This is a genomic window from Escherichia sp. 93.0816 (assembly GCF_013368855.2).
In the GTDB taxonomy this organism is placed as follows: Bacteria; Pseudomonadota; Gammaproteobacteria; order Enterobacterales; family Enterobacteriaceae; genus Escherichia; species Escherichia ruysiae.
Map to the genome: position 1 here is coordinate 1 of NZ_JABWNC020000005.1, position 113,143 is coordinate 113,143.

A 113,143-nucleotide genomic window follows, 5' to 3' on the forward strand; every position below is an offset into this window, starting at 1 on the left:
ATTTAATATAATTCAAAATTATGAATTGCAAACACAAGCATTCATAATATTTATGGATTTATATCAAATACTTATTGGTTTTTGATAAGAATGGATTGAGTCAATGATTGTTTCGCTAAAACTCGAGTGTGATCTTGCGCACATTATAAAATGGCATAAAAAAAAGCCGGCTTCATGCCGGCTCAAAAATATAAACAAGACGATAAAAGGCTAATAACGGAGTTATCATGACACAGAAAACAAAAAAGGTATAATTGTATTCCTCGCTAATATATTGAATTAGTGAATTAATAAAACCACGATCAAAGTTAAATAAAAATTTTTATGACTGTTTTTCCAGTAATTATTGCTATTGAACAAAAATCATCTATTTGTTCAAAAAATGAGTGAGTCTTGACTGGCTCATCTAATGTGGAAAAATGTGACCTTTATCACATAACAACACGAAGTCTGAATTTTCCGGTTTAACTTAATATGGAGCATGGTTCGACAACAATGGAAGAAAGACTCTCTCGCAGCCCTGGCGGCAAACTGGCTTTATGGGCTTTCTATACATGGTGTGGCTATTTTGTCTGGGTGATGGCGCGTTACATCTGGGTAATGAGTCGGATCCCCGATGCTCCCGTGTCAGGATTTGAAAGTGATTTAGGTTCAACTGCGGGAAAGTGGTTAGGTGCGTTAGTGGGATTTTTATTTATGGCCATGGTCGGGGCATTGTTAGGTGGTATTGCCTGGTACACCCGACCACGGCCTGCGCGAAGCAGACGCTATGAGTAAAAACTGCTAAGGTTGCGACCCTTTGGCAGCGGAGCGCGTATGAACTTACAACACTGGCAGGCACAATTTGAACGTTGGTTGAAAAACCATCATACACACCAGGACGCAGCTCATGACCTGTGTCATTTTCGTCGCGTCTGGGCGACAGCGCAGAAACTGGCGGCAGATGAAGACGTCGATATGCTGGTCATTTTAACCGCCTGTTATTTTCATGATGTCGTGAGTCTGGCGAAAAATCATCCGCAACGGCAGCGTTCCTCATTACTGGCAGCAGAAGAGTCGCGTCGCATTTTAAGTGCAGAGTTTGCTGATTTTCCGCCAGAGAAAATAGACGCCATTTGCCATGCCATCGCGGCACACAGTTTCAGCGCGCAAATTACGCCTTTAACGGTGGAAGCCAAAATCGTGCAGGATGCAGACCGGCTGGAAGCATTAGGTGCGATAGGTCTGGCGCGCGTGTTTGCAGTTTCAGGTTCATTGGGGGTGGCGCTGTTTGACGGTGAAGATCCGTTTGCGCAACGTCGCCCGCTCGATGATAAACGCTACGCGCTGGATCATTTCCAGACGAAGTTGCTGAAACTACCGCAAACTATGCAAACGGCAAAAGGTAAATTGCTGGCACAACATAATGCCCGTTTTCTGGTGGAGTTTATGGCTAAGCTCAGTGCCGAACTGGCGGGCGAGAATGAAGGTGTGGATCATGCGGTGATTAATGCGTTTTCGCCGGCTGACTGACCGCGTAGCCCTAAACAGAAGTAATTATGTTAACCTGTCGACCATCTCAGATGGCCGGTTAAATCTATGCAGGAAAATATATCAGTAACCGATTCATTCAGCACCGGGAATGCCGCACAGGCAATGCTGGAGAAACTGCTGCAAATTTATGATGTAAAAACGCTGGTAGCGCAACTTAATGGCGTGGGTGAAAACCACTGGAGCCCGGCGATTTTAAAACGTGCGCTGGCTAACGACTCGGTGTGGCATCGCTTGAGTGAAAAAGAGTTCGCCCATTTGCAAACGTTGTTACCCAAACCGCCAGCACATCATCCGCATTATGCGTTTCGCTTTATCGATCTCTTTGCCGGTATTGGAGGCATCCGTCGCGGTTTTGAATCGATTGGCGGTCAGTGTGTGTTTACCAGCGAGTGGAATAAACATGCGGTGCGCACCTACAAAGCTAACCATTATTGCGACCCGGCGACGCATCACTTTAATGAAGATATCCGCGACATCACTCTGAGCCATAAAGAGGGCGTGAGCGATAAAGCGGCGGCAGAACATATTCGTCAGCACATTCCTGAACATGATGTTTTATTGGCCGGTTTTCCTTGCCAGCCGTTCTCACTGGCTGGCGTATCGAAAAAGAACTCACTTGGTCGTGCGCACGGTTTTGCTTGCGATACCCAGGGCACGCTGTTCTTTGATGTAGTGCGTATCATCAATGCCCGTCGTCCGGCGATTTTTGTGCTCGAAAACGTCAAAAACCTGAAAAGCCACGACCAGGGTAAAACATTCCGTATCATCATGCAGACGCTGGATGAACTGGGCTATGACGTAGCCGATGCCGAAGATAATGGCCCGGACGATCCGAAAATCATCGACGGCAAACATTTTCTGCCGCAGCACCGTGAACGCATCGTGCTGGTGGGCTTTCGTCGCGATCTGAATTTGAAAGCTGATTTCACCTTGCGGGATATTAGTGACTGTTATCCGGCACAACGTATTACGCTGGCGCAGTTACTGGACCCGGTTGTCGAAGCAAAATATATCCTGACGCCGGTGCTGTGGAAGTACCTCTATCGCTATGCGAAAAAACATCAGGCGCGCGGTAACGGCTTCGGTTACGGAATGGTTTATCCGAACAACCCACAGAGTGTTACGCGTACGCTTTCTGCCCGTTATTACAAAGATGGTGCGGAAATTTTAATCGATCGCGGCTGGGATATGGCGACAGGTGAGAAAGACTTTGACGATCCGCAGAATCAGCAACATCGTCCACGTCGGTTAACGCCTCGAGAATGCGCACGTTTGATGGGCTTTGAAGCACCACATGAAGCAAAATTTCGTATTCCGGTTTCTGACACTCAGGCTTATCACCAGTTCGGCAACTCGGTGGTAGTACCGGTATTTGCTGCAGTGGCAAAATTGCTTGAGCCAAAAATCAAACAGGCGGTGGCGTTGCGTCAGCAAGAGGCACAACATGACCGACGTTCACGATAAGGCTACGCGTAGCAAAAATATGCGCGCGATTGCCACGCGCGATACGGCAATCGAGAAACGTCTCGCCAGCTTATTAACCGAGCAGGGGCTGGCGTTTCGTGTTCAGGATGCCAGTCTGCCCGGACGCCCGGATTTTGTCCTCGATGAGTATCGCTGTGTGATATTTACACATGGCTGTTTCTGGCATCATCACCACTGTTATCTGTTTAAAGTGCCTGCTACACGCACTGATTTCTGGCTGGAGAAGATTGGCAAGAATGTAACGCGTGACAAGCGGGACATTAGCCGCTTACAGGAATCGGGTTGGCGTGTATTGATTATCTGGGAGTGTGCGTTACGCGGACGGGAGAAGTTGGCGGATGCGGCGCTTGCCGAGCGTCTGGAAGAGTGGATCTGCGGCGAGGGTGCCAGCGCGCAGATCGACACTCTGGGGATTCATCTACTCGCGTGATGCGTCCTGAATGACTGGTGCGACAACGGGTTTCGCAGGGAAGAGATATTTTCCCAACGTGACCAGCACCACAGCGAAGACGATCACGCCCAGCGCCAGCCATTCAATCCGCGATAGCGTTTCGCCGCCCAGCCCCGTACCCAGCAATACCGCTACAACCGGATTAACGTATGCGTAGCTGGTAGCCAGAGCCGGGCTGACATTGCGGATTAAATACATATAAGCATTGATGGCGATGATCGAGCCAAACAGCGCCAGATATCCGACCGCAAGGAAGCCCGAAAGAGAAGGGAGCGCCGTCAGTTTTTCACCTGCTATCATCGACGCGATCATTAACACCACACCCGCTGCCAGCATCTCAATGGCGCCCGCCATCATGCCTACTGGTAGGGTAATGCGCGAGCCATAAACCGAACCAAACGCCCAACTCACAGAACCGATCAAAATCAGAATCGCGCCCCACGGATTGCCGCTTAAATTACCGCCGCTATTGAGCATGATGATTCCGGCAAGCCCAATGGCGATACCCACCCATTCCAGCTTGCGCGTTTTAATGCCAAACAGGCGGCTGAAACAGAGAGTAAAGAGAGGTACTGTTGCCACCACTACGGCGGCAATGCCGGAGGGAACATTTTGATGCTCGGCCACCGTTACCATACCGTTACCGACAGCAAGCAGTAATAAACCAATCAACGCGGCATTAAGCAGAGGACGCAGTGGCGGCAGTTTGTGCCCACGCAGCAGTAAAAAGGCCATTAATAAAATACCGGCAGTCAGAAACCGCACGCCCGCCATCATTAACGGTGGCCAGCTTTCAACCCCAATCCGAATGACAAAATAGGTTGAGCCCCAAATGATATACAACGCAAACAGCGCGCCAAAAAGCGGTAACAACTGGCGGAAACGCATAATCCCTCACGATGGAAATAAAAAGCCGGTTCATAGTAAACGTGAAAATCATTTCGCTGGCGAGAGATATAATTGCGTTTGATTGTTAAAAAAATGTTGACCTGTGAAGCAAGTATCAGCCGGGCTGATTTTGCTTCATACTTAGCGCGTCAACGATAAAAATGAGAGGGAATGCTTTTGGCCGGGAGTAGTTTACTGACATTGCTCGATGATATCGCCACTTTGCTGGACGATATCTCCGTGATGGGCAAGCTGGCGGCGAAGAAAACCGCCGGTGTATTAGGGGATGACTTGTCGCTCAATGCGCAGCAAGTTTCAGGTGTGCGTGCCAATCGGGAGTTGCCCGTGGTCTGGGGCGTGGCGAAGGGATCGCTTATCAACAAAGTGATTCTGGTGCCGCTGGCGCTGATCATCAGTGCTTTTATCCCGTGGGCCATTACGCCACTGTTGATGATTGGCGGCGCATTTCTCTGCTTTGAAGGGGTAGAGAAGGTGCTGCATATGCTGGAGGCGCGTAAGCACAAAGATGATCCGGCGCAGAGTCAGCAGCGTCTGGAGGCGCTGGCGGCGCAAGATCCGCTGAAGTTTGAAAAGGACAAAATAAAAGGGGCGATTCGTACCGATTTTATTTTGTCTGCGGAAATCGTCGCCATCACGCTGGGGATTGTGGCGGAAGCGCCGCTGCTTAATCAAGTGCTGGTACTTTCAGGGATCGCACTGGTGGTTACCGTGGGTGTTTATGGTCTGGTGGGTATCATCGTTAAGATTGATGATCTGGGCTACTGGCTGGCGGAAAAATCCAGTACGGTTATGCAAGCATTGGGTAAGGGGCTATTGATTATCGCCCCCTGGCTGATGAAAGCGTTATCGATCGTCGGCACACTGGCGATGTTCCTGGTTGGCGGCGGCATTGTGATACATGGCATCGCGCCGCTGCATCATGCGATTGAACATTTCGCCGGGCAGCAGAGTGCGCTGGTCGCAATGATATTACCGACTGTTTTAAATCTGATTCTTGGTTTTATCATCGGTGGTATCGTCGTGTTGGGAGTGAAAACGATAGCAAAATTGCGCGGTCAGGCACATTAATATTCTCATTGGCTATTATGCAAAATTCGCCATTCTCGACTAAGGTGAACAAGTTTCACTCGAAAAAAGGAGGCGAGTATGAGCTTTGTGGTTAGTGAGGAAGTGACGGTCAAAGAGGGCGGCCCGAAGATGATTGTTACTGGGTATTCCAGCGGCATGGTTGAGTGTCGCTGGTATGACGGTTACGGTGTCAAACGGGAAGCCTTTCATGAAACTGAGCTTGTTCCGGGGGAGATGCGTCGTTCGCCGGAAGAAGCCTGAAAGCGTATAATTAACACCAGTCCGGATAAGGCTTTCATGCCGCAACCGGCTGTTGTGCCAGCGTCTGCATTGAATGTCTGATGCGACGCTGGCTAGTCTTATCATGCCTGGGTTATAAAAATAATCGATGTCTGGCGGTAGAATCAAAAGTAGGCAGGATAAGGCGTTCACGCCGCATCCGGCTGTTGTGCCAGCGTCTGCATTGAATGCCTGATGCGTCTTATCATGGCAACATTATAAAATTATTGCTGTTTGGCGGTACGTTATCGCCAGGTTATGCCAGAATCATAAGAAAGCAGGTTGGGAGTCGTCAGGGTGCAGCACGAGACAGAAATGGAAAACCAGAGCTGGCTGAAAAAACTCGCGCGCCGCCTGGGGCCTGGTCATGTCGTTAATCTCTGCTTTATTGTGGTGTTGATCTTCTCAACGTTACTCACCTGGCGTGAAGTGGTGGTTCTGGAAGATGCCTATATTTCAAGCCAGCGTAACCATCTGGAAAATGTTGCCAACGCGCTTGATAAACAACTGCAATATAACGTTGATAAATTATTGTTTTTACGTAACGGGATGCGTGAAGCCCTCGTTGCGCCGCTCGATTTCACTTCTCTGCGCAATGCCGTTACCGAGTTTGAACAACGTCGCGATGAACATGCCTGGCAGATAGAACTCAACAGACGGCGCACCTTGCCAGTAAACGGCGTTTCGGATGCGTTAGTCAGCGAGGGGAGTCTGCTTTCCCGCGAAAATGAATCCCTGGATAATGAAATTACCGCCGCGCTGGAAGTCGGTTACTTACTACGCCTGGCGCACAACTCCTCATCAATGGTTGAACAGGCGATGTATGTCTCGCGCGCCGGATTTTACGTTTCGACGCAGCCGACGCTATTTATTCGCAATGTGCCTGGGCGTTACTACGAATTTGTCACCCAACCCTGGTTTATCGGTCATTCACAACGAGAAAACCGTCAACGCGCGGTGCGTTGGTTTACCTCTCAGCATGAGCATAACAATGCTACAGAGCCACAGGTCACTGTAAGCGTGCCGGTCGACAACAATAATTACTGGTATGGCGTATTGGGGATGAGTATTCCCGTACGTTCAATGCAGCAATTTTTACAGAATGCTATCGATAAAAATCTCGATGGCGAATATCAACTCTATGACAGCAAACTGAAATTATTGACCTCGTCCAACCCGGACCATCCTGGCGAAGATCTCTTTGACCCTCGTGAACTGGCATCACTTGCGCAGGCCATTGAACACGATACGCGCGGTGGGATTCGGATGAACAGCCGCTATGTTAGCTGGGAACGGCTGGATCATTTCGATGGCGTATTAGTGCGTATCCATACGCTTAGTGAAGGCGTACGTGGAGATTTCGGCAGCATAAGCATTGCATTAACCCTGTTGTGGGCGCTCTTCACCACAATGCTACTTATCTCCTGGTATGTGATCCGCCAGATGGTAAGCAATATGTTTGTCCTGCAAAGTTCGCTGCAATGGCAGGCGTGGCACGACACCTTAACCCGCATGTATAACCGTGGAGCACTGTTCGAAAAAGCGCGCCCGCTTGCTAAATTGTGCCAGACACATAAACATCCTTTTTCTGTCATTCAGGTCGACCTTGACCATTTTAAAGCGATTAATGACCGCTTTGGTCACCAGGCGGGCGATCGTGTGTTGTCACATGCCGCCGGATTAATTAGCCGTTCATTGCGGGCTCAGGATGTTGCCGGACGAGTTGGCGGCGAGGAGTTTTGTGTGATTCTGCCAGGCGCTAACCTGGAGCAGGCAAAAGAAGTTGCCGAACGCATTCGTCTGAAGCTGAATGAAAAAGAAATGTTGATTGCCAAGAGCAAAACCATTCGCATTAGTGCTTCGTTGGGGGTGAGTAGCAGCGAGGAAACCGGCGATTATGATTTTGAACAATTGCAGTCGCTGGCCGACCGTCGGCTTTATCTCGCTAAACAGGCAGGGCGTAATCGGGTCTTTGCGAGCGATAACGCTTAACGAGTGGTGAAAAAGTGATCCAGTCCTTCGCGCCAGCCTTCCGGTCCTTCTCGCTGCGTTCGCCAGACCCGGGCAGGGTTCTCATTTTGCAGATGAACACCTTCCCGGTTTAGCCCTTTCACAATGACTGCGTAATCCATCACTTCCAGTAAAGGGGCATCATTTGGACCATCGCCTAAGCCGAGCGTCGTCGGACGTTTTCCACCTGATTGTTGATATATCGCGATGATCCAGTTAGCCGCCTGATCTTTTCCGGCAGAGGCATCCAGCACATGCCAGAAGCGCGCACCTTGTACAAACTGTAACCCCAGCTCGTTCAGACGAGCGGTAAATTGCGCCATCCGCTCGTCACTGTCGCGCCAGATGAGCGTGACTGAGGCTTCATGCAACTGCGTCAGCGCCGCCTGACTGCGGCTTAATCCCGTCCATTCCGCAATGGTTGTATCATCGACATCATCAAAGGTGGTGAATTTGAAATGTTCTTTCTCGCGCAGCGTATTCAACACCAGACTGATTTCACTATGGGCAATGCCCGAGATGATCCGGGGAAAACCGTCGATATCTTGCCATTGATGATCCAGTTGGATCACCGCGCCGTTTTCGGCAATCAGCGGCAAACCTTGTAGCCCCACATTTTTTTGCAGGTACAGCATTTCCGCCGACGTTTTACTGCTACAGAGAATCACAGGCACGCCTGCTTCCCGTAAACGGTTTAACCAGGGAGCGGCAGGCTGCCAGTCATAACTGTGACTATCTAACAGGGTGCCATCGAGATCGGTGAAAATCAGCAGTGGTTGTTGAATTGAAAGCATGGTAGCGCACACTCCCTTTACCAGGATGTTTCTCAAAATAGCACGATTTGTATTTGATCATTTTTCGGGAGCGATCCCGCTCGTAGCAGAGCCCGTAAGGGGTGACGAAAGTCACAGTTCCATTCATTAATGACATTAATCATTCATGCAAAGAATATTTCCTTGTCAGCGAAAAAAATTGCAGATAAGGTGATGAACACATCAGATTTCCTGGTGTAACGAATTTTTTAAGTGCTTCTTGCTTAAGCAAGTTTCATCCCGACCCCACAAGGGTCGGGATTTTTTTATGTTGCATTTAGCGGTTCACTTCCGAGACGCTAAAGTCATGGATATCCAGCTCAAAGGCATCCGCTAATTCACGCCATGTATGATATTCACGCCCATCAACGCTGACGTGTTCTGAATCGCTCTGGCTGCGATGAACTTCGCTTTCGCTAATTTCATTGATCGCCGCCAGCAGGGCATCGACATCGACGCTGACCTCTCGTTTTGCGGTATCGCTGTACTCTTTTGCGGTCTTCATCATCTTTCCTCGCAACCGTTACTCATTTGTTGCTGCCGACCGTTATGTCAGCCAGGCATCTCTTAAGTATAGACCGTCGAGAAAATCAGCACTCGCGCGCGCCCGACGCTGCCAGAAAAACGAAATTGTTCTACACTGGCACAAAGCCACAGGAGGAAAACGATGAAGGTGAATGATCGGGTAACAGTCAAAACGGATGGCGGTCCGCGTCGTCCTGGCGTGGTACTGGCAGTTGAGGAGTTTAGTGAAGGCACAATGTACCTGGTTTCGCTGGAAGACTACCCGCTCGGCATCTGGTTCTTTAATGAGGCAGGGCATCAGGACGGTATCTTTGTGGAGAAAGCAGAGTAATTTCATTCAGCCTGACTGGTGGGAAACCACCAGTCAGAATGTGTTAGCGCATGTTGACAAAAATACCATTAGTCACATTATCCGTCAGTCGGACGACATGATAGATAACCTGTTTATTATGCGTTTTGATCTTACGTTTAATATTGCCTTTATGCGATGAAACAGTCTTGGCTTTGATATTCATTTGGTCGGAGATTTGAATGGTTCCCTGACCTGCCATCCACATTCGCAACATACTCGATTCGGTTCGGCTCAATGATAACGTCGGCATATTTAAAAACGAGGTTATCGTTGTCTCTTTCTTCAGAATATCGCCAAGGATATCATCGAGAGATTCCGGTTTAATCGATTTGGAACTGATCAATAAATTTTTTCTGACCAACAGATATTCATCAAAATGAACGTTGGCAATCGCCATAAAAACGATAAATAACGTATTGGGATGTTGATTAATGATGTGCTTGATGCGCTGACTGTTAGAAGTATCGTGGATAAAACAGTCCTCATTAATAAACACCACTGAAGGGCGCTGTGAATCACAAGCGATGGCAAGGTCATCAACGGTTTCGATGTCGTTGATTTCTCTTTTTTTAACCCCTCTGCTCAACAGATACCCGGTTAAACCTAGTCGGGTGTAACTACATAAATCCATAATAATCGTTGACATGGCATACCCTCACTCAATGCGTAACGATAATTCCCCTTACCTGAATATTTCATCATGACTAAACGGAACAACATGGGTCACCTAATGCGCCACTCTCGCGATTTTTCAGGCGGACTTACTATCCCGTAAAGTGTTGTATAATTTGCCTGGAATTGTCTTAAAGTAAAGTAAATGTTGCGATATGTGAGTGAGCTTAAAACAAATATTTCGCCACAGGAGTATCCTGGAAGATGTTGTCTGATTTTATTTTTCAGATAATCCTTAGGATAACACGATAAACATTACGGAATCATATTGCTGGAAATTCACTAATAATATCTGCCAGTAAATTAAAAATTTCACTAAATAAATGTTCGCAAAATGGAGCAATTAGCGGCATTAATGCTGCCATTAATGAAATGCCGACTGTCAGAGTTAATGGAAAACCGATAACGAATATTGATAATTGCGGAGCCATACGATTAAGTAATCCCAGCGCCAGATTCAGCGTCAGCAGCAGGGTAATAAGCGGTAATGCCAGCATAAATCCGTTGAGGAAAATCAAACTTCCCGCTTTGGTGAGTGCCAGAAACGCATTGCTGTTAAGCGGTTCACCGCCAATCGGCAGGGTGTGAAAGGTATCGACCAGCAGCGAAATCAACCATAAATGACCGTTAAATGTCAGGAACAGCAGTAGCGCCAGCATATCCATGATGCGTGCTAAGACGGGCATATTGAGATGGCTACCAGGATCCACAAACGTCGCAAATGACAGCCCCATTTGCAGACCGATAATTTCGCCTGCGGTTCGTACAGCGGCAAAGGCAAATTGCATGGTAAAGCCAAGCGCAATGCCAATCAGGATCTGCTGCATTGCCAGCCACAGGGCATAAAACGAAAAAATGGGAACATCGTTGGCAGGTAATGCCGGAGCTATGGCGAACGTGATCATCATTGCGAGACCCAGTTTCACCCGTTTCGGCACGCTGCGTTCACTCAAAATGGGCGCGGTAGAAATGAGCGCCAGCACGCGCAGTAACGGCCAGAAATACAGACTTAACCAGGAAAGCCATTGATCGCTCGTCACCTGCAACATAGTACGGGCTACCCGATGATATACGGCAGGTTAGTGAACAAGGTGCGGACGTAATCCAGCAACAGATTGAGCATCCACGGTCCGGCAATAATAATGGCGATAAATACGGCGATGATTTTCGGAATAAACGATAACGTCATTTCGTTAATCTGCGTGGCAGCCTGCAAAATGCTGATGATAAGGCCAGTGACCAGCGCCACCAGCAGCAGCGGGGCAGCCAGCGCCAGCGCGACTTTCATCGCTTCTGTCCCCATCATCATGACCGATTCGGGTGTCATTTTGCCTCTCTAGCTGTAAAAGCTTTGCGCCAGCGAACCGACAAGCAATTGCCAGCCATCCACCAGCACAAACAGCATAAGTTTAAAGGGCAGAGCAATGGTGGCTGGAGGGACCATCATCATCCCCAACGCCATCAAAACGCTGGCAATCACCAGGTCGATAATCAAAAAAGGAATGAAAATCGTGAAGCCTATCTGGAATGCGGTTTTCAGCTCGCTGGTCACGTAGGCCGGGAGCAAAATGCGCATCGGCACAGCTTCCGGTCCCTGCAACGGGCCAGTATTCGCCAGTCTGGCAAACAACCCTAAATCCGCCTCGCGGGTCTGACGCAGCATAAATTCACGCAGCGGCTGCGCTCCTTTTTCCAGCGCCTCCTGCATGGAGATTTTCTCTTCGCTGAATGGCTGGTATGCATCGACATAAATTTTGTCGATCACCGGAGACATAATAAAAAAGGTCAAAAACAGCGCCAGCCCCAGCAATACCTGGTTGGGCGGTGCGGAGGGTGTTCCCAGCGCGTTACGTAATAAACCAAAAACAATGATGATGCGGGTGAAGCTGGTCATCATCAGTAAAATCGCCGGAATAAACGTCAACGAGGTGATGAACACCAGCGTCTGCACCGGGAGCGACCAGCTTTGTCCACCGCCAGGTAGCGGTTGGCTGGTGATGCCTGGCAGTTGCGCGAACGTGAGGGGCGTAACCAGCCAGAGAAGGACCGGTGCGACAGACAACAAACGACGCATCAGGATCTCCCGCTACGCTTGAGCAAGTTTTTCATGACCGACTGAAAATCGGCCTGTGGTATCTCTTCCGTGGGTGCTGAAGGGGGAAGTTTATGCAGCAAATTGATTTGCCCTGCGGTAACGCCGAGTACCAGGCGCGCATCGTCCACATTGACCACCACGACCCGTTCACGCGCGCCCAGCGAGGCGCTGGCGCTAATTTTCAGGCCGTTAATGCCAGTGCGTTTAGGGGCAAATCCCAGCCGTTTTACCAGCCAGGCAGCGGCGAGGATCAGGACAATAATGGCAATCAGTGCGCCGCTCACCTGAAGTAGCGGTGCGGTGGAAACCGGCGCGGAAGATTGCACAGTGGCGTGGTTATTCATCACTAACGGCTCAGGCGGCGCATTCGCTCAGACGGGGTAATGATATCGGTGATCCGCACACCGTATTTATCGGCAACCACCACCACTTCGCCCTGGGCGATTAAATAGCCGTTGATCAGAATATCCAGCGGTTCGCCCGCCAGACCGTCCAGCGCCACAACTGACCCTTGCGTCAGACGCAACAGCTCTTTGATAGTCATACGTGTGCGACCCAGCTCGACGGTCAGCTTAACCGGAATATCCATAATCAGGTCGATATCCTGCAATGTTCCACTGACGTCGCCGCCGCCAAGCTGCTGGAACACGGCTTCAGCCGCGCTTTTGCCGCTTGTTGATTTTTGTTCGCTCAACGCTTCAGCCCACAGATCGTCCATTGCGCCGTTGTTGTCATCGGCCGGATTATTCAAGTCACTCATTTGGGCTGTTCCTCGTTCAGAGAATTCAAAATCGGGTTAATCAAATGTTCTATCCGTAACGCATACTGACCGTTGATGGTGCCGTACTGGCTGGTCAGTACCGGAACGCCGTCAACATGGGCGATGATGCGATCGGGTTTTTCTATCGGCAGGACATCGCCGGGTTTCAGTTTCAAAATCTGCGACAGGCGCAGCGATATATCGGCAAAGTTGGCGACCAGTTCCAGCTGTGAGTGCTGCACCTGACGCACCAGGTTATCGCGCCAGTTCTGATCTTCATTACGCGAGTTTTCCAGCGGCGGGTTAACTAACAATTCCCGTAGCGGCTCGATCATGCTGAATGGCAGGCAGATATTAAATTCGCCGGTCAGGTTGCCAATCTCGACATGAAAAGGCGTGTTAACCACAATGTCGTTTGGCGAGGTGGTGATATTGGTAAATTTCACCTGCATTTCGGAACGCACGTACTCTACTTCCAGCGGATTAATCGCCTTCCAGGCGTCGCTATAGCCTTCAAGCGCCAGCTTCAACATGCGATTGATGACGCGCTGTTCGGTATGCGTAAACTCACGACCTTCTACTTTGGTCGGGAAGCGACCATCACCGCCAAACAGGTTATCCACGGCGATAAACACCAGACTTGGCGAGAACACAACCAGCCCGGTGCCGCGCAGCGGTTTCAGGTGGATAAGGTTCAGGTTGGTTGGCACCGGCAGATTGCGGGCAAATTCATGATACGGCTGTATGCGGATCGCTCCGACGGTAATGTCCGGGCTACGGCGCAGCAGGTTGAACAGCCCCATGCGGAAATGGCGGGCAAAACGTTCATTAATGATTTCCAGCGCCTGCAAACGTTCGCGCACAACCCGACGTTGGGTATTGGGATCGTACGGACGAATGTCACTTTCGCCGCCAGCACTGGTTGTCGGTTCGTCTTTGACCTCGCTGTCACCATTCAACAGCGCATCAATTTCAGCTTGAGAAAGAATACTATCGCCCATGTCGTTATCGCAGAATAAAAGCGGTATACAGCACGTCGGTGACATCCTGTTTCGGTTGCCCGGCAACAAGCGGGGTGGAGAGTGTGGCTTTAATTGCGGCAATCAGCTTTTGCTTGCCTTCTTCAGTTGCCAGCACGGCGGCATCCTGGCGCGAAAACAGTAACAGCAAGCGACTGCGGACTTCCGGCAAATACTCGCTCAGGCGCGAACGGGTGGCTTCATCTTTCAGCCGCAGCGTTATGCCGATATAAAGCACGCGATCCGCATCGCCAAGATTGACCGTAAAAGTGTCCAGCGCATAGAAGACAGGTGAGAGCACGACGCGTTGCTGTGCTTTGTCGTCAGTAGCAGCCTGACGTGAATGCCAGTAGCTGTAACCCGCGCTGGCACAGGCCGCGAGAGTAATGAATACCAGGATCGGGAGCCAAAGCGATCGCTTGCTTTTCTTGCTTATCGCGTAATCAGTCATGTGTTGCGGTCTTCCTGTGTCGCTACTGCTTATCGGCTAATTATCCTGTGTCTTAAGCGCGGCAAAGCGGGGAAAAGACGTGGATTACGGTGCCACCTCTGACGTTAGGCGAAAATATCAACGCCGCTATTGCCTGTTGCACGCCCTTGTAAAGAGGCGGGAACCGGCAGGGCATCGTCATCTTCGACAGCCAGGTGTTCATGGTTTGCTGTGCGCGGGTTTTGCTGTTGCTGGGAGGCGGCCTGCTGCTGACCGTTAAAACTCTCGCCGCTGATATTGCTCTGCCCCAACTGAATACCGCTTTCAGCCAGTTGTGTTCGCAGTACTGGCAGAGCCGCTTCCAGTGCGGCGCGAACGTGCTGATGCGGTGAAACCATCTGGATTTGCGCCTGGTTGTCATCCACCTTAAGGGAGATTTGCACTTCGCCTAAATCCTGCGGATGCAAACGCAGCTCGGCACTTTGTTGCCCCTGGCGGGTAAACAGCGAAATATGCTGACTTAAGGATTGTTGCCATTCGTGAGAACCCAGCGGTGCACTCAAAACAGGCGCTGCGACGGTGGGCTGTGGCTGCGTCTGGTGCGAAGTGATTAGCGGACTGACGGCAACGGTCACCGGCGAAGGCGTGCTGATGACTTCCGCTTTACTCTGGGCTTCAGCAATCAGCGGTGTTAATGGCTGAGCTGGGGCGCCAGGGGCGTCGTCAGGCTGTGCTGTGGTGAGTTGCGCAGGAGTCAGTTTTGTGAAGGGCGTTGGCTTCTCTGTCGATAACACTGTTGACGGCGTATCAGTCACTTTGGGCGTATTGTCAAAACCTGGCAACATCGCAAAAAGGGCACTCAGGCTGGCGGTAACATCTTCATTCAGATCATCCGCTTTTTCGTCTTTTACTGCGTTTTTGTCTGACCCCGCTGCCAGCGTAATGGCCTGAGCGGTGGTTAACGGTGTTGATGTGGATTGTTCGTCGTTGATGACTGGCAGTGTTTCATTCGCAGGGATCAGTAAATCCGGTTGTTGCGCGTCGGTCAGAATATCGCTGACCAGCGACTCGCCTTTTGTCGCGGGCTTATCTGTCGCCACCAGCAACCGGATCGCAGCTTTGTCGGTTGTTGTATCGTCTGCTAATGCCCCGCTCAACAACGCGAGAAAATCTTGTGCGGCATCACTGGCTTTGCCACCGGGCAGTGCGGAGGTGTCAACGTCAGCGGTAATCAAGGGCGCTAAGCGAATCATTCTGGTTTCCTCATGGCGGCGCGCTGGGCGAACTCATCCATCTTTTTCTGATCGAGGCGGTTTTCTGCCAGCAGCGCCGCCGTGGATTGTCGTTCCTGCAGTGTTTGCCAGGCCTGCAAACGTTGTTTTTTCTCCCGCCAGTTATTCAGGGCAACATCAACTTTTTGTGTCCACTGCGTAAGTTGCTGGTGATGCTGGGTAATGGCTTTTTCCAGCGTCTGAATAAACTGCTGATAGTTGATCCAACGGTTGCTGGTCATCCCGGCACTCATATCGCTATTCAGGTTGTTTCGATATTCATTCTGATAATCGATCAGCATTTTGAGTTGTTCTTCTGCCTGCTGACATCCGCGACGCATTTCACCCAACAGACGTGCGGCGTTATCCACCTCTTTTTCTGCCAGATCTTTCAGGGTCGCCAGTGCGCCATGTTCTGCCATCTGCTGTTATCTCCTGCTTAGTCACACTGTCGGAAAAATATGTTCCAGCCCCTGGAGAGAGTCTTCCCAGTCCGCGCGTTCAAAAATGCCTTGTTGCAAATAGCCCTCCAGCTGCGGCCACAGGGCGATGGCTTTATCGAGCATTGGATCGCTGCCTTTGGCGTAAGCGCCGACGCTGACCAGATCGCGATTACGCTGAAAACTCGACAACAACTGTTTGAATGTGCGCACTCGCGCGTAATGTTGCTCGCTGATCAACGCCGTCATTGCACGGCTGATCGACGCTTCAATATCGATAGCCGGATAGTGCCCGGCTTCCGCAAGACGACGAGACAAAACAATGTGACCGTCGAGGATTGCCCGCGCGGAGTCAGCAATCGGGTCCTGCTGGTCATCACCTTCGGTGAGCACGGTATAAAACGCGGTAATCGAACCGCCGCCGCTAATGCCGTTTCCGGCACGCTCGACCAGTGCCGGCAATTTGGCAAACACCGACGGTGGATAACCTTTGGTGGCAGGCGGTTCGCCAATCGCCAGCGCAATCTCACGCTGAGCCATCGCGTAGCGGGTGAGGGAATCCATAATCAGCAACACATGCTGACCACGATCGCGAAAATCCTCGGCAATGCGCGTGGCATAGGCAGCACCCTGCATTCGCAGGAGCGGAGAAACATCTGCCGGTGCGGCGATCACCACCGAACGTGCACGGCCTTCTGCACCGAGGATATTCTCAATAAAATCTTTTACTTCGCGCCCACGCTCGCCAATCAAACCCACGACAATCACATCGGCGCGGGTGTAACGCGCCATCATTCCCAGCAGCACACTTTTACCGACGCCAGAACCGGCAAAAAGTCCCATGCGCTGCCCGCGCCCGACGGTAAGCAGGGCATTGATTGGACGCACGCCCGTGTCCAGCACATGTTCAATCGGTGTGCGTTGTAACGGGTTAAACGGCGGGGTAATCAGCGCACCGGTTTCGGTCGTATCGGGGGAGGGCAGGCCATCGAGCGGTTTACCGCTGCCGTCCAGAACTCGACCTAACAACGCCGGACCGAGCGGTAACTGCTTGCCGCTTTGCAGGCCGTCGCCGGAGATATTTTTGGCATAAACACGCGCGCCGGGCAGGACACCTTCCACTTCCTCCAGCGGCATTAAAAACAGCCGTTGACCGTTAAAGCCAACCACTTCGCTTTCTACTTCGTGCGTTTCGCTGCCGTTCTGGCGCTCAATGACACAGGTTGCGCCGAGCGGCAATTGTAATCCGGTGGCTTCCAGCACCAGCCCGGTAGCGCGAGTTAATCGCCCGTAGCGACGTACCGCAGGTAACTGCGCCATTTTGGCTTCAAAGTTGTCCAGTGTGGTTAGCCAGCGTGTCAGGCGCGTGGTCATTACACTACTCCCGGCGCTGCCAGACGGCAGAGTTCTTGCCAGCGAGTGGCGACACTTGCGTCGAGATCGCCTTCATCGGCGGAGACTTTACAGCCGCCGGGATGGAGTGTCGGATCGCCCCGCAACCGCCAGCCATGCAAACTTAAGGTTGCGCCGAGCATTTCATCGATGCGTTGCAGATCGTCAGGGTGCACGCGCAGCTGCGGTTTGCCGCTGAATAACGGTTCTTGCTGTAACAACTGCTGGATCTGCTTAATCAACGCCGCATTGTCCACCGTTGGTGTCTGGCCGATCACCTGACGCGCCGCTTCCAGCGCCATCTGCATCAGGCGCGAAGCAATCACACTATCAAGCGCATCAAGTGTGGTTTGAAATTCGCTGACCAGTTGCTGCATCCGGGCATGAATCGGCGCTTGCTGGGATTTTGCTTGCGCCAGTCCTTGTTCCAGCCCCTGAGCGATTCCTTCCTGATAGCCTTGTTCGTGGCCTTGCTGGCGACCTTCGGTAATTCCCGCCTGATAACCTTGCTCATGGGCTTGCATTTGCAGTTGCGCCAGTTGTTGCTCAAGGCTGGGTTCGGCCTCTTCAGGGGTGATCTCTTCTGGCTCGACCATGGGCACAAACTCCGCCTGCGGCGGCGCGAGATCGTCCGGTGTCCAGGTTTTCCACGGCAGATTATCAGACATAGGTATCCTCGCCGCTGCCAATCACCATCTCGCCAGTTTCGGCAAGACGGCGCACAATCAGCAGAATCGCCTTCTGCTCGTTCTCGACCTGCGACAGACGCACCGGACCACGGTTGGCGAGATCGTCGCGCAGAATATCGGCGGCACGCTGCGACATATTGCGCAGGAATTTCTCGCGCAGTGGCTGCTCGGCACCTTTCAGGGCGATCAGCAGCGATTCGGAATCCACTTCCTGCAACAGGCGCTGGATGCTGCGATCGTCGACATCCACCAGATTTTCGAACAGGAACATCTCGTCGATGATTTTCTGCGCCAGCTCGCCGTCAAATTCACGCACGGCGGTAATAACGGCTTCTTCCTGCTGGGTTTTCATCAGGTTGATAATTTCGGCCGCCGTTCTCACGCCGCCCATTTTGCTGCGTTTGAGATTCTGACCGTCGAGAAGGCCATTGAGTACTTCGGTCAGTTCCGCCAGCGCGGCAGGCTGTACGCCGCCAAAGGTGGCGATACGCAACATCACGTCGTGGCGCAGGCGTTCATCGAACAACGCCAGAATATCGGCGGCCTGCGCGCGCTTCAGATGCACCAGAATGGTGGCGATAATCTGCGGATGCTCATCGCGAATCAGATCGGCGGCGCTCTGCGGTTCCATAAAGTTGAGCGTTTCAATGCCGCTGGCGGTATCGCGGGTTTCGAGAATATCTTCCAGCAGGCTGGCGGCACGCTCTTCACCAAGGGCTTTGACCAGCACCGAACGCAGATAATCGTTAGCGTTGATATTCAGTGCCGCAAACTGTTCAGCTTCTTGCTCAAACTCCGCCAGCACTTCAGTTAACTGCTTGTTGGAGATCTGCGTGATGTTCGCCATCGCCGCACTCAGGGTTTGCACTTCGCGCTGGGAGAGGTGTTTGAATACCTCTGCCGCCCGGTCTTCGCCAATGGTCATTAGCAGGATGACGCTCTTTTCGGTGCCTGTCAGGTTACTCATGGTCGTTGTTTATCCACTGGCGAATGACCAGCGCCACCACGCGCGGATCGTTATCAGACATGTCACGGATACGCTGGCTCATTACCTCTGCCCCCAGACGTTGGTTTGCGCGGCGTTGCTGCAGTTGTTCGTCTTTGCTCAGGCGAACTTCCACCGCATCTTCCACTTCCTCGCGGGTCTGTGCCTGTTGCTGCACAGCTTTCACCGCCTCGGCGCGACGTGTTAGCTGCGGGCGTACCGCTTTACGCCACAGCAGCCACGCCACCAGCAGCACCAGCAACCAGCGCCCGGCAGCCAGCAACTGATCGATAAACGCTTGCTGTTGCCAGAACGGCAGTTCTCCACCGCTTTCGTCAGTGCTATTGAATGGCGAGTTGACGACATTGAGCGAGTCGCCGCGTTTTTCCGAAAAGCCCATCGCTTCGCGGGTCAGATCTTCAATCTGCTTCATCTGTTCGGTGCTGAGAGGCAACGGTTTGCCATCTGGCAACGTTTTGTAATTCACCACTACCGCAACGGATAAGCGTTGCACATCGCCCACGTTCATCTTGGTATGACGAATGGTGCGATCGACTTCGTAGTTACTGGTTTCATTACGCTGCGTGCTGCGCGGCCCACTATTGCTGGTGGTGCTCGCCTGCTGCTGGCGATTATTTTGATTTGCCGGAGGCGTACTGATTGGTGCGTTATTCGCAGGCGCTGGTTGATTCGACAACGCGCCCGGTACGCCGCCCGGATAACCGGAACCGCTTTGCTCGCTCTCATTAAGCTGGCGTGAACGGAGCGCCGCCTGTGATTGGTTGCCGTTAGGGCGATACTGTTCTTCTGTTTGCTCTTTACTGGCGAAGTCCAGCTGTGCCGTCACCTGGGCGTGAATATTGCCGTTGCCGACAACAGGCGACAGAATCGCTTCAATACGCCGCTGAATGCGTCCTTCGACATCGCTGGCATATTTCAACTGGGCGTCATTAAGATCGCGCCCGCTGGTGTTGGATTGGGTTAACAGATGCCCACTCTGATCCACCAGCGTGACATTTCCCGGAGGCAGACCAGCAACCGCGCTGGAAACCAGATGTACAATGGCGCTAATTTGCCCTTCATCCAGCGCGCGGCCTGGCAACAAATTTACCGTCACTGATGCCGAAGGAGATTTTTGTTCACGAACAAATAAAGAGGGTTTTGGCATCGCCAGATGCACGCGCGCCCCTTTTACCGGGCCGATAGTTTCGATGGTACGAGAAAGCTCGCCTTCCAGCGCCCGCTGATAATTCACCTGTTCGCTGAACTGGCTAATACCAAATTTTTCCTGATCGAGCAGCTCAAACCCAACAGCACCGCCTTTAGGCAAGCCTTGCTGCGCCAGACGCAGACGCAGCTCGTGAACTTTATCGGCCGGAACTTCAATCGCGCCGCTGGCTTCGCTGAAGCGGTAAGGAATATTCATTTGCGTCAGTTGGCTGACGATTGCGCCGCCATCCTGATCGGAAAGATTGCTGAATAACGTGCGGTAATCAGGGGCTTTTGCCCACAGGATTAACGCGACTATCACTGCTACCGCAGCGGAACCAGCAACAATCAGGGGGATTCTCGGATTCGCGCGCAGGCGATTGAGCCACTCAAGAGATTTTGTCTGGGCTGCGGTCGTATTCATCGCGCACCTCGCGGCAGATGATAGACGGCGGTATTGGCAAAGTGGAACAAGACGCACTCCCGGGTCAGCACACTCGAAAAATTAACGGCCTCATTATTTGTGGTTTTATTTTTTTCTATGCGCCAATTAACCCGTTTTTTTATCGTTATTTAACGCCTTTATCTTATTGACTTGCTGGTAGGCTCTGCTACCAGAAACTATTTGGGAGATGAGTATGTCAGCTATACAAGGGCTCGAAGGGGTTATCAGCCAGTTACAGGCCACGGCAATGAGTGCGCGTGCCCAGGAGCCGCTGTCGCAATCTACTATCAGTTTTGCCGGACAGCTTCATGCCGCTCTCGATCGCATAAGCGATACGCAAACCGCCGCCCGCACGCAGGCAGAAAAATTCACCCTCGGCGAGCCCGGCGTGGCGCTAAACGATGTGATGGCCGATATGCAAAAAGCGTCGGTTTCGATGCAAATGGGGATTCAGGTGCGTAATAAGCTGGTGGCAGCGTACCAGGAAGTGATGTCCATGCAGGTGTAGGTTTTGTAACCTGTTGACTATGCTTGTTTAATGACATCCGATCCCACGGCGTGGGGCATGGATGGGGCAAACTCACTCAATTTCTTATTTAAAATAGATATCTGCTCCTGATGGTTTTCTGCCATCCACAACGCTTTGCACTGGATACAATCCAGACTCTCTTCTCCCGTGCAGCCGATCTTTTGTATTCCGCGTTTGAAAGTCTGAAGGCAAAGTTCGTAAGTTAGCGATGGATTAAACAGTGAAAAGAAACGCGGCTGTCGGATTGGAGCCGCGGGACAAAGCCAAAAATTTTCCAAGAGTTGTTGAATTTCCCAGCTTTTTTGGAAGCGCATGTATCTTACTAATAACTAAAAAAGGTTTAAACCATAAAATTAATCGTATTTTCAGGTAACACTTACCGATATATCCCCACGCCATTCAGACGGTTAAAGCAGCAAGTATTTAGCGCGTAAACAGGGCGAGGGTTTGTCGCTCGCGCCAGCAGGTGTGATGTGGGGGGAAACCGCGTCACAGCCAGCTTCTGTCTGTTACTGACAGTCATCTTCAGGCACGGGAAAGTAATGACGGGGATAGCCCCGTCGTTCTCTGTTTACTTAATCTGGATGTTGACGCTGTATTTTTTAGCCTTGTTTTTACGAGCGTCATTGCGGGTTTGAAGCACTCTTAGCTCATATTTACCGGAAGCGGGAAGGATGTACTGACCATTGTCATCAAGTTCGGGAGAGTATCTGGAGAGATCAACCGAATCGCTGATTCCGGGCCCAAAGAGGACAATATCAGCACCCTCATTGGAGATACTGACGTGCACCTTCTGGCCTTTTTTGGCATAGAAGTTATATGTGTCGTAATCGTATCCCTTTATCTCTCCTGAGTACTGCGCACTACTATGACCCTTCCTGAACTCAACATTAACGTCCTTGCCAGCGGCAGAGGCCGTTGAGGTTAGCAGTGCAAAAAGAAAAATGGCTTTACTTACACCATTGATTTTCATGTGTGTTCTCCTCAGTCATGGAAAAACTATTGTTGTTATAATATAACAATTTTTGCCAGGTGTTTTCCATGAGCCTCCCGCCTGGAAGTTGCTATGGAGCGTGAGTGGTGTCAGGGAAGAGATAATCTGACAGATACCTGTACAAATAACGGATAACTGTCAGATCTGAGATGAGCTAATACATCTAAATTAAGGGTTTATTGTTCTCAACATCTTCAATATATAAGAGTGTATTATCGATAGAATAGTAACGACGTTTATTATCATTAACGTCAGTAACCCACCGGAAGACACCCGCATTCGCGAGCGTTATACAATATTCCCGAAAAGTAGACTTTCTGGAAATGTGAGTCCGGGCTGCTTTTATTACTTGCTCAGGGTTCTTAGTGGCACTGACTTTTAATAGGTTTCGGCTTCCTCTTATTAACAACACCTTGTCATCGTGTGTGACGATCCTAATGTTATCTGTAGCAAGATAGTAAATGTAATGCGCAATATGATGACGTTTTAACTCTGTGTAAAACCAGGAAAAGTTTAGCTCCGTTCTCACTTGCTCAAACATCTTTTGGAAAATAGCAACCTGATCCATCAGAGGGAATAATCTCTTGTTAGTTGTGAGAGTTTGTAGTTTGCATGATTGGTGCTATTCCTTCAATCAGATCCGATGACTTAATGCGGGTGATAAAGACGTACTAAATATAGGGTTATGATGCATGTGTCTGGTTAGGTTTTGCTATTCGTTCTTCAGTATTGCATTCGCAAAATGTTATGTTATAACATTTTGCGAATGTTGAAGCGGGAGGATAAACTGGATGATGGTTGTTAATAAATTGGCTTTTGCGCTGGGGTTACTATTGACTGGCAACTATGCACTTGCTCATGGGCATCATTCACATGGGGCACCACTGACAGAAATAGAACAAAAAGCAGCAGAGGGTATTTTTGATGATAATAACGTGAAAGATAGAAAACTTACTGACTGGGATGGTGTTTGGCAATCGGTATATCCCTTGCTTCAAAGTGGTGACCTTGATCCTGTTTTTAAAATGAAAGCAGAAAAAGATCCGGGTAAATCATTTGCGGATATTAAGTCCTACTATCAGAAAGGATATGCGACGGATATTGACACAATCGGTATCGAAAATGGTGTTATGGAGTTCCACAGAGGAGAGGAGGTGACTTCCTGTAAATATAATTATAGTGGATTTAAGATATTGACATATAAATCAGGAAAGAAAGGGGTTCGTTATCTGTTTGAGTGCCAGGAACCTGCCAGTAAAGCACCTAAGTTTGTGCAGTTTAGCGATCATATTATTGCCCCCCGGAAATCCTCTCATTTCCATATATTTATGGGCAATACGTCACAACAGCAATTACTAGAAGAGATGGACAATTGGCCAACTTATTATCCTTATCAGTTACAGACGAAAGAAATTGTGGATGAGATGCTTCATCACTAATTTATTTCAGGATTGCCATAAATCCTTGAGAATATTTGTCTGATATATCGCGTACTATAGACACTCCCGCTGCCTGAAACAGCGGGAGAACAGATTACTTTTGAATCAAATAACGAATGGTCGGCCCGTCTTGCTGGATATCCAGTACGGTATAACCGTGATTACGTGCATCCAGCGGAATATTGTTAATTGACTGCGGGCAATCGCTGACCACTTCGAGGATCTCGCCTTTCTTTAACTGCGGCATCGCCTCAAGAGTAGCGACCGCCGGATAAGGGCAGGGTTCGCCCACCATATCAAGACGGTAATCAGGAACGATATTTTTCATGCAATCTCCTTAGCAGTCTGCGGCGCCGCACGGCGGAAGAAGCGTTTCTCCCAGCCGATAACCAACATTAACGCAGCGAACAGCATCAAATATGTCACCAGCAGGCCGCCCATTGGGCCAAAGGTTTTCAGCAGGTTGATTTTGTCCCAGTCGGTTGCCAGCGCCGGGGCGAAATCATCCCAGTAATAAGCCAGAATCGTCGAGCCGATAATGTTGCCCAGTCCAACCCACCAGTAGTGCACCTGGCCTTCCACCGCGCGGTACATCCAGCCAGTTTCACAACCGCCCGCCAGAACAATACCAAAACCAAACAGTAACCCACCAATGACAGCATTCGGACCCGCCCACATGATTTTCGGTTCTACGCCTAACTGTACATAACTGAAAATACCTATGGCACTCACCGCCATACCGATAATGATCGCTTTCGCCATATGGGTTCGTCCGGTGATCCACATATCGCGGAACGCCGAGGTAAAGCAGATTTGCGCGCGTTCAATCAGTAAGCCAAAGCCGACGCCAAATAGCATAGCCAACCCCAGCTTCGGTTGGTTCATTGCTGTCAGCAGCGCCCAGCCCAGCATACCGAAAAATACCAGCATACCGAGGCGGAAGCGACGCCGTGCCTGATCCGGTTTTTGTGTTAGCGGTGATGCGGCAGAGACTTTCTGCATTTTTACCGGGATGCGGAACATCGGCAGTAGGGTAAAGCGCGCACCAAACCATGAGCCGATGGCGGTGGCGATGGCAAAGAACCAGGCGTGCAGCGAGAATTGCGGAATACCGGTGAAGAACGCCGCCAGGTTACAGCCCATCGCCAGACGCGCGCCGAAACCGGCGATAATGCCGCCAATAATGGCCTGCATAATGCGGATACGGCTGCGCGGCATACGTAATTTAACGTTGTTGGCCCACAGAGCAGCGGCAAAACAGCCGCCAAACATACCCAGAATCATCATCCCGTCGATGCGGGTTAATGGCGATCCTTCCAGATGGATTATTTTAAAATAACCCCACTCTTCAGCATGGACGCCAAACAGTTGCAGGAGCTGACCGCCCCAGCGGGTAAATTCACCCGTAACTGCCCAAAAGGTGCCGGTGATGCCAAAATAATAAGTGGAGAGAATACCCGCCGCGATGACTGCGGGGATGGGGGCCCAGAATTTAATCAACCAGGCTTGCTTGAATTGCTGCCATGACATGTATGTAGCCTCTGAACTCAGAAGGTTTAAACAAGAGTCGCGAATCATACACCAGGAGAATTTATTTGCGTGGCAATAATTCACAAAAATAATGGTTAGATCAAATTTCACCTTGGGCCTGGAAAGGCTGGCAGCATCAAGGCATTAATGCCACAATCCTCTTTTCTTCTCATGCAGGATGAATGATGAAAAAACTCGCAATTGCAGGCGCACTTATGCTGCTGGCTGGCTGTGCCGAAGTTGAAAATTATAACAATGTTGTGAAAACGCCCGCGCCAGACTGGCTGGCGGGGTACTGGCAGACCAAAGGACCGCAACGTGCTCTGGTCAGCCCTGAAGCGATAGGTAGCCTGATTGTTACTAAAGAGGGTGATACGCTGGATTGTCGTCAGTGGCAGCGGGTGATTGCTTTACCGGGTAAGTTGACGCTGATATCGGATGATCTCACTAACGTTACTGTCAAACGTGAGCTATATGAAATTGAACGTGACGGTAACACTATCGAATATGACGGCATGACGATGGAACGCGTGAATCGTCCGACGGCTGAATGTGCTGCCGTACTGGAAAAAGCGCCGTTGCCGACGCCACTGCCGTAATGAAATCCCCCTGGCACTGGGGGATTTTCATGTCAAAAAAAGTGCCCGATGCGCAAGCTTATCGGGCCTGGAACGGTAACGCCCCCGCAATAACGATGAGTGTATTTTCAGCGATCGGTTTTAAATCACCTCTTCGATAACCCACACACTGACGCTACCGCCGTTGCAAAAGAAGGTCGCTTCGCCATTTTCATCGGTTACTACGCTCTCTTGTCGATTACCCAGAAAGTCGCGCCAGGTTTTATTGCCGTAATTCTCTCCCAGATTAATGGTTTTTTCGCCATCGTCGCCGTTTGACATGACCACCACGCAGCCAGGATATTCGTCAGTACCGCTGCGACTAAACGCAATACAGTTCGGATGGTCGAAAAATAACGTCTGTACACCGTGGGCGAAACGCTGACGGGCGAGAATCAACTCATCAAGCTGTTCGATTATTGGCATATCTATGGGATAAGTTTGCCCGTCACCGCCGACATCTTCGTAATGGGCACCGTACAAATCAGGGTAGAACACGGAAGGGACGCCATTTTCTCGCAGCAAAATAAGGGCATAAGCCAGCGGTTTAAACCACGGTTCAACTGGCGCTTCAAGGGCTTGTAATGGTTGGGTGTCGTGATTGGCGACCAGCGTAACAGCATGGAAAGGATCGGCTTCCACCAGCGTACCGGTGAAAATCTGCGTCATGTCGTAGTCGCGCCCCATGCGTGATGCTTCGTGGAATTTCATCTGCAGCGGCGCATCAAACAGCATGGTTTTGCCTTCGACTTGATCAATATACGTTTGCAGCTTATCAACTTCGCGCGACCAGTATTCCGCCACAATAAATAGCGGCTTTGGTGCGACTTCCTGCACGTGGTCGATCCACTCTTTATAAAACCAGGCCGGAATATGTTTTACTGCGTCGAGACGAAAACCATCACATTGCGTTTGCTCCATCACCCAGCGCGCCCAGTATTTGAGCTCTTCCGTAACGGCATGGTTGCGAAAGTCGATATTTTCGCCCATCAGATAGTCAAAATTACCAAGCTCATCATCAACCTGGTCGTTCCAGCCTTCGCCGGTGTAGTCGTTGACGATTTTAAAGATACCGTCTTCGTTTGGGTTTTCGATATGGTCGATACCGCTAAAACATTTGAAATCCCAGATAAACTGCGAGTATTGCCCGCCACGAGCGGGAAAGGTGTAACGCGTCCAGCCTTCGCACTCAATGATTTCATCATCAATTTGCGTGCGATCGTCAGCATTGACGCGCTGTACGCGAATGGCTTCTTTTTCATCTGCGCCCATTTTGTGGTTGACGACCACGTCCAGCAGTACCGCAATGTCATTGCGTTTGAGTGCATCAATGGCGGCCAGCAGTTGTGCTTTATCGCCATATTTGGTGGGGATGCTGCCTTTTTGATCAAACTCGCCTAAATCAAATAAATCGTAGGAGTCGTAGCCGACCGAATACCCGCCCGATGCGCCTTTATAGGCTGGTGGCAGCCAGATCATATTGATACCAATATCATTAAAACCGTCGGCGCGCTCGGCCAGTTCAGGCCAGAGCTTGCCGCCTTCCGGGTAATACCAGTGAAAACATTGCAACAGCGTGGGATTACGCATTCTTCGACTCCACTCAAGGGGAACATTAGAAGCGTAGCCGTAATCGGATTATTCGCGAGCCATCATCTTTTTAAGCGTTGCCTGAACTCAAAAGAGGTTTTCCTGCGGTGCCAGCACGTAGCCCCCCTGATCACCGTAGGCGCTTAACACAGATTTTTGCATTGATGACTGACCGACCAGTTTCGCCAGTTCATCCATCCGAATCTGCAATAACTGTTTTACTTTGTTTTCGTTTTCCAGAACGAGGCGCAGCAGCGGTCTGAGTTGCTCCTGTATCATGGCAGAGGGTTCCGTTTCTTCCGTTAGGTGTGCGATCTTTTGCACCGCATTGACATATTCCATTTCGCTGGCGATGAGTTCATCCCATCGTCCTTCTGTCGCCAGGCGTAACATGAGTTGGCTTTTTTCGACGAGTTGTTGCCAGGCAAAATACAAGTGCGGTGCGTGGTTCATCAGACAGGATCCTGAATCAAAGAAGGGGAGAGTAAAGACTCTTTCCAGGCATCGGCAAGGTTACGCATCAACGTTTCCACTTCTTCAACTGCGGAGACATCGTTGCGTAAATTGGCTTGCAGCAAACGCCTGATCATATAGCTATACAGGGCTATCAAATTCTGGGTTAATTCGTCCTGGCTTTCTTCGTCAAGACCGATCCTCAGCCCGTTATCAATAATGCTGATCGCTTTTGACAAAGAGACGCCTTTTCCTTCCTGATTGTTGTCCTGCATAAACAGGCGCGCTCTTACCAGTGCACTCAACACGCCGTCAAACAGCATGGTGACCAATTGTTGTTGGCTGGCGCTCATTACGGCGCTTTCGACGCCAATTTGGGCATAGGCCTGGGTGCCTTTTGCGCTGTACATAGTCTCTCCTGAAGATTATTTCGAGCTGCTATTTGAGGTATCGAACTGCTGTGTCAGATAGCTACTGGTGGAGTTCAGCGAGTTCATTAACACATCTAATTGGGTAAACTGGGCTTTATAGCGCGCCATTAAGGTATCGATACGTTCACTGGCTGCGTTGTACTGATCAGTCAAATTGTTCAGCGTTTTGCTGACGCCATCTTTTGCTGCCTGGATTATCCCGGTGGAGGAGAGCCAACTGGTCAGATTGCTGCTAATGCCGGTGGTTACCCCTGTACTTTTACCGTCACCAATAAACATTTCACCGACGCCAGCGGCATCTTTTTTTAGCGCCGTTTGCAGTTTGTCGGTCGCGATTTCCAGCTTGCCGGTACTGGCATCGCTGGTAATGCCAATCTGTGCCAGCGTTTTATAGTTTGAACTGCTGTGGGTATTGGCGAGCAAGGTTTTAAGCTGAGTCTGGATGGTACGCAGTGTGGAGTCGCCGAGTAATGCGCCATTGCTGGAGTCCTGACTTTCTGCGCCGGCATCGACGGCGGTGTATTTGGTTAAGCTGCTGAACGTATCCTGCAATGTGTTATAGGCATCCACCCACGCTTTAACCGCATTTTCAGCTTTGGATGTGTCTTTACTGATGGTCAGTGTCTGATTACCGGTAGTGACGTCATTCAGGTTGAGGGTGATATCTTCCAGTGCGTCGCTGATAGTGTTACTGCTGTTTTCAATCTCAACGTTATTGACCGTCAGTTTGGCGTTTTGCGCGGTGACGCTTTCAATCATGCCATTGCTGCTATCACCTGAAGTTCCGTTGTAACCCATAAAACTTTCCAGGGCGCTGTCGCCGCTGACGCTAAGTTTCATCGCGTTATCGCTGCCCGTATCGTTAGCGGTGATGGACAGACGATACTCGCCGTTACCCACATTGATGATACTGGCGCTGACGCCAGCTTTGGCGTTGTTAATGGCATCGCGAATACCGGAAAGTGACGAGTTAGCCGCGCTGATATCAATCGTGACCGGATCTTTACCACCGCCTTGCTGGATGGTCAGTACGCTATCGCTGGTGGCGATGGCGGCTTTACTGTCTTTTTGACTATTTTTGGTGGTCAGCGTCTGAGCCTGCGCCAGTTGGCTGACGCTAATGGTGTATTTCCCGGCAATCGCGCTACCCGTGGTAGTGGCGCTGAAAGCCGATGAACTGCTGGTGGTTGAGGTGGCGGTAAATAAATCGGCTTTATTCAGTGCTGTGTTGGCTGTCTGGAAACTCTCCAGTGCGCTTTTCAGCGTCCCGTAGGCGCTCAGTTTCGCGGTGTAAGAGCTTTGCTGTTTTGATATCGGCGTCAGGGTAGATTTTTCTGCCGCCTCCAGACTGTCGAGGATGCTGCTTAAGTCCAGCCCCGACCCAACCCCAAGCGTTGAAATACTAGCCATATTGATTCCTTAATCATGCGACATGTAGAACGAATACCTGGGTTATCGGCGTAAGCGGGGCAAAGTTTACGATTTATTTTTTGGCTTAATGACACGAACAGCAACGAGGAAGGGGAGTATTTCGACCGCTAGAAAAAAATTCTAAAGGTTGTGAGAGACCAGACGATAACAGGGTTGACGGCGACGAAGCCGAAGGGTGGAAGCCCGATACTTAAACCGTAGAGCTAAAAAACAGGAATAAAAATTATGGCACAAGTCATTAACACCAACAGCCTCTCGCTGATCACTCAGAACAACATCAACAAAAATCAGTCTGCGCTGTCGACTTCTATCGAGCGCCTCTCTTCTGGTCTGCGTATTAACAGCGCGAAAGATGACGCCGCAGGTCAGGCGATTGCTAACCGCTTCACTTCTAACATTAAAGGTCTGACTCAGGCCGCGCGTAACGCCAACGATGGTATTTCTCTGGCGCAGACCGCAGAAGGCGCACTGTCTGAAATCAACAACAACCTGCAACGTGTGCGTGAGTTGACTGTTCAGGCGACGACCGGCACTAACTCTGATTCTGACCTGTCTTCTATTCAGGACGAAATCAAATCCCGTCTGGATGAGATTGACCGCGTTTCCGGTCAGACCCAGTTCAACGGCGTGAACGTGCTGGCGAAAAACGGTTCTCTGAATATTCAGGTTGGTGCGAATGATGGGCAGACCATCTCTATCGACTTGCAGAAAATTGATTCTTCTGCCCTTGGTTTAAGTGGTTTTAGCGTTGCCGGCGGGGCGCTGAAATTAAGCGATACAGTGACACAGGTTGGTGATGGTTCAGCCGCGCCAGTTAAAGTGGATCTGGATGCAGCAGCAACAGATATTGGTACTGCTTTGGGGCAAAAGATTAGCGCCAGTTCTTTAACGTTGCACAATATCTTAGACAAAGATGGTGCGGCAACTAAGAACTATGTTGTGAGCTATGGTAGTGATAATTACGCTGCTTCAGTTGCAACTGATGGAAGCATAACTCTTAATAAAGCGGATATTACTTATTCTGGCGGTGATATTACCGGTGCTACCAAAAATGATACTTTGATTAAAGTTGCTGCTAATTCTGACGGAGAGGCCGTTGGTTTCGCAACCGTTCAGGGTAAGAATTATGAAATTACAAATGGTGCGAATAATCAGGCTGTACCTGCAAATATTGCTCAGACCATTAATCTGGATTCGGCTACTGAATTTGCGGGGGCTTCCACTTCTGATCCACTGGCACTTTTAGACAAAGCCATTGCACAGGTTGATACTTTCCGCTCCTCCCTCGGTGCCGTTCAAAACCGTCTGGATTCTGCGGTCACTAACCTGAACAACACCACCACCAACCTGTCTGAAGCGCAGTCCCGTATTCAGGACGCCGACTATGCGACCGAAGTGTCTAACATGTCGAAAGCGCAGATCATCCAGCAGGCGGGTAACTCTGTGCTGTCTAAAGCTAACCAGGTGCCACAGCAAGTTCTGTCTCTGCTGCAGGGTTAATCGTCGTAATATAATGACAGTAAACGCCAAATTGCCTGATGCGCTGCGCTTATCTGCCTACAAGGTGAATCGCAATTAATAAATTTGCATATTCGCGTAGGCCGAATAAGGCGTTCACACCGCATCCGGCAAGATGAGGCGGACCTTGTCAGCTATCTTAACCCCGCTCCGGCGGGGTTATTCTGCTCGTTATTTACCGATTACCCCAAATAACCCCTTATTTCACCCATTAATCGTCCGATTAAAAAACCTGCAGAAACGGATAATTATGCCGATTATTTATATAACGCAGGGCTGTTTATCGTGAAATCACTCTATACCGCTGAAGGTGTAATGGATAAACATTCGCTGTGGCAGCGTTATATCCCGCTGGTGCGTCACGAAGCATTGCGCCTGCAGGTTCGACTGCCCGCGAGTGTAGAACTTGACGATCTGCTACAGGCAGGCGGCATTGGATTACTTAATGCTGTTGAACGTTATGATGCCCTGCAAGGAACGGCATTTACAACTTACGCAGTGCAGCGTATCCGTGGTGCTATGCTGGATGAACTTCGCAGCCGTGACTGGGTGCCGCGCAGCGTGCGACGCAATGCACGTGAAGTGGCACAGGCAATAGGGCAACTGGAGCAGGAACTTGGCCGCAATGCCACAGAAACTGAAGTGGCAGAACGTTTAGGGATTGAAATAGCCGACTATCGACAAATGTTGCTTGATACGAATAACAGCCAACTTTTCTCCTATGATGAGTGGCGCGAAGAGCACGGTGATAGCATTGAACTGGTTACTGACGATCATCAGCGGGATAACCCATTACAGCAATTACTGGACGGTAATTTGCGTCAGCGGGTGATGGAAGCCATCGAAATGTTACCGGAGCGCGAACAGTTGGTATTAACGCTCTATTACCAGGAAGAGCTTAATCTCAAAGAGATTGGCGCAGTGCTGGAAGTCGGTGAATCTCGGGTCAGTCAGTTACATAGCCAGGCTATTAAACGGTTACGCACCAAACTGGGTAAGTTATAACTTAGGTAAATGCCGCACATTAATTTTGAATACCAGGAGTTCTTAATAATGGTGCAGCACCAGAAAAGGCGGCCATTGAGTCGCTATCTTAAAGACTTTAAACACAGCCAGACTCATTGCGCATATTGCCGTAAATTACTCGATCGCATTACTCTCGTTCGCGACGGCAAGATAGTGAATAAAATCGCGATATCTCGCCTTGATACACTGCTTGATGAAAATGGCTGGTTTGAGGAACAAAAATCATGGGCGGCATTATGCCGTTTCTGCGGCGATTTACATTGCAAAACCCAGAGTGATTTTTTTGATATTATCGGCTTTAAACAGTTTCTCTTTGACCATACTGAAATGAGCCCCGGCACCGTGCGCGAATATGTGGTACGCCTACGTCGTTTGGGGAATTATTTAAGCGAACACGATATTTCCTCCGACCTGCTGCAGGATGGTTTTCTTGATGAAAACCTGGCTCCCTGGCTGCCCACCACCAGCACCAATAATTATCGCATCGCATTACGTAAGTACCAGTGCTACCAGATGCAAACCCGTGGTGACCTTACGCAGAAATCCCCCAGCCTGTCAGCTTCTGATATATATTAAATAAGAATAAGATGTAGCAGAGTTGTTTTTGTGTCTTCGAACAATGGCTCTACACTGCAAACCAACATAACAACATTCGGGGTGAATATGAAATTAGTACATCTGGGACGTCAGGCGCTGATGGGGGTTATGGCTGTGGCGCTGGTTGCGGGTATGAGCGTGAAAAGTTTTGCCGATGAAGGTCTGCTCAATAAAGTGAAAGAGCGGGGTACTTTGCTGGTGGGACTGGAAGGGACTTACCCGCCGTTTAGCTTTCAGGGCGATGACGGTAAATTGACCGGTTTTGAAGTGGAATTTGCGCAACAACTGGCAAAACATCTGGGCGTGGAAGCCGCATTAAAACCGACAAAGTGGGACGGTATGCTGGCGTCGCTGGATTCTAAGCGCATCGATGTGGTGATTAATCAGGTCACCATCTCTGATGAACGTAAGAAAAAATACGATTTCTCTACCCCGTATACCATTTCCGGTATTCAGGCGCTGGTGAAAAAAGGCAATGAAGGCACCATTAAAACCGCCGACGATTTGAAAGGTAAAAAAGTTGGCGTTGGTCTGGGGACTAACTATGAAGAGTGGCTGCGGCAGAATGTCCAGGGCGTTGATGTGCGTACCTACGATGATGATCCGACCAAATATCAGGATCTGCGTGTAGGTCGTATTGATGCCATCCTGGTTGATCGTCTGGCTGCGCTGGATTTTGTGAAAAAAACCAATGATACGCTGGCAGTAACCGGCGAAGCCTTCTCCCGCCAGGAGTCAGGTGTGGCGCTGCGTAAAGGTAACGAAGACCTGCTGAAAGCGGTTAACGATGCCATTGCAGAAATGCAAAAAGACGGCACCCTACAAGCCCTTTCCGAAAAATGGTTTGGTGCTGATGTGACCAAATAACCTGCATAATGACAAAAAAGGGCGCTTTAATTAGCGCCTTTTTTATTTAAGCGTTTTCTGCGTGCATAATAACAATATCACAACAACACACACCGGAGGCTTTTATGCCACTGCATAATTTAACTCGTTTCCCACGGCTGGAGTTTATCGGCGCACCAACGCCGCTCGAATATCTGCCGCGTCTTTCTGATTATCTTGGGCGGGAAATTTTCATTAAACGGGATGACGTCACACCAATGGCGATGGGTGGCAATAAATTACGCAAACTGGAGTTTCTCGCGGCAGACGCCCTGCGTGAAGGTGCCGACACTCTGATTACCGCCGGAGCGATTCAGTCTAACCACGTGCGCCAGACTGCCGCCGTCGCCGCAAAACTTGGGCTGCACTGTGTGGCGCTGCTGGAAAATCCTATCGGAACAGCCGCAGAAAACTATTTAACCAACGGCAATCGCTTGTTGTTGGATCTCTTCAATACCCAGATTGAAATGTGCGATGCGCTGACCGATCCCAATGCCCAACTGGAAGAGCTGGCAACGCGAGTCGAAGCGCAAGGGTTCCGTCCGTATGTCATTCCGGTTGGAGGTTCTAATGCTTTAGGCGCGCTGGGCTATGTGGAGAGCGCGCTGGAAATCGCGCAACAGTGTGAAGGGGCGGTTAATATTTCTTCGGTGGTGGTGGCGTCGGGCAGCGCCGGAACTCACGCTGGACTGGCAGTAGGACTGGAACATCTAATGCCAGAAAGCGAACTGATTGGCGTGACCGTGTCACGTTCCGTTGCTGACCAGTTGCCAAAAGTGGTTAACCTACAACAGGCAATCGCGAAAGAACTGGAGCTGAGCGCATCAGCGGAAATTTTACTCTGGGATGATTATTTTGCGCCTGGCTACGGCGTGCCGAACGACGAAGGCATGGAAGCGGTGAAACTGTTGGCGCGGCTGGAAGGCATTCTGCTTGATCCTGTGTATACCGGAAAAGCGATGGCGGGGCTGATTGATGGCATCAGTAAGAAACGCTTCAAAGACGAAGGGCCGATTCTGTTTATTCATACTGGCGGCGCGCCTGCGCTGTTCGCCTATCATCCTCACGTCTAGCCCCGGAAACGCTCATGCAAGAAAGTATACAACTGGTTATTGATTCTTTGCCGTTCCTGCTTAAAGGGGCTGGGTATACGCTGCAACTCAGTATCGGCGGCATGTTTTTTGGCTTACTGCTGGGATTTATTCTCGCGCTGATGCGCCTGTCGCCGCTCTGGCCCGTGCGCTGGCTGGCGCGTTTTTACATTTCCATTTTTCGCGGTACGCCACTCATCGCGCAACTGTTTATGATCTACTACGGCCTACCGCAGTTTGGCATTGAATTAGATCCGATTCCGTCGGCGATGATTGGTCTGTCACTGAACACCGCTGCCTATGCTGCCGAAACGCTGCGAGCCGCCATTTCATCTATTGATAAAGGCCAGTGGGAAGCAGCCGCCAGTATTGGCATGACGCCGTGGCAAACTATGCGTCGCGCAATTTTGCCGCAGGCGGCTCGGGTGGCACTGCCGCCACTGTCGAACAGCTTTATCAGCCTGGTAAAAGATACCTCGCTGGCAGCGACGATTCAGGTGCCGGAGCTGTTTCGTCAGGCGCAGTTGATTACCTCGCGCACGCTGGAAGTTTTCACCATGTATCTGGCGGCTTCGCTCATCTACTGGATTATGGCGACAGTGTTATCGACGCTACAGAACCATTTTGAGAATCAACTAAACCGCCAGGAGAGAGAGCCAAAATGAGTGCCATAGAAGTTAAAAACCTGGTGAAAAAATTCCACGGTCAGACGGTACTGCACGGTATCGATCTGGAGGTCAAAACCGGCGAAGTGGTGGCGATTATCGGCCCAAGTGGCTCCGGCAAAACCACGTTGCTACGCAGCATAAATTTGCTGGAACAACCGGAGGCGGGGAGCATCACCGTTGGCGATATCACTATTGATACTGCGCGTTCGTTAAGCCAGCAAAAATCGTTGATTCGCCAGTTGCGCCAGCATGTCGGATTTGTCTTTCAGAATTTTAATCTGTTTCCGCATCGCACAGTGCTGGAAAACATTATTGAAGGGCCGGTGATCGTTAAAGGCGAGCCGAAGGAGGAGGCCACGGCGCGCGCTCGCGAGCTGCTGGCAAAAGTTGGACTGGAAGGGAGAGAGACCAGCTATCCGCGTCGTTTGTCCGGCGGTCAACAGCAACGTGTGGCGATTGCGCGTGCGCTGGCGATGCGACCTGAAGTCATTCTGTTTGACGAACCTACTTCGGCGCTGGACCCGGAGCTGGTGGGGGAAGTCCTGAATACCATACGCCAGTTGGCACAGGAAAAGCGCACCATGGTGATTGTGACGCACGAAATGAGCTTTGCCCGTGACGTTGCTGACCGCGCGATCTTTATGGATCAAGGGCGGATAGTAGAGCAGGGTCCTGCAAAAACCTTATTTGCCGATCCTCAGCATCCCCGCACACGCCAGTTCCTTGAGAAGTTTCTGTTGCAATAAAATAAGAAAAAATCAGCCCCGGCCGCTTTTTAGTCGGGGCGAAAACGTATTCCTGACCGCATAAATCGCTTAATAAATCAGCATAACTTATTAATAACATAAGAGAATGCTATGTCTTGCAAAAGTAATTCATTGTCTGAATAATATAAATTATATATAAATCTTATTTATGTGATAGTTTGAGTTATCAGTATAAATGATACTCACTCTCAGGGGCGTAGCGGTTAACTATGCAGGATACGGATTTTTTCAGCTGGCGTCGCACGATGTTGTTGCGTTTTCAGAGGATGGAGGCCGCAGAAGAGGTCTACCATGAAATAGAGCATCAGACTTACCAACTGGAGTACGATTTTTATTCATTATGTGTGCGTCACCCGGTGCCATTCACGCGACCGAAAGTGGCTTTCTACACCAATTATCCGGAGTCATGGGTCAGTTATTATCAGGCCAACAACTTCCTCGCTATTGATCCGGTACTTAACCCTGAAAACTTCAGTCAGGGGCATTTATTGTGGAATGATGATTTATTCAACGAAGCACAGCCGTTATGGGAAGCCGCACGTGCGCATGGTTTACGCCGTGGCGTCACTCAGTATTTAATGCTGCCGAATCGTGCGCTGGGGTTTTTGTCCTTTTCCCGTAGCAGTACGCGTGAAATACCCATTCTTAGTGATGAACTGCAATTAAAAATGCAGCTATTGGTGCGTGAAAGTCTGATGGCGTTGATACGTTTAAATGATGAAATAGTGATGACGCCAGAGATGAATTTCAGCAAGCGGGAAAAAGAAATACTGAAATGGACCGCAGAAGGTAAAACGTCAGCAGAGATAGCGATGATCCTGTCAATCTCTGAGAATACTGTCAATTTCCATCAGAAAAACATGCAGAAAAAAATCAATGCACCGAATAAAACGCAGGTTGCCTGTTACGCAGCCGCAACTGGCTTAATATGATATCTATTACATTGGGCGTGCAAGATGTCAAACCGGCTGAAAGGTGAGCTTTCAGCCGGTTTTATATTACTGACGGTAGGCTTGTTTAATTTGCTTAACCGTTTTGGAAAATACCGCAGCCTGGGTTTCGTCTTCGATCAGCGCAAGCTGTTTTTCCATCTTTAACATCACGCGGCCCGCGTCAGCTTGTCCCATCGCCTGCAGCATCAGCGTCAGCATCGCTTTCAGGCAGGAGACTTCATTTGCCAGTTCTTGATTATTCTCGGCAGTAGAAAAATCAGGCATACTCATTTATTTTCCTCGTCATGTTGCAATGAAAATTTGCGGTGAAAAATGTTAAGGCGGCGGAGTATACCATAAGCTTTGCTAAAAATAGCAGTGGTTGTTTTTTGCGCACGATATCAGCAATAGTAATAAAACAGGGAATATAACGCGCAATAAATATTTTTATCATGAATGTTTTTCGCGCGTATTGTTCGGGTTAATTCATGTTACATATTCATGCCGCTGATTTTTCATTTATGCTGAATAAAGTCAATTTTTGTCACATTTCGGCGTTAGCCTTACTGCGAAACGAGCTGGCAAACCTTTGATGACGGACGTGACGATAACTCTGGACAATCGAATTTACAAAAACGAGAGAAAAATCGAATACCCACCATTTTTAACGTTTCAAAGTTGCAATAAAACCCGCTAATATACGAATGACTAACTATCAGTAGCGTTATCCCTATTTCTGGAGATATTCCTTTGATCAACGTTCTACTTGTTGATGACCACGAACTGGTGCGCGCAGGGATACGACGCATTCTGGAAGATATAAAGGGTATTAAAGTCGTCGGTGAGGCATCCTGCGGTGAAGACGCCGTTAAGTGGTGCCGGGCAAACACCGTTGACGTCGTGCTAATGGACATGAGTATGCCTGGCATTGGCGGTCTTGAGGCGACGCGTAAAATCGCTCGCTCGACAGCAGATGTCAAAATCATCATGCTTACGGTTCATACTGAAAACCCTTTACCAGCGAAAGTAATGCAGGCCGGTGCTGCGGGCTATCTCAGCAAAGGTGCGGCTCCGCAGGAAGTTGTGAGTGCGATTCGTTCTGTCTATTCAGGGCAGCGTTATATTGCTTCTGACATTGCTCAACAAATGGCATTAAGCCAGATCGAACCAGAAAAAACAGAAAGCCCATTTGCCAGTTTGTCTGAACGTGAATTGCAGATTATGCTGATGATTACCAAAGGCCAAAAGGTCAATGAGATCTCAGAACAGCTTAATCTCAGCCCGAAAACGGTGAACAGCTATCGCTACCGTATGTTCAGTAAATTAAACATTCATGGCGATGTTGAGCTGACTCACCTGGCAATTCGCCATGGTCTGTGTAATGCGGAGACATTAACAAGTCAGTGAGTGTTCAGTTTGACGCAAAAGCGTTTTTAAAAACCGTAACCAGCCAGCCGGGCGTCTATCGCATGTATGATGCTGGTGGTACGGTTATCTATGTCGGCAAAGCGAAAGACCTGAAAAAACGGCTTTCCAGCTATTTCCGTAGCAACCTCGCTTCGCGCAAAACCGAAGCGTTGGTTGCCCAGATCCAGCAAATTGATGTGACGGTTACCCATACCGAAACCGAAGCTCTGTTGCTGGAACACAACTACATCAAACTTTATCAGCCGCGTTACAACGTTCTGTTACGCGATGATAAATCTTATCCTTTTATTTTTCTTAGCGGCGATACCCATCCGCGTTTGGCTATGCATCGCGGCGCAAAACACGCCAAAGGTGAATATTTCGGCCCGTTTCCAAATGGCTATGCGGTGCGTGAAACCCTGGCGCTGCTACAAAAGATTTTCCCGATTCGCCAGTGTGAAAATAGCGTTTATCGCAACCGCTCGCGTCCGTGTCTGCAATATCAGATAGGGCGCTGTCTGGGTCCATGCGTTGAAGGACTGGTGAGTGAAGAAGAGTACGCCCAGCAGGTAGAGTATGTGCGCCTGTTTTTATCCGGTAAGGACGATCAGGTGCTTACTCAACTGATCGGTCGCATGGAAACAGCCAGCCAGAATCTGGAGTTTGAAGAAGCGGCACGTATTCGCGACCAAATCCAGGCGGTGCGACGCGTAACCGAAAAACAGTTTGTCTCCAATACAGGTGATGACCTTGACGTTATTGGCGTCGCTTTCGATGCGGGCATGGCTTGTGTCCACGTCTTGTTTATTCGTCAGGGCAAGGTGCTCGGTAGCCGTAGTTATTTCCCGAAAGTACCTGGCGGTACGGAGCTGGGCGAAGTGGTGGAAACCTTTGTCGGTCAGTTCTATTTACAGGGCAGCCAGATGCGCACCTTACCGGGTGAGATCCTGCTCGACTTTAATCTTAGCGATAAAACGCTGCTCGCCGATTCCCTTTCAGAACTGGCAGGGCGCAAGATTAACGTTCAGACTAAACCGCGTGGCGATCGGGCACGTTACCTGAAGCTGGCGCGCACCAATGCGGCGACGGCCTTAACGACCAAACTTTCGCAGCAATCTACCGTTCACCAGCGTCTGACCGCGCTTGCCAGCGTGTTGAAATTGCCGGAAGTGAAGCGGATGGAGTGTTTTGATATCAGCCATACCATGGGTGAACAAACGGTCGCTTCGTGTGTGGTGTTCGATGCTAACGGCCCGCTGCGTGCAGAGTATCGGCGCTATAACATTACCGGCATTACGCCTGGTGATGATTATGCGGCAATGAATCAGGTGCTGCGTCGGCGTTACGGTAAAGCCATCGACGACAGTAAGATTCCGGATGTGATCCTGATTGATGGCGGCAAAGGCCAGCTTGCGCAGGCGAAAAATGTCTTCGACGAGCTGGATGTCTCATGGGATAAAAACCATCCGCTGTTGCTTGGCGTGGCAAAAGGAGCCGATCGTAAGGCTGGGCTGGAAACGTTGTTTTTCGAACCTGAAGGTGAGGGCTTCAGTCTGCCGCCAGATTCACCGGCGCTGCATGTCATTCAGCATATCCGAGATGAATCACACGATCACGCGATTGGTGGGCATCGCAAAAAACGCGCAAAAGTCAAAAATACCAGCACGCTGGAAACCATCGAAGGCGTTGGACCAAAGCGTCGACAAATGTTGTTGAAATATATGGGCGGATTGCAAGGTTTACGTAACGCCAGCGTTGAGGAAATTGCAAAAGTGCCGGGTATTTCGCAAGGTCTGGCAGAAAAGATCTTCTGGTCGTTGAAACATTGATGTCTCTGTAGCAACATAGGGGTAATCTTACTGACAACAGATAGTTACCCGTCATTATGCAATTTAATATCCCTACGTTGCTCACACTGTTCCGTGTCATCCTTATCCCATTCTTTGTATTGGTCTTTTATCTGCCTGTCACCTGGTCGCCGTTTGCTGCCGCACTCATTTTCTGCGTTGCGGCGGTGACTGACTGGTTCGATGGTTTTCTGGCGCGTCGCTGGAATCAGAGTACCCGTTTTGGCGCTTTCCTTGATCCAGTAGCAGATAAAGTGCTGGTTGCCATTGCCATGGTGTTGGTAACTGAGCATTACCATAGCTGGTGGGTTACTTTGCCAGCGGCAACGATGATCGCCCGTGAAATTATCATTTCTGCTCTACGTGAGTGGATGGCTGAACTCGGTAAACGCAGCAGTGTGGCTGTCTCCTGGATTGGTAAAGTAAAAACGACTGCCCAAATGGTGGCGCTGGCCTGGCTGTTATGGCGTCCGAACATTTGGGTTGAGTATGCTGGTATTGCACTTTTCTTTGTGGCTGCGGTACTGACTCTGTGGTCTATGTTGCAATATTTGAGCGCAGCTCGCGCAGATTTGCTTGATCAGTGATCGTTTCGGCGCAAAATTCAGCAAACGATCAAAAGTGGTGAAAAATATCGTTGACTCATCGCGTCAGGTAAGTAGAATGCAACGCATCGAACGGCGGCACTGATTGCCAGACGATAATAAAATCAAGTGATTAGATGATTGCTTGATGAATGCGGGAATAGCTCAGTTGGTAGAGCCCGACCTTGCCAAGGTCGGGGTCGCGAGTTCGAGTCTCGTTTCCCGCTCCAGTTAAAAGACATCGGCTTAAGCGGGTGTCTGGCTGAAAAGCCTGAAGAATTTGGCGCGTTAACAAAGCGGTTATGTAGCGGATTGCAAATCCGTCTAGTCCGGTTCGACTCCGGAACGCGCCTCCAATTTTTCCCGAGCCCGGATGGTGGAATCGGTAGACACAAGGGATTTAAAATCCCTCGGCGTTCGCGCTGTGCGGGTTCAAGTCCCGCTCCGGGTACCATGGGAAAGATAAGAATAAAATCAAAGCAATAAGCAGTGTCGTGAAACCACCTTCGGGTGGTTTTTTTGTATCTGCCACTTATCGTTATACCCCTCTTTTTTTAATCACCAGGTAATCCACTCAAAAAGTATCTCTATGCCAGAGCGACATGTAAGATAGACGCTGGCGAGTCGAGATCCACAAGGAAAAGCGTATGAAAACGGGACCGTTGAACGAAAGTGAGTTGGAATGGCTGGATGATATCCTGACCAAATACAACACAGACCACGCCATCCTTGATGTAGCTGAGCTGGACGGTTTATTGACGGCGGTGTTGAGTTCTCCGCAAGAAATTGAACCAGAACAGTGGTTGGTGGCCGTCTGGGGTGGGGCGGATTATGTACCGCGCTGGGCGTCAGAAAAAGAGATGACGCGCTTTATGAATCTGGCTTTTCAACATATGGCCGATACCGCAGAACGTCTGAACGAATTTCCTGAACAGTTTGAGCCGTTATTTGGTCTGCGAGAGGTTGATGGTCGTGAGCTGACGATCGTTGAGGAGTGGTGCTTTGGCTATATGCGTGGCGTTGCCCTCTCTGACTGGTCGGCATTGCCTGAATCCTTAAAACCGGCGCTTGAGGCGATTGCGCTGCACGGTACGGAAGAAAACTTCGAGCGGGTAGAGAAGCTGTCGCCGGAAGCGTTTGATGAGAGTGTGGATGCCATTCGACTGGCGGCACTTGATTTGCACGCTTACTGGATGGCTCATCAGCAGGAAAAGCCTGTTCAGCAACCGTTCAAAGCAGAAGAAAAACCGGGGCGTAACGATCCTTGCCCGTGCGGTAGTGGTAAGAAATTTAAGCAGTGCTGCCTGCATTAAGAGGTCACATTGGGTGCCAGAGTTAATTCTGGCACCCAACAAGGATATGTGAGGCTATTTAATCACCCCACTTCTGGTAACCACCCTGCTGCAATCAAAAATTGTACTCCAATCACGCCAATACCACAGAGAAACACCAGTACCAGCGCCGGACGGCCGCCTTTAACCCGATAACCTGCTTGTGGATTATGCTTTCTGCTTTGCCAGGTCAGCAGGGAAGGGATAATCAACGCCAGTACAGCCAGCGCCACACCGGCGTAACCCAGCGCCATTACAAAGCCACGTGGGTAAAACAGAGCAAATGCCAGCGGTGGCAGAAAAGTAATTGCCCCGGTTTGCATTCTCCCGCCAACGCTATTTGAACGCTGAAACAGATCCGCAAGATAATCAAATAAGCCTAATGCTACGCCGAGGAAGGACGTTGCGAGGGCTAAGTCAGCAAATAAATGCACCGCCAGTTCGACATGCGGTGAGGCCACCACTTCGCGTAATGCCTGCAACAGCCCGTTTAACCCGGCATGATTAGCCAGCAGTCCCATAAAGGTTGTGGAATCAATGCTGCCCAGTGTCGCCAGTTGCCAGAATATATACGCCACCAGAGGGATCGCACTACCTGTAATAAATACCCAGCGCAGCTTGCGAATGTTGCCATCCATATAACTGACGATGCTCGGTACACTACCGTGGAAGCCAAATGACGTAAAAATTACCGGGATCGCAGACAACGCGAGTCCTTGTTGCAGCGGTAGAGTTAAAAGATTCACTTTATGAATATGCGGTAGCAGCAGTACCAGCATCACCACCAGAAAAATAATTTTGGCGCTAAACAGAAAGCGGTTAAATAAATCGACCAGCGACGTCCCGACACAAACCACACCACCGGCAACAAAAGTGAACAACAACACGCCAGCGGTTGCCGACACTGGAATACCGGTCCAGTCACTGATGCTGGAGGCAAGTAATTCACCGGCACCGCTAATGTACGCCGCTGTCAGGGCGTACATTAAAAACATCATACTGAAGCCAGTGAGCCACTGCCCATAACGCCCCAGATAGCGTTTTGCCAGCGTGCCCAGACCGGTATCTGCGGGGACATGCTGATACACCTCCAGCAATAGCAGTGCGGTGTAACACATCAATGCCCACAGACCAACTAACAATGTCAATGTGACACTAAAACCGACGCCTGCTGCCGCCAGTGGCATTGCCAACATACCCGCGCCAATTGTGGTTCCTGCCACGATAAAAACACTTCCCAGAGTTCTGTTTTTCACGCTTTCTTCTGTCCTGACGATCTTTATGAGAGATATCTGCGGCGCAGGTTAAGGCATTCTACATTCCTCGTCAAATCGACGTTACATTTGCTGTAAATAAAAATGTACAATGAAATGCATTCAGAACTGCGCTGGCGCAAAGCCTTGATGAGGGGATATCGCTACGCTATGCCCTTTTTGAGGAGGAACGATGGACTCTATTCACGGTCATGAAGTGTTAAATATGATGATTGAATCAGGCGATCAATATACGCACGCCAGTCTGGAAGCGGCGATCAAAGCGCGTTTTGGTGAACAGGCGCGTTTTCATACCTGCTCGGCAGAAGGGATGACGGCGGGAGAGCTGGTGGCGTTTCTGGCGGCGAAAGGTAAATTTATTCCCGGCGAAGAAGGGTTCTCAACCGATACAAGTAAAATTTGTCGCCACTGATATGAAACGGCGGCAGTAAATCTGCCGCCAGAGTAGATTAGTTTTGCGCGTCGAGGGTAGCAAGTTCTTTATCGATGAAATAAAGACCTTCGCCGCTTTTACCGGCCAGACTTAATTTATCAATAATCGATTTGAACAACTTCTCTTCTTCATGCTGCTCAGAAACATACCATTGCAGGAAATTAAACGTTGGGTAATCCTGGTTGGTCATGGCGGCGTGAGCCAGTTCATTAATTTTCTGCGTGATTAATTGTTCATGCTTATAGGTTTCCTGGAATAATTCATCAAGTGAAGAATATTCAGCAAACGGGGATTCAACGGTATTAATACGCGGTAAGTTTCCGGTATCGGTCAGATAATCAAACAGACGCTGCATATGCGTCATCTCTTCCTGGGCGTGGCGGCGCAGAAATGCAGCCGCACCTTCAAAGGTATGATAGCTGCACCAGGCGCTCATTTGCTGATAAAGCAGTGAAGAGTACAGTTCCAGGTTCATCTGCTCATTGAGTTTTTCAATCATTTCTGGTTTCAGCATGATAGTGCTCCACAAAGGTTATTTTTGTTGCTGTGGCGCCACTATAATTTGTTATTTTATTATTTGCAAAAGGTAAAATATTAAATTCAATTATTAAAAATACGAATGGGAATAAAACGCATTAACGCTATTCGTGGAATTAATTAACCAGCGAAGCATCCCTCGCTGATTAAGGTCTTTATTGATAAGTCGAGGGCATTAAATTTTGGCACTGATACGACAACGTAAATTCCGTATTCAGACATAACGACCCCGCAAACAGACTACAGTTACTTACAGGTTGCCCAAACGCAATGGCGCGGGTAAACCCAGCGTGCTGACATGCGCGTTCCGCTATTCTCTGATTAAGATAACTGTCAGTACGGGCGTGTTGTAAAAACGCCTGGTCATAAACGAGGCGTACAATACCGCTCGTGACATTAACCTCGCTCAATTGAGCCTGACGAGTTACGGTGCAGCCCGCTAATGTTAAAAGCGAAAAAACAATTATCAGATGTTTCATGTCACGGCCTGAAAAGGGAGAAGAAACAGGTATTGTACCTGCGTGCAGGATCAGGTTATGGACAGAAAAGACGACGGATCGGCGCTATTCCTTGCTTTTCCCAGAAGTCAGATGCTTTGTGGGTTATCAATTTCATAACATTAAAGGGGTGTTTGTGTGATGTGAATCACATAAAGATTGATTTTTGTGATGAATGTCATATTATAAGTGCAAAGATGATAACACCTGCATAACAAATGGTCGGAGTACCTCAATGAAACTGCGCAAAATCCTGAAAAGCATGTTCGATAACTATTGCAAGACGTTCAAAGACGTACCGCCAGGCAATATGTTCAGATAACAAAAAACCTGCTTCGGCAGGTTTTTTTGTGCCCTGGTGATGGCGGATGTGACTATCGCTGTGGAGGGGAAGCCGCTACTATAGCGGCTTTCAAAATGCTATCAGGAGTTTACAATGTCCCAGCCGCTGAATGCCGATCAGGAACTGGTCTCTGATGTTGTCGCTTGCCAGTTGGTAATCAAACAAATTCTCGACGTACTCGATGTGATCGCACCTGTTGAGTTGCGTGAAAAAATGTCCAGCCAGTTGAAGAATATCGATTTTACTAACCATCCCGCCGCAGCCGATCCGGTAACGATGCGCGCTATCCAAAAAGCCATCGCGCTGATTGAACTGAAATTTACTCCGCAAGGTGAATCCCATTAAAAAAACCGCTGCTTCAAAGTATGAAGCAGCGGTTTTCTCAAAATTATTTGTATCCGGCGCATGTTTTAAAGCGCCGAACATGATTAATGTATCTGATGCGACACGACATTAAGCACATGCTGGTCGGTCTGGACAGGGCACATACCGGCAAGTTTCGCGCTGCGCACTTCATCAAGAATGGTTTGCAACAACAGGCCATCGTGCTGCTGTTCTTTTTCCAGATCGCGCAGGAAATCGACGGTAGAATCATCATTCAATTCTTTAGCTTCATCGGCTAATTGTGACAGCTTGCTTGAACGCTGCTCATATTCTTCCATCGTTTTTTGGAAGAGTTCTTCCAGAGAGTTAAGCTTTTCTCCTGGTACATCGATAGCTTTAACGATGGGAGTTGCTCCGATACTTTTCATAAAGTTAAACATGCGCATCATTTGCGTCACGTTACTTTGAGCCTGGGCGCGAAGGAAAGTAGCGGTGCCATTCAGACTTTGTTCAGAACACCATTTGCTCAGGTGAAGGTAGAGATTGGATGCGTAAAACTCGCGGTTCATTTGGGTGTTGAGTTTGAGAAGCATTCCAGTGGTTGCCATACCTAATATCCTTATATCCAGAAGACGTGAGGTGCAAGATGAATCAAAACACCGTAATTACTGCTTGCAGAATAATTCCTTTCTGCATGTCCAAAATGTGATCGTGGAGTCAATTCTGACGATGATCTGAAATAAGCATAACGTCTGAACTGATATAAGAAAATCCTTAAATCACCAGATTTATATTTTTTTACATTTCATTGATGAGAGCAATTAGTTTGCAATAATTCCTAATGCGGCATATTAATGTATTTCATTGATATTAAAATAAATTATTAATAACATGATGATGCTTTGATATTTTAAGGAGTTTTTTCAGTTATGCGATGATGCTCTCATTATAGCGTTATTCTTAATTAATAAAGGGGGTGATAATTAATGTGGAAATTGATTAACACAAGGTTTAGAGACTTCTTCCTCCTTTCACTATTCAGTGTAAATGAACGACCTCTTGCCCGGTAATAATTAGATTAAAAAAAGACACTCCCTGCCTCTCAAAGCAGACCACAAGGATTTCCAGGCTAATGTCATGGATTATTCTGCTAATGCTTTTTTGATTTGTCAGACAATTACCGTTTCCTGTATGTCATTTCTCGCTGAATTTATGCACGTTCTCACTGTAATTCTGCTATGTGATATTGCTCTCCTATGGAGAATTAATTTCTCGCTAAAACTATGCCAACACAGTCAATTATCTTTTCGATAAAGGTAATGCTTTGTTTTCCGATTGAATTAACAAAAGTTCTTAGTTTTTGCCCTACACAAAATGACGCTAAAGCTGGAGATAACCATGCACAAATTTACTAAAGCTCTTGCAGCCATTGGTCTGGCTGCCGTTATGTCACAATCCGCTATGGCGGAAAACCTGAAACTCGGTTTCCTGGTAAAGCAACCAGAAGAGCCGTGGTTCCAGACCGAATGGAAGTTTGCCGATAAAGCCGGGAAAGATTTAGGGTTTGACGTTATTAAGATTGCCGTGCCGGATGGCGAAAAGACGCTGAACGCCATCGACAGTCTGGCTGCCAGCGGTGCGAAAGGGTTTGTCATTTGTACGCCAGACCCGAAACTGGGTTCCGCAATTGTGGCGAAAGCACGTGGCTATGGTATGAAAGTGATTGCCGTGGATGACCAGTTTGTAAATGCCAAAGGTAAGCCGATGGATACCGTGCCGCTGGTGATGATGGCGGCGACCAAAATTGGTGAGCGTCAGGGCCAGGAACTGTATAAAGAGATGCAGAAACGTGGTTGGGACGTAAAAGAAAGTGCCGTAATGGCGATTACTGCCAACGAACTGGATACCGCTCGTCGCCGTACCACGGGTTCTATGGATGCGCTGAAAGCCGCCGGATTCCCGGAAAAACAAATTTATCAGGTTCCCACCAAATCTAACGACATCCCCGGGGCATTTGATGCCGCCAACTCCATGCTGGTTCAGCATCCTGAAGTTAAACACTGGTTGATTGTCGGGATGAACGATAGCACCGTGCTGGGCGGTGTACGTGCAACGGAAGGTCAGGGCTTTAAAGCGGCGGACATCATTGGTATTGGTATTAATGGGGTGGATGCGGTGAGCGAGCTGTCAAAAGCGCAGGCTACCGGTTTCTACGGTTCACTCCTGCCAAGTCCGGACGTACATGGCTATAAATCCAGCGAAATGCTCTACAACTGGGTAGCGAAAGACGTAGAACCACCAAAATTCACTGAAGTTACCGATGTAGTTCTGATTACGCGCGACAACTTTAAAGAAGAACTGGAGAAAAAAGGTTTAGGCGGTAAGTAATCTGCCGTAAAAATTCCCCTCTGCCTTTATTGTGCAGAGGGGGTGTGAAAGACCAGTGATTCACGGAGACGTTATGCAACAGTCTACCCCGTATCTCTCATTTCGCGGCATTGGTAAAACTTTCCCCGGCGTTAAGGCGTTGACGGATATCAGTTTTGACTGCTATGCCGGTCAGGTTCATGCGTTGATGGGTGAAAATGGCGCAGGAAAATCAACACTCTTAAAAATCCTTAGTGGAAACTATGCGCCAACCACGGGTTCTGTAGTGATTAATGGACAGGAAATGTCCTTTTCCGACACGACCGCTGCGCTTAACGCGGGTGTGGCGATTATTTACCAGGAACTGCATCTCGTGCCGGAAATGACCGTCGCGGAAAATATTTATCTCGGCCAGCTTCCCCATAAAGGCGGCATTGTGAATCGTTCACTGCTGAATTATGAAGCAGGTTTACAACTCAAACATCTGGGTATGGATATTGACCCGGCTACGCCGCTGAAATATCTCTCCATTGGTCAGTGGCAGATGGTTGAAATTGCCAAAGCTCTGGCGCGTAACGCCAAAATTATCGCCTTTGATGAGCCAACCAGCTCCCTGTCTGCCCGTGAAATCGACAATCTTTTCCGCGTTATTCGTGAACTGCGAAAAGAGGGGCGGGTGATCTTATACGTTTCTCACCGTATGGAAGAAATATTTGCCCTCAGTGATGCCATCACCGTCTTTAAAGATGGGCGTTATGTCAAAACCTTTACCGATATGCAGCAGGTTGACCACGACGCACTGGTACAGGCGATGGTTGGTCGTGATATCGGCGATATCTACGGCTGGCAACCGCGTAGCTATGGTGAGGAGCGATTGCGTCTGGATGCCGTGAAGGCACCTGGCGTGCGTACGCCAATAAGCCTGACCGTTCGCAGTGGTGAAATCGTTGGTCTGTTTGGTCTGGTGGGGGCAGGACGCAGCGAATTAATGAAAGGCATGTTTGGTGGGACGCAAATCACCGCCGGTCAGGTTTATATCGACCAAAAGCCGATCGATATCCGTAAACCAGGCCACGCCATTGCGGCTGGCATGATGCTCTGTCCAGAAGATCGCAAAGCGGAAGGCATTATTCCGGTGCATTCCGTCCGTGACAATATCAACATCAGCGCCCGTCGCAAGCATGTTCTCGGCGGTTGCGTGATCAATAACGGCTGGGAAGAAAATAATGCTGATCACCATATTCGTTCGCTAAATATCAAAACGCCAGGAGCAGAGCAATTAATCATGAATCTCTCCGGTGGTAATCAGCAAAAAGCCATTCTGGGACGCTGGTTATCGGAAGATATGAAAGTCATTTTGCTGGATGAACCTACGCGCGGTATTGATGTGGGAGCCAAGCACGAAATATATAACGTGATTTATGCGCTGGCGGCGCAGGGTGTGGCGGTGCTGTTTGCCTCCAGCGATCTGCCCGAAGTCCTCGGCGTCGCCGACCGTATTATCGTCATGCGTGAAGGTGAAATCGCTGGTGAATTGCTACACGAGCAGGCAGATGAGCGTCAGGCACTAAGCCTTGCTATGCCTAAAGTCAGTCAGGCAGTTGCCTGAGTAAGGAGAGTATGATGTCTTCTGTTTCTACATCCGGTTCTGGCGCACCTAAGTCGTCATTCAGCATCGGCCGTATCTGGGATCAGTACGGTATGCTGGTGGTGTTTGCGGTGCTGTTTATTGCCTGTGCCATTTTTGTCCCGAACTTTGCCACCTTCATTAATATGAAAGGGCTGGGGCTGGCCATCTCCATGTCGGGGATGGTGGCGTGCGGTATGTTGTTCTGTCTCGCGTCGGGTGACTTTGACCTTTCTGTTGCTTCGGTCATTGCCTGTGCAGGTGTCACTACGGCGGTGGTTATCAATCTGACCGAAAGCCTGTGGATAGGCGTGGCGGCAGGTTTGCTGCTGGGTGTCCTCTGCGGTCTGGTGAATGGCTTTGTTATCGCTAAACTTAAAATTAACGCCTTGATTACCACTCTGGCGACGATGCAGATAGTCCGTGGTCTGGCGTATATCATCTCTGACGGTAAAGCGGTCGGTATCGAAGATGAAAGTTTCTTTGCTCTCGGTTATGCCAACTGGTTCGGCCTGCCTGCGCCAATCTGGCTCACCGTCGCTTGCCTGATAATCTTTGGCTTGCTGCTGAACAAAACTACCTTTGGTCGTAATACGCTGGCGATTGGCGGTAACGAAGAGGCCGCGCGTCTGGCGGGTGTACCTGTTGTCCGCACCAAAATCATTATCTTCGTTCTCTCTGGTCTGGTATCGGCGATTGCCGGGATTGTTCTGGCTTCGCGCATGACCAGCGGTCAGCCGATGACCTCGATTGGCTATGAGTTGATTGTTATTTCAGCCTGCGTTTTAGGTGGCGTTTCTCTGAAAGGTGGCATCGGAAAAATCTCATATGTGGTGGCGGGTATCTTAATTTTAGGTACTGTAGAAAATGCTATGAACCTGCTCAATATTTCTCCTTTCGCGCAGTACGTGGTTCGTGGCTTAATCCTGCTGGCGGCGGTGATCTTCGACCGTTACAAGCAAAAAGCGAAACGCACTGTCTGATGCTTTTTTTCGCAACAATTTAGCTCTTTTTTCCATCACAGCCAGCCGCCACAACGGCTGGCTGTTCTTTTTTGCAAATGGCGAGCTACGTCACACTGTCTATACTTACATGTCTGTAAAGCGCGTTCTGCGCGAACTATAAAAAGATAAGGAGGAGTACCGGGTGACAGAACCGTTAACCGAACCCCCTGAACTATCCGCGAAATATGCCTGGTTTTTTGATCTCGATGGAACGCTGGCGGAAATTAAACCGCATCCCGATCAGGTCGTCGTGCCTGACAATATTCTGCAAGGACTTCAGCTACTGGCAACCGCAAGTGATGGTGCATTGGCATTGATATCAGGGCGCTCAATGGTCGAGCTTGACGCACTGGCAAAACCTTATCGCTTCCCGTTAGCGGGCGTGCATGGGGCGGAGCGCCGTGACATCAATGGTAAAACGCATATCGTTCATCTGCCGGATGCGATTGCCCGCGATATTAGCGTTCAACTGCATACGGCAATCAGCCACTATCCCGGTGCGGAACTGGAGGCGAAAGGGATGGCGTTTGCGCTGCATTATCGTCAGGCGCCGCAGCACGAAGACGCCTTATTGACATTAGCGCAACGCATTACCCAGATTTGGCCGCAAATGGCATTACAGCAGGGAAAGTGTGTCGTCGAGATTAAACCAGGAAACACCAGTAAAGGGGAGGCGATTGCAGCCTTTATGCAGGAAGCTCCCTTTATCGGCCGTAAGCCCGTTTTTCTGGGCGATGATTTAACCGATGAATCTGGCTTCGCGGTCGTTAACCGACTGGGTGGAATGTCAGTGAAAATTGGCACCGGAGCGACTCAGGCATCATGGCGGCTGGCGGGCGTGCCGGATGTCTGGAGCTGGCTTGAAATGATAACCAACGCATTACAACAACAAAAAAGAGAAAATAACAGGAGTGATGACTATGAGTCGTTTAGTCGTAGTATCTAACCGGATTGCACCACCAGACGAGCACGCCGCCAGTGCCGGTGGCCTTGCTGTCGGCATACTGGGGGCACTGAAAGCCGCAGGTGGACTGTGGTTTGGCTGGAGTGGCGAAACAGGGAATGAGGATCAGCCGCTAAAAAAGGTGAAAAAAGGAAATATTACCTGGGCCTCTTTTAACCTCAGCGAACAGGATCTCGACGAATACTACAACCAATTCTCTAATGCCGTTCTCTGGCCTGCATTTCATTATCGACTCGATCTGGTGCAATTTCAGCGTCCTGCCTGGGACGGCTATCTACGCGTAAATGCGTTACTGGCAGATAAATTACTGCCGCTGCTGGAAGACGATGACATTATCTGGGTTCACGATTATCACCTGTTGCCATTTGCGCATGAATTACGCAAACGTGGGGTGAATAATCGCATTGGTTTCTTCCTGCATATTCCTTTCCCGACGCCGGAAATCTTCAATGCGCTGCCGACGTATGACACCTTGCTTGAACAGCTTTGTGATTATGATTTGCTGGGTTTCCAGACAGAGAACGATCGTCTGGCGTTCCTGGATTGCCTTTCTAACCTGACCCGCGTTACGACGCGTAGCTCAAAAAGCCATACGGCCTGGGGCAAAGCGTTTCGAACCGAAGTTTACCCCATTGGCATTGAACCAGATGAGATTGCCAAACAGGCTGCCGGACCACTGCCGGCAAAACTGGCGCAACTAAAAGCGGAACTGAAAAACGTACAGAATATCTTTTCTGTCGAACGACTGGATTATTCCAAAGGTTTGCCGGAGCGTTTTCTCGCCTATGAAGCGTTGCTGGAAAAATATCCGCAACATCACGGTAAAATTCGCTATACCCAGATTGCGCCAACGTCGCGTGGTGATGTGCAAGCGTATCAGGATATTCGTCATCAGTTGGAAAATGAAGCCGGGAGAATTAACGGCAAATATGGTCAATTAGGCTGGACGCCGCTTTATTATCTGAATCAGCATTTTGATCGTAAATTACTGATGAAAATCTTTCGCTATTCCGATGTTGGATTAGTGACGCCGCTGCGCGACGGAATGAACCTGGTCGCGAAAGAGTATGTTGCCGCACAGGATCCTGCCAATCCGGGCGTACTGGTACTTTCGCAATTTGCCGGGGCGGCAAACGAACTGACGTCGGCGTTAATTGTAAACCCATACGATCGTGATGAAGTTGCGGCGGCGCTCAATCGGGCGTTGACAATGTCGCTGGCGGAACGTATTTCCCGCCATGCAGAAATGCTGGAAGTTATTGTGAAAAACGACATTAATCACTGGCAGGAGTATTTTATTCGCGACCTAAAGCAGATAGTTCCGCGAAGCGCGGAAAGTCAGCAGCGCGATAAAGTTGCTACCTTTCCGAAACTGGCGTAATCGCGGTTAATCTCCCTTAAGCGGAACCAGTAGTACATCGACCTCGCTTGAGGCAATCACACTTTTCGCTGAGCAGGATGCTCGCGAAAAGAAACTGTGGTTATGATTGCCGCAAATCACCAAATCGAATTTATGTTTACGGCACACTGCCAGAATATGTTCGCTTAACTCTCCGCAAGCAATAAACGTCTCTTCTACCGGATATCCCGCATCCTTAATTAATTTATCAAGAAAGTTTTGTGTTTCTTCATGCATCACACTGCGTAAATCTTCAAGCATCGGTGCGGCTAATTGATTGAATATTTCCGGGTCGGAAGCGAGAGTGATCAAACTTATGCGTCCATTAACCGGACGGGCGATAGATACCGCTTTTGTTAACAGTTGCTGGCTTTCTGGCGAGACAGCTACGGCAACAAGAACATTGGTATAGCTCATAACCTGCTCCTTATTCTGTGAACTTCAGGTGTTATTACAGCTTTACTCTGAATGAGGCACTGATGCAATAACAACTCAGTCAAAAAGGGAAATATTAGGCTGATTACTAGTAAGAATAATTAATTAGTACCGCAATGTTATCATGCGATCACCAGTGTGGTTATAAGAAGTGAAATTAACTATTTTCCTTATAAAACAAATGGATAATATTTGCAAAACATTTGTGTAACATTTGAAGGGTTCTCGGCTTTATTTTAACTTGAACAGGCTCATGTTATGTAACTCTCTGTTTGAAAATAATTTATAGAGGAGAAATAAATTTATTTCATACATAACATATGGTTATTTACGGTGATTTATATTAACAGTGCGCAACATAATAATTTTATGCATCCACTTCATTTTTGAAGTCAGGGGCGCTGAAAAACTTTTTAACAGAATGAAATATCACCAAAACAAAAGTATGACTTATACATTAATGTTAAGTAATTGAGTGTTTTGTGTGATCTGAGTCACACATTATCGAAAATCGCAGCGTCGCTCCGTTGTATGTGTGAGTGGTGACGAGTACAGTTGCGTCGAATTAGGAAAAATCTTAGATAAGTGTAAAAAACACTACTCTCTGTAAGGGATTGTTTCATCTCTTACGATGCCTGTGTTTTTTCGTTGATCGCAACTATTCCATGGTTATTTACTTTTTACCGGGATTTCCCGGCGACATCACGGGGTGCGGTGATACCGCATAAAAATAAAGTTAGTTATTCTGGATGGGAATAATGCATACCTCCGAGTTGCTGAAACATATTTATGACATCAATTTGTCATATTTACTTCTTGCACAACGTCTGATCGTTCAGGACAAAGCGTCCGCCATGTTTCGTCTCGGTATTAATGAAGAAATGGCAACAACGTTAGCGACGCTGACGCTTCCGCAAATGGTTAAACTGGCAGAAACCAATCAACTGATTTGTCATTTCCGCTTTGACAGCCACCAGACTATTAATCAGTTGACGCAGGATTCCCGCGTTGACGATCTCCAGCAAGTTCATACCGGTATCATGCTCTCTACACGTTTGTTGAATGATGTTAATCAGCCCGAAGAAGTGCTGCGTAAAAAAAGGGCCTGATAATGAGCGAAAAAAGCATTGTTCAGGAAGCCCGGGATATTCAGCTGGCAATGGAATTGATCACTCTCGGCGCTCGTTTGCAGATGCTGGAAAGTGAAACACAATTAAGTCGCGGACGCCTGATCAAACTCTATAAAGAACTGCGCGGAAGTCCGCCGCCGAAAGGTATGCTGCCATTCTCCACCGACTGGTTTATGACCTGGGAACAAAATGTTCATGCGTCGATGTTTTGTAATGCATGGCAGTTTTTGCTGAAAACCGGGTTATGTAACGGCGTCGATGCCGTGATCAAAGCCTATCGTTTATACCTCGAACAGTGTCCGCAAGCCGAAGACGGCCCTCTGCTGGCGTTGACACGCGCCTGGACACTGGTGCGATTTGTTGAAAGTGGTTTACTACAACTTTCCAGTTGCAAGTGCTGCGGCGGTAATTTTATCACCCATGCCCATCAGCCTGTTGGCAGCTTTGCCTGCAGCTTATGTCAGCCGCCATCACGAGCGGTAAAAAGACGTAAACTTTCTCAAGACCCTGCCGATATTATCCCTCAACTGCTGGATGAACAGAGAGTACAGGCTGTTTAACTCACGCGATATGGCGAAACATTCCAGCAGCGGCAAGTGATTGTCGCTGCTTTTTTTCCCCGACCGTAAGTTAACGCCCGACGACTGAACATCCTGTCATGGTCAACAGTGAAAGGATGATGTCGTGCTTATCTTATTAGGTTACCTGGTTGTTCTCGGTACAGTTTTCGGCGGTTATTTGATGACCGGCGGAAGCCTTGGAGCACTCTATCAACCCGCTGAACTGGTGATTATTGCCGGTGCAGGCATTGGGTCGTTTATTGTCGGCAACAACGGTAAAGCCATCAAAGGCACGCTTAAGGCGCTGCCGTTACTGTTTCGCCGCTCCAAATACACCAAAGCGATGTATATGGATTTGCTGGCGCTGCTTTACCGGCTAATGGCGAAATCACGCCAGATGGGCATGTTTTCGCTGGAGCGCGATATTGAAAATCCTCGTGAGAGCGAGATCTTCGCCAGTTATCCTCGCATTATGGCAGATACCGTCATGCTTGATTTTATTGTCGATTATCTGCGCTTGATTATTAGTGGTCACATGAATACCTTCGAAATCGAAGCTTTGATGGATGAAGAGATCGAGACTCACGAAAGCGAGGCGGAAGTCCCGGCAAACAGTCTGGCGCTGGTCGGTGACTCGCTCCCGGCATTTGGTATTGTCGCCGCAGTGATGGGGGTGGTTCACGCGTTAGGTTCAGCCGATCGTCCTGCCGCCGAACTTGGGGCGCTGATTGCTCATGCGATGGTGGGGACTTTCCTCGGTATCTTATTGGCTTATGGATTTATTTCCCCGCTGGCAAGTGTTTTGCGCCAGAAAAGCGCAGAGACCAGCAAAATGATGCAGTGCGTCAAAGTCATACTGCTTTCTAACCTCAACGGTTATGCACCGCCAATTGCGGTTGAATTTGGTCGCAAAACGCTCTACTCCAGCGAGCGCCCGTCGTTCGTCGAACTGGAAGAGCATGTTCGTGCAGTGAAAAATCCGCAACAGCAGACGACAACCGAGGAAGCATGAAGAATCACGCGCATCCAATTATTGTCGTCAAACGACGCAAAGCGAAAAGTCACGGCGCGGCGCATGGATCGTGGAAGATTGCTTATGCCGACTTTATGACTGCGATGATGGCTTTTTTTCTGGTGATGTGGCTGATCTCCATCTCCAGCCCAAAAGAGCTGATTCAGATTGCGGAATATTTCCGCACGCCGCTGGCGACGGCAGTAACGGGCGGCGATCGCATTTCGAATAGTGAAAGCCCAATTCCTGGCGGGGGTGATGATTACACCCAAAGCCAGGGAGAAGTGAATAAGCAGCCGGACATTGAAGAACTGAAAAAACGCATGGAGCAAAGTCGGCTGCGGAAATTGCGGGGCGATCTCGACCAGCTTATTGAATCAGACCCGAAACTACGGGCGCTGCGTCCACATCTCAAAATCGATCTGGTGCAGGAAGGTTTACGCATTCAGATTATCGACAGCCAGAATCGCCCGATGTTTAAAACCGGCAGTGCTGATGTCGAACCCTATATGCGTGACATTCTGCGGAGTATTGCGCCTGTGCTGAACGGTATTCCTAACCGTATCAGTCTCTCCGGTCATACCGATGATTTCCCTTACGCCAATGGTGAGCAAGGCTATAGCAACTGGGAGCTTTCTGCCGAACGCGCTAATGCGTCGCGCCGTGAGCTAATGGTGGGTGGTCTGGCTGATGGCAAAATTCTGCGCGTCGTCGGCATGGCTGCCACCATGCGTTTAAGCGATCGTGGACCTGATGATGCCGTCAATCGTCGAATCAGCCTGCTGGTTCTGAACAGACAAGCCGAACAAGCTGTTTTGCATGAAAACGCTGAAAGCCAGAATGAGCCGGTAAGTGTTCTGGAAAAAACAGGGAGCGCACCGCAGGTCAGTGCTCCCACAATGCCATCAGCCGAACCGAGGTGACAGCGTGAGCATGGATATAAGCGATTTTTATCAGACATTTTTTGATGAAGCGGACGAACTGTTAGCCGATATGGAGCAGCATCTGCTGAATTTGCAATCAGAAGCGCCAGATGCCGAACAGTTGAATGCCATCTTCCGTGCAGCCCATTCCATCAAAGGAGGGGCAGGAACGTTTGGTTTTACTGTGTTACAGGAAACCACGCATCTGATGGAAAATCTGCTCGATGAAGCCAGACGCGGTGAGATGCAGCTTAATACCGACATTATCAATCTGTTTTTGGAAACGAAGGACATCATGCAAGAACAGCTCGACGCTTATAAACAGTCGCAAGAGCCGGATACCGCCAGCTTCGATTATATCTGCCAGGCTTTGCGTCAACTGGCATTAGAAGCGAAAGGCGAAACGGTATCCGCAGTGGCCCGATTAAGTGTGGTTGCCAAAAGTGAACCGCAAGATGGTCAGAATAGTAGTCAATCGCCGCGACGAATTATCCTTTCGCGCCTGAAGGCGGGAGAGGTCGATCTGCTGGAAGAAGAGCTGGGACATCTGACAACGTTGGCTGACGTGGTGAAAGGAGCCGATTCGCTATCGGCGACATTAGCGGGAGATATTGCGGAAGACGACATTACTGCGGTGCTTTGCTTTGTCATTGAGGCCGATCAGATTGCCTTTGAAAGCGTTGAGTCTACGGCGAAAGTATCTGCGCCACCGGTGCTTAAACTTGCCGCAGCAGAAGCGCCAGCCGTACGGACAGAACGGGAAAAAACGCCGCGCGGCAGCGAATCCACCAGTATCCGTGTGGCGGTGGAGAAGGTTGATCAACTGATTAACCTTGTCGGCGAACTGGTCATCACCCAGTCAATGCTGGCCCAGCGTTCCAGCGAACTGGACCCGGTTAATCATGGTGATTTGATTACCAGCATGGGGCAGTTACAACGTAACGCTCGTGATTTGCAGGAATCGGTGATGTCGATCCGCATGATGCCGATGGAATATGTCTTTAGTCGCTATCCCCGGCTGGTGCGTGATTTGGCGGGAAAACTCGACAAGCAGGTAGAACTGACGCTGGTGGGCAGTTCCACCGAACTCGACAAGAGTCTGATAGAACGCATTATCGATCCGCTGACCCACCTGGTACGCAACAGTCTCGACCACGGAATTGAACTGCCGGAAAAACGCCTCGCCGCAGGCAAAAACAGCGTCGGAAATTTGGTTCTGTCTGCTGAACATCAGGGCGGCAACATCTGCATCGAAGTGACCGACGATGGCGCGGGGCTGAATCGTGAACGGATTCTGGCAAAAGCTGTTTCACAAGGTCTGACCGTCAGCGACAACATGACGGATGACGAAGTGGCAATGCTGATATTTGCTCCAGGTTTTTCTACAGCAGAGCAGGTTACCGATGTCTCCGGACGTGGCGTCGGTATGGATGTCGTCAAACGTAATATCCAGGAGATGGGCGGTCATGTTGAAATCAAATCGAAGCCGGGCGCAGGAACCACAATCCGCATTTTACTGCCGCTGACGCTGGCGATCCTCGATGGCATGTCTGTAAGTGTTGCAGATGAAGTTTTCATTCTGCCGTTGAATGCCGTCATGGAATCATTGCAACCTCGTGAAGCCGATATGCATCCACTGGCGGGTGGCGAGCGGGTACTGGAAGTGCGTGGTGAATATCTGCCCATCGTCGAACTGTGGAAAGTGTTCAACGTTGCGGGCGCGAAAACTGAAGCCACTCAGGGCATTGTGGTGATCCTGCAAAGTGGCGGTCGCCGCTACGCCTTGCTGGTGGATCAATTAATTGGTCAACACCAGGTGGTAGTGAAAAACCTGGAAAGTAACTATCGCAAAATCCCGGGAATATCCGCCGCAACGATTCTCGGCGACGGCAGCGTGGCACTGATTGTTGATGTATCTGCCTTGCAGACGATAAACCGCGAACAACGTATGGCGAACACCGCCGCCTGATTGAGTAAGAAGGTAATAAATATGACCGGTATGACAAATGTAACAAAACTGGCCAGCGAACCATCAGGCCAGGAATTTCTGGTATTTACCCTTGGTGACGAAGAGTACGGTATTGATATTCTGAAAGTGCAGGAGATCCGTGGCTATGATCAGGTTACGCGGATTGCGAACACGCCTGCATTTATCAAAGGTGTCACTAACCTGCGCGGCGTTATTGTGCCGATTGTCGACTTACGCATTAAGTTCAGCCAGGTGGATGTGGAATATAACGACAACACGGTGGTCATCGTCCTGAATCTGGGGCAGCGTGTGGTCGGCATTGTGGTTGATGGCGTGTCAGACGTTCTTTCATTGACGGCGGAGCAAATTCGTCCGGCACCGGAATTTGCTGTGACGCTTTCTACTGAATATCTCACCGGTCTGGGGGCGCTGGGTGACCGCATGTTAATTCTGGTGAATATCGAAAAACTGCTCAATAGTGAAGAGATGGCGCTGTTAGATAGCGCAGCGTCAGAGGTGGCGTAATTTATCCTGCTGTGCTGAAATGAACCCGATGACCTGCGCATCGGGTTTTTTTACTTCATTTCGCCATGACTGGCATCAGCAATAAAGTTTCCCTTCTTCCTGCCGATAACGAGAACAACTTGTTTTCAGGAAGGTGCCTTATGATTAACCGTATCCGCGTAGTCACGCTGCTGATGATGGTGCTGGGGGTATTTGCACTGTTACAGCTTATTTCCGGCAGTCTGTTTTTTTCTTCGCTTCACCATAGCCAGAAAAGCTTTGTCGTTTCCAATGAACTACGGGAACAACAGAGTGAGCTAACCTCAACCTGGGATTTAATGCTACAAACGCGCATTAACCTGAGTCGTTCAGCGGTGCGGATGATGATGGATTCATCCAATCAACAAAGCAGTGCAAAAGTTGAATTGCTCGATAGCGCCAGGAAAACATTGGCACAGGCGTCTACCCATTATAAAAAATTCAAAAGCATGGCACCGTTACCTGAAATGGTCGCCACCAGTCGTAATATTGATGAAAAATACAAAAACTATCACACAGCGTTAACTGAACTGATTGATTATCTTGATTATGGCAATACTGGCGCCTATTTCGCTCAACCAACCCAGGGAATGCAAAATGCGATGGGCGAAGCGTTTGCTCAGTACGCCCTCAGTAGTGAAAAACTTTACCGCGATATCGTCACTAACAATGCAGAAGATTACCGCTTTTCCCAGTGGCAACTGGCGATTATCGCGCTGGTGGTGGTATTAATTTTGCTGGTGGCGTGGTTCGGCATCCGCCGCATGTTGCTTAACCCGCTGGCGAAAATCATTGCTCACATTCGCGAAATTGCCGGCGGTAACCTGGCGAATAGCCTCATCATTGATGGACGCAGTGAAATGGGCGAACTGGCGCAGAGCGTTTCGCATATGCAGCGTTCCTTGACCGACACAGTTACTCACGTGCGGCAGGGGTCGGACGCCATCTATGCCGGCACACGTGAAATTGCAGCGGGCAATACCGATCTTTCATCACGCACTGAACAGCAGGCATCCGCGCTGGAAGAAACTGCCGCCAGCATGGAACAGCTCACCGCGACGGTAAAACAGAACGCCGATAACGCCCGTCAGGCCTCGCAACTGGCACAAAGTGCCTCCGACACCGCGCAGCACGGCGGCAAAGTGGTGGATGGCGTGGTGAAAACCATGCATGAAATCGCCGACAGTTCGAAGAAAATCGCCGACATTATTAGCGTAATCGACGGCATTGCATTCCAGACCAATATCCTCGCGCTGAATGCCGCTGTTGAAGCCGCGCGTGCCGGGGAGCAGGGGCGTGGTTTTGCTGTGGTGGCGGGCGAAGTGCGTAATCTTGCCAGTCGCAGCGCCCAGGCAGCAAAAGAGATCAAAGCTCTGATAGAAGACTCAGTTTCCCGTGTTGATACCGGTTCGGTGCTGGTCGAAAGCGCCGGGGAAACGATGACGAATATCGTTAATGCGGTTACGCGCGTCACCGACATTATGGGGGAAATAGCTTCAGCCTCCGATGAGCAGAGCCGTGGCATTGATCAAGTTGCGCTGGCCGTGTCGGAAATGGATCGCGTCACTCAACAGAATGCCTCGTTGGTGCAGGAGTCAGCCGCCGCTGCTGCCGCACTGGAAGAGCAGGCCGGTCGTTTAACTCAGGCTGTATCCGCATTTCGTCTGGCTGCAAGTCAGCTAAACCACAAACCACCACTAAAATCCCGGCCTGCCAGTGAGCAATCACCAGTACAGTCGCGGCGGCGTATCGCGGAACAAGAGCCAAACTGGGAAACATTTTGATGGGTATTTACTCAAGCGCCATTGCCGCCAGATGAGGCCGATGATGCAACAGAACGTCGCGCTTATCGTTTCTGATGGCGCTATTACAACACAATCGGCGCAGTTACAGGCTGTGTCAGTGGTTTCCTGAAGTGATTGAGAAGGCGCTATGACATCATCTCAGCCCTGTGGGCAAACGTCTTTATTGTTACAGATGACCGAGCGCCTGGTGCTTTCCGACGTTCATTTTCGGCGGATAAGTCAATTGATCTATCAACGGGCGGGGATCGTTCTGGCCGATCACAAGCGTGACATGGTCTACAACCGGTTGATACGCCGTTTGCGTTCGCTGGGACTGGTCGATTTTGGTCATTATCTGAACATGCTGGAATCTAATCAGCACAGCGGCGAGTGGCAGGCATTTATTAACTCGCTGACCACCAACCTGACGGCATTTTTCCGTGAAGGGCATCATTTCCCACTGATCGCGGCTCACGCTCGCCGTCGTTCCGGAGAATATCGTGTATGGAGCGCGGCGGCGTCGACAGGTGAAGAGCCGTACAGTATTGCCATGACGCTGGCGGACACATTAGGCACCGCGCCCGGACGCTGGAAAGTGTTCGCCAGTGATATCGACACCGAAGTGCTGGAAAAAGCCAGAAGCGGTATTTATCGCCATGAAGAACTGAAAAACCTGACGCCACAACAACTCCAGCGTTACTTCATGCGCGGCACGGGGCCGCATGAAGGGCTGGTGCGCGTGCGCCAGGAACTGGCGAGCTATGTCGATTTTTCCCCGCTGAATTTGTTGGCGAAACAGTACACCGTACCGGGGCCGTTTGATGCGATCTTCTGTCGTAACGTCATGATCTACTTTGATCAAACGACCCAACAGGAGATTTTGCGCCGCTTCGTACCACTACTTAAACCTGACGGATTGCTGTTTGCGGGGCACTCTGAAAATTTCAGCCACCTTGAGCGCAGCTTCACGCTGCGTGGGCAGACGGTGTATGCGCTAAGTAAGGATTAACCATGAGCAAAATCAGGGTGTTGTCTGTCGATGATTCGGCACTGATGCGCCAGATCATGACGGAAATCATCAACAGCCATAGCGATATGGAAATGGTGGCAACGGCGCCCGATCCGCTGGTCGCGCGAGATTTGATTAAGAAATTCAACCCCGATGTGCTGACGCTGGATGTTGAAATGCCACGGATGGACGGACTGGATTTCCTCGAAAAGTTAATGCGTTTGCGTCCAATGCCCGTTGTGATGGTTTCTTCTCTGACCGGCAAAGGTTCTGAAGTGACGCTGCGCGCGCTGGAGTTGGGGGCGATAGATTTTGTCACTAAACCGCAACTGGGTATTCGAGAAGGGATGCTGGCGTACAGCGAAATGATCGCTGAAAAGGTGCGTACGGCGTCAAGGGCGAGCCTCGCGGCGCATAAACCGTTATCGACCCCGGCAACGCTGAAGGCAGGTCCGTTATTGAGTTCAGAAAAACTGATTGCGATTGGCGCTTCAACGGGCGGAACCGAGGCAATTCGGCACGTATTGCAGCCGCTGCCGCTTTCCAGCCCGGCACTGCTAATCACCCAGCATATGCCGCCTGGCTTTACCCGTTCTTTTGCCGACCGCCTGAATAAGCTGTGTCAAATCGGCGTGAAAGAGGCGGAAGACGGTGAGCGCGTCTTACCGGGACATGCCTATATCGCCCCAGGCGATCGACATATGGAACTGGCGCGCAGCGGCGCGAACTATCAAATCAAAATTCACGATGGCCCGGCGGTTAACCGTCATCGACCGTCGGTGGATGTGTTGTTTCATTCTGTCGCCAGACAGGCGGGGCGCAATGCGGTTGGGGTGATCCTCACCGGTATGGGCAACGACGGTGCGGCGGGAATGTTGTCGATGCGTCAGGCGGGGGCATGGACCCTTGCGCAAAACGAAGCAAGCTGTGTGGTGTTCGGTATGCCGCGCGAGGCTATCAATCTGGGGGGCGTCTGCGAAGTGGTCGATCTTAGCCAGGTAAGCCAGCAAATGCTGGCGAAAATCAGTGCCGGACAGGCGATACGTATTTAAATCAGGAGTGTGAAATGGCGGATAAAGAACTTAAATTTTTGGTTGTGGATGACTTTTCCACCATGCGACGCATTGTGCGTAACCTACTGAAAGAGCTGGGTTTCAACAATGTTGAGGAAGCAGAAGATGGCGCTGATGCTCTCAACAAGTTACAGGCGGGCGGTTATGGTTTTGTGATCTCCGACTGGAATATGCCGAATATGGATGGTCTGGAATTGCTGAAAACCATTCGTGCTGATGGGGCGATGTCGGCGTTGCCAGTGCTGATGGTGACCGCAGAGGCGAAGAAAGAGAACATTATCGCGGCAGCACAAGCGGGGGCCAGTGGCTATGTGGTTAAGCCATTTACCGCCGCGACGCTGGAGGAAAAACTCAACAAAATCTTTGAGAAACTGGGCATGTGAGGATGCGACTATGATGCAACCATCAATCAAACCTGCTGATGAACATGCAGCCGGCGATATCATAGCGCGCATCGGCAGCCTGACGCGTATGCTGCGTGACAGCCTGCGTGAGCTGGGGCTGGATCAGGCGATAGCCGAAGCAGCGGAAGCCATCCCTGATGCCCGCGATCGCCTGTTCTACGTTGTGCAGATGACCGCGCAGGCCGCAGAGCGGGCGCTGAACAGCGTTGAGGCGTCGCAACCGCATCAGGATCAAATGGAGAAATCAGCAAAAGCGTTAACCCAACGTTGGGATAACTGGTTTGCCGATCCGATTGACCTTGCCGATGCCCGGGAACTGGTGATGGATACGCGGCAATTTCTGGCGGATGTGCCCGCTCATACCAGCTTCACTAACGCGCAGTTACTGGAAATTATGATGGCGCAGGATTTTCAGGATCTCACCGGGCAGGTGATTAAAAGGATGATGGATGTGATTCAGGAAATTGAACGCCAGCTGTTGATGGTGCTGCTGGAAAACATCCCGGAGCAGGATGCGCGCCCGAAACGTGAAAACCAAAGTTTGCTTAACGGACCACAGGTCGATACCAGCAAAGCCGGTGTGGTTGCCAGTCAGGATCAGGTTGACGATTTACTGGATAGTCTTGGGTTTTGATTTGTATTGCCTGATGTGACGTGACCGCGTCATATCAGGCGGTCGGATAAGGCGTTTACACCACATCCGACAAACGTGCACCATGCCTGGTGTACTCCGGCAAAAGCCCCAAATCCCACCTGTTTTGCCCCTTACTCCAGGCATTGAACGCTTTTCGCTCTGGCATTATTCACGCTTATCACCATTTCCAGGATTGGCGACGTGTCTGACGAGAGCGACGACAAAACAGAAGCCCCCACACCTCACCGACTTGAAAAAGCGCGGGAAGAGGGGCAGATCCCACGCTCCCGTGAGCTGACTTCACTGCTGATTTTGCTGGTTGGCGTGTGTGTTATCTGGTTTGGTGGCGCGTCTCTGGCACGGCGGTTGTCGGGGATGCTCTCCGCCGGGCTGCATTTTGATCACAGCATCATCAATGATCCCAACCTGATCCTCGGACAGATTATTTTGCTGATCAGAGAAGCCATGCTGGCACTGTTGCCGCTGATCAGCGGGGTGGTGCTGGTGGCGCTTATTTCGCCGGTCATGCTGGGGGGGCTGGTATTTAGCGGCAAATCATTGCAACCGAAGTTTTCTAAACTCAACCCGCTACCGGGCATTAAACGTATGTTCTCTGCGCAAACTGGTGCGGAGCTGCTGAAAGCTATCCTGAAATCTACACTGGTTGGCTGTGTTACTGGCTTTTATCTCTGGTATCACTGGCCGCAGATGATGCGCTTAATGGCGCAGTCCCCCATTACCGCAATGGCTAACGCGATGGATGTTGTGGGGTTATGCGCGCTTTTAGTGGTGCTTGGTGTCATTCCGATGGTGGGATTTGACGTCTTTTTTCAAATTTTCAGCCATCTGAAAAAGCTGCGTATGTCACGACAGGATATTCGTGACGAGTTCAAACAAAGCGAAGGCGATCCGCATGTCAAAGGGCGAATTCGTCAGATGCAGCGTGCTGCCGCGCGGCGTCGGATGATGGCCGATGTGCCGAAAGCGGACGTCATTGTTAATAACCCAACTCACTACTCAGTGGCATTGCAATATGACGAAAACAAAATGAGCGCACCGAAGGTCGTTGCTAAAGGCGCGGGGCTGGTGGCGTTACGCATTCGTGAAATTGCCGCTGAAAATAACGTTCCGACGCTCGAAGCGCCGCCGCTGGCGCGCGCACTGTATCGACACGCAGAGATCGGCCAGCAAATTCCCGGTCAACTGTATGCCGCCGTGGCGGAAGTGCTGGCCTGGGTCTGGCAACTGAAACGCTGGCGTCTGGCCGGTGGACAACGCCCTGTACAACCGACTCATCTTCCGGTGCCGGAAGCCCTGGATTTTATCAACGAGAAACCGTCCCATGAGTAATCTGGCCGCGATGCTGCGCCTGCCCGCAAACCTGAAATCGACACAATGGCAGATCCTTGCCGGGCCTATTTTGATCCTGCTGATTTTGTCGATGATGGTGCTGCCATTGCCCGCATTCATCCTCGACCTGCTGTTTACCTTCAATATTGCCTTGTCGATTATGGTGTTGCTGGTGGCGATGTTTACCCAGCGCACGCTTGAGTTTGCCGCGTTTCCGACCATTCTGTTGTTTACCACGCTGCTGCGTCTGGCGCTTAATGTGGCTTCCACGCGTATCATTTTGATGGAAGGCCATACCGGCGCGGCGGCGGCAGGGAAGGTCGTCGAAGCGTTCGGTCATTTTCTCGTGGGCGGTAACTTTGCCATCGGCATTGTGGTGTTTGTCATCCTCGTGATCATCAACTTTATGGTCATTACCAAAGGTGCCGGACGTATCGCGGAAGTGGGCGCGCGCTTTGTTCTCGACGGTATGCCGGGTAAGCAGATGGCGATTGATGCCGACCTCAACGCTGGCCTGATTGGCGAAGATGAAGCAAAAAAGCGACGTTCAGAAGTGACCCAGGAAGCTGATTTTTACGGCTCAATGGACGGGGCGAGTAAGTTTGTCCGGGGTGATGCTATCGCCGGGATCCTCATCATGGTCATTAACGTTGTTGGCGGATTGCTGGTTGGTGTGTTGCAACATGGCATGAGCATGGGTCATGCAGCGGAAAGTTATACGCTGTTGACCATCGGTGATGGCCTGGTTGCGCAAATACCAGCACTGGTTATTTCTACCGCTGCGGGGGTTATCGTTACGCGAGTCAGCACCGATCAGGATGTTGGCGAGCAGATGGTGAATCAGCTTTTCAGTAACCCCAGAGTCATGTTGTTAAGTGCCGCAGTGCTGGGTTTACTTGGTCTGGTGCCGGGAATGCCAAACCTGGTATTTTTACTGTTCACAGCGGGATTGCTGGGGCTGGCGTGGTGGATACGTGGACGCGAGCAAAAAGCGCCTGCTGAACCGAAACCGGTGAAGATGGCGGAAAATAATGCCGTTGTCGAAGCGACCTGGAACGATGTGCAACTGGAAGATTCTCTGGGAATGGAAGTGGGTTATCGGCTGATCCCGATGGTCGATTTTCAGCAGGATGGCGAGTTGCTTGGTCGTATTCGCAGTATTCGCAAGAAATTTGCTCAGGAGATGGGCTTTCTGCCACCAGTGGTGCACATCCGCGACAATATGGATCTACAACCTGCCCGCTATCGTATCTTGATGAAAGGCGTTGAGATTGGCAGTGGTGATGCTTATCCGGGGCGCTGGCTGGCTATTAACCCAGGAACAGCCGCCGGGACGCTACCCGGTGAAGTGACTGTCGATCCGGCATTTGGTCTTAATGCTATCTGGATCGAAAGTGCGCTTAAAGAACAAGCGCAGATTCAGGGATATACGGTGGTTGAAGCCAGTACAGTGGTGGCAACGCATCTTAACCACCTCATTAGTCAACATGCCGCAGAACTGTTTGGTCGTCAGGAGGCGCAGCAGTTACTGGATCGCGTGGCGCAGGAGATGCCAAAACTGACGGAGGATCTGGTTCCTGGCGTTGTCACGCTCACTACGCTGCATAAAGTGCTACAAAACTTGCTTGATGAAAAAGTACCGATCCGCGATATGCGCACCATTCTCGAAACGCTGGCGGAACATGCGCCCATCCAGAGCGATCCGCATGAATTAACCGCCGTCGTCCGCGTGGCGCTGGGGCGGGCAATTACTCAGCAGTGGTTCCCCGGTAAAGATGAAGTTCACGTTATTGGTCTGGATACGCCACTGGAGCGGTTACTGTTACAGGCGTTGCAGGGCGGTGGCGGACTGGAACCGGGGCTGGCGGATCGTTTGCTGGCGCAAACCCAGGAAGCATTATCCCGTCAGGAGATGCTGGGTGCGCCGCCAGTACTGTTGGTGAACCACGCGCTGCGCCCGCTATTGTCTCGCTTTCTGCGCCGTAGCCTGCCGCAACTGGTGGTGCTGTCGAATCTCGAACTCTCTGATAACCGGCAGATTCGGATGACGGCGACTATTGGTGGTAAATAATGAGGATCTTACTGGCGATATTGTTGTTTCCGCTGGTTGTACAAGCCGCCGGGGAGGGGATGTGGCAGACAAGTAGTGTGGGCGTTACGCTAAATCATCGCGGTGAGTCGATGTCGTCAGCGCCTCTTTCTTCGCGACAACCTGTTTCAGGATTGATGACGCTGGTGGCGTGGCGTTATCAGCTTATCGGCCCGACACCATCGGGGCTGCGGGTTCGCTTGTGCTCGCAATCTCGTTGTGTCGAATTAGACGGGCAGAGCGGGAACACTGTGGCCTTTTCCGGCATACCGGCAGCAGAACCGTTGCGCTTTATCTGGGAAGTGCCTGGCGGTGGGCGGTTAATTCCGCCGCTGAAGGTACAACGTAATGAAGTGATTGTGAATTATCGCTGAAGTACAAATAAAAAATACGCGCTCGCGAGCATGTTTAATAACTCAGTGAAAAAGGCTCCATGTTTTGTTGCAATTATTTATCAGGAATAGCTTGCAACAAAACATGCCAAAAATATGTGAATTACCCTCTTGTCAAAGGGCTTGGATAAAAATCTTCAGAGTTACGGTATAGCTGCAACTGGCGAGTTCGCGTATTGGTCTGGATGATCATACATGATAGCCATTCTGATTCAGAATAAGGGTTACTTAAATCCTGAACGTCCTCATTTGAAAGGATTAATTCACATTCTTTGTCCCTAAAGTCCAGCCAGGCTCGTTGTGATTTTTTAAGCAAGTTAAGTTGTTCGGTATCAGGTTTTTTTGCACCTGTGCGTGGCACCTGTTCTATATAACGATAAGCTTCACCATAGGCTTTATTTAATTGCGCATCGACGAGATTGTATTCTTGCCGCAGGCATGATTTGATCACGTTAATGTCAGTATCATCATCTGAGTTTTTTTGCCAACAATCTTTGATGGCTGAAATGTCATGGTCATTTACTATAACCGTATCTTCTGCGTAAGCCTGGCAAGAGATAATGCCTAATGTTAATACAAGAAATTTAAACACTGCGGTATTCCTTAAAATCAACCGTTACCGTTTCCCTGGGGCTGGATATTACGCTTCTGGCCTCTTACCCAACAGTGAGAAAACGATGCCATGTCCATTTTCAGAATACATTTAGATGGCAATAAAAAAGCCTGATCGGGTAACCCCGATCAGGCTTCACTCTCACGAAAAATCGATTACATACGCTCTACAGTCTCAATACCCAGCGTATCCAGACCCAGTTTCAGCGTCTTCGCCGTCAGTTGTGCCAGTTTCAGACGGCTGTTACGCACTTCTTCGTTTTCTGCGCTGAGGATTGGACAGTGCTCGTAGAAGCCAGAGAACAGACCCGCCAGATCGTACAGATAAGCACACATCACGTGCGGCGTACCTTCACGAGCAACCACAGTGAGGGTTTCTTCAAACTGCAGCAGGCGAGCAGCCAGTTGTGCTTCGCGATCTTCACGAATGATCACCGGAGCTGCAGCCAGTTGTTCTTCGTTGATTTCCGCTTTACGGAACACGGACAATACACGGGTGTAGGCATACTGCATGTACGGCGCGGTATTACCCTCAAACGCCAGCATGTTGTCCCAGTCGAAGATGTAGTCGGTGGTGCGGTTTTTGGAGAGATCCGCGTATTTCACCGCACCAATACCAACCGCGTTAGCCAGTTTTTCCAGCTCGTCGGCTGGCATGTCCGGGTTCTTCTCTGCCACCAGACGACGTGCGCGTTCCAGTGCTTCATCCAGCAGATCCGCCAGTTTCACCGTACCGCCAGCACGGGTTTTAAACGGTTTGCCGTCTTTGCCCAGCATCATGCCAAACATGTGGTGTTCCAGCGGTACGGATTCCGGCACGTAGCCTGCTTTACGGACGATCGCCCACGCCTGCATCAGGTGTTGATGCTGGCGGGAGTCGATGTAATACAGCACGCGATCGGCATGTAGCGTCTCGTAGCGGTACTTCGCACAGGCGATATCGGTGGTGGTGTAGAGATAGCCGCCATCTTTTTTCTGAATGATCACGCCCATCGGTTCGCCTTCCTTGTTTTTGAACTCATCAAGGAATACGACGGTCGCGCCTTCACTTTCTACTGCCAGACCTTTGGCTTTCAGATCTGCCACGATACCCGGCAGCATCGGGTTATAAAGGCTTTCGCCCATCACGTCATCGCGGGTCAGCGTCACATTCAGACGATCGTAGGTGATCTGGTTCTGCGTCATGGTGATGTCGACCAGCTTGCGCCACATCTCGCGGAAATATTCGTCACCGCTTTGCAGTTTTACCACGTAGTTACGTGCGCGTTCGGCGAACTCTTCATCTTCGTCGTAATGCTTTTTCGCATCGCGGTAGAAACCTTCAAGGTCAGCCAGTTCCATTTCACCGGCGTTTTCCTGCTGCTGCTTTTCCAGCCATGCAATCAGCATACCGAACTGAGTGCCCCAGTCGCCAACGTGGTTAGCGCGAATCACTTTGTGACCGAGGAACTCCAGAGTACGAACTGCCGCGTCACCAATAATGGTGGAACGCAGATGACCGACGTGCATCTCTTTCGCTACGTTTGGCGCGGAGTAGTCAACCACAATGGTCTGTTTTTCTGGCGTAGCAACACCGAGACGATCGGACGCCAGCGCCTGCTGAACATGTTCAGCCAGGAATGCCGGATCAAGGAAAATGTTGATAAAACCAGGACCGGCGATCTCAACTTTGTTGGCGATACCGTTAAGATCCAGATGAGTCAGCACCTGCTCTGCTAATTGTCGCGGTGCCATACCCAGTTTTTTAGCAACTGCCATCATGCCGTTAGCCTGATAGTCGCCGAACTGAACTTTTGCTGACTGACGAACCTGCGGTTCGCAATCCGCAGGCGCGCCTGCCGCAATCATGGCCTGACGGACTTTTTCTGAGAGAAGAGCCTGAATATTCACCGGAATACCTTACATTGATGAAGCGAGCAAAAATTGCCCGCACCAGTTAAAGAAATTAGGGCGGGAGTATACTGCAAATGGCTGTTTTCGTCAGCTACGTGCGCGTGGCGTATTGCCGTTTTCACTATTGCATCAGGAGCGGCGCGAAATCAGCGGTTGGTTGGCGCAGGGCAACAGGGTAAATTAACGCTTTTACTGAAAGACGAAGAGTGATTATGGCGAACTGGCAATCTATCGACGAGTTGCAGGATATTGCAACGGATTTACCGCGATTTATCCACGCATTAGAACAACTTTCACACCGCCTGGGGCTGGATATCACCCCGCTGACTGCCGATCACATTTCTTTGCGTTGCCATCAAAACGCCACGGCTGAACGCTGGCGTCGCGGGTTTGAACAGTGCGGCGAACTCCTGTCAGAAAATATTATCAATGGCAGACCGATTTGCCTGTTTAAATTGCGTGAACCGGTACAGGTTGCTCACTGGCAGTTTTCGATTGTGGAGCTACCGTGGCCTGGGGAAAAACGCTACCCGCACGAAGGCTGGGAACATATCGAAATTGTTCTGCCAGGAGAGCCGGAAACGTTGAATGCCCGTGCGCTGGCGTTGCTTTCTGATGAAGGACTCCGCCAGCCGGGGATCTCGGTTAAAACCAGCTCACCAAAAGGTGAACATGAGCGATTACCGAATCCGACGCTGGCGGTCACCGATGGCAAAACGACGATTAAGTTTCATCCGTGGTCTATCGAAGAGATTGTCGCCAGCGAGCAGTCGGCGTGATTAAGGAGCAAAAATGGCATTACTGGAAATTTGCTGTTACAGCATGGAGTGCGCGCTGACGGCGCAGCAAAACGGTGCCGACAGAATAGAATTGTGTGCGGCACCGAAAGAAGGGGGGCTAACGCCGTCGCTGGGCGTTCTGAAGTCCGTGCGCCAACAGGTTACGATCCCCGTACATCCGATCATCCGCCCACGCGGTGGCGATTTTTGCTACAGCGACGGCGAGTTTGCCGCCATTCTTGAAGATATCCGCACAGTACGCGAATTAGGATTTCCTGGGCTGGTGACGGGGGTTCTGGATGTTGACGGTAATGTCGATATGCCACGAATGGAAAAAATAATGGCGGCTGCCGGTCCGCTGGCAGTCACTTTTCATCGCGCCTTCGATATGTGCGCTAACCCTTTAAATACACTCAATAATCTTGCGGAATTGGGCATTGCCCGGGTACTGACATCAGGGCAAAAATCAGATGCATTGCAAGGTTTATCAAAAATTATGGAACTTATTGCCTATGGTGATGCTCCAATCATCATGGCCGGAGCAGGAGTCCGTGCAGAAAACCTGCACCATTTCCTCGATGCCGGAGTGCTGGAAGTCCATAGCTCTGCAGGAGCGTGGCAAGCCTCACCGATGCGTTATCGTAATCAGGGATTGTCCATGTCATCAGATGCACGCGCGGACGAGTATTCGCGTTATGTCGTAGACGGGACGGCGGTTGCTGAAATGAAAGGAATCATTGAGCGCCATCAGGCCAAATGATTTTTACCGTTGCATCATGTCGCCCAATATGATGCTTGCTCGTACCAGGCCCCTGCCCATTCAACAGGGGCCTTTTTTTATCCTTGAGTAGTATAAAAAATGAACAACTATCGTGTAATAGCGCGCAAATTCATGTTGCTAAAAATGTTATATATATTCATATTAACTATGTAATTTAAATTGTTAAAACTACCAAATATATATTAAAAATAACGACTACTTTCTTCTTTAATAATTAATGGTTAAATTGCAATAAATCATATTCTTTGTCGATTATTTCAGGCAGTGTTGTGCCGAATTTAGTGAGTTATTAATTCGTTGTGTATTTATTTATACAACTAGTTCGGTGTACTGGAATTTAATTAGAGGAATCTATGCGAGGGAAAAAACGCATTTGGTTATTTTTTCTGCTCATGGCAGTAGTGGTGGGTGGCGGTGGGTTATTGCTGGCGCAAAAAACGTTGCACAAAACGTCGGACACGGCATTTTGTCTTTCCTGCCACTCAATGAGCAAACCGTTTGAGGAATATCAGGGGACTGTCCATTTTTCTAATCAAAAAGGTATTCGTGCTGAATGTGCCGATTGCCATATTCCAAAGTCAGGAATGGATTATTTATTTGCTAAATTAAAAGCATCTAAAGATATTTATCATGAATTTGTTAGCGGCAAAATAGACAGCGACGATAAGTTCGAATCCCATCGTCAGGAAATGGCCGAAACAGTGTGGAAAGAATTAAAGGCCTCAGACTCTGCAACGTGCCGTAGTTGCCATTCTTTTGATGCCATGGATATTGCTTCGCAAAGTGAAGCTGCGCAGAAAATGCATAACAAAGCGCAAAAGGACGGCGAAACCTGTATCGATTGTCATAAAGGCATTGCCCATTTTCCGCCTGAAATAAAAATGGATGACAAGGCGGAGCATGAACTGGAAAGTCAGGCCGCCACATCAGTGACTAATGGCGCGCATATTTATCCTTTCAAACCTTCCCGCATAGGTGAACTGGCTACTGTGAATCCTGGCACCGATCTCACGGTTGTTGATGCCAGTGGCAAACAGCCGCTCGTCCTGTTGCAGGGATATCAGATGCAGGGCAGTGAAAACACGCTCTACCTGGCGGCAGGTCAACGGCTGGCGTTAGCCACACTAAGCGAAGAAGGTATCAAGGCGCTAACGATAAACGGGGAATGGAAAGCTGACGAATACGGTAATCAATGGCGTCAGGCGTCATTACAGGGGACGCTTACCGATCCCGCATTAGCAGACCGTAAACCGCTATGGCAATACGCTGAAAAACTTGACGACACCTATTGCGCTGGTTGCCATGCGCCTATTGCCGCCGACCATTACACCGTCAATGCCTGGCCGTCCATTGCCAAAGGGATGGGGGCGCGAACCAGCATGAGCGAAAACGAACTGGATATTTTGACGCGGTACTTCCAGTACAACGCTAAAGATATTACCGAGAAACAGTGATCTTCGTTGATCAGGGAGGAAGTTATGACATTAACAAGACGTGAGTTTATTAAACATAGCGGTATTGCGGCAGGGGCGCTGGTGGTGACATCGGCTGTACCGTTACCTGCCTGGGCAGAAGAGAAGGGCGGTAAAATTCTTACCGCAGGCCGTTGGGGAGCGATGAACGTAGAAGTGAAGGACGGTAAAATTGTTTCTTCTACAGGCGCGCTGGCGAAGACCATCCCGAACTCTTTGCAATCTACGGCGGCGGATCAGGTGCATACCACGGCGCGTATTCAGCATCCGATGGTGCGAAAAAGCTATCTCGACAATCCACTGCAACCGGCGAAAGGTCGCGGCGACGACAGTTACGTTCAGGTGAGCTGGGAACAAGCATTAAAACTGATTCATGAACAACACGATCGCATCCGCAAGGCCAATGGACCATCGGCCATTTTTGCCGGATCTTACGGTTGGCGTTCTTCTGGCGTGTTGCATAAAGCGCAAACTTTACTGCAACGTTATATGAATCTGGCGGGCGGTTATTCAGGACATAGTGGCGATTACTCGACCGGGGCTGCGCAGGTGATCATGCCGCACGTTGTCGGTTCCGTAGAGGTTTATGAACAGCAGACCTCCTGGCCGCTGATTCTGGAAAACAGCCAGGTGGTGGTGTTGTGGGGGATGAACCCGCTGAATACCTTAAAAATTGCCTGGAGCAGTACCGATGAGCAGGGGCTGGAGTACTTCCATCAACTGAAGAAATCTGGCAAACCGGTGATTGCCATTGATCCTATCCGTTCCGAAACGATCGAGTTCTTTGGCGATAACGTCACCTGGATCGCGCCGAATATGGGCACCGACGTGGCGCTGATGTTAGGGGTTGCGCACACCCTGATGACACAAGGCAAACACGATAAAGCGTTCCTTGAAAAATACACCACCGGCTATCCGCAATTTGAAGAGTATCTGACCGGCAAGAAAGATAATTCGCCGAAGAGCGCGGCCTGGGCGGCGGAAATTACCGGTGTGCCGGAAGCGCAGATAGTCAAACTCGCCGAACTGATGGCGGCGAATCGCACGATGCTGATGGCAGGTTGGGGAATTCAGCGCCAGCAATATGGTGAACAGAAACACTGGATGCTGGTGACCCTGGCGGCGATGTTAGGACAGATTGGTACGCCGGGCGGCGGCTTTGGTTTCTCTTATCATTACTCCAACGGTGGCAACCCAACACGCGTTGGCGGTGTACTGCCGGAAATGTCTGCGGCGATTGCCGGACAGGCCAGTGAGGCTGCTGATGATGGCGGAATGACGGCGATCCCTGTCGCCCGTATTGTCGATGCGCTGGAAAATCCTGGCGGCAAATATCAGCACAACGGTAAAGAACAAACTTACCCCAATATCAAAATGATCTGGTGGGCTGGCGGCGGTAATTTCACCCATCACCAGGATACCAATCGTTTGATAAAAGCCTGGCAGAAACCAGAGCTGATCGTCGTTTCTGAATGCTACTGGACGGCAGCAGCTAAACACGCGGATATCGTATTACCGATCACCACATCGTTTGAGCGCAATGACCTAACGATGACCGGCGACTACAGCAACCAGCACATCGTACCGATGAAGCAAGTGGTTGCGCCGCAGTTTGAAGCACGTAACGATTTTGACGTGTTTGCCGACCTTGCTGAATTACTGAAACCTGGCGGAAAAGAGATCTATACCGAAGGTAAAGATGAAATGGCGTGGCTGAAATTCTTTTATGATGCCGCTCAGAAAAGCGCCCGTGCGCAGCGTGTCACCATGCCTGTGTTTAATACCTTCTGGTTGCAAAATAAACTGCTCGAAATGCGCCGCAGCGAGAAGAACGAGCAATATGTTCGCTATGGCGATTTCCGCGCCGATCCGGTGAAAAACGCGCTGGGTACGCCAAGCGGCAAAATTGAGATCTATTCCAAAACGCTGGAAAAATTTGCTTATAAGGATTGCCCGGCGCACCCAACCTGGCTTGCACCTGATGAGTGGAAAGGCACCGCCGACGAGAAGCAGTTGCAGCTTCTGACCGCGCATCCGGCACACCGTTTACACAGTCAGCTTAACTATGCGGAGCTGCGTAAAAAATATGCGGTTGCCGATCGTGAGCCGATCACCATTCACACCGAAGATGCTGCTCGTTTTGGCATTGCGAACGGCGATCTGGTACGCGTCTGGAACAAACGCGGTCAGATCCTGACTGGAGCCGTGGTGACTGACGGGATCAAAAAAGGCGTGGTGTGCGTGCATGAAGGCGCATGGCCAGATCTGGAAAATGGCTTGTGTAAAAACGGCTGCGCAAACGTGTTAACGGCGGATATTCCAAGCTCGCAGCTGGCGAATGCCTGTGCCGGTAACACCTCGCTGGTGTATATCGAAAAATACACGGGCAATGCGCCGAAGTTAACGGCGTTTGATCAGCCAGCCATTCAGGCGTAAGAAATAAATAGCGCCCGGAAATGGGCGCTAAATTTTTACGGCTTACGCGCAATCAGCACCGCGCGTTTAGGCGCAGGATAGCCTTCTACTGTTTTACCCGGATCATGCGGGTCGAGGAAATCGGACAGAGACTCGGTAACCATCCATTCAGTGCGACGCTGCTCTTCTGTTGTGGTGACGCTCACGTCCACAATGCGGATATCAACAAAACCACACTTTTTCAGCCAGTTTTTCAGCGCCAGCGCCGAAGGAATGAAGTAGACATTACGCATTTGCGCGTAACGGTCACCCGGCACCAGCACGGTGTTTTCGTCGCCATCAATAACCAGCGTTTCCAGCACCAGTTCACCTTCATTCACCAGCTGATCTTTCAACTGCCAGAGATGCTCCAGCGGCGAACGGCGATGGTAAAGCACGCCCATCGAAAAGACGGTATCAAAGGCTTTCAGCGCCGGAAGTTGTTCAATGCCTAAAGGCAACAGATGTGCGCGCTGATCGTTACCCAGCAGTTTGCGTACCGCTTCGAACTGGCAGAGGAAGAGTTGGGTCGGGTCGATACCCACCGCCAGATGTGCACCCGCGCCAATCATGCGCCACATGTGATAACCGCTGCCGCAGCCGACATCGAGGATCGTGCGCCCGGTCAAATCAGAGAGATGGGGCAGAACACGATCCCACTTCCAGTCGGAACGCCATTCGGTATCAATGTTAACGCCATACAGCGAGAACGGCCCTTTGCGCCACGGCATCAGGTTGCGCATCAGGGTTTCAATGCGTTTAATTTGCCCGGCACTCAGCGGCTCTTCGCTTTCTGCCGTCACGCTATGCAGTAAATCAAGACGATACGGTTTAATTTCAGGCAGAAATTCCACCGCATTGGACCACTGTTTAAACAGACCGTGCTGCTGTTCACGCTGCCAGTTGGCAATCTGCGCGGGCAGTGTTTCCAGCCAGTGCGAAAGGTGATTTTTGGCAATCAGAGAATAAAAGTTACCAAAGTCGATCATGCAGCGTCCTCTGCTTTTAATGCCACCAGCGAACCAAAGTTAAAGCACTGGAACCATAGCTCGCTATGTTCAAACCCGGCTTGATGCAGACGCGCTTTGTGGGTTTCAACGGAATCAGTCAACATTACGTTTTCTAACATGCTGCGCTTCTGGCTGATTTCCAGCTCGCTGTAACCGTTGGCTCGTTTAAAGTCGTGGTGCATGTTGAACAGCAGTTCACCAACTTTGGCATCTTCGAAACTGAATTTTTCCGAAAGCACCAGCGCGCCGCCAGGATTCAGCCCCTGATAAATTTTATCCAGTAATGCCTGACGTTCAGAAGGTTCCAGGAATTGCAGGGTAAAATTCAGTACCACCATTGACGCGTTTTCAATAGCGATATCGCGAATGTCACCCTCGATCACGTCTACAGGTGTCGGCGCTTTGTATGCATCGATATGGCGACGGCAGCGTTCGATCATCGCTGGAGAGTTGTCGATGGCAATAATTTTGCAATTATCATGATGAATGTTGCGACGCACCGAGAGCGTCGCGGCGCCCAAAGAACAGCCCAAATCGTAGACCTGCGTACCGGGTTGTACAAAGCGTTCAGCCAGCATCCCAATCATTGAAATAATATTGGAATAGCCAGGAACGGAACGCTGGATCATATCCGGGAAGACTTCGGCTACCCGTTCATCAAAGGTCCAGTCACCCAGACTGGCGATAGGGGCAGAAAATAGCGTGTCGCGGTGAGACATAACGTAAAAATCCGGGAAAAAGAAAGTGGCGTATTGTGCGCTAACGCAGGGAGAAAACCAACTCCCAGGGCATATACCAAAGATTCGCCAGCACCATCAGCAACAGCGCACACCAGGTGGCGCTCATGCCGGAACGTCGCCAGCGAAACAGCCGGTGATGAAAACCGTAATAATGCATCAGACGACCAGCAAGTAGAATGATGCCGCAAATATGCACCATCCAGGTTTCTGCGCCATTCATTTCCATAAACAGCATCAACACAATCGCGATGGGAATATATTCCACCGCGTTACCGTGAATGCGAATGGCGCTTTGCAGTTCGCTAAAACCGCCGTCGCCATAGGCAACGCGATATTGCATTCGCAGGCGAACAACATCAAAAGAGAACTTCATTAATAACAACGCACCTAAAACGGCATACAGCGCGCTTACCATACAAACTCCCTTTAAAATGGCCGATGGCACTTGTCTATGATAGGTGGCAATTTCAGAAAAGAGAAGATTGCTTTGGAATAGCCGGAACTGCTCCGATCTCTGGGAGTGTTTTACGCAAGTCTTCCCACAGAGTATGTACCAGTTCCGGTGCCTGGGCGATATCTGGTGTATGCAGGAAAAGATAAGGCGTGGTGGTCTGTTGCCATTGCGCTAATTTTTGCAACCAGACCTGAAATAATTCCTGGTTTTGTGTCATATCATCGCTACCGATAAAACGGATCAGCGGATTGGTCGCCGTCAACACGGCATGTACCGGAACTTTCGGTTTTTTCCGCTGCGCGTCGCGAATGGCTTCACTATGTGGACGTGCTGCATGAACCGGACGGCTGTCTAAAATTACCCGATTAACGCCACGCTGATGCAAACCGCGATTAAGCGTTTGTTCTTCCTCACCTTTGGTGAAAAACTGCGGATGGCGGACTTCCACACCATAGGTAAATTCGCCAGGAAGAGAATCAATAAAGTGCCAAAGAGCTGGCAGCTCCCGTGGACCAAACGTGGCGGGCAGTTGCAGCCAGTATTGTCCAATGCGCGGCGCTAACGGTGACATGCGTGTCAAAAATTCAGTCACTAAATCATCGCAATGCCGCAATGCTGCCTGATGCGAAATAGTCGCCGGAAACTTAAAGCAAAAACGAAAATCATCGGTGGTCTGCTCGCGCCAGCGCAGAACAACTTCCGGCTTTGGCAGAGCATAAAGGGTGGTGTTGCCCTCCACGCAGTTAAAATGGCGGGCGTACTCTTCCAGGCTGGAGATCCCCAACCGCACCCATTTGGGATGCGACCATTGCGGCAGACCGATGTAAATCATAATGCGTTGAGGATCTCTTCCACGCGACGCACGCGGGCAATACGCGGGTAGATATGGTTGATGCTGTTGTTGTGCTGTTCGGTGCTGGCTGCACTGCAGGCGTCTTCGGCTATCACCAGATTAAAGCCGAGTTCCCAGGCATTGCGGGCGGTTGATTCGACGCCAATATTGGTCGAGATCCCACATAAGACGATGGTGTCAATGCCACGACGGCGTAATTGTAACTCCAGATCCGTACCGTAAAACGCACCCCATTGACGCTTGATGATGTCAATATCGCTGTCAGTTGCACCTAACGCCGCAGGATGTTGCCACCAGTTTTCCGGTAACGTTCTGGCAGGTGAGGGAGCATCAACTGGCTGTTTTAATGCTTCGGCATAATCGGCAGACCAGCCGACGCGCACCAGAAACACAGGCTGACCGTTAGTTCGAAATTTCGCCGCCAGTTTCCCGGCGCGATTAACGACATCTTCAGCAGTATGCGGTCCACCGGCAAAAGGTAAGATGCCTTCTTGTAAATCAATCACCACCAGCGCAGTGGTTTTAGCATTCAGTTCAAGCATGATGACTCCAGATAAAACAAAATCGAGCCTCTCACCTTAATGCGATTAGCCGATGGCAGAACGACAAATTTTGTTAATTTTTATGTGCTCAGGCAACACCTTTATAGCAAACAAGGGTAGAGTCTGATTTCAGGCCTGATATAAAGTGGTAACGAGTCGTTCCAGAGCGGGCCAGACTCTTACGGTGCGGCAGAATTTCCAGTATAATAGCCGCCTTTTTTCATTCAGTTGTGACATACAGCTAACGCTGCGACTTAGGTCACCTGCGCAGCAGGGGACGTCCGCCGGCAGCTAAGTTAAGGGATATCTCATGCGTACAGAATATTGTGGACAGCTCCGTTTGTCCCACGTGGGGCAGCAGGTGACTCTGTGTGGTTGGGTCAACCGTCGTCGTGATCTTGGTAGCCTGATCTTCATCGATATGCGCGACCGCGAAGGTATCGTGCAGGTATTTTTCGATCCGGATCGTGCGGACGCGTTAAAGCTGGCCTCTGAACTGCGTAATGAGTTCTGCATTCAGGTAACGGGCACCGTGCGTGCGCGTGACGAGAAAAATATCAACCGCGATATGGCGACCGGCGAAATCGAAGTGCTGGCTTCCTCGCTGACCATCATCAACCGCGCAGACGTTCTGCCGCTGGACTCTAACCACGTTAACACCGAAGAAGCGCGTCTGAAATACCGCTATCTTGATCTGCGTCGCCCGGAAATGGCTCAGCGCCTGAAAACCCGCGCAAAAATCACCAGCCTGGTGCGCCGTTTTATGGACGACCACGGCTTCCTCGACATCGAAACCCCGATGCTGACCAAAGCGACGCCGGAAGGCGCGCGTGACTACCTGGTGCCTTCTCGTGTGCATAAAGGTAAATTCTACGCACTGCCGCAATCGCCGCAGTTGTTCAAACAGCTGCTGATGATGTCCGGTTTCGACCGTTATTATCAGATTGTAAAATGCTTCCGTGACGAAGACCTGCGTGCTGACCGTCAGCCAGAATTTACCCAGATCGATGTGGAAACCTCTTTCATGACCGCGCCGCAAGTGCGTGAAGTGATGGAAGCCCTGGTGCGTCATCTGTGGCAGGAAGTGAAGGGCGTGGATTTGGGCGATTTCCCGGTAATGACCTTTGCGGAAGCCGAACGCCGTTACGGTTCCGATAAACCAGATCTGCGTAACCCGATGGAACTGACCGACGTTGCAGACCTGCTGAAATCTGTTGAATTTGCGGTATTCGCGGGTCCGGCGAACGATCCGAAAGGTCGTGTTGCTGCTCTGCGTGTTCCGGGCGGTGCATCGCTGACCCGTAAGCAGATCGATGAATACGGTAACTTCGTCAAAATCTACGGCGCGAAAGGTCTGGCTTACATCAAAGTCAACGAACGCGCGAAAGGTCTGGAAGGTATCAACAGCCCGGTAGCGAAGTTCCTCAACGCTGAAATCATCGAAGCCATCCTGGATCGTACTGCCGCGCAAGATGGCGATATGATTTTCTTCGGTGCCGACAACAAGAAAATTGTTGCCGACGCGATGGGCGCACTGCGTCTGAAAGTGGGTAAAGACCTTGGTCTGACCGACGAAAGCAAATGGGCGCCGCTGTGGGTTATCGACTTCCCGATGTTTGAAGACGACGGAGAAGGCGGCCTGACGGCAATGCACCATCCGTTCACCGCACCGAAAGACATGACTGCTGCCGAGCTGAAAGCAGCACCGGAAAATGCGGTGGCGAACGCTTATGATATGGTCATCAATGGTTACGAAGTGGGCGGTGGTTCTGTGCGTATCCATAATGGTGATATGCAGCAGACGGTGTTTGGTATTTTGGGTATCAACGAAGAGGAACAGCGCGAGAAATTCGGCTTCCTGCTCGACGCCCTGAAATACGGTACTCCGCCGCACGCAGGTCTGGCATTTGGCCTTGACCGTCTGACCATGCTGCTGACTGGCACCGACAACATCCGTGACGTTATCGCCTTCCCGAAAACCACAGCGGCAGCGTGTCTGATGACTGAAGCACCGAGCTTTGCCAACCCGACTGCTCTGGCTGAGCTGAGCATTCAGGTTGTAAAGAAGGCTGAGAATAATTGATATGACTTATAAGCGTCCCGTTTCGATCTTAGTGGTCATCTATGCACAAGATACGAAACGGGTGCTGATGTTGCAGCGGCGTGACGATCCCGATTTCTGGCAGTCGGTAACTGGCAGCGTGGAAGAGGGTGAAACCGCGCCGCAAGCTGCCATGCGCGAAGTAAAGGAAGAGGTCACCATTGATGTTGTGGCTGAACAACTGACCTTAATTGACTGTCAGCGCACGGTAGAGTTTGAAATTTTTTCACATTTACGTCATCGCTATGCGCCGGGCGTGACGCGCAATACAGAATCATGGTTCTGCCTTGCGCTCCCGCACGAACGTCAGATTATTTTTACTGAACATCTGGCCTACAAGTGGCTTGATGCGCCTGCTGCGGCGGCGCTCACTAAGTCATGGAGCAACCGGCAGGCGATTGAACAGTTTGTAATTAACGCTGCCTGAACAGGCAGGGCTATCTGGAGATATTTTTTATGGCAGGTCATAGTAAATGGGCCAACACCAGACATCGTAAAGCTGCGCAGGATGCTAAGCGCGGTAAAATCTTCACTAAAATCATTCGTGAGCTGGTGACCGCAGCTAAACTGGGCGGTGGCGATCCGGATGCTAACCCGCGTCTGCGTGCAGCCATTGATAAAGCACTGTCTAACAACATGACCCGTGACACCCTGAACCGCGCAATTGCACGTGGTGTGGGCGGTGATGATGATGCGAACATGGAAACCATCATCTACGAAGGTTACGGTCCTGGCGGCACTGCAATCATGATTGAATGTCTGTCTGACAACCGTAACCGTACTGTTGCTGAAGTGCGTCACGCATTTAGCAAATGTGGCGGCAACCTTGGTACTGACGGTTCCGTAGCCTATCTGTTCAGCAAAAAAGGTGTGATTTCCTTCGAGAAAGGTGATGAAGACACCATCATGGAAGCGGCGCTGGAAGCAGGTGCAGAAGATGTTGTGACCTATGATGACGGCGCAATCGACGTCTACACTGCATGGGAAGAGATGGGTAAAGTACGTGATGCTCTGGAAGCGGCTGGTCTGAAAGCAGACAGCGCAGAAGTTTCCATGATCCCGTCAACCAAAGCCGATATGGATGCAGAAACTGCACCGAAACTGATGCGTCTGATCGATATGCTGGAAGACTGTGACGACGTGCAGGAAGTTTACCATAACGGTGAGATCTCTGATGAGGTTGCAGCGACCCTCTGATGAGGCCGGCTAAACAACAAAACGGAGACGCGTGATGTCTATTATTCTCGGTATTGATCCGGGTTCGCGCGTTACCGGCTACGGCGTTATCCGTCAGGTGGGCAGGCAACTGTCCTACCTGGGCAGTGGATGCATACGCACCAAAGTGGATGATTTACCGTCTCGTCTGAAGCTCATCTATGCGGGCGTGACGGAAATCATCACCCAGTTCCAGCCCGATTATTTCGCAATCGAACAAGTCTTTATGGCGAAGAATGCCGACTCTGCCCTGAAACTGGGGCAGGCACGCGGCGTGGCGATTGTGGCAGCGGTTAATCAGGAATTGCCGGTGTTTGAATATGCTGCCCGTCAGGTCAAACAAACGGTGGTAGGTATTGGTAGTGCTGAAAAAAGTCAGGTGCAACATATGGTGCGCACCTTGCTAAAACTACCCGCTAACCCACAGGCGGACGCCGCCGATGCGCTGGCGATTGCCATCACCCACTGCCATGTCAGCCAGAATGCGATGCAGATGAGCGAATCGAGGCTGAACCTGGCTCGCGGGCGACTGCGTTAAGTTATACCGCCTCAGTCAATTCTGGCTGAGGTGTTTCTACTCCCTCCGCATGAATCAACACCAGACCCGGATGATGCCACAAACTCGCTGGCGTGACGGTTTTACGCGCCCACGGAATTGAACCTAAAAACCAGAATTTCCAGAAAGTAAGCTTTGCATTCGGATTGCTGTTTAACAGTTCTCCAAATGTCTCTATTTCACCCACCGGGATACATAGCGCCTCTTTATAAATATCAAAAACGAATTTTGAACAGAACTGGCGAGATGACTCATATTTAAAACCGGTGTGATAGAGCTTGCGCAGCCGGGAGGGAACCTGTTCTACCAGCCGTTGTTTTTGCTGTTCTGTTAGCCCAGCACCCAATCGTTTTACCGCATAGCGTTGATTAGAAGAACGTTTAATAAAATGGGACAGTGTGGTGATGGTGGAGAGGGGAACACGACTTTCTGCGACCAGAAAATCATCGCCGTCATGACCGATAATGATCCCGACGTGATTACTCCAGCAATTTGATGCGGCAGATATTTGACCAAATAATGCAGCACCTATACATGTAAATACAATATCGCCAACTTCATATTCAGAAGGGTAATTAATTTTCACTTTGTCATTCCATTGAAATAAATATGAATATACGTAATACCATAAAAAATATTTTTTTGCAGGAATGGAAAGGTTTATTTTTTTTTGGTGGATTTATCCTCTAAATATTTAACATTACAATATTTATTTTAAAGATGACTTAGCGGATCAATTATACTGCGTCATTTTTCAGTTCATCGAGACGCCTCGCAATTTTTCTTCATCCTTCGCTGGATATCTATCCAGCATTTTTTTATTATACAACATTATCTTTGATTCATTACGCAGGAGCGTCATGTGATAGGCAGGCTGAGAGGCATCATTCTGGAAAAACAACCCCCGCTGGTGTTACTTGAAGTGGGCGGCGTAGGCTATGAAGTGCATATGCCGATGACCTGTTTTTATGAACTCCCTGAAGCGGGCCAGGAAGCGATTGTTTTCACTCACTTTGTGGTGCGTGAAGATGCGCAGCTACTGTATGGTTTTAACAATAAACAAGAGCGCACGTTGTTTAAAGAGTTGATCAAAACTAACGGCGTGGGACCGAAACTGGCACTGGCGATCCTCTCGGGTATGTCAGCGCAGCAGTTTGTGAATGCCGTTGAGCGTGAAGAACTGGGTGCACTGGTGAAATTACCTGGCATTGGTAAGAAAACTGCTGAACGCCTGATCGTTGAAATGAAAGATCGCTTTAAAGGTCTGCATGGCGATCTGTTCACACCGGCTGCCGATCTGGTATTGACCTCACCGGCAAGCCCGGCAACCGACGATGCCGAACAGGAAGCTGTTGCTGCGCTGGTGGCGCTGGGCTATAAACCACAAGAAGCCAGCCGCATGGTGAGCAAAATCGCTCGCCCTGATGCCAGCAGTGAAACATTAATTCGCGAAGCCCTGCGCGCCGCGTTATGAGGTAAAGGATGATTGAAGCAGACCGTCTGATTTCTGCCGGTACGACTTTGCCGGAAGATGTGGCAGATCGCGCCATTCGCCCCAAACTACTGGAAGAGTATGTTGGTCAGCCGCAGGTTCGTTCACAGATGGAAATTTTCATCAAAGCGGCGAAACTGCGCGGCGATGCCCTTGATCATCTATTGATTTTTGGTCCTCCGGGGCTGGGTAAAACCACACTTGCCAACATCGTCGCCAATGAAATGGGCGTCAATTTACGCACCACGTCCGGCCCGGTGCTGGAAAAAGCGGGCGATCTGGCGGCGATGCTCACCAACCTTGAACCACACGATGTGTTGTTTATTGATGAGATCCATCGTCTTTCGCCTGTGGTGGAAGAAGTGCTGTATCCGGCCATGGAAGACTACCAGTTGGATATTATGATTGGTGAAGGCCCGGCAGCGCGTTCAATTAAAATCGATCTTCCCCCGTTCACCCTGATTGGCGCGACAACGCGTGCTGGCTCATTGACATCGCCATTGCGTGACCGTTTCGGTATTGTGCAGCGTCTGGAGTTTTACCAGGTGCCTGATTTGCAATATATCGTCAGTCGTAGCGCACGGTTTATGGGGCTTGAGATGAGTGACGATGGCGCGCTGGAAGTGGCTCGCCGGGCGCGAGGTACGCCACGTATCGCCAACCGCCTGCTGCGTCGTGTGCGAGATTTCGCTGAAGTGAAGCATGATGGCACCATCTCGGCAGATATCGCTGCTCAGGCGCTGGATATGCTGAACGTTGATGCTGAAGGTTTCGATTATATGGACCGCAAGTTATTGCTGGCGGTAATTGATAAATTCTTCGGTGGGCCGGTAGGCCTGGATAACCTGGCAGCGGCCATTGGCGAAGAACGTGAAACCATTGAAGATGTGCTGGAACCTTATTTGATTCAGCAGGGCTTTTTGCAGCGCACGCCGCGCGGGCGTATGGCGACAGTGCGGGCGTGGAACCACTTCGGGATTACGCCGCCAGAAATGCCGTAGGTCGGGCAAGGCGTCTACGCCGCATCCAACATTAAGCTATCGACAAGATGAAGCCAGACAGGCGCTCCCGCAGGAGCGCCGAATTGATTAGCGACCAAACAGGTCACGTTTTTTCGCTTTAAACGGCTGAGAGATCACCACCAGCACTGCCACAATCAGGTAAGCAACAAAAATACCGAGCAGCCACTGCGGCATATCCAGACCTAAAAAATCCCACTGACGCTCAGCGCAATCACCAGAGGCGACAAACACTTGTGGCACCCATTTATCCAGCGGCAGCCAGTCCGGGAATCGGACCATGAAATCACAGGTCATAAATGGTGAAGGGTAGAGCTGGAGCATGGTGTGCTCGTAAGTTAATTGCACGCCACGAAAAGCACTATACAGCCAGATGATCATCGCCACATAACGCAGCGGAGTTTTCGGGGCGATAGCGCCAATCAGCGCGGCGCCCAGAATGCCGAATAACGCACAGCGTTCATAAATACAGAGCACGCAAGGTTTAAGTAACATCACATGCTGGAACCACAGCGCCGTCAGTTCCAGTGCCAGAGCGGTAAACGCCATTAACAGCCACGCCCCCCGGCCTTGTGAACATTGGTTCAAAAATCGCAACATAATAATTTCCCTGCAATATGCATCGAATGCGCAGTTTAAACCAATTCATTCGTTGCGCCACCAGGAGGGAGTAAAAATAGGATGTAATTGAACAATTATCGGGCGGAAAGGCAAACCGGGCATAAATATGCCCGGTAAGTTGTTATCAAAGCGTTGCAATCCACCCCATTTGCATAAACCATTCAGTTACAGGGGCAAGAGTAAACTCTACGCAGAGTAATCCGACGAGGGTCAGTACGAGAGTGTAGGGCAGAGCCATCCACACCATGCGGCCATAAGAAAGACGTATCAATGGCGCAAGTGCTGAGGTCAACAGGAATAAGAACGCAGCCTGTCCGTTCGGCGTGGCGACGGAGGGCAGGTTGGTCCCGGTGTTGATGGCGACTGCCAGCAGTTCATATTGCTTCATACTAATAGCACCGCTCTCCATTGCCGCTTTTGCTTCATTGATATAAATCGTCCCTACAAAGACGTTATCCGAAATTGAAGACAGCAAACCGTTGAAGATATAAAACAGCGATAGCTGAGCGTGTTCTGATGCCTGCAATACAAACTGGATAATTGGGGAGAACAGTTGTTGGTCGATAATCACCGCCACTACCGAGAAAAAGACCGTCAACAGTGCGGTGAATGGCAGAGATTCGGTGAAGGCTTTGCCGATTGCATGTTCATCAGTTACACCGGTCAGTGATGTCGCCAATATAATGACAGACAAACCAATCAAGCCGACCTCTGCCAGATGCAACGCCAGCGCGGTGACCAGCCAGACGCCGATAATCGCCTGGACAATCAGACGAATTTTATCCTGACGTGTACGCTGGAGGCGGCTTTGATCGTCAAACTGTTGCAGCACTTCGCGGACTTTCTCCGGCAGCGTTTCGCCGTAGCCAAACCAACGCAGCTTCTCCACCAGCAGGCAGGTTAACAGGCCGCAAATCAGGACAGGGACGGTCACCGGTGACATGCGCAGGAAGAAATCGCCAAAATGCCAGCCAGCAGCTTTGGCAATGATCAGGTTCTGTGGTTCTCCTACCATGGTCATCACGCCGCCTAATGCAGTGCCGACACCCGCATGCATCATCAGGCTACGCAGAAAGCCACGGAACTGCTCCAGAACCACTTTGTAATGCTTGTCGATATGGCTGTCGTCTTGCAGGTCGGTATCTTCGGTGCGGGAAGAAGCTACGCGGTGATAAATACCATAAAAACCAACTGCAACGCTGATCACCACGGCAACGACGGTTAAGGCATCGAGGAACGCAGAGAGAAACGCCGCCGCCACGCAAAAAGAGAGTGACAGCAGCATTTTGGAGCGAATGCTTAACAGCAAACGGGTAAATATGAACAGCAGAAGCTGTTTCATAAAATAGATGCCCGCCACCATAAACATCAGTAACAGTAAGACTTCAAGATTTGCCGCCACCTCTTCACGGACGTGTTCCGCACTGGTCATGCCGATGAAGACAGCTTCGATAGCCAACAGACCGCCGGGGAGCAGCGGATAGCATTTCAGAGCCATCGCCAGAGTGAAAATAAATTCCGCGACAAGCAGCCAGCCAGCAACAAAAGGGCTGATGAGGAAAATTAACGGGTTAACAATTAAGAAAATAATTAGGGCAAGTTTGTACCAGTCAGGTGACTGACCCAAAAAATTGCGCCATAACGCGCGGCCCCAGGAGATCTCCATGATGGTTTCCCTTACCTTACAAATAATAAATGATGTTTTTATGTTAGAACGCAAAGCTTAACGGTCAGGGGAGATCGAGGCAAGTCTTGATAGTCAAGGGGAAAGAGATACAGAAAATGAAGCCTTGATCCCTTTTTTCTTCTTTTTGTCTGCTATCAGCGTTGTTAGCCCTCTGGTATGATGAGTCCAACTTTGTTTTGCTGTGTTATGGAAATCTCACTATGGTCATTAAGGCGCAAAGCCCGGCGGGTTTCGCGGAAGAGTACATTATTGAAAGTATCTGGAATAACCGCTTCCCACCCGGGACTATTTTGCCCGCAGAACGTGAACTTTCAGAATTAATTGGTGTAACGAGAACGACGTTACGCGAAGTGTTACAGCGCCTGGCGCGAGACGGCTGGCTGACCATTCAACACGGCAAACCGACGAAGGTGAATAATTTCTGGGAAACCTCCGGGTTGAATATCCTTGAGACGCTGGCGCGACTGGATCATGAAAGTGTGCCGCAACTCATAGATAATTTGCTGTCAGTGCGTACCAATATTTCGACCATTTTTATTCGCACCGCGTTTCGTCAGCATCCTGATAAAGCGCAGGAAGTGCTGGCAACGGCTAATGAAGTGGCCGATCACGCAGACGCCTTTGCTGATCTGGATTACAACATTTTTCGCGGTCTGGCGTTTGCCTCTGGTAACCCGATTTATGGTCTGATCCTTAACGGAATGAAAGGGTTGTATACGCGCATTGGTCGTCACTATTTCGCCAATCCGGAAGCGCGTAGTCTGGCGCTGGGCTTCTACCACAAGCTGTCTGCGTTGTGCAGTGAAGGTGCTCACGATCAGGTTTACGAAACAGTACGCCGCTATGGGCATGAGAGTGGCGAGATTTGGCACCGGATGCAGAAAAACCTGCCGGGTGATTTAGCCATTCAGGGGCGATAATCCATCCATACTGATGACCAACGCATAGTTTGATGCGCTATGCTTATCAGGCCTATTGAATTTGTGATGCTTTGCAGGCGGATAAAGCGTGTACGCCGCATCCGGCAAAAATGAGCCCTCCTCAAATGAGGAGGGCTCATTTTATAGATTTCCCATTCTTGGCGGGCAGCGTTCCAGCAACTCGACGCTGCCGTCTTCGTTTTGCTGTTCCAGCATCACATCAAATCCCCACAGGCGATGTACATGCTTCAGCACTTCTTTACGCCCCCGATCCAGTGGTGCGCGGTTATGTGGAATGTAACGCAGCGTCAGCGAACGGTCGCCGCGTAAATCTACGTTCCAGATCTGAATATTCGGCTCCAGATTACTTAAGTTATATTGCGACGATAAACGGTTACGGATCTCCCGATAACCTTCCTCATTATGAATGGCGGAAATCTCCAGATAATTATGCCGATCGTCATCCAGCACTGTGAAGAAGCGGAAATCACGCATTACCTTCGGTGACAGGAACTGACTAATAAAGCTCTCATCTTTGAAATCACGCATCGCGAAATGCAGCGTTTCCAGCCAGTCGGAACCGGCGATATCCGGGAACCAGTATTTGTCTTCTTCCGTTGGCGACTGACAAATCCGTTTAATATCCTGAAACATAGCGAATCCGAGGGCATACGGGTTAATTCCGCTGTACCACGGGCTGTTATAGGGCGGCTGGAAGACCACATTGGTGTGGCTATGCAAGAACTCCAGCATAAAACGTTCGGTCACTTTCCCTTCATCATACAGATGGTTAAGGATGGTGTAGTGCCAGAAGGTCGCCCAGCCTTCGTTCATCACCTGAGTCTGTTTTTGCGGATAAAAATACTGGCTCACTTTACGTACAATGCGCAGGATTTCACGCTGCCATGATTCCAGCAGCGGCGCATTTTTCTCCATAAAATAGAGCAGGTTTTCTTGTGGCTCGGATGGATAGCGGCGCGCTTCGGCAACGGTTTTCTCTTCCTCGCGCTTAGGCAGCGTTCTCCAGAGCATATTGACCTGGCTTTGCAGATACTCTTCGCGACTTTTCTGCCGGGCTTTCTCCTCTTGCAGCGAGATTTTTTGTGGGCGTTTATAACGATCCACACCGTAGTTCATCAGCGCATGGCACGAGTCCAACAGCTTTTCTACCTCATCAACGCCATAGCGTTCTTCGCACTCGGTAATGTATTTGCGGGCGAAAATCAGGTAATCGACAATCGAACTGGCATCGGTCCAGATACGGAATAAGTAATTGTTTTTGAAGAAAGAGTTGTGGCCATAACAGGCGTGAGCCATCACCAGCGCCTGCATGGTAATGGTGTTCTCTTCCATCAGGTAAGCGATACACGGATTAGAGTTAATAACGATTTCATAGGCCAGCCCTTGCTGACCGTGCTTATACAGACGCTCGGTTTCAATAAACTTTTTGCCAAATGACCAGTGCGGATAGTTAATTGGCATCCCGACGCTGGAGTAGGCATCCATCATTTGCTCTGATGTAATTACTTCAATCTGGTGCGGGTAGGTATCCAGCCGGTAGAGTTTTGCCACCCGGTCTATCTCTGCCAGATAAATATCCAGCAGGTCGAACGTCCAGTCAGGTCCATCGCTCAAACGTGTGGAGTCCTTATTCATAGAATCGATCGTCGCCATACGCGCACCTCATTGTTGTCGGCGCTCTCTGTCTGGAGCACCTCATTTCAAGCATAGAACACCAGTTAAAAACCGCGTCGCTGGAGAATTTTTTTCTTTGCGATTTCTTATTATCGGAGTGCCAATAATTAGCTTCTGAACGGAATTTTCTGCTGGATATAAAGCTCGACCAGCAGGAGATACCAAAGACGCCATATTCCCGCAGAGTCAGGGAGATGTGAGCCAGCTCACCATAAAAAAGCCATATGTTGAATAATATTTTCATCTGGGTTATCAAGATGTAATTAGATTATTGTTCTTTTACTATATCTACCGTTATCGGAGTGGCTATGCGAGTTGTCATACTGGGAAGTGGTGTGGTAGGCGTTGCCAGCGCCTGGTATTTAAATCAGGCAGGACATGAGGTCACCGTCATTGATCGGGAGCCGGGCGCAGCACTGGAAACCAGCGCAGCAAATGCCGGGCAAATTTCTCCCGGATATGCCGCGCCGTGGGCGGCGCCAGGCGTGCCTTTAAAAGCGATTAAATGGATGTTCCAGCGCCATGCGCCGCTGGCGGTTCGTCTCGATGGTTCGCAATTCCAGTTGAAATGGATGTGGCAAATGTTACGTAACTGTGACACCAGCCACTATATGGAAAACAAAGGGCGGATGGTGCGCCTGGCGGAATACAGCCGTGATTGCCTGAAAGCATTGCGCGCCGAAACCAATATCCAGTATGAAGGCCGGCAGGGCGGGACGCTGCAACTGTTCCGCACTGAACAACAGTATGAAAACGCCACTCGCGATATCGCCGTACTGGAAGATGCAGGCGTGCCATATAAATTGCTGGAATCCAGTCGCCTGGCGGAAGTGGAACCTGCGCTGGCGGAAGTTGCGCACAAACTGACTGGCGGCCTGCAACTACCCAATGACGAAACCGGTGACTGTCAGCTCTTTACCCAGAATCTGGCGCGGATGGCAGAGCAGGCGGGGGTTAAATTCCGCTTTAATACGCCAGTCGATCAACTGCTTTGTGACGGCGAGCAGATCTATGGCGTGAAGTGTGGTGATGAGGTGATTAAGGCCGATGCGTATGTTATGGCATTTGGCTCTTACTCGACCGCGATGCTCAAGGGCATTGTCGATATCCCGGTTTATCCGCTGAAAGGTTATTCTTTGACCATTCCGATTGCGCATGAAGACGGTGCGCCGGTGTCCACCATTCTTGATGAAACCTACAAAATCGCCATTACCCGTTTCGATAATCGCATTCGTGTCGGCGGGATGGCGGAAATTGTTGGCTTTAACACCGAGCTGTTGCAACCGCGTCGTGAAACGCTGGAAATGGTGGTGCGCGATCTCTATCCGCGCGGCGGTCATGTCGAGCAGGCTACTTTCTGGACCGGTCTGCGTCCGATGACACCAGACGGCACGCCGGTTGTGGGGCGTACACGCTTTAAAAATTTGTGGCTGAATACCGGTCACGGCACGCTTGGCTGGACGATGGCTTGCGGTTCCGGTCAGTTGTTAAGCGATCTGCTTTCTGGCCGCACGCCAGCGATCCCGTATGAGGATCTAAGTGTAGCGCGCTACAGTCGTGGATTTACGCCATCACGTCCAGGCCATTTACATGGCGCGCACAGTTAAGGAATCGAGATGACTCGTCCGATACAGGCCAGCCTCGATCTGCAGGCATTAAAACAAAATCTGACCATTATCCGCCAGGCCGCGCCGCACGCGCACGTCTGGTCGGTGGTAAAAGCGAACGCTTACGGGCACGGTATCGAGCGTATCTGGAGCGCGCTCGGGGCGACCGATGGTTTTGCGTTACTTAATCTTGAAGAGGCCATTATTCTGCGTGAGCGCGGCTGGAAAGGGCCAATCCTGATGCTGGAGGGTTTTTTTCACGCTCAGGATCTGGAAATTTATGACCAGTACCGCCTGACCACCTGCGTGCACAGTAACTGGCAGCTCAAAGCACTGCAAAATGCGCGGCTAAAAGCGCCGCTGGATATTTACCTTAAGGTGAATAGTGGGATGAATCGGTTGGGGTTCCAGCCCGATCGCGTGCTCACCGTCTGGCAGCAGCTGCGGGCGATGGCGAACGTTGGCGAAATGACGCTGATGTCGCATTTTGCCGATGCGGAGCATCCTGATGGGATTTCCGGCGCGATGGCGCGTATTGAGCAGGCAGCGGAAGGGCTGGAGTGTCGGCGCTCGTTGTCTAACTCAGCGGCAACCCTGTGGCATCCGGAAGCGCATTTTGACTGGGTTCGACCAGGCATTATTTTATATGGTGCTTCGCCGTCCGGTCAGTGGCGCGATATCGCCAATACCGGATTACGCCCGGTAATGACGTTAAGCAGTGAGATTATTGGTGTTCAGACGCTAAAAGCGGGCGAACGTGTGGGCTATGGCGGTCGCTATACTGCGCTCGATGAGCAGCGAATCGGCATTGTCGCCGCCGGATACGCCGACGGCTATCCGCGTCATGCACCAACCGGAACACCTGTTTTAGTCGACGGCGTGCGCACCATGACGGTGGGGACAGTCTCGATGGATATGCTGGCGGTCGATTTGACGCCTTGCCCGCAGGCGGGTATTGGTACGCCAGTTGAGCTGTGGGGCAAGGAGATCAAAATTGATGATGTCGCCGCCGCTGCCGGAACGGTGGGCTATGAGTTGATGTGCGCGCTGGCGCTACGTGTACCTGTTGTGACGGTGTAACTTGTGGCAAGCCGGATAAAATGCGTAAGCATCGCATCCGGCGATATAAGCCGCATCAAACTTAAGATTCGGCTTCTTCCTCCGCCACCCGAACGCCGATCTTCAACACTGCATTATCTTCTTTCTCAGCCACCGTCCAGATCATCCCGGCAAACTCCACCTGGTCACCGACAACCGGTGCCGCGCCTAACAACTGCTGAACAATTTCACCCAGCGTTTGCTGTTTATCGCGATACTCCCGACCATCTTCCAGACCATAAATCAGCGCCACATCGGCATATTTCGCGCTGGCTTCGAGAATGAAGTCACCAAAGAAGCGTTGATCAAGCGCGACCGGCGGCGACTGGCTAAACAGTTTTCCGAGTGCCGGAAGATCGCGTTCCCGACCAATCACGCATAACACGTCGCCTTCGCGCAGTCGGGTGCTGCCGGTGGGATGAAGCAACTGGTTATCACGAAACAGTGCCGCAATGCGCGTCTCTTTTGGCATATGCAGATCGCGCAGCGCCGCGCCCACGCACCATTTATCGGCACTCAATTGGTAAACAAACTGCTCCCACGGATTTTCCGGATGAATATCCAGCCCAACGCGTGACACCGGACGTCCCACTGGCGGAACCACCACTTTGGCTTTTTTCGCTGCCCACGACAGCGATGTTCCCTGCAATAGCAGTGAAACCAGAACTACGAAGAAGGCGACATTAAAGAACAGACGCGCATTCTCCAGCCCCGCCATCATCGGGAACACCGCCAGGATGATCGGCACTGCGCCGCGTAATCCAACCCAACTAATAAACACGCGCTCGCGCAGATTGAAGCCACGGAACGGTAGCAATCCAGCAAATACCGAGAGGGGACGGGCGAAGAAAATCATCCATGCAGACAAAATGAGCGCCGGAATGGCAATAGGCAACAGGTCGCTCGGGTTAACCAACAGCCCCAGCACCAGGAACATAGCGATTTGTGCCAGCCAGGCGAGGCCGTCGAAATTTTGCAGAATGCCGTAGCGGTTGCGAATCGGACGATTACCCAGCAGAAAACCGCACAGATAAACTGCCAGAATGCCGCTGCCTTCCAGCGCCGTGGTTAAAGCAAAAATCAAAATACCGCCGCTTAATGCCAGCAATGGATACAAGCCCGCAGGCAGGGCGATGCGGTTAATCATCTGCAGCAGTAAATAACCCCCGCCAAGACCGATTACGATCCCCAGGCCAAATTGTTGCAGGATATCGACAACGAACATCCAGCTAATAGTGCTTTCATGCTGCTGGATCATCGCAATCAGGGTAATTGTCAGAAAGACCGCCATCGGGTCATTGCTGCCGGACTCTATTTCCAGCGTCGAGCCAACACGTTCGTTAAGCCCTTTGCCGCCCAGCAGAGAAAAGACCGCTGCGGCGTCGGTGGAGCCGACAATTGCGCCAATCAATAAGCCTTCAATCAAATCAAGATTAAACAGCCATGCCGCCATCATGCCGGTTAAACCGGAGGTGATAAGCACGCCCAGCGTCGCCAGTGAAAGTGCAGGTCCTAACGCCACGCGAAATGAACTGGCCTGGGTGCGCATTCCGCCATCGAGCAAAATAATCGCCAGTGCCAGGTTACTTACCATGTAGGCAAAAGGATAATTATCAAACGGAATGCCGCCGACACCATCGACTCCAGCCAGCATACCGATCGCCAGGAAAATAACCAGAATCGGAATGCCAAGGCGGGAAGAAAATGAACTAAGTAAAATACTGCTGGTGACAAGGATGGAGCCTAAGATAAAAAGGCTAATAATTGTTGCGGCATCCAACGGTCGGTTACTCCTGATTACGCTGTCTCGTACTATAAACCTACCATATTCACGGCAGAAACAGCGTTTTAGTTAGCCCGGAAGCGTGATTTTTTTACGCTTTCAGAACAGGATGACCGCTAATCGTCAATTGTGTGCCGTTTTTGTCGTTTTTGAGGATAGCATGTGCACCCAGCGGCAGTGTCACTGTGCGTTGTTCATGGCCAAAGTCGAGGCCGGTAATCAGCGGAATCGACAGGCGGGAACGCAAGAACGTGTACACCGACGCCAGGTTGTAACCCGCATCATAATCATTGGGCGTGCTGCCACTGAAGCTACCGAGAATAATCGCCTTCTGGCGCTGTAAAATTCCAGCATGATAAAGCTGTAATAACATGCGTTCGACACGGAACGGATGTTCGTTGATGTCTTCCAGTACCAGAATACCGTTCTCAATTTGTGGCATCCACGGCGTACCGATAAGCGAAATCAGCATCGCGAGGTTGCCTCCCCACAGTGTTCCTTCTGTCTGACATGCCGGGCCTTCCCCTTGCCATTCAATGCTGAACGTTTCATTGCGTAATGCCAGCCAGAAGTGGTGCTCGGTAAAGGCATTCAGCTCATCCGCGCCAAAATTTGCCACCAGCATCGGGCCGCTAAAGGTGATGACATTGCCTTGTGACAGAAGACCGCACTGAATGGCCGTAAAATCGCTATGCCCGCAGATAAGCAACGGATCATTTTGTTGGCGAGCCACCAGAGCCTGCCAGTCAATATCCGTCAGTAAGCGACTGGCACCGTAACCGCCGCGTACTGCCAGCACGATGGTGTTGGGTGAGGTCAGTCTGGCAAGGGCATTGAGATCTTCCAGACGCTCCGTTTCCGTACCAGCAAAACGTTCACAGCGACGGGTAATAACCCCGACGTTATTGACCTGATGCCCCGCATCGGTAAGGCGCTGAACGCCGCGCTTTGCGGCGTGCTGATTAATGCAGTAACCCGACGGGGCAATTAAGTGAAACAGAGACATGGCAATTCCTTGCTGACAACAGAAACGAAATGTATATCATGCCGCTTAGGTGTGCCGTTGTCACCTCAACGGCGATTCCAGGCTATAAGGATTGATGAAGTGAAATTGAGATGGTTTGCCTTTTTGATTGTGTTATTAGCGGGTTGTTCTTCAAAGCATGACTATACGAACCCGCCATGGAATGCGAAAGTCCCGGTACAACGTGCGATGCAGTGGATGCCAATAAGTCAGAAAGCCGGAGCGGCCTGGGGCGTCGATCCGCAATTGATCACGGCAATTATTGCTATCGAATCGGGTGGTAACCCGAACGCGGTAAGTAAGTCGAATGCTATTGGTTTAATGCAGTTAAAAGCCTCAACCTCCGGACGTGATGTTTATCGCCGTATGGGCTGGAGTGGCGAGCCGACGACCAGCGAACTGAAAAACCCGGAGCGTAATATCTCAATGGGGGCGGCTTACCTGAATATTCTGGAAACCGGCCCGCTGGCAGGCATTGAAGATCCGAAGGTACTGCAATATGCGCTGGTGGTGTCATACGCTAACGGGGCTGGTGCGCTGCTACGGACTTTCTCATCAGATCGGAAAAAAGCGATCAGCAAAATCAATGATCTGGATGCTGATGAGTTCCTCGATCACGTAGCAAGAAATCACCCTGCACCGCAGGCTCCACGCTATATCTACAAACTTGAGCAGGCGCTGGACGCGATGTAACTCAGTCGCGCACTTTGTCCGCTTTCTCCCGGGCTTCCCGTTCGAGTGAGAATATAATCCGCTGTAATTGCCGCTCCACCGTCGGGCTGACGTTAAGAAAACGAAAGCTCAGGCGGGGAGTGGAGATAGTTTCATTTCTGCTATCAATCACTTTGCGCTCGCTGATGGTTAGTAACTGGGCGTCAAAGTGAAAAACACCCCATTGTCCCATGTTGACTTCAATCTGTGCAAAGCGCATACCTTCGTGCAATCCGGCAGGTTTTTCCGTTTCCAGTAATGCACCCATGCCACCTAGCGATAAATCACTCAGGCGAAAACGTAACGTACTGTTATCCGCCAGTTTGGTCTGACAATAATAAGGCGGATGAAGTGGGGCGGAGATGCGGAAATATCTGCGTCGTTGCACAAACCATAATGCGGGAGGGGGAGTGGTGATAAACGCCGGAAGCTGCAAATATTCACTTTGCTGTAATTGAGCAAGGGTAAATTCGATTTTGGCGCCTTGCGTTTCGGCGGTAATAGTGATTTGTCGCGCTTTAAGCACGGCATTGTTGTCTTCTTGCTGACTACCAAAATCCAGCACCAGTTTATCAGGGCTTATCGCCAGTATATTGCTGATCAACTGACCATCTGACCAACTGATACGCAGTGGTACTGCGGCTTTATGTAAATCGCGTAAAACGCCCAGGACTGCTAACGGATTTTGTTTCAGGAACTGCTCATGGTAATGACTCACGCGGAAAAACTCCTGACCGACAAACTGTCTTTGGTTTATCGGTAGGGACTAACAAAACTTAATACAAATGCGTGAATTTTTTTTACAACTTACGACTAATTCAACCGACAGTCTCCCACCATTGATCCTGTGCTTGCCTATACTTAGAGCGTTGACGTAAGCATTTCTTGCGTCCGATTCATCGAAACGAGGGCCTGAACATGGGAATTATTGCCTGGATTATTTTTGGCCTGATAGCCGGCATTATCGCCAAGCTGATCATGCCAGGGCGTGATGGTGGTGGATTTTTCCTGACCTGCATTCTCGGGATAGTCGGTGCGGTTGTCGGCGGCTGGCTGGCGACCATGTTTGGCATTGGCGGCTCCATCAGTGGTTTTAATTTACATAGCTTCCTGGTGGCGGTGGTCGGCGCTATCCTGGTGCTGGGGGTATTCCGCCTCCTGCGAAGAGAATAACGTAATCTTTCTGGCGGATAGCGGTGCAGGCATCGCTATCCGCTTTCAAATTATGTGTAAATCTCACGGTGTTTGAAAACCAGATAAAACGGCAACGTCATCCAGATAAGCAGAATGACGCTGTCGGGAGAAGAAAAGATTAAGGTGTGGGTTCTGTGACTTTTGTCGGCTGCGTTGCGGAAGCACTGGTCGGGCGCGTTACCGGAACGTTGTCACACGGTTTTTCTTTCGGGCAGATCAAATCCAACATTTTCAGCGTTACGCCGTTGGTCCAACCAAAACCATCCTGCAACGGATATTCGCCACCGCCGCCACCTGTTCCGGTGGTGCTGACATCATATTTCTCCACCAGCTTTTTCTCCCGGTCATAGGTGTGCTGAACATTGGTCAGAAAGTGCCAGCTAATGTCCATCGCCACATCTTCCTGTCCGTAGTTTTGCAATCCCTCAGTAGCGACCCATTGTAACGGTGCCCAGCCATTTGGCGCATCCCATTGCTGCCCACTTTTCACCGAGGTGGTGTTCAGTCCGCCAGGTTGCAGCAGATGCGTTCTGGTCGCCGTTGCCATTTTACTGGCGCGATCTTTCGCTGCTGCATTAACGTACAACGGGAACAGGGCGGCGGCAGTTAACTGATTACGTACTTTATGACTCTTCAGATCGTAATCGGCATACCAGCCGTGTTGATCATTCCACAAGTATTTTTCGATCCCTTTCTGACGGGCATTCGCCAGCGTTTCGTATTGGCTGGCCATCGCATTATCCCCGGCGGCTTTACTGGCGCTGGCAAGGATTTTTTCCATTTTATACATCAGGCTATTGAGATCGACCGGTACGATGCTGGTGGTGCGTAATGTACTTAACTGCTGTGGATTATCCATCCAGCGCGAGCTGAAATCCCAGCCAGATGCGGCGGCAGAACGCAGGTCACGGTAAATTTCAGTGGCAGGGCGATTTGGATTGCTTTTAGCGGTGGCGATATCTTCTACCCATGATTCCGGACGAGGTGTATCGCGGTCGTCCCAGTAGCGGTTAAGAATGGTGCCATCCTTGAGCTTTACAACGCGCTTTTCCTGTTGCCCGGCTTGCAGATTTTCAACGCCGTCCATCCAGTAAGCATATTCTTTTTGTAGTTGCGGCAGATACTGTTTCAACGCGGCGTCGCCTTCATGTTGCGCCAGTAACTCTACCATCAACGCAAAGAACGGCGGCTGTGAACGGCTTAAATAGTAGCTGCGGTTCCCGTTGGGAATGTGTCCATAAGTATCTATTTCATAACCAAAATTCGCCACCATATCCGCCACTTTATCCCAGTGACCGCTTTCGGCAAGCCCCAGCATGGTGAAGTAACTGTCCCAGTAATACACTTCCCGAAAACGGCCTCCTGGCACGACATAGGGTTTTGGCAATGGCAACAGAGAGTCCCATTTTTCGGTGCTTTCCGTTGTGCGGGTTAATACCGGCCAAAGTCCATCAATATGTTCACGCAGCGACTGTCCCTTCGGTGGGACATGCTTCTCGCCTTCTTTTGGCAGAGTGAAATTAACTTTCACAAAGTGCCGTAAATCAAACCCGCTCTGGTTCTGCTGCATCCGGTAGTCAGCGAGGATCATTAGCGGGTCGCTGTTGGGCACGGCATCGGCAAAGGTTTTTTGATCAGGAAAAAGTTTGGCGTTTTGCACATCGTCAAACAACGGCCCCAACAAAATATCAGGCGATTGTGGTGTGACAGCGATTTCTTCCGCTTGTGCCGATAGCGTGGCAAAACACAATAAAACGGTGGTGGGAATTAACGCCATTCTTTGCAGGTGACGAGGGACACGTGGTTTCATCAATCATTCTCCTTTGGCGATACCGAACAAAACGGTAATCAAGTATCAGAAAACCTTAGTTCAGGATCGCGGCAACTGCATGATTGAAATCTCATTCTGCGAAGTGTCAGGCATATGGAAGGTGTAATTAAAGGCATAAATAGTGTTGCAATATATTCACAAAATATATGTTGTTTATTAAATGGGCAGTAACTTTTGCTGTGCGATCACAGAAGAAAAAAATCATAAGAATTTAATGAAAAAACATAATAGACCGACCAAAAACTTCCGTGAAGAATTGCGCCAGTGAAAGGTATTTCGTGAAGTAAATTTATAGATAAGGATAAAACATGTCTAATGTGGAAAAATTGCCAATAAAAGAAAAAATAGGCTATAGCCTGGGTGATGCCGCCAGCCATATCGTCTTTGATTCTTCTGTTGCCATCCTCGCTTATTTCTATACCGATATTTATGGTCTGCCGCCAGCCGTAATGGGAACCATGTTTTTACTGGTGCGTCTACTGGATGCAATTACCGATCCGATTATGGGGGCAATCGCCGATGCAACCTCATCTCGTTGGGGGCGTTTCCGCCCGTGGCTGTTGGCCATCTGTGTACCGTTTGCGGTCAGTTGCGTGCTGGTTTACTCCATTCCTGATTTCTCTGACAGCGGTAAGGTTGTCTATGCGGTTGCCGCCTATATATTTATGACATTAATGTATACGGCCATTAATATCCCTTACTGCTCATTGGGCGCGGCGTTGACGTCCGATCCGCGTGAAAACCTGTCACTGCAATCCTGGCGTTTTGCCATCACGCCTATTGGTGGTGCGTTAGGTACTGCATTTATCCTGCCTGTCGCTGACTTCCTCTCTCCTGGGGACCGGGCTACTGGTATCCAGATTGCGATGGCGGTGTTTGGCGTTATTGGCTGCATTATGTTCTTAATTTGTTTCCTGACTACCAAAGAGCGTGTACAACCTATTCAGGAAGAAAATCTGAATATCGCGCGCGATTTGAAGATTCTTTTTAAGAATGATCAGTGGCGCATTCTCTCTGTTTATAATTTTATGATGCTGGTGGCGGTGGTTATCCGTGGCGGTGCGGTTGTTTATTATGTTAATACCGTTTTAAATAAAGGTTCAGATATTCTTACGTGGTTTATGCTCGGCGGAATGTTTGCTTCTATGTTAGGTTCTGTACTGGCGAAACCATTTGGCACTCGCTTTTGTAAAATTAAACTTTCATTCTGGGTTAATATTATTAACGCAGCGTTGGGCGTGCTCTGTTATTTCCTGCCGGTGGAATACTGGGTTATTCCATTACTGGCTCATCTGGCAATTCAGATTATTCAGGGCGGAAATGGCGCGCTCCAGTGGTCAATGATTACCGATGCGAATAACTATGGTGAATGGAAAACGCGTCGGCGTATTACGGGGATGAACGTTGCTGCGAATATTTTTGTCATCAAACTGGGCGTTGCAGTAGGTGGGGCGGTGATTGGTTGGGTACTGGCTTATTATGGTTATGCAACCAGTAGCACAACTCAATCCGCTAATTCAGTACAGGGCGTAGTGTTACTGTTTACCCTTCTGCCGGCATTCTTCTACTTCCTGACAGCTATTTCTATTAAGTTTTATCTGTTGAATGAAGCGAAAATGAACAAAGTAGTACAGGATTTACAACATGGTCAGTACGCTGGCTAATAGCGTACGGCTTTTTCGGATGGCATCGTAGCGATGCCATCCGAACACTGTTTTAGCCATCATGGCTAAAACGTTGGGTTTTAACGTCCAGAGTTAACGTCTCTTCAGGTTGTACCGCGTACAGTTTTTCCCCCTGCAGGCAAACCCAGCCAATACCCAGTTCACGGGCAATTAAGGCGCTGTGGGATACCGGACTTCCGGCACTAAGGCAGATGCCTTTAACGACCGTCGGGTCCAGTTGCAGCACGGTGGAGGGGTAAATGTTCTCAGCCAGCAAAATGGTCGGTGCACTAAATTGCGGTAGTTCTTCTTTTGTCTGTGTCAGATGGAGCAGGGTGCGATGCAGAAGATCATCCACATCGATATAGCGCGCCTGCAGATATTCATCATCAATCTGCTGATATTGTTGGCTAAGTTCTTTAAGAACCTGCTGCCAGGCATACTCTGCGGTGCAATGTTCATGCTGAAGAAGTTCGCTTGCTGCCGCCAGCAGTTCAGGATCATCTAACAGAGTATGGTGACCGGAAAAGATCGCGGCGATATCGTTAAGCCCGCTTGCTTCTGCCTTTGCCGTTAACGTCATCAGATCTAACAACGTAAAGTCAATTGCCTGGCGTAATCGTTCCTGTTCGTGTTCCACCGTCAGGATTGATTTCGCCTGTACTGTGCATAAAACCGGTTGATAATAAAAGGCTTTACCCGTGACAGGAGTAACCTGGCGCAGAGTTTGTGGCGCAATATCTTCTGTTTCACCAAAGTTATCTTCAGCCAACTGGCGGAAAGCAGCCAGCGCCTCTTCAGCTTCTGGCCCTTTCACGATCAGGCGCAGAGTATCGTTATAGCGGACTTGTAATAGCGCAATCTGGTTAATACTTTCCGGCGTGACGCATTTGCCGTTTTTCTCCAGCAACATATCTGCATTAAATACCGATAAGGTATAGACCAGTCGAGAGGCCGGGCGCACGTGGAGGCCGTTACGGTTTTTAATCACCACAGCGAGGGAACGGGCTTCTTCATCGTGTGGCGGGCATGTGTCAGATATCTCCGTGGCGGATGACGGTAAACCCAGTTGTTCGCGTTTGGCTTCCAGCGCAGACATAGCATCATGAATAACTTTGTCGATACCTGCACCCGATGCCGCGCTAACCGTTGCCGCCAGAGTTCCTTCGACCAATGGTGCTGCACACAAACGTACTTTTGCGGCGATCTCTGGCGCCAGCAATTCCAGAGCGGTTTCTGCACTTAATAACGCGCTTCCCATGTCCATCATAACCAGCACATGGTCGGCATCAGCAACGGATTCGATGGCTTCCATCACTTTGACGGCATCAGTACCAATGGGATTTTGCGGGTCATCAACCCCTGCGGCAATGGCGATTTTACAGCTATCGCTCATTAACATCTGACGGGCTAATTCACCGACACCTTCACCCAGCCGGGCGCTATGTGAAACTATGACCAGGTTTACCATCACCAATTCCTTACTCTTTCGCGGCTAACGCCAGCATTTGCATCATAAACATCACTGAGGTCGCGCCAGGATCCTGGTGACCAATACTGCGTTCACCGAGATAACTGGCACGACCTTTGCGTGCTTGCATCGTAATTGTGCTTTGTGCAGCGGATTCAGCCACTCCGCTGGCTGCGTCGAGCGCCGCCGGAACAGAGAGATTTTGCTCGCTGGACTGGCGTAACGACTCAACCACTGGTTTCCAGACATCGCACATGGTTTTATCGCCAGGTTCGGCTTTCCCCCGACTGATTACGCCGTCCACACCATCGCGGAACATCTGATAAAGCTCTTCCAGCGTCAGGCTTTGGCGCGCCTGAGTCGCCTGCGCGGCGCGAATAAAGAATGTACCGAATAGCGGACCACTGGCTCCACCGACGCTGGAAAGCAGCGTCATACCGGTATTTTTGAGGATGAAACCAATATCCTTGTCCTCAATGGCGGGGAGTTTTTCCACCACTTTGCTAAATCCGCGATTCATATTTAGCCCGTGGTCAGCGTCGCCAATTTCACGATCCAGTCCGGTAAGATAATCGCTCTCTTTGCTGAAGATTTCCCCACAGCGAGTAAGCCAGTTAACAATTTGAGTTCTGCTCAGTGACATCGTTATCTCCTTATTTTCCCCAGTTCAGCGCCGGGGTGTGGACTGGGGCATCCCATAACGCCAACGTTTCGTCATCAACCTTCAGTAAGGTGATGGAAAAACCGGTCATATCCAGTGAAGTGCAATACGCGCCGATTAAATTACGTTCGATAGTCAGCCCCGCTTGCAGACAACGCGTAGTCAGACGGTTATAGACGCCGTAAAGCTCAGAAAGTGGCGTGGCGCCGAGATTGTTGACCAGCGCAATCACCCGATCGCCAGATTGTAGCGGCTGTTTGGTTTGTATCTCTTCCTGCCAGTTTCCTTGTTGATAATTCCAGAAGCGCAGTGTGCGATGGTATGTGCCATTTTCCAGCAGCGTGTCGAACATTTCATCGACGGTTTGATCAAGAGAAGAGAAGGGGCGACGATCGATACCCGGCTCGCCATGAATACCGACGCCAAACTCCATCTCATTATTTGCCAGCGTAAATGAGGGTTTGCCAGCGGCTGGAACGGTACAGGCACCGAGAGCGATACCAATTGAGTGACCCTGATTATTCAGCTTACGCCCCAGTTCCGCACAGGCGTCCAGTGAGTCGCCACGTTCCGCCGCCGCACCCACAAGTTTTTCTATTAATACCGTGTTGGCAACACCGCGCCGCCCGGCGGTATAAAGACTGTCTTTCACCGCGACGTCGTCATCAATGACCACCGTGGTCACTTTTACGCCACTGTCGTGGAGTAATTCGGTTGCTGTTTCGAAGTTAAGAATATCGCCGGTGTAATTTTTGATGATCAGCAGTACGCCTTCGCCGCCATCAATCTGCATGGCGCATTCAAAGATTTTATCGGGGGTCGGTGAAGTGAAAATTTCGCCCGGACAGGCCCCCGAAAGCATCCCCTGACCGATATAACCGCAGTGCATCGGTTCGTGTCCGCTGCCGCCGCCTGACAGCAGGGCGACTTTTCCGGCAACCGGTGCATCAGCTCGTGTGACGTACAGCGGATCCTGATGCAATGTCAGCGAAGGATGCGCTTTCGCCAGCCCTGCCAGTTGTTCGTTCAGTACGTCTTGCACATCATTGATCAATTTTTTCATTATTTTGCTCCAGCAATTATCGTAGGGCATGGATGATGTTCAACGACACGGCGACCACTGACTGCCGATGAATCCATTGTGCATCAGACTTAGGAAAAGAAAATTCATACAAATTATGTTTCATGGTGAAACATATGTTTTAATAAATGTTCCATAATGGAACATAGGAATGTCCTGATACTTAAAATTGCGAGTCAGAACACCTTTTGCCAGAAGCGAGTGGAATATGAGAGGCGGTTTTCACAACGATGACCAGGCTAACTCTCCCTGGATTGCAGCATCCTGGGAGCGATGCCGCAAACTGATGAAACGGGAGTCGTGGAGCGTACCGCACCAGGCCCAGGGCGTGACATTTGCTACTATCTGTCGGCGTAAAAAGGCGATGCTGACACTTGGTCAGGCGGCGCTGGAAGATGCCCTGGAATATATGGCGCCACGAGCGTGCGTTTTGCTTATTCTCGATGAAACTGCCTGCATCCTTAGCCGTTATGGTGATCCGCAGACTATGGAGCAGCTTAGTGCGTTGGGATTTTATGACGGCACTTATTGCGCCGAAGGAATCATCGGTACTTGTGCGTTATCGTTAGCGGCTATCTCTGGTCAGGCGGTGAAAACGATAGCCGATCAACATTTTAAACAGGCGCTCTGGAAATGGGCATTTTGTGCAACGCCGCTGTTTGACAGCAAGGGGCGATTGACGGGGACGATAGCCCTGGCGTGTCCGGCGGAACAATCGACAGCAGCCGATTTGCCGTTGACGCTGGCAATTGCTCGCGAGGTGGGAAACTTACTGCTAACGGACAGTTTGCTGGCTGAAACTAATCGGCATTTAAATCAGCTTAACGCCCTGTTAGAAAGTATGGACGATGGCGTGATTAGCTGGGATGAGCAGGGTAATCTGCAATTTATCAATGCTCAGGCGGCGCGTGTTTTACGTCTGGATGTGACGGCAAGTCAGGGAAGAGCAATCACGGAACTGTTAACGTTACCCGCCGTGTTGCAACAGGCAATAAAACAGGCACATCCGCTCAAACATGTGGAAGCGACCTTTGAAAGTCAGCACCAGTTTATTGATACGGTCATTACCCTTAAACCGATAATTGAAGCTCAGGGAACCAGCTTTATTCTGCTGCTGCATCCGGTGGAACAGATGCGGCAATTGATGACCAGTCAATTAGGCAAAGTTAGTCATACTTTTGCTCATATGCCACAGGATGATCCGCAAACCCGCCGCTTGATTCATTTTGGTCGTCAGGCGGCGCGCAGCAGTTTTCCGGTGTTACTTTGTGGAGAAGAAGGCGTTGGTAAAGCCCTGTTAAGTCAGGCGATTCATAATGAAAGCGAACGCGCCGCAGGTCCCTATATCGCCGTCAATTGCGAGTTATATGGTGATGCGACGCTGGTGGAAGAATTTATTGGCGGCGATCGCACGGAGAATAAAAATGGCCGTCTGAGTCGTCTGGAACTGGCACACGGCGGCACGCTGTTTCTCGAAAAGATTGAGTATCTGGCGGTGGAGTTACAGTCAGCATTGCTTCAGGTCATCAAGCAGGGCGTTATCACGCGGTTGGATGCGCGGCGTTTAATCCCGATTGATGTCAAAGTGATTGCCACAACGACCGCAGATCTGGCAATGCTGGTGGAACAAAATCGCTTTAGTCGGCAGCTTTATTACGCGCTCCATGCATTTGAAATTACCATCCCGCCTCTGCGTATGCGGCGCGGCAGTATTCCGGCGCTGGTGAATAATAAATTGCGTAATCTCGAAAAACGCTTCTCAACCCGTTTGAAGATTGATGATGATGCGCTTGCTCGTTTGGTCTCCTGCGCATGGCCCGGTAATGATTTTGAACTGTATAGCGTCATTGAGAACCTTGCCCTGAGCAGCGACAACGGGCGTATTCGCGTCAGTAATTTGCCTGAACATCTGTTTACCGAACAGGCGACAGAAGATATCAGCGCCACGCGTCTTTCCACCAGTCTGTCATTTGCGGAAGTCGAAAAAGAAGCGATTATTAACGCCGCCCAGGTGACTGACGGACGTATTCTGGAAATGTCGGCGTTACTTGGAATTGGTCGCACCACGCTGTGGCGAAAAATGAAACAACATGGCATTGATGCGGGGCAGTTTAAGCGCCGGGGATAGCGGGAGTATGCACTCTCCCGCGTATGACTTGCTAATTAATAGCGACCATGACTGCCATGATTTGGCCCACCATTTGAGGGTGGCATTGGCTTACCGGAAGCCGCAGGACCACGCGGGCCATCGCTGTGGCGGTGATGATGGTGAGGAACGCAAGCACTTAACAGGCTCGCAAAGACAATTGCTAACAGGCTGAAGATAAATGTTTTTTTCATGACAAACTCTTGAACGGTTAATGCACTGTGATTGTTATCACATAAAGACCGCATTGTTAATATTGCCAGGAGTCTGATTATGAGTTTTGGTAACTCAGAATTGAAAGAAGCAGCGTAGCAGGCGTAAAAAAGCCATTATGTGCGATTCACATAATGGCTCATTATTAACCGTCAGGGGATTTAAACGTTAAACAGGAAGTTCATCACATCGCCATCTTTAACGATGTAATCTTTACCTTCTGCACGCATTTTTCCTGCTTCTTTCGCGCCTTGTTCACCTTTGTAAGTGATGAAATCTTCAAACGCGATGGTTTGTGCACGGATAAAGCCTTTTTCAAAATCAGTGTGGATTTTGCCAGCAGCCTGCGGCGCGGTTGCACCAACCGGAATGGTCCATGCGCGCACTTCTTTCACCCCAGCGGTGAAGTAAGTTTGCAGGTTCAGCAGTTTATAACCGGCACGGATCACACGGTTCAGACCCGGCTCTTCCAGTCCCAGTTCCTGCATAAATTCGTCACGTTCTTCGTCGTCCAGTTCGGCAATGTCGGCTTCAACAGCAGCACAAACCGGAACGACAACAGAACCTTCTTTCGCCGCGATTTCACGCACCTGGTCCAGATACGGGTTGTTTTCAAAACCATCTTCGTTGACGTTAGCGATGTACATCGTCGGTTTCAACGTCAGGAAGCTCAGGTAACGAATAGCTGCTTTTTCTTCTGCGCTTAAATCCAGCGCGCGCAGCATACCTGCGTTTTCCAGTTGGGGCAGGCATTTTTCCAGTACCGCCAGCTCGGCTTTCGCGTCTTTATCGCCACCTTTGGCTTTTTTCTGTACGCGGTGAATCGCACGTTCACAGGTGTCGAGATCCGCCAGAGCAAGCTCGGTATTGATAACGTCAATATCGTCTGCCGGGTTAACTTTGCCGGAAACGTGAATGATGTTGTCATTTTCAAAGCAGCGAACAACGTGACCGATCGCTTCGGTTTCACGAATGTTGGTCAGGAACTGGTTACCCAGACCTTCGCCTTTCGACGCGCCTTTTACCAGGCCAGCGATATCGACAAACTCCATGGTCGTGGGAAGCGTACGCTGCGGTTTTACGATTTCAGCCAGTTGATCCAGACGCGGATCGGGCATTGGCACAACGCCTGTGTTCGGCTCGATGGTGCAGAATGGAAAGTTGGCCGCTTCAATACCGGCTTTGGTCAGCGCGTTGAACAGGGTAGATTTCCCGACGTTGGGCAAACCGACGATACCGCATTTGAATCCCATGATTTAAATCACCTTAATATCTTAATAATCAACCTGTTATCGTAAACAGATTGTAGAAATGGAAATAACTTTGCCTATTATACACGGCACGCGGCAAAAATGCCGCAGACAACGACTTATTGCGCTTTAAAGGCGTGCAATCGGTTCGTTGCTTTGGTCAAGCCATCTGTAAACCACATTTCAGTACAACGTGCCGCTTCGTCGATGGCTTCATCAATTAACTTCTGTTCACTAACAGGAGGTTTGCCTAACACAAACCCGACAACTTTGTTTTTATCGCCCGGATGACCGATTCCAATGCGTAAACGGTGAAAGTTAGGGTTATTACCCAATTTACTGATAATGTCTTTCAGTCCATTGTGACCACCATGGCCGCCGCCCAACTTAAATTTGGCGACGCCAGGGGGCAGATCCAGTTCGTCGTGGGCGACCAGAATTTCGTCCGGGTTAATGCGGAAAAAACTGGCCATCGCCGCGACGGCTTTGCCGCTGAGATTCATAAATGTGGTCGGGACTAACAGGCGGACATCTTCGCCTCCAAGGGTAACTCGCGAGGTATAACCAAAGAATTTAGCTTCTTCGCGCAAGGGAGCGCGCAAACGCTCCGCCAGTAAGTCAACGAACCAGGCGCCAGCATTGTGTCGCGTTGCGGCGTATTCAGCGCCGGGGTTCGCCAGGCCGACAATCAATTTAATCGTCACGTTTTTTGTCCTGAGTGAGTGCATAACTGGCGCGTAGTTTACTGGTTGTGGCCTCGCTTGACAAAAAACAGCACCTTATACGCAGACAACACAATAATTGCTTCTGCGAACTATTAGAAAGTCAGGGGGTTCAGGCGGTTATTTGTAAAGTTTTGTTGAAATAAGGGTTGTAATTGTGATCACGCCCGCACATAACCTACAGGGTGTTGTCTATACTTTACACATAAGGAAGAGGGGTATTCCCTGTTACAACCCAGAAAGTTCCGGAGGTGACATATGAAACGCAAAAACGCTTCGTTACTCGGTAACGTGCTCATGGGGTTGGGTCTGGTGGTCATGGTGGTCGGCGTGGGGTATTCAATCCTCAACCAGTTACCACAGTTTAATATGCCCCAGTATTTCGCACATGGTGCAGTGCTGAGTATTTTCGTCGGTGCCATTCTCTGGCTGGCGGGTGCCCGTGTTGGCGGGCATGAACAGGTGTGTGACCGTTACTGGTGGGTTCGCCACTATGACAAACGTTGTCGCCGTAACGATAATCGTCGTCATAGCTAACGCATAATGTAGTTTGCTGACCAGTCAGTTTGCGCTGACTGGTCAATTTAATGCCTTTCTTACAGATCAGCCATTGCTGCGCTGCGATTCGGGAAGAACGCCAGGCGTCCAGGGATCGGTTGAATACCAGAACGAGCCATGGTGCGCAGTGGCTGGAATTCCACGTTACACACCCGCAGTTCACACCCTTCAGGCAGGCGCTTCACAAAACGCTGGAACGCATCAAGGCCACCGGCATCAAGCACCGGAACTGCATCCCACTTCAGAATAACAATTCGTTTGCCTTCCAGACGCGATTCAAGATCGGTGAATAAGCCTTCAGCCGCAGCGAAAAACAGCGGACCAATAACTCTCAGAACCAGTACATCGTCAGGAACATCTACCGCCACAGGTGCCAGACGAGTCATACGGGCGATGCGACGCATAAACAGCAGTGATGCCAGTACGATACCCACACTGATGGCAATAACCATATCAAACAGCACGGTCAGCGACATGCAAAGCAGCATGACGATGATGTCATCTTTCGGCGCATGGCGCAGCAAGTCGACCACTTTGTGTGCTTCACTCATGTTCCATGCCACCATCAACAGCAGGGCAGCCATGGCGGAAAGCGGCAGCCAGGAGAGCAGCGGTGCCAGTACCAGCAGGGCGAGAATAACCAGAATCGAGTGAATCACCGCCGAGATGGGCGAGGTTGCACCGGCACGGACGTTAGCGGCAGAACGCGCGATCGCGGCTGTAGCGGTAATACCACCAAAGAATGGGGCAATGATATTCCCCAGACCCTGACCGACCAGCTCGCTGTTCGCTTTGTGTTTAGTCCCGGTCATACCATCCAGTACCACAGCGCAGAGCAGAGATTCGATTGCGCCGAGCATTGCCATTGAGAATGCCGCAGGCAGCAGTGTGCGTATGGAGTCCCAGGTCAGCGTGAATTCTGAATTAGGTAGATCCCACGGCAGTACCAGTTGCGGCAGCAGTTGCGGAATACCATTACCCTGAGATCCATCGGCGAGGACGTAGTGGAATTGCGAGCCGATGGTAGCAACGTGTCCACCGAGCAGGTTAACAATGCCCATCACCGCACAACCAGCCAGCAAGGCCGGAAGATGACCAGGTAAACGAATGCCCAGACGCGGCCAGAAAACCAGAATGCCAAGCGTCACAATGCCAATGGCAGCATCACCCACATTAATGGTGGGCAGCGCCATAAATAATGCGCCGACTTTTTGCAGATAATGTTCCGGGACATGTGCCATTTGCAGACCGAGAAAATCTTTAATCTGCATCGTACCGATGGTGATCCCGATACCCGAAGTGAAGCCTAAGGTAACGGAAACCGGGATATACTCAATCAGGCGCCCGAAGCGCGCCAGCCCCATCAGGATCAAAAAGATCCCCGACAACAACGTCGCAACCAGCAGGCCTGCCAGTCCAAACTGTTGCGAAACAGGATAGAGAATTACCACAAATGCCGCAGTCGGACCGGAAACGCTAAAACGCGACCCACCCGTCAGAGCAATGACAATCCCTGCAACAGCAGCGGTATATAAACCGTACTGCGGAGCTACACCACTACCAATTGCCAACGCCATCGCCAGCGGAATAGCAATAATCCCGACGGTAATCCCGGCAATCAGGTCACGGGTAAACCGTGCGGCAGTGTATTTTTCTTTCCAGCAAGCGTCGATCAGAGCGCGGAAAGGCATCACATGTGAGAAGAATATTTTGTTCACAATAATGTTTCATCCGTGAGCGCATCATCTGTCAACTAAATGGCAGGTGAAGGAGGCATAGGTCATACAAATGGATATTACAGACAAAAAAACCCGCCGCAGCGGGTCTTTGAGCCGGGTTCGATTAATGTTCGAACATAGCAGAGATCGATTCTTCGTTGCTGATACGACGAATCGCTTCGGCCAGCATACCTGACAGGGTCAGAGTACGCACGTTCGGCAGTGATTTGATTTCATCGCTCAGCGGAATGGTATCGCAGACAACGACTTCATCAATTACAGAGTTACGCAGGTTGTTCGCCGCGTTGCCAGAGAAGATCGGGTGAGTCGCGTACGCAAATACACGTTTAGCACCACGTTCTTTCAGAGCTTCAGCAGCTTTACACAGCGTACCGCCAGTGTCGATCATATCATCGACCAGTACGCAGTCACGACCTGCAACGTCACCGATGATATGCATCACCTGGGAAACGTTCGCACGCGGACGACGTTTATCGATGATTGCCATATCGGTATCGTTCAGCAGCTTAGCGATAGCGCGGGCACGCACAACGCCGCCGATGTCCGGGGAAACCACAATCGGGTTATCCAGATTCAGCTGCAGCATGTCTTCCAGCAGGATCGGGCTACCAAATACGTTATCAACCGGAACGTCGAAGAAACCCTGAATCTGTTCAGCGTGCAGATCCACTGTCAGCACACGGTCAACACCGACGCTGGAGAGGAAATCTGCAACCACTTTCGCAGTGATTGGCACACGAGCGGAACGGACGCGACGGTCCTGGCGCGCATAACCAAAGTAGGGGATAACAGCGGTGATACGACCTGCGGAAGCACGACGCAGGGCATCAACCATAACGACTAATTCCATCAGGTTGTCGTTAGTAGGGGCACAAGTGGACTGGATGATGAAAATATCACCACCGCGTACATTTTCATTG

118 protein-coding genes, 3 tRNA genes and 1 pseudogene (1 of these 122 cut by a window edge) are annotated in these 113,143 nt (G+C 50.2%); 67 read left to right on the forward strand and 55 right to left on the reverse strand.

Going from position 1 to position 113,143, the window contains the following annotated elements; all coding sequences use genetic code 11:
• Positions 1 to 495: 495 nt before the first annotated feature.
• The 4 genes from drpB (at position 496) to HEM79_RS07600 (ending at position 3,448) form a co-directional block, all read left to right on the forward strand.
• A complete protein-coding gene (gene drpB, locus HEM79_RS07585; protein WP_016158467.1) occupies positions 496 to 777 on the forward strand; it encodes a cell division protein DrpB in 282 nt (93 codons plus the stop codon).
• A 39-nt stretch (positions 778 to 816) separates the two neighbouring features.
• Positions 817 to 1,512: a phosphohydrolase gene (locus tag HEM79_RS07590; RefSeq protein ID WP_176240934.1), complete on the forward strand. Its 696-nt coding sequence runs from the start codon at positions 817 to 819 to the stop codon at positions 1,510 to 1,512.
• Positions 1,513 to 1,578: 66 nt separating this feature from the next.
• Complete coding sequence (gene dcm, locus HEM79_RS07595; protein ID WP_176240935.1) at positions 1,579 to 2,997, forward strand: DNA-cytosine methyltransferase; 1,419 nt, start codon at positions 1,579 to 1,581, stop codon at positions 2,995 to 2,997.
• Positions 2,978 to 3,448 (forward strand): very short patch repair endonuclease, encoded by a 471-nt coding sequence (locus HEM79_RS07600; RefSeq protein WP_176240936.1) that lies wholly within the window; start codon positions 2,978 to 2,980, stop codon positions 3,446 to 3,448. The genes dcm and HEM79_RS07600 overlap by 20 nt, the downstream gene beginning before the upstream one ends.
• Here the strand turns inward: HEM79_RS07600 and yedA are convergent.
• The gene (gene yedA, locus HEM79_RS07605; protein ID WP_176240937.1) at positions 3,437 to 4,357 is read right to left on the reverse strand and encodes a drug/metabolite exporter YedA; all 921 of its coding nucleotides are present in this window, start codon (positions 4,355 to 4,357) and stop codon (positions 3,437 to 3,439) included. The two genes, HEM79_RS07600 and yedA, sit on opposite strands and share 12 nt — an antisense overlap.
• Before the next feature lie 171 nt (positions 4,358 to 4,528).
• Between yedA and HEM79_RS07610 the strand changes: the two genes are divergently transcribed.
• The 3 genes from HEM79_RS07610 to dgcQ all read left to right on the forward strand — a co-directional run bounded on the left by HEM79_RS07610 (position 4,529) and on the right by dgcQ (position 7,717).
• Positions 4,529 to 5,446: a DUF808 domain-containing protein gene (locus HEM79_RS07610; protein WP_000922669.1), complete on the forward strand. Its 918-nt coding sequence runs from the start codon at positions 4,529 to 4,531 to the stop codon at positions 5,444 to 5,446.
• A 78-nt stretch (positions 5,447 to 5,524) separates the two neighbouring features.
• A complete protein-coding gene (locus tag HEM79_RS07615; protein ID WP_000011631.1) occupies positions 5,525 to 5,707 on the forward strand; it encodes a YodC family protein in 183 nt (60 codons plus the stop codon).
• Between the two features lie 315 nt (positions 5,708 to 6,022).
• Positions 6,023 to 7,717: a cellulose biosynthesis regulator diguanylate cyclase DgcQ gene (gene dgcQ, locus HEM79_RS07620; protein WP_176240938.1), complete on the forward strand. Its 1,695-nt coding sequence runs from the start codon at positions 6,023 to 6,025 to the stop codon at positions 7,715 to 7,717.
• Here the strand turns inward: dgcQ and HEM79_RS07625 are convergent.
• Positions 7,714 to 8,529 (reverse strand): mannosyl-3-phosphoglycerate phosphatase-related protein, encoded by an 816-nt coding sequence (locus HEM79_RS07625; protein WP_176240939.1) that lies wholly within the window; start codon positions 8,527 to 8,529, stop codon positions 7,714 to 7,716. The genes dgcQ and HEM79_RS07625 overlap by 4 nt on opposite strands.
• Before the next feature lie 295 nt (positions 8,530 to 8,824).
• Positions 8,825 to 9,052, reverse strand: a complete 228-nt coding sequence (yodD, locus tag HEM79_RS07630) for a peroxide/acid resistance protein YodD (RefSeq protein ID WP_010346997.1) — start codon at positions 9,050 to 9,052, stop codon at positions 8,825 to 8,827.
• 162 nt (positions 9,053 to 9,214) lie between these two features.
• On the opposite strand from yodD, the gene dsrB reads away from it, so the two are divergent.
• Positions 9,215 to 9,403, forward strand: coding sequence for a protein DsrB (gene dsrB / locus HEM79_RS07635; RefSeq protein WP_000867217.1), 189 nt, complete (start codon positions 9,215 to 9,217; stop codon positions 9,401 to 9,403).
• Between the two features lie 43 nt (positions 9,404 to 9,446).
• On the opposite strand, the gene rcsA is transcribed toward dsrB, so the two are convergent.
• The 14 genes from rcsA to fliF all read right to left on the reverse strand — a co-directional run bounded on the left by rcsA (position 9,447) and on the right by fliF (position 20,810).
• Positions 9,447 to 10,070, reverse strand: a complete 624-nt coding sequence (gene rcsA / locus HEM79_RS07640; protein ID WP_095186863.1) for a transcriptional regulator RcsA — start codon at positions 10,068 to 10,070, stop codon at positions 9,447 to 9,449.
• Between the two features lie 289 nt (positions 10,071 to 10,359).
• Positions 10,360 to 11,145 (reverse strand): flagellar biosynthetic protein FliR, encoded by a 786-nt coding sequence (gene fliR / locus HEM79_RS07645; protein WP_000942310.1) that lies wholly within the window; start codon positions 11,143 to 11,145, stop codon positions 10,360 to 10,362.
• Positions 11,146 to 11,153: 8 nt separating this feature from the next.
• Entirely contained in the window at positions 11,154 to 11,423 is a 270-nt protein-coding gene (gene fliQ / locus HEM79_RS07650; protein WP_000187358.1) for a flagellar biosynthesis protein FliQ, read from the reverse strand.
• Positions 11,424 to 11,432: 9 nt separating this feature from the next.
• Complete coding sequence (fliP, locus tag HEM79_RS07655) at positions 11,433 to 12,170, reverse strand: flagellar type III secretion system pore protein FliP (protein ID WP_024225308.1); 738 nt, start codon at positions 12,168 to 12,170, stop codon at positions 11,433 to 11,435.
• A complete protein-coding gene (gene fliO / locus HEM79_RS07660; RefSeq protein ID WP_176241286.1) occupies positions 12,170 to 12,535 on the reverse strand; it encodes a flagellar biosynthetic protein FliO in 366 nt (121 codons plus the stop codon). The genes fliP and fliO overlap by 1 nt, the downstream gene beginning before the upstream one ends.
• A 2-nt stretch (positions 12,536 to 12,537) precedes the next feature.
• Positions 12,538 to 12,951 carry a flagellar motor switch protein FliN gene (fliN, locus tag HEM79_RS07665; protein WP_001281689.1) on the reverse strand — a complete coding sequence of 138 codons (414 nt, stop codon included), beginning with the start codon at positions 12,949 to 12,951 and terminating at the stop codon, positions 12,538 to 12,540.
• The gene (gene fliM / locus HEM79_RS07670) at positions 12,948 to 13,952 is read right to left on the reverse strand and encodes a flagellar motor switch protein FliM (protein WP_010346990.1); all 1,005 of its coding nucleotides are present in this window, start codon (positions 13,950 to 13,952) and stop codon (positions 12,948 to 12,950) included. Before fliM ends, fliN begins: the two co-directional genes overlap by 4 nt.
• A 4-nt stretch (positions 13,953 to 13,956) precedes the next feature.
• Positions 13,957 to 14,421, reverse strand: a complete 465-nt coding sequence (fliL, locus tag HEM79_RS07675; protein ID WP_000133128.1) for a flagellar basal body-associated protein FliL — start codon at positions 14,419 to 14,421, stop codon at positions 13,957 to 13,959.
• A 104-nt stretch (positions 14,422 to 14,525) separates the two neighbouring features.
• Positions 14,526 to 15,653, reverse strand: a complete 1,128-nt coding sequence (locus HEM79_RS07680; protein WP_176240940.1) for a flagellar hook-length control protein FliK — start codon at positions 15,651 to 15,653, stop codon at positions 14,526 to 14,528.
• On the reverse strand, positions 15,650 to 16,093 hold the full coding sequence (gene fliJ / locus HEM79_RS07685; protein ID WP_000807573.1) for a flagellar export protein FliJ: 444 nt from the start codon (positions 16,091 to 16,093) through the stop codon (positions 15,650 to 15,652). Before fliJ ends, HEM79_RS07680 begins: the two co-directional genes overlap by 4 nt.
• Positions 16,094 to 16,114: 21 nt before the next feature.
• Positions 16,115 to 17,485, reverse strand: coding sequence for a flagellar protein export ATPase FliI (gene fliI, locus HEM79_RS07690; protein ID WP_176240941.1), 1,371 nt, complete (start codon positions 17,483 to 17,485; stop codon positions 16,115 to 16,117).
• On the reverse strand, positions 17,485 to 18,171 hold the full coding sequence (gene fliH, locus HEM79_RS07695) for a flagellar assembly protein FliH (protein ID WP_176240942.1): 687 nt from the start codon (positions 18,169 to 18,171) through the stop codon (positions 17,485 to 17,487). Before fliH ends, fliI begins: the two co-directional genes overlap by 1 nt.
• A complete protein-coding gene (gene fliG, locus HEM79_RS07700; RefSeq protein WP_000067965.1) occupies positions 18,164 to 19,159 on the reverse strand; it encodes a flagellar motor switch protein FliG in 996 nt (331 codons plus the stop codon). The genes fliH and fliG overlap by 8 nt, the downstream gene beginning before the upstream one ends.
• Entirely contained in the window at positions 19,152 to 20,810 is a 1,659-nt protein-coding gene (fliF, locus tag HEM79_RS07705) for a flagellar basal-body MS-ring/collar protein FliF (RefSeq protein WP_176240943.1), read from the reverse strand. Before fliF ends, fliG begins: the two co-directional genes overlap by 8 nt.
• A gap of 214 nt (positions 20,811 to 21,024) precedes the next feature.
• Between fliF and fliE the strand changes: the two genes are divergently transcribed.
• Positions 21,025 to 21,339 carry a flagellar hook-basal body complex protein FliE gene (gene fliE, locus HEM79_RS07710; protein ID WP_021550937.1) on the forward strand — a complete coding sequence of 105 codons (315 nt, stop codon included), beginning with the start codon at positions 21,025 to 21,027 and terminating at the stop codon, positions 21,337 to 21,339.
• Between the two features lie 592 nt (positions 21,340 to 21,931).
• On the opposite strand, the gene pliG is transcribed toward fliE, so the two are convergent.
• On the reverse strand, positions 21,932 to 22,333 hold the full coding sequence (gene pliG / locus HEM79_RS07715) for a g-type lysoyme inhibitor PliG (RefSeq protein ID WP_000700155.1): 402 nt from the start codon (positions 22,331 to 22,333) through the stop codon (positions 21,932 to 21,934).
• 184 nt (positions 22,334 to 22,517) lie between these two features.
• A complete protein-coding gene (locus HEM79_RS07720; RefSeq protein ID WP_000373062.1) occupies positions 22,518 to 22,922 on the reverse strand; it encodes a DUF1398 family protein in 405 nt (134 codons plus the stop codon).
• Between the two features lie 223 nt (positions 22,923 to 23,145).
• Here HEM79_RS07720 and zinT point away from each other — a divergent pair, with 223 nt between their 5' ends.
• Positions 23,146 to 23,793 carry a metal-binding protein ZinT gene (gene zinT / locus HEM79_RS07725; protein ID WP_176240944.1) on the forward strand — a complete coding sequence of 216 codons (648 nt, stop codon included), beginning with the start codon at positions 23,146 to 23,148 and terminating at the stop codon, positions 23,791 to 23,793.
• 94 nt (positions 23,794 to 23,887) lie between these two features.
• Here zinT and yedF read toward each other — a convergent pair whose 3' ends face one another.
• Entirely contained in the window at positions 23,888 to 24,121 is a 234-nt protein-coding gene (yedF, locus tag HEM79_RS07730; protein WP_000790504.1) for a sulfurtransferase-like selenium metabolism protein YedF, read from the reverse strand.
• Complete coding sequence (yedE, locus tag HEM79_RS07735; protein WP_176240945.1) at positions 24,118 to 25,323, reverse strand: selenium metabolism membrane protein YedE/FdhT; 1,206 nt, start codon at positions 25,321 to 25,323, stop codon at positions 24,118 to 24,120. Before yedE ends, yedF begins: the two co-directional genes overlap by 4 nt.
• 185 nt (positions 25,324 to 25,508) lie before the next feature.
• On the opposite strand from yedE, the gene yedD reads away from it, so the two are divergent.
• Entirely contained in the window at positions 25,509 to 25,922 is a 414-nt protein-coding gene (gene yedD / locus HEM79_RS07740) for a lipoprotein YedD (protein WP_176240946.1), read from the forward strand.
• A gap of 120 nt (positions 25,923 to 26,042) precedes the next feature.
• On the opposite strand, the gene amyA is transcribed toward yedD, so the two are convergent.
• From amyA to fliD, 4 genes are all read right to left on the reverse strand, one after another.
• Positions 26,043 to 27,530, reverse strand: coding sequence for an alpha-amylase (amyA, locus tag HEM79_RS07745; RefSeq protein WP_176240947.1), 1,488 nt, complete (start codon positions 27,528 to 27,530; stop codon positions 26,043 to 26,045).
• 87 nt (positions 27,531 to 27,617) lie between these two features.
• Positions 27,618 to 27,983, reverse strand: coding sequence for a flagella biosynthesis regulatory protein FliT (gene fliT / locus HEM79_RS07750; RefSeq protein WP_001015043.1), 366 nt, complete (start codon positions 27,981 to 27,983; stop codon positions 27,618 to 27,620).
• Entirely contained in the window at positions 27,983 to 28,393 is a 411-nt protein-coding gene (gene fliS / locus HEM79_RS07755) for a flagellar export chaperone FliS (RefSeq protein ID WP_000286600.1), read from the reverse strand. Before fliS ends, fliT begins: the two co-directional genes overlap by 1 nt.
• A 15-nt stretch (positions 28,394 to 28,408) precedes the next feature.
• Positions 28,409 to 29,824: a flagellar filament capping protein FliD gene (gene fliD / locus HEM79_RS07760; RefSeq protein ID WP_000146827.1), complete on the reverse strand. Its 1,416-nt coding sequence runs from the start codon at positions 29,822 to 29,824 to the stop codon at positions 28,409 to 28,411.
• A 246-nt stretch (positions 29,825 to 30,070) separates the two neighbouring features.
• Between fliD and HEM79_RS07765 the strand changes: the two genes are divergently transcribed.
• The 8 genes from HEM79_RS07765 (at position 30,071) to sdiA (ending at position 37,329) form a co-directional block, all read left to right on the forward strand.
• On the forward strand, positions 30,071 to 31,345 hold the full coding sequence (locus HEM79_RS07765; protein WP_176240948.1) for a FliC/FljB family flagellin: 1,275 nt from the start codon (positions 30,071 to 30,073) through the stop codon (positions 31,343 to 31,345).
• 303 nt (positions 31,346 to 31,648) lie between these two features.
• Positions 31,649 to 32,368: an RNA polymerase sigma factor FliA gene (gene fliA / locus HEM79_RS07770; protein ID WP_000839543.1), complete on the forward strand. Its 720-nt coding sequence runs from the start codon at positions 31,649 to 31,651 to the stop codon at positions 32,366 to 32,368.
• Between the two features lie 45 nt (positions 32,369 to 32,413).
• The gene (fliZ, locus tag HEM79_RS07775; RefSeq protein ID WP_024165180.1) at positions 32,414 to 32,965 is read left to right on the forward strand and encodes a flagella biosynthesis regulatory protein FliZ; all 552 of its coding nucleotides are present in this window, start codon (positions 32,414 to 32,416) and stop codon (positions 32,963 to 32,965) included.
• Between the two features lie 87 nt (positions 32,966 to 33,052).
• Entirely contained in the window at positions 33,053 to 33,853 is an 801-nt protein-coding gene (gene tcyJ, locus HEM79_RS07780; RefSeq protein ID WP_176240949.1) for a cystine ABC transporter substrate-binding protein, read from the forward strand.
• Between the two features lie 104 nt (positions 33,854 to 33,957).
• Positions 33,958 to 34,944, forward strand: a complete 987-nt coding sequence (dcyD, locus tag HEM79_RS07785) for a D-cysteine desulfhydrase (protein ID WP_176240950.1) — start codon at positions 33,958 to 33,960, stop codon at positions 34,942 to 34,944.
• Positions 34,945 to 34,958: 14 nt separating this feature from the next.
• Positions 34,959 to 35,627 (forward strand): cystine ABC transporter permease, encoded by a 669-nt coding sequence (gene tcyL, locus HEM79_RS07790; RefSeq protein WP_001158229.1) that lies wholly within the window; start codon positions 34,959 to 34,961, stop codon positions 35,625 to 35,627.
• Positions 35,624 to 36,376 carry an L-cystine ABC transporter ATP-binding protein TcyN gene (gene tcyN, locus HEM79_RS07795; RefSeq protein ID WP_176240951.1) on the forward strand — a complete coding sequence of 251 codons (753 nt, stop codon included), beginning with the start codon at positions 35,624 to 35,626 and terminating at the stop codon, positions 36,374 to 36,376. The genes tcyL and tcyN overlap by 4 nt, the downstream gene beginning before the upstream one ends.
• A gap of 230 nt (positions 36,377 to 36,606) precedes the next feature.
• Positions 36,607 to 37,329 (forward strand): transcriptional regulator SdiA, encoded by a 723-nt coding sequence (sdiA, locus tag HEM79_RS07800; protein ID WP_001154262.1) that lies wholly within the window; start codon positions 36,607 to 36,609, stop codon positions 37,327 to 37,329.
• Between the two features lie 66 nt (positions 37,330 to 37,395).
• Here the strand turns inward: sdiA and yecF are convergent, their stop codons facing one another.
• Both yecF and HEM79_RS07810 read right to left on the reverse strand, forming a co-directional pair.
• The gene (gene yecF / locus HEM79_RS07805; protein WP_176240952.1) at positions 37,396 to 37,620 is read right to left on the reverse strand and encodes a DUF2594 family protein YecF; all 225 of its coding nucleotides are present in this window, start codon (positions 37,618 to 37,620) and stop codon (positions 37,396 to 37,398) included.
• Positions 37,607 to 37,783, reverse strand: a complete 177-nt coding sequence (locus HEM79_RS07810) for a hypothetical protein (RefSeq protein ID WP_032155896.1) — start codon at positions 37,781 to 37,783, stop codon at positions 37,607 to 37,609. The genes yecF and HEM79_RS07810 overlap by 14 nt, the downstream gene beginning before the upstream one ends.
• 296 nt (positions 37,784 to 38,079) lie before the next feature.
• Between HEM79_RS07810 and uvrY the strand changes: the two genes are divergently transcribed.
• From uvrY to yecA, 7 genes are all read left to right on the forward strand, one after another.
• A complete protein-coding gene (uvrY, locus tag HEM79_RS07815; protein WP_000611331.1) occupies positions 38,080 to 38,736 on the forward strand; it encodes a UvrY/SirA/GacA family response regulator transcription factor in 657 nt (218 codons plus the stop codon).
• Positions 38,733 to 40,565, forward strand: a complete 1,833-nt coding sequence (gene uvrC / locus HEM79_RS07820) for an excinuclease ABC subunit UvrC (RefSeq protein ID WP_176240953.1) — start codon at positions 38,733 to 38,735, stop codon at positions 40,563 to 40,565. Before uvrY ends, uvrC begins: the two co-directional genes overlap by 4 nt.
• Positions 40,566 to 40,621: 56 nt before the next feature.
• Positions 40,622 to 41,170 carry a CDP-diacylglycerol--glycerol-3-phosphate 3-phosphatidyltransferase gene (gene pgsA, locus HEM79_RS07825; protein ID WP_001160187.1) on the forward strand — a complete coding sequence of 183 codons (549 nt, stop codon included), beginning with the start codon at positions 40,622 to 40,624 and terminating at the stop codon, positions 41,168 to 41,170.
• A gap of 151 nt (positions 41,171 to 41,321) precedes the next feature.
• Positions 41,322 to 41,397, forward strand: a tRNA-Gly gene (locus HEM79_RS07830).
• A 52-nt stretch (positions 41,398 to 41,449) separates the two neighbouring features.
• Positions 41,450 to 41,523 (forward strand) — tRNA-Cys (locus HEM79_RS07835).
• An 11-nt stretch (positions 41,524 to 41,534) separates the two neighbouring features.
• Positions 41,535 to 41,621: transfer RNA gene (locus tag HEM79_RS07840), tRNA-Leu, on the forward strand.
• 193 nt (positions 41,622 to 41,814) lie between these two features.
• The gene (gene yecA, locus HEM79_RS07845; protein ID WP_176240954.1) at positions 41,815 to 42,480 is read left to right on the forward strand and encodes a UPF0149 family protein YecA; all 666 of its coding nucleotides are present in this window, start codon (positions 41,815 to 41,817) and stop codon (positions 42,478 to 42,480) included.
• A 62-nt stretch (positions 42,481 to 42,542) separates the two neighbouring features.
• Here the strand turns inward: yecA and tyrP are convergent, their stop codons facing one another.
• The gene (gene tyrP / locus HEM79_RS07850) at positions 42,543 to 43,754 is read right to left on the reverse strand and encodes a tyrosine transporter TyrP (protein ID WP_000797589.1); all 1,212 of its coding nucleotides are present in this window, start codon (positions 43,752 to 43,754) and stop codon (positions 42,543 to 42,545) included.
• Positions 43,755 to 43,944: 190 nt separating this feature from the next.
• Between tyrP and HEM79_RS07855 the strand changes: the two genes are divergently transcribed.
• A complete protein-coding gene (locus HEM79_RS07855; protein WP_176240955.1) occupies positions 43,945 to 44,184 on the forward strand; it encodes a YecH family metal-binding protein in 240 nt (79 codons plus the stop codon).
• Between the two features lie 37 nt (positions 44,185 to 44,221).
• Here HEM79_RS07855 and ftnA read toward each other — a convergent pair whose 3' ends face one another.
• Complete coding sequence (gene ftnA / locus HEM79_RS07860; protein ID WP_176240956.1) at positions 44,222 to 44,719, reverse strand: non-heme ferritin; 498 nt, start codon at positions 44,717 to 44,719, stop codon at positions 44,222 to 44,224.
• A 178-nt stretch (positions 44,720 to 44,897) separates the two neighbouring features.
• On the reverse strand, positions 44,898 to 45,221 hold the full coding sequence (gene yecR, locus HEM79_RS07865) for a YecR family lipoprotein (RefSeq protein WP_105286930.1): 324 nt from the start codon (positions 45,219 to 45,221) through the stop codon (positions 44,898 to 44,900).
• 253 nt (positions 45,222 to 45,474) lie between these two features.
• Between yecR and azuC the strand changes: the two genes are divergently transcribed.
• Entirely contained in the window at positions 45,475 to 45,561 is an 87-nt protein-coding gene (gene azuC / locus HEM79_RS07870) for a stress response protein AzuC (RefSeq protein ID WP_077629254.1), read from the forward strand.
• A 114-nt stretch (positions 45,562 to 45,675) separates the two neighbouring features.
• Positions 45,676 to 45,927: a DUF2766 family protein YecJ gene (gene yecJ / locus HEM79_RS07875; protein WP_000082114.1), complete on the forward strand. Its 252-nt coding sequence runs from the start codon at positions 45,676 to 45,678 to the stop codon at positions 45,925 to 45,927.
• Positions 45,928 to 46,010: 83 nt separating this feature from the next.
• Here yecJ and HEM79_RS07880 read toward each other — a convergent pair whose 3' ends face one another.
• Positions 46,011 to 46,514 carry a non-heme ferritin-like protein gene (locus HEM79_RS07880; protein WP_000246122.1) on the reverse strand — a complete coding sequence of 168 codons (504 nt, stop codon included), beginning with the start codon at positions 46,512 to 46,514 and terminating at the stop codon, positions 46,011 to 46,013.
• Between the two features lie 790 nt (positions 46,515 to 47,304).
• Here HEM79_RS07880 and araF point away from each other — a divergent pair.
• The 5 genes from araF (at position 47,305) to otsA (ending at position 53,249) form a co-directional block, all read left to right on the forward strand.
• Complete coding sequence (araF, locus tag HEM79_RS07885) at positions 47,305 to 48,294, forward strand: arabinose ABC transporter substrate-binding protein AraF (RefSeq protein WP_000548667.1); 990 nt, start codon at positions 47,305 to 47,307, stop codon at positions 48,292 to 48,294.
• A gap of 73 nt (positions 48,295 to 48,367) precedes the next feature.
• Positions 48,368 to 49,882, forward strand: coding sequence for an arabinose ABC transporter ATP-binding protein AraG (gene araG, locus HEM79_RS07890; RefSeq protein ID WP_176240957.1), 1,515 nt, complete (start codon positions 48,368 to 48,370; stop codon positions 49,880 to 49,882).
• A gap of 14 nt (positions 49,883 to 49,896) precedes the next feature.
• Positions 49,897 to 50,883 carry an arabinose ABC transporter permease AraH gene (gene araH, locus HEM79_RS07895; RefSeq protein WP_107164485.1) on the forward strand — a complete coding sequence of 329 codons (987 nt, stop codon included), beginning with the start codon at positions 49,897 to 49,899 and terminating at the stop codon, positions 50,881 to 50,883.
• A 163-nt stretch (positions 50,884 to 51,046) separates the two neighbouring features.
• Positions 51,047 to 51,850 carry a trehalose-phosphatase gene (gene otsB / locus HEM79_RS07900; protein ID WP_176240958.1) on the forward strand — a complete coding sequence of 268 codons (804 nt, stop codon included), beginning with the start codon at positions 51,047 to 51,049 and terminating at the stop codon, positions 51,848 to 51,850.
• The gene (gene otsA, locus HEM79_RS07905; RefSeq protein ID WP_010350964.1) at positions 51,825 to 53,249 is read left to right on the forward strand and encodes an alpha,alpha-trehalose-phosphate synthase; all 1,425 of its coding nucleotides are present in this window, start codon (positions 51,825 to 51,827) and stop codon (positions 53,247 to 53,249) included. The genes otsB and otsA overlap by 26 nt, the downstream gene beginning before the upstream one ends.
• Before the next feature lie 6 nt (positions 53,250 to 53,255).
• Here the strand turns inward: otsA and uspC are convergent, their stop codons facing one another.
• Positions 53,256 to 53,684 carry a universal stress protein UspC gene (uspC, locus tag HEM79_RS07910; protein ID WP_000122664.1) on the reverse strand — a complete coding sequence of 143 codons (429 nt, stop codon included), beginning with the start codon at positions 53,682 to 53,684 and terminating at the stop codon, positions 53,256 to 53,258.
• Between the two features lie 776 nt (positions 53,685 to 54,460).
• On the opposite strand from uspC, the gene flhD reads away from it, so the two are divergent.
• The 14 genes from flhD to flhE all read left to right on the forward strand — a co-directional run bounded on the left by flhD (position 54,461) and on the right by flhE (position 68,556).
• Positions 54,461 to 54,811 (forward strand): flagellar transcriptional regulator FlhD, encoded by a 351-nt coding sequence (gene flhD, locus HEM79_RS07915; RefSeq protein ID WP_001516558.1) that lies wholly within the window; start codon positions 54,461 to 54,463, stop codon positions 54,809 to 54,811.
• A gap of 2 nt (positions 54,812 to 54,813) precedes the next feature.
• Positions 54,814 to 55,392, forward strand: coding sequence for a flagellar transcriptional regulator FlhC (gene flhC, locus HEM79_RS07920; protein ID WP_001291590.1), 579 nt, complete (start codon positions 54,814 to 54,816; stop codon positions 55,390 to 55,392).
• 124 nt (positions 55,393 to 55,516) lie between these two features.
• Positions 55,517 to 56,404, forward strand: a complete 888-nt coding sequence (gene motA / locus HEM79_RS07925) for a flagellar motor stator protein MotA (RefSeq protein WP_176240959.1) — start codon at positions 55,517 to 55,519, stop codon at positions 56,402 to 56,404.
• The gene (gene motB, locus HEM79_RS07930) at positions 56,401 to 57,327 is read left to right on the forward strand and encodes a flagellar motor protein MotB (RefSeq protein WP_176240960.1); all 927 of its coding nucleotides are present in this window, start codon (positions 56,401 to 56,403) and stop codon (positions 57,325 to 57,327) included. Before motA ends, motB begins: the two co-directional genes overlap by 4 nt.
• A 4-nt stretch (positions 57,328 to 57,331) precedes the next feature.
• On the forward strand, positions 57,332 to 59,296 hold the full coding sequence (gene cheA / locus HEM79_RS07935) for a chemotaxis protein CheA (protein WP_176240961.1): 1,965 nt from the start codon (positions 57,332 to 57,334) through the stop codon (positions 59,294 to 59,296).
• Between the two features lie 21 nt (positions 59,297 to 59,317).
• The gene (cheW, locus tag HEM79_RS07940; RefSeq protein ID WP_000147309.1) at positions 59,318 to 59,821 is read left to right on the forward strand and encodes a chemotaxis protein CheW; all 504 of its coding nucleotides are present in this window, start codon (positions 59,318 to 59,320) and stop codon (positions 59,819 to 59,821) included.
• Between the two features lie 140 nt (positions 59,822 to 59,961).
• A complete protein-coding gene (gene tar / locus HEM79_RS07945; RefSeq protein WP_176240962.1) occupies positions 59,962 to 61,623 on the forward strand; it encodes a methyl-accepting chemotaxis protein II in 1,662 nt (553 codons plus the stop codon).
• A 148-nt stretch (positions 61,624 to 61,771) separates the two neighbouring features.
• The gene (gene cheR, locus HEM79_RS07950; protein ID WP_000204527.1) at positions 61,772 to 62,632 is read left to right on the forward strand and encodes a protein-glutamate O-methyltransferase CheR; all 861 of its coding nucleotides are present in this window, start codon (positions 61,772 to 61,774) and stop codon (positions 62,630 to 62,632) included.
• Between the two features lie 2 nt (positions 62,633 to 62,634).
• Positions 62,635 to 63,684, forward strand: coding sequence for a protein-glutamate methylesterase/protein glutamine deamidase (gene cheB, locus HEM79_RS07955; protein ID WP_176240963.1), 1,050 nt, complete (start codon positions 62,635 to 62,637; stop codon positions 63,682 to 63,684).
• Between the two features lie 14 nt (positions 63,685 to 63,698).
• Entirely contained in the window at positions 63,699 to 64,088 is a 390-nt protein-coding gene (gene cheY / locus HEM79_RS07960) for a chemotaxis response regulator CheY (protein WP_000763855.1), read from the forward strand.
• Between the two features lie 10 nt (positions 64,089 to 64,098).
• Complete coding sequence (cheZ, locus tag HEM79_RS07965) at positions 64,099 to 64,743, forward strand: protein phosphatase CheZ (RefSeq protein ID WP_176240964.1); 645 nt, start codon at positions 64,099 to 64,101, stop codon at positions 64,741 to 64,743.
• Between the two features lie 201 nt (positions 64,744 to 64,944).
• Complete coding sequence (gene flhB / locus HEM79_RS07970; protein ID WP_176240965.1) at positions 64,945 to 66,093, forward strand: flagellar biosynthesis protein FlhB; 1,149 nt, start codon at positions 64,945 to 64,947, stop codon at positions 66,091 to 66,093.
• On the forward strand, positions 66,086 to 68,164 hold the full coding sequence (gene flhA, locus HEM79_RS07975) for a flagellar biosynthesis protein FlhA (RefSeq protein ID WP_176240966.1): 2,079 nt from the start codon (positions 66,086 to 66,088) through the stop codon (positions 68,162 to 68,164). The genes flhB and flhA overlap by 8 nt, the downstream gene beginning before the upstream one ends.
• Entirely contained in the window at positions 68,164 to 68,556 is a 393-nt protein-coding gene (flhE, locus tag HEM79_RS07980; RefSeq protein WP_001221460.1) for a flagellar protein FlhE, read from the forward strand. The genes flhA and flhE overlap by 1 nt, the downstream gene beginning before the upstream one ends.
• Positions 68,557 to 68,677: 121 nt before the next feature.
• Here the strand turns inward: flhE and HEM79_RS07985 are convergent, their stop codons facing one another.
• On the reverse strand, positions 68,678 to 69,166 hold the full coding sequence (locus tag HEM79_RS07985) for a lysozyme inhibitor LprI family protein (protein ID WP_016158432.1): 489 nt from the start codon (positions 69,164 to 69,166) through the stop codon (positions 68,678 to 68,680).
• A gap of 90 nt (positions 69,167 to 69,256) precedes the next feature.
• Here HEM79_RS07985 and yecV point away from each other — a divergent pair, with 90 nt between their 5' ends.
• Entirely contained in the window at positions 69,257 to 69,301 is a 45-nt protein-coding gene (gene yecV / locus HEM79_RS22600; RefSeq protein WP_211180499.1) for a protein YecV, read from the forward strand.
• Between the two features lie 41 nt (positions 69,302 to 69,342).
• On the opposite strand, the gene argS is transcribed toward yecV, so the two are convergent.
• Positions 69,343 to 71,076 carry an arginine--tRNA ligase gene (gene argS, locus HEM79_RS07990; protein WP_001025300.1) on the reverse strand — a complete coding sequence of 578 codons (1,734 nt, stop codon included), beginning with the start codon at positions 71,074 to 71,076 and terminating at the stop codon, positions 69,343 to 69,345.
• A gap of 215 nt (positions 71,077 to 71,291) precedes the next feature.
• Here argS and HEM79_RS07995 point away from each other — a divergent pair, with 215 nt between their 5' ends.
• The 4 genes from HEM79_RS07995 to torZ all read left to right on the forward strand — a co-directional run bounded on the left by HEM79_RS07995 (position 71,292) and on the right by torZ (position 76,547).
• A complete protein-coding gene (locus tag HEM79_RS07995; RefSeq protein ID WP_176240967.1) occupies positions 71,292 to 71,858 on the forward strand; it encodes a VOC family protein in 567 nt (188 codons plus the stop codon).
• A gap of 13 nt (positions 71,859 to 71,871) precedes the next feature.
• The gene (gene cutC, locus HEM79_RS08000; RefSeq protein WP_176240968.1) at positions 71,872 to 72,618 is read left to right on the forward strand and encodes a copper homeostasis protein CutC; all 747 of its coding nucleotides are present in this window, start codon (positions 71,872 to 71,874) and stop codon (positions 72,616 to 72,618) included.
• A gap of 374 nt (positions 72,619 to 72,992) precedes the next feature.
• Positions 72,993 to 74,093: a NapC/NirT family cytochrome c gene (locus HEM79_RS08005; protein WP_176240969.1), complete on the forward strand. Its 1,101-nt coding sequence runs from the start codon at positions 72,993 to 72,995 to the stop codon at positions 74,091 to 74,093.
• A gap of 24 nt (positions 74,094 to 74,117) precedes the next feature.
• The gene (gene torZ, locus HEM79_RS08010) at positions 74,118 to 76,547 is read left to right on the forward strand and encodes a trimethylamine N-oxide reductase TorZ (RefSeq protein WP_176240970.1); all 2,430 of its coding nucleotides are present in this window, start codon (positions 74,118 to 74,120) and stop codon (positions 76,545 to 76,547) included.
• Positions 76,548 to 76,582: 35 nt separating this feature from the next.
• On the opposite strand, the gene cmoB is transcribed toward torZ, so the two are convergent.
• The 5 genes from cmoB to HEM79_RS08035 are packed head-to-tail and all read right to left on the reverse strand — an operon-like array spanning position 76,583 to position 80,164.
• Complete coding sequence (gene cmoB, locus HEM79_RS08015; RefSeq protein WP_105285529.1) at positions 76,583 to 77,554, reverse strand: tRNA 5-methoxyuridine(34)/uridine 5-oxyacetic acid(34) synthase CmoB; 972 nt, start codon at positions 77,552 to 77,554, stop codon at positions 76,583 to 76,585.
• Entirely contained in the window at positions 77,551 to 78,294 is a 744-nt protein-coding gene (cmoA, locus tag HEM79_RS08020) for a carboxy-S-adenosyl-L-methionine synthase CmoA (protein WP_000019621.1), read from the reverse strand. The genes cmoB and cmoA overlap by 4 nt, the downstream gene beginning before the upstream one ends.
• Before the next feature lie 40 nt (positions 78,295 to 78,334).
• Positions 78,335 to 78,730, reverse strand: a complete 396-nt coding sequence (locus tag HEM79_RS08025) for an MAPEG family protein (RefSeq protein WP_002462319.1) — start codon at positions 78,728 to 78,730, stop codon at positions 78,335 to 78,337.
• 52 nt (positions 78,731 to 78,782) lie between these two features.
• Positions 78,783 to 79,601 carry a DUF72 domain-containing protein gene (locus tag HEM79_RS08030; RefSeq protein ID WP_176240971.1) on the reverse strand — a complete coding sequence of 273 codons (819 nt, stop codon included), beginning with the start codon at positions 79,599 to 79,601 and terminating at the stop codon, positions 78,783 to 78,785.
• The gene (locus tag HEM79_RS08035) at positions 79,598 to 80,164 is read right to left on the reverse strand and encodes a hydrolase (protein WP_176240972.1); all 567 of its coding nucleotides are present in this window, start codon (positions 80,162 to 80,164) and stop codon (positions 79,598 to 79,600) included. Before HEM79_RS08035 ends, HEM79_RS08030 begins: the two co-directional genes overlap by 4 nt.
• A 310-nt stretch (positions 80,165 to 80,474) precedes the next feature.
• On the opposite strand from HEM79_RS08035, the gene aspS reads away from it, so the two are divergent.
• Genes aspS through ruvC form a run of 4 tightly spaced genes read left to right on the forward strand, consistent with a single transcriptional unit; the run spans position 80,475 to position 84,018 of the window.
• Positions 80,475 to 82,247, forward strand: a complete 1,773-nt coding sequence (gene aspS / locus HEM79_RS08040) for an aspartate--tRNA ligase (RefSeq protein ID WP_176240973.1) — start codon at positions 80,475 to 80,477, stop codon at positions 82,245 to 82,247.
• The gene (gene nudB, locus HEM79_RS08045) at positions 82,240 to 82,692 is read left to right on the forward strand and encodes a dihydroneopterin triphosphate diphosphatase (RefSeq protein WP_077637336.1); all 453 of its coding nucleotides are present in this window, start codon (positions 82,240 to 82,242) and stop codon (positions 82,690 to 82,692) included. Before aspS ends, nudB begins: the two co-directional genes overlap by 8 nt.
• A 29-nt stretch (positions 82,693 to 82,721) precedes the next feature.
• Positions 82,722 to 83,462, forward strand: a complete 741-nt coding sequence (locus HEM79_RS08050) for a YebC/PmpR family DNA-binding transcriptional regulator (protein ID WP_000907234.1) — start codon at positions 82,722 to 82,724, stop codon at positions 83,460 to 83,462.
• Positions 83,463 to 83,496: 34 nt separating this feature from the next.
• Positions 83,497 to 84,018 carry a crossover junction endodeoxyribonuclease RuvC gene (ruvC, locus tag HEM79_RS08055; protein ID WP_010350951.1) on the forward strand — a complete coding sequence of 174 codons (522 nt, stop codon included), beginning with the start codon at positions 83,497 to 83,499 and terminating at the stop codon, positions 84,016 to 84,018.
• A 1-nt stretch (position 84,019) separates the two neighbouring features.
• On the opposite strand, the gene HEM79_RS08060 is transcribed toward ruvC, so the two are convergent.
• Complete coding sequence (locus tag HEM79_RS08060; RefSeq protein WP_176240974.1) at positions 84,020 to 84,622, reverse strand: YebB family permuted papain-like enzyme; 603 nt, start codon at positions 84,620 to 84,622, stop codon at positions 84,020 to 84,022.
• 276 nt (positions 84,623 to 84,898) lie between these two features.
• On the opposite strand from HEM79_RS08060, the gene ruvA reads away from it, so the two are divergent.
• On the forward strand, positions 84,899 to 85,510 hold the full coding sequence (ruvA, locus tag HEM79_RS08065) for a Holliday junction branch migration protein RuvA (RefSeq protein ID WP_000580341.1): 612 nt from the start codon (positions 84,899 to 84,901) through the stop codon (positions 85,508 to 85,510).
• A gap of 8 nt (positions 85,511 to 85,518) precedes the next feature.
• A complete protein-coding gene (gene ruvB / locus HEM79_RS08070) occupies positions 85,519 to 86,529 on the forward strand; it encodes a Holliday junction branch migration DNA helicase RuvB (protein ID WP_000568522.1) in 1,011 nt (336 codons plus the stop codon).
• 87 nt (positions 86,530 to 86,616) lie between these two features.
• Here the strand turns inward: ruvB and dsbB are convergent, their stop codons facing one another.
• Both dsbB and nhaB read right to left on the reverse strand, forming a co-directional pair.
• A complete protein-coding gene (gene dsbB / locus HEM79_RS08075; protein ID WP_000943445.1) occupies positions 86,617 to 87,147 on the reverse strand; it encodes a disulfide bond formation protein DsbB in 531 nt (176 codons plus the stop codon).
• A 145-nt stretch (positions 87,148 to 87,292) separates the two neighbouring features.
• On the reverse strand, positions 87,293 to 88,834 hold the full coding sequence (gene nhaB / locus HEM79_RS08080) for a Na(+)/H(+) antiporter NhaB (RefSeq protein ID WP_000406399.1): 1,542 nt from the start codon (positions 88,832 to 88,834) through the stop codon (positions 87,293 to 87,295).
• 221 nt (positions 88,835 to 89,055) lie between these two features.
• Here nhaB and fadR point away from each other — a divergent pair, with 221 nt between their 5' ends.
• Positions 89,056 to 89,775 carry a fatty acid metabolism transcriptional regulator FadR gene (gene fadR, locus HEM79_RS08085; RefSeq protein ID WP_010350948.1) on the forward strand — a complete coding sequence of 240 codons (720 nt, stop codon included), beginning with the start codon at positions 89,056 to 89,058 and terminating at the stop codon, positions 89,773 to 89,775.
• Positions 89,776 to 89,916: 141 nt separating this feature from the next.
• Here fadR and HEM79_RS08090 read toward each other — a convergent pair whose 3' ends face one another.
• Positions 89,917 to 91,449, reverse strand: coding sequence for a SpoVR family protein (locus HEM79_RS08090; RefSeq protein ID WP_176240975.1), 1,533 nt, complete (start codon positions 91,447 to 91,449; stop codon positions 89,917 to 89,919).
• 329 nt (positions 91,450 to 91,778) lie between these two features.
• Between HEM79_RS08090 and dadA the strand changes: the two genes are divergently transcribed.
• Positions 91,779 to 93,077, forward strand: coding sequence for a D-amino acid dehydrogenase (dadA, locus tag HEM79_RS08095; RefSeq protein ID WP_001266888.1), 1,299 nt, complete (start codon positions 91,779 to 91,781; stop codon positions 93,075 to 93,077).
• A gap of 9 nt (positions 93,078 to 93,086) precedes the next feature.
• Positions 93,087 to 94,157 carry a catabolic alanine racemase DadX gene (gene dadX / locus HEM79_RS08100; RefSeq protein ID WP_176240976.1) on the forward strand — a complete coding sequence of 357 codons (1,071 nt, stop codon included), beginning with the start codon at positions 93,087 to 93,089 and terminating at the stop codon, positions 94,155 to 94,157.
• A gap of 127 nt (positions 94,158 to 94,284) precedes the next feature.
• On the opposite strand, the pseudogene HEM79_RS08105 reads toward dadX, so the two are convergent.
• Both HEM79_RS08105 and ldcA read right to left on the reverse strand, forming a co-directional pair.
• Positions 94,285 to 95,955 (reverse strand): annotated as a pseudogene (locus HEM79_RS08105) (potassium/proton antiporter); the annotation flags it as partial.
• 94 nt (positions 95,956 to 96,049) lie between these two features.
• A complete protein-coding gene (gene ldcA / locus HEM79_RS08110) occupies positions 96,050 to 96,964 on the reverse strand; it encodes a muramoyltetrapeptide carboxypeptidase (RefSeq protein WP_176240978.1) in 915 nt (304 codons plus the stop codon).
• A gap of 99 nt (positions 96,965 to 97,063) precedes the next feature.
• On the opposite strand from ldcA, the gene emtA reads away from it, so the two are divergent.
• Entirely contained in the window at positions 97,064 to 97,675 is a 612-nt protein-coding gene (gene emtA, locus HEM79_RS08115) for a membrane-bound lytic murein transglycosylase EmtA (RefSeq protein WP_001295616.1), read from the forward strand.
• Position 97,676: 1 nt separating this feature from the next.
• On the opposite strand, the gene ycgR is transcribed toward emtA, so the two are convergent.
• Positions 97,677 to 98,411: a flagellar brake protein YcgR gene (gene ycgR / locus HEM79_RS08120; protein WP_176240979.1), complete on the reverse strand. Its 735-nt coding sequence runs from the start codon at positions 98,409 to 98,411 to the stop codon at positions 97,677 to 97,679.
• 200 nt (positions 98,412 to 98,611) lie between these two features.
• On the opposite strand from ycgR, the gene HEM79_RS08125 reads away from it, so the two are divergent.
• On the forward strand, positions 98,612 to 98,866 hold the full coding sequence (locus tag HEM79_RS08125; RefSeq protein WP_000511315.1) for a GlsB/YeaQ/YmgE family stress response membrane protein: 255 nt from the start codon (positions 98,612 to 98,614) through the stop codon (positions 98,864 to 98,866).
• A gap of 139 nt (positions 98,867 to 99,005) precedes the next feature.
• Here the strand turns inward: HEM79_RS08125 and HEM79_RS08130 are convergent, their stop codons facing one another.
• The gene (locus HEM79_RS08130) at positions 99,006 to 100,697 is read right to left on the reverse strand and encodes an alpha,alpha-trehalase (protein WP_176240980.1); all 1,692 of its coding nucleotides are present in this window, start codon (positions 100,695 to 100,697) and stop codon (positions 99,006 to 99,008) included.
• A 329-nt stretch (positions 100,698 to 101,026) separates the two neighbouring features.
• On the opposite strand from HEM79_RS08130, the gene HEM79_RS08135 reads away from it, so the two are divergent.
• Positions 101,027 to 102,382: a glycoside-pentoside-hexuronide (GPH):cation symporter gene (locus HEM79_RS08135; RefSeq protein ID WP_000072949.1), complete on the forward strand. Its 1,356-nt coding sequence runs from the start codon at positions 101,027 to 101,029 to the stop codon at positions 102,380 to 102,382.
• A 52-nt stretch (positions 102,383 to 102,434) separates the two neighbouring features.
• On the opposite strand, the gene dhaM is transcribed toward HEM79_RS08135, so the two are convergent.
• Genes dhaM through dhaK form a run of 3 tightly spaced genes read right to left on the reverse strand, consistent with a single transcriptional unit; the run spans position 102,435 to position 105,577 of the window.
• Positions 102,435 to 103,853: a dihydroxyacetone kinase phosphoryl donor subunit DhaM gene (gene dhaM / locus HEM79_RS08140; RefSeq protein ID WP_176240981.1), complete on the reverse strand. Its 1,419-nt coding sequence runs from the start codon at positions 103,851 to 103,853 to the stop codon at positions 102,435 to 102,437.
• Between the two features lie 10 nt (positions 103,854 to 103,863).
• Positions 103,864 to 104,496, reverse strand: coding sequence for a dihydroxyacetone kinase subunit DhaL (gene dhaL / locus HEM79_RS08145; protein ID WP_000059414.1), 633 nt, complete (start codon positions 104,494 to 104,496; stop codon positions 103,864 to 103,866).
• 10 nt (positions 104,497 to 104,506) lie between these two features.
• Positions 104,507 to 105,577, reverse strand: coding sequence for a dihydroxyacetone kinase subunit DhaK (dhaK, locus tag HEM79_RS08150; RefSeq protein WP_176240982.1), 1,071 nt, complete (start codon positions 105,575 to 105,577; stop codon positions 104,507 to 104,509).
• A gap of 226 nt (positions 105,578 to 105,803) precedes the next feature.
• Between dhaK and dhaR the strand changes: the two genes are divergently transcribed.
• Positions 105,804 to 107,723 (forward strand): dihydroxyacetone kinase operon transcriptional regulator DhaR, encoded by a 1,920-nt coding sequence (gene dhaR / locus HEM79_RS08155; protein WP_176240983.1) that lies wholly within the window; start codon positions 105,804 to 105,806, stop codon positions 107,721 to 107,723.
• Positions 107,724 to 107,758: 35 nt separating this feature from the next.
• Here dhaR and HEM79_RS08160 read toward each other — a convergent pair whose 3' ends face one another.
• The 3 genes from HEM79_RS08160 to pth form a co-directional block, all read right to left on the reverse strand.
• On the reverse strand, positions 107,759 to 107,935 hold the full coding sequence (locus HEM79_RS08160; protein WP_176240984.1) for a hypothetical protein: 177 nt from the start codon (positions 107,933 to 107,935) through the stop codon (positions 107,759 to 107,761).
• Positions 107,936 to 108,115: 180 nt separating this feature from the next.
• On the reverse strand, positions 108,116 to 109,207 hold the full coding sequence (gene ychF, locus HEM79_RS08165; RefSeq protein ID WP_000505860.1) for a redox-regulated ATPase YchF: 1,092 nt from the start codon (positions 109,205 to 109,207) through the stop codon (positions 108,116 to 108,118).
• A 116-nt stretch (positions 109,208 to 109,323) separates the two neighbouring features.
• Positions 109,324 to 109,908: an aminoacyl-tRNA hydrolase gene (gene pth / locus HEM79_RS08170; RefSeq protein WP_000152933.1), complete on the reverse strand. Its 585-nt coding sequence runs from the start codon at positions 109,906 to 109,908 to the stop codon at positions 109,324 to 109,326.
• A gap of 276 nt (positions 109,909 to 110,184) precedes the next feature.
• On the opposite strand from pth, the gene ychH reads away from it, so the two are divergent.
• A complete protein-coding gene (gene ychH, locus HEM79_RS08175; RefSeq protein ID WP_000823884.1) occupies positions 110,185 to 110,463 on the forward strand; it encodes a stress-induced protein YchH in 279 nt (92 codons plus the stop codon).
• A gap of 59 nt (positions 110,464 to 110,522) precedes the next feature.
• Here the strand turns inward: ychH and dauA are convergent, their stop codons facing one another.
• Positions 110,523 to 112,202: a C4-dicarboxylic acid transporter DauA gene (dauA, locus tag HEM79_RS08180; protein ID WP_176240985.1), complete on the reverse strand. Its 1,680-nt coding sequence runs from the start codon at positions 112,200 to 112,202 to the stop codon at positions 110,523 to 110,525.
• 124 nt (positions 112,203 to 112,326) lie between these two features.
• Positions 112,327 to 113,143: the 3' portion of a ribose-phosphate diphosphokinase gene (gene prs / locus HEM79_RS08185; protein WP_001298109.1), read on the reverse strand. The gene runs 131 nt beyond the window's last position; only the last 817 of its 948 coding nucleotides appear in the window; its start codon lies beyond the right edge, outside the window — the gene reads right to left on this strand; it ends in the stop codon at positions 112,327 to 112,329.

What these genes read in the sequence shown, in the direction of transcription:
- amyA (WP_176240947.1), bottom strand. Translation starts at nt 27,530, where the DNA reads ATGCGTAATCCCACGCTGTTGCAATGTTTTCACTGGTATTACCCGGAA.
- aspS (WP_176240973.1), top strand. Translation starts at nt 80,475, where the DNA reads ATGCGTACAGAATATTGTGGACAGCTCCGTTTGTCCCACGTGGGGCAG.
- fliH (WP_176240942.1), bottom strand. Translation starts at nt 18,171, where the DNA reads ATGTCTGATAATCTGCCGTGGAAAACCTGGACACCGGACGATCTCGCG.
- HEM79_RS08050 (WP_000907234.1), top strand. Translation starts at nt 82,722, where the DNA reads ATGGCAGGTCATAGTAAATGGGCCAACACCAGACATCGTAAAGCTGCG.
- HEM79_RS08025 (WP_002462319.1), bottom strand. Translation starts at nt 78,730, where the DNA reads ATGGTAAGCGCGCTGTATGCCGTTTTAGGTGCGTTGTTATTAATGAAG.
- araH (WP_107164485.1), top strand. Translation starts at nt 49,897, where the DNA reads ATGTCTTCTGTTTCTACATCCGGTTCTGGCGCACCTAAGTCGTCATTC.
- HEM79_RS08035 (WP_176240972.1), bottom strand. Translation starts at nt 80,164, where the DNA reads ATGCTTGAACTGAATGCTAAAACCACTGCGCTGGTGGTGATTGATTTA.
- cheY (WP_000763855.1), top strand. Translation starts at nt 63,699, where the DNA reads ATGGCGGATAAAGAACTTAAATTTTTGGTTGTGGATGACTTTTCCACC.
- yodD (WP_010346997.1), bottom strand. Translation starts at nt 9,052, where the DNA reads ATGAAGACCGCAAAAGAGTACAGCGATACCGCAAAACGAGAGGTCAGC.
- dsbB (WP_000943445.1), bottom strand. Translation starts at nt 87,147, where the DNA reads ATGTTGCGATTTTTGAACCAATGTTCACAAGGCCGGGGGGCGTGGCTG.
- yedD (WP_176240946.1), top strand. Translation starts at nt 25,509, where the DNA reads ATGAAAAAACTCGCAATTGCAGGCGCACTTATGCTGCTGGCTGGCTGT.
- HEM79_RS07680 (WP_176240940.1), bottom strand. Translation starts at nt 15,653, where the DNA reads ATGATTCGCTTAGCGCCCTTGATTACCGCTGACGTTGACACCTCCGCA.
- pliG (WP_000700155.1), bottom strand. Translation starts at nt 22,333, where the DNA reads ATGAAAATCAATGGTGTAAGTAAAGCCATTTTTCTTTTTGCACTGCTA.
- dcyD (WP_176240950.1), top strand. Translation starts at nt 33,958, where the DNA reads ATGCCACTGCATAATTTAACTCGTTTCCCACGGCTGGAGTTTATCGGC.
- tcyL (WP_001158229.1), top strand. Translation starts at nt 34,959, where the DNA reads ATGCAAGAAAGTATACAACTGGTTATTGATTCTTTGCCGTTCCTGCTT.
- yecJ (WP_000082114.1), top strand. Translation starts at nt 45,676, where the DNA reads ATGTCCCAGCCGCTGAATGCCGATCAGGAACTGGTCTCTGATGTTGTC.
- HEM79_RS08135 (WP_000072949.1), top strand. Translation starts at nt 101,027, where the DNA reads ATGTCTAATGTGGAAAAATTGCCAATAAAAGAAAAAATAGGCTATAGC.
- dadX (WP_176240976.1), top strand. Translation starts at nt 93,087, where the DNA reads ATGACTCGTCCGATACAGGCCAGCCTCGATCTGCAGGCATTAAAACAA.
- tcyJ (WP_176240949.1), top strand. Translation starts at nt 33,053, where the DNA reads ATGAAATTAGTACATCTGGGACGTCAGGCGCTGATGGGGGTTATGGCT.
- HEM79_RS07810 (WP_032155896.1), bottom strand. Translation starts at nt 37,783, where the DNA reads ATGATAAAAATATTTATTGCGCGTTATATTCCCTGTTTTATTACTATT.
- yecF (WP_176240952.1), bottom strand. Translation starts at nt 37,620, where the DNA reads ATGAGTATGCCTGATTTTTCTACTGCCGAGAATAATCAAGAACTGGCA.
- fliT (WP_001015043.1), bottom strand. Translation starts at nt 27,983, where the DNA reads ATGAACCACGCACCGCACTTGTATTTTGCCTGGCAACAACTCGTCGAA.
- HEM79_RS07600 (WP_176240936.1), top strand. Translation starts at nt 2,978, where the DNA reads ATGACCGACGTTCACGATAAGGCTACGCGTAGCAAAAATATGCGCGCG.
- fliL (WP_000133128.1), bottom strand. Translation starts at nt 14,421, where the DNA reads ATGACTGATTACGCGATAAGCAAGAAAAGCAAGCGATCGCTTTGGCTC.
- cheW (WP_000147309.1), top strand. Translation starts at nt 59,318, where the DNA reads ATGACCGGTATGACAAATGTAACAAAACTGGCCAGCGAACCATCAGGC.
- HEM79_RS07855 (WP_176240955.1), top strand. Translation starts at nt 43,945, where the DNA reads ATGGACTCTATTCACGGTCATGAAGTGTTAAATATGATGATTGAATCA.
- ruvC (WP_010350951.1), top strand. Translation starts at nt 83,497, where the DNA reads ATGTCTATTATTCTCGGTATTGATCCGGGTTCGCGCGTTACCGGCTAC.
- sdiA (WP_001154262.1), top strand. Translation starts at nt 36,607, where the DNA reads ATGCAGGATACGGATTTTTTCAGCTGGCGTCGCACGATGTTGTTGCGT.
- HEM79_RS07610 (WP_000922669.1), top strand. Translation starts at nt 4,529, where the DNA reads ATGCTTTTGGCCGGGAGTAGTTTACTGACATTGCTCGATGATATCGCC.
- torZ (WP_176240970.1), top strand. Translation starts at nt 74,118, where the DNA reads ATGACATTAACAAGACGTGAGTTTATTAAACATAGCGGTATTGCGGCA.
- yecR (WP_105286930.1), bottom strand. Translation starts at nt 45,221, where the DNA reads ATGAAACATCTGATAATTGTTTTTTCGCTTTTAACATTAGCGGGCTGC.
- araF (WP_000548667.1), top strand. Translation starts at nt 47,305, where the DNA reads ATGCACAAATTTACTAAAGCTCTTGCAGCCATTGGTCTGGCTGCCGTT.
- HEM79_RS08090 (WP_176240975.1), bottom strand. Translation starts at nt 91,449, where the DNA reads ATGGCGACGATCGATTCTATGAATAAGGACTCCACACGTTTGAGCGAT.
- pgsA (WP_001160187.1), top strand. Translation starts at nt 40,622, where the DNA reads ATGCAATTTAATATCCCTACGTTGCTCACACTGTTCCGTGTCATCCTT.
- HEM79_RS08005 (WP_176240969.1), top strand. Translation starts at nt 72,993, where the DNA reads ATGCGAGGGAAAAAACGCATTTGGTTATTTTTTCTGCTCATGGCAGTA.
- rcsA (WP_095186863.1), bottom strand. Translation starts at nt 10,070, where the DNA reads ATGTCAACGATTATTATGGATTTATGTAGTTACACCCGACTAGGTTTA.
- HEM79_RS07765 (WP_176240948.1), top strand. Translation starts at nt 30,071, where the DNA reads ATGGCACAAGTCATTAACACCAACAGCCTCTCGCTGATCACTCAGAAC.
- HEM79_RS08160 (WP_176240984.1), bottom strand. Translation starts at nt 107,935, where the DNA reads ATGAAAAAAACATTTATCTTCAGCCTGTTAGCAATTGTCTTTGCGAGC.
- ruvB (WP_000568522.1), top strand. Translation starts at nt 85,519, where the DNA reads ATGATTGAAGCAGACCGTCTGATTTCTGCCGGTACGACTTTGCCGGAA.
- fliG (WP_000067965.1), bottom strand. Translation starts at nt 19,159, where the DNA reads ATGAGTAACCTGACAGGCACCGAAAAGAGCGTCATCCTGCTAATGACC.
- fliO (WP_176241286.1), bottom strand. Translation starts at nt 12,535, where the DNA reads ATGAATAACCACGCCACTGTGCAATCTTCCGCGCCGGTTTCCACCGCA.
- dcm (WP_176240935.1), top strand. Translation starts at nt 1,579, where the DNA reads ATGCAGGAAAATATATCAGTAACCGATTCATTCAGCACCGGGAATGCC.
- fliI (WP_176240941.1), bottom strand. Translation starts at nt 17,485, where the DNA reads ATGACCACGCGCCTGACACGCTGGCTAACCACACTGGACAACTTTGAA.
- HEM79_RS08130 (WP_176240980.1), bottom strand. Translation starts at nt 100,697, where the DNA reads ATGAAACCACGTGTCCCTCGTCACCTGCAAAGAATGGCGTTAATTCCC.
- HEM79_RS07995 (WP_176240967.1), top strand. Translation starts at nt 71,292, where the DNA reads ATGGCGAACTGGCAATCTATCGACGAGTTGCAGGATATTGCAACGGAT.
- nhaB (WP_000406399.1), bottom strand. Translation starts at nt 88,834, where the DNA reads ATGGAGATCTCCTGGGGCCGCGCGTTATGGCGCAATTTTTTGGGTCAG.
- HEM79_RS08030 (WP_176240971.1), bottom strand. Translation starts at nt 79,601, where the DNA reads ATGATTTACATCGGTCTGCCGCAATGGTCGCATCCCAAATGGGTGCGG.
- ychH (WP_000823884.1), top strand. Translation starts at nt 110,185, where the DNA reads ATGAAACGCAAAAACGCTTCGTTACTCGGTAACGTGCTCATGGGGTTG.
- tar (WP_176240962.1), top strand. Translation starts at nt 59,962, where the DNA reads ATGATTAACCGTATCCGCGTAGTCACGCTGCTGATGATGGTGCTGGGG.
- azuC (WP_077629254.1), top strand. Translation starts at nt 45,475, where the DNA reads ATGAAACTGCGCAAAATCCTGAAAAGCATGTTCGATAACTATTGCAAG.
- uspC (WP_000122664.1), bottom strand. Translation starts at nt 53,684, where the DNA reads ATGAGCTATACCAATGTTCTTGTTGCCGTAGCTGTCTCGCCAGAAAGC.
- fliN (WP_001281689.1), bottom strand. Translation starts at nt 12,951, where the DNA reads ATGAGTGACTTGAATAATCCGGCCGATGACAACAACGGCGCAATGGAC.
- dhaM (WP_176240981.1), bottom strand. Translation starts at nt 103,853, where the DNA reads ATGGTAAACCTGGTCATAGTTTCACATAGCGCCCGGCTGGGTGAAGGT.
- HEM79_RS07625 (WP_176240939.1), bottom strand. Translation starts at nt 8,529, where the DNA reads ATGCTTTCAATTCAACAACCACTGCTGATTTTCACCGATCTCGATGGC.
- fliS (WP_000286600.1), bottom strand. Translation starts at nt 28,393, where the DNA reads ATGTACAGCGCAAAAGGCACCCAGGCCTATGCCCAAATTGGCGTCGAA.
- tcyN (WP_176240951.1), top strand. Translation starts at nt 35,624, where the DNA reads ATGAGTGCCATAGAAGTTAAAAACCTGGTGAAAAAATTCCACGGTCAG.
- flhC (WP_001291590.1), top strand. Translation starts at nt 54,814, where the DNA reads ATGAGCGAAAAAAGCATTGTTCAGGAAGCCCGGGATATTCAGCTGGCA.
- flhD (WP_001516558.1), top strand. Translation starts at nt 54,461, where the DNA reads ATGCATACCTCCGAGTTGCTGAAACATATTTATGACATCAATTTGTCA.
- motB (WP_176240960.1), top strand. Translation starts at nt 56,401, where the DNA reads ATGAAGAATCACGCGCATCCAATTATTGTCGTCAAACGACGCAAAGCG.
- HEM79_RS07720 (WP_000373062.1), bottom strand. Translation starts at nt 22,922, where the DNA reads ATGGATCAGGTTGCTATTTTCCAAAAGATGTTTGAGCAAGTGAGAACG.
- otsA (WP_010350964.1), top strand. Translation starts at nt 51,825, where the DNA reads ATGAGTCGTTTAGTCGTAGTATCTAACCGGATTGCACCACCAGACGAG.
- cmoA (WP_000019621.1), bottom strand. Translation starts at nt 78,294, where the DNA reads ATGTCTCACCGCGACACGCTATTTTCTGCCCCTATCGCCAGTCTGGGT.
- ftnA (WP_176240956.1), bottom strand. Translation starts at nt 44,719, where the DNA reads ATGCTGAAACCAGAAATGATTGAAAAACTCAATGAGCAGATGAACCTG.
- dhaL (WP_000059414.1), bottom strand. Translation starts at nt 104,496, where the DNA reads ATGTCACTGAGCAGAACTCAAATTGTTAACTGGCTTACTCGCTGTGGG.
- HEM79_RS07880 (WP_000246122.1), bottom strand. Translation starts at nt 46,514, where the DNA reads ATGGCAACCACTGGAATGCTTCTCAAACTCAACACCCAAATGAACCGC.
- yedA (WP_176240937.1), bottom strand. Translation starts at nt 4,357, where the DNA reads ATGCGTTTCCGCCAGTTGTTACCGCTTTTTGGCGCGCTGTTTGCGTTG.
- dhaR (WP_176240983.1), top strand. Translation starts at nt 105,804, where the DNA reads ATGAGAGGCGGTTTTCACAACGATGACCAGGCTAACTCTCCCTGGATT.
- yedF (WP_000790504.1), bottom strand. Translation starts at nt 24,121, where the DNA reads ATGAAAAATATCGTTCCTGATTACCGTCTTGATATGGTGGGCGAACCC.
- flhE (WP_001221460.1), top strand. Translation starts at nt 68,164, where the DNA reads ATGAGGATCTTACTGGCGATATTGTTGTTTCCGCTGGTTGTACAAGCC.
- yecA (WP_176240954.1), top strand. Translation starts at nt 41,815, where the DNA reads ATGAAAACGGGACCGTTGAACGAAAGTGAGTTGGAATGGCTGGATGAT.
- dsrB (WP_000867217.1), top strand. Translation starts at nt 9,215, where the DNA reads ATGAAGGTGAATGATCGGGTAACAGTCAAAACGGATGGCGGTCCGCGT.
- ychF (WP_000505860.1), bottom strand. Translation starts at nt 109,207, where the DNA reads ATGGGATTCAAATGCGGTATCGTCGGTTTGCCCAACGTCGGGAAATCT.
- zinT (WP_176240944.1), top strand. Translation starts at nt 23,146, where the DNA reads ATGATGGTTGTTAATAAATTGGCTTTTGCGCTGGGGTTACTATTGACT.
- ldcA (WP_176240978.1), bottom strand. Translation starts at nt 96,964, where the DNA reads ATGTCTCTGTTTCACTTAATTGCCCCGTCGGGTTACTGCATTAATCAG.
- HEM79_RS07615 (WP_000011631.1), top strand. Translation starts at nt 5,525, where the DNA reads ATGAGCTTTGTGGTTAGTGAGGAAGTGACGGTCAAAGAGGGCGGCCCG.
- cheR (WP_000204527.1), top strand. Translation starts at nt 61,772, where the DNA reads ATGACATCATCTCAGCCCTGTGGGCAAACGTCTTTATTGTTACAGATG.
- cmoB (WP_105285529.1), bottom strand. Translation starts at nt 77,554, where the DNA reads ATGATCGACTTTGGTAACTTTTATTCTCTGATTGCCAAAAATCACCTT.
- fliE (WP_021550937.1), top strand. Translation starts at nt 21,025, where the DNA reads ATGTCAGCTATACAAGGGCTCGAAGGGGTTATCAGCCAGTTACAGGCC.
- HEM79_RS07590 (WP_176240934.1), top strand. Translation starts at nt 817, where the DNA reads ATGAACTTACAACACTGGCAGGCACAATTTGAACGTTGGTTGAAAAAC.
- fliP (WP_024225308.1), bottom strand. Translation starts at nt 12,170, where the DNA reads ATGCGTCGTTTGTTGTCTGTCGCACCGGTCCTTCTCTGGCTGGTTACG.
- cheZ (WP_176240964.1), top strand. Translation starts at nt 64,099, where the DNA reads ATGATGCAACCATCAATCAAACCTGCTGATGAACATGCAGCCGGCGAT.
- fliQ (WP_000187358.1), bottom strand. Translation starts at nt 11,423, where the DNA reads ATGACACCCGAATCGGTCATGATGATGGGGACAGAAGCGATGAAAGTC.
- fadR (WP_010350948.1), top strand. Translation starts at nt 89,056, where the DNA reads ATGGTCATTAAGGCGCAAAGCCCGGCGGGTTTCGCGGAAGAGTACATT.
- fliD (WP_000146827.1), bottom strand. Translation starts at nt 29,824, where the DNA reads ATGGCTAGTATTTCAACGCTTGGGGTTGGGTCGGGGCTGGACTTAAGC.
- drpB (WP_016158467.1), top strand. Translation starts at nt 496, where the DNA reads ATGGAAGAAAGACTCTCTCGCAGCCCTGGCGGCAAACTGGCTTTATGG.
- fliF (WP_176240943.1), bottom strand. Translation starts at nt 20,810, where the DNA reads ATGAATACGACCGCAGCCCAGACAAAATCTCTTGAGTGGCTCAATCGC.
- dadA (WP_001266888.1), top strand. Translation starts at nt 91,779, where the DNA reads ATGCGAGTTGTCATACTGGGAAGTGGTGTGGTAGGCGTTGCCAGCGCC.
- dhaK (WP_176240982.1), bottom strand. Translation starts at nt 105,577, where the DNA reads ATGAAAAAATTGATCAATGATGTGCAAGACGTACTGAACGAACAACTG.
- cutC (WP_176240968.1), top strand. Translation starts at nt 71,872, where the DNA reads ATGGCATTACTGGAAATTTGCTGTTACAGCATGGAGTGCGCGCTGACG.
- HEM79_RS08125 (WP_000511315.1), top strand. Translation starts at nt 98,612, where the DNA reads ATGGGAATTATTGCCTGGATTATTTTTGGCCTGATAGCCGGCATTATC.
- fliM (WP_010346990.1), bottom strand. Translation starts at nt 13,952, where the DNA reads ATGGGCGATAGTATTCTTTCTCAAGCTGAAATTGATGCGCTGTTGAAT.
- fliJ (WP_000807573.1), bottom strand. Translation starts at nt 16,093, where the DNA reads ATGGCAGAACATGGCGCACTGGCGACCCTGAAAGATCTGGCAGAAAAA.
- araG (WP_176240957.1), top strand. Translation starts at nt 48,368, where the DNA reads ATGCAACAGTCTACCCCGTATCTCTCATTTCGCGGCATTGGTAAAACT.
- fliR (WP_000942310.1), bottom strand. Translation starts at nt 11,145, where the DNA reads ATGTTGCAGGTGACGAGCGATCAATGGCTTTCCTGGTTAAGTCTGTAT.
- flhA (WP_176240966.1), top strand. Translation starts at nt 66,086, where the DNA reads ATGAGTAATCTGGCCGCGATGCTGCGCCTGCCCGCAAACCTGAAATCG.
- cheB (WP_176240963.1), top strand. Translation starts at nt 62,635, where the DNA reads ATGAGCAAAATCAGGGTGTTGTCTGTCGATGATTCGGCACTGATGCGC.
- yedE (WP_176240945.1), bottom strand. Translation starts at nt 25,323, where the DNA reads ATGTCATGGCAGCAATTCAAGCAAGCCTGGTTGATTAAATTCTGGGCC.